The organism is Pseudomonas sp. TYF_14 (assembly GCF_043105275.1).
In the GTDB taxonomy this organism is placed as follows: domain Bacteria; phylum Pseudomonadota; class Gammaproteobacteria; order Pseudomonadales; family Pseudomonadaceae; genus Aquipseudomonas; species Aquipseudomonas alloputida.
In genome coordinates this window covers 1-113,174 of the sequence record NZ_JBICLK010000022.1, presented here as the reverse complement: position 1 = coordinate 113,174, position 113,174 = coordinate 1, and the positions used below count along the sequence as shown (strand labels likewise).

At 62.6% G+C, this 113,174-nt stretch carries 103 protein-coding genes and 1 tRNA gene (1 of these 104 running past the window's edge); 51 read left to right on the top strand and 53 right to left on the bottom strand.

Annotated elements, in window-relative coordinates:
- From ACF8O8_RS06370 to bglX, 6 genes are all read right to left on the bottom strand, one after another.
- Positions 1 to 16 carry the beginning of a flavin reductase family protein gene (locus tag ACF8O8_RS06370; protein ID WP_010952506.1) on the bottom strand. The gene continues 590 nt to the left of window position 1, outside the view, so only the first 16 of its 606 coding nucleotides appear in the window; it begins with the start codon at positions 14 to 16; the stop codon falls past the left edge of the window.
- 119 nt (positions 17 to 135) lie between these two features.
- Positions 136 to 540: a hypothetical protein gene (locus ACF8O8_RS06365; protein ID WP_049587354.1), complete on the bottom strand. Its 405-nt coding sequence runs from the start codon at positions 538 to 540 to the stop codon at positions 136 to 138.
- A 300-nt stretch (positions 541 to 840) separates the two neighbouring features.
- Entirely contained in the window at positions 841 to 2,160 is a 1,320-nt protein-coding gene (locus tag ACF8O8_RS06360) for an MFS transporter (protein WP_003251986.1), read from the bottom strand.
- Between the two features lie 253 nt (positions 2,161 to 2,413).
- On the bottom strand, positions 2,414 to 3,748 hold the full coding sequence (locus ACF8O8_RS06355; RefSeq protein WP_392509400.1) for a sigma-54-dependent transcriptional regulator: 1,335 nt from the start codon (positions 3,746 to 3,748) through the stop codon (positions 2,414 to 2,416).
- Positions 3,742 to 5,499: an ATP-binding protein gene (locus tag ACF8O8_RS06350; RefSeq protein ID WP_064491128.1), complete on the bottom strand. Its 1,758-nt coding sequence runs from the start codon at positions 5,497 to 5,499 to the stop codon at positions 3,742 to 3,744. Before ACF8O8_RS06350 ends, ACF8O8_RS06355 begins: the two co-directional genes overlap by 7 nt.
- A 130-nt stretch (positions 5,500 to 5,629) precedes the next feature.
- Complete coding sequence (bglX, locus tag ACF8O8_RS06345) at positions 5,630 to 7,921, bottom strand: beta-glucosidase BglX (protein ID WP_104962487.1); 2,292 nt, start codon at positions 7,919 to 7,921, stop codon at positions 5,630 to 5,632.
- A 186-nt stretch (positions 7,922 to 8,107) separates the two neighbouring features.
- Between bglX and ACF8O8_RS06340 the strand changes: the two genes are divergently transcribed.
- Both ACF8O8_RS06340 and ACF8O8_RS06335 read left to right on the top strand, forming a co-directional pair.
- Entirely contained in the window at positions 8,108 to 8,725 is a 618-nt protein-coding gene (locus ACF8O8_RS06340) for a TPM domain-containing protein (protein WP_010952512.1), read from the top strand.
- Between the two features lie 167 nt (positions 8,726 to 8,892).
- Entirely contained in the window at positions 8,893 to 10,107 is a 1,215-nt protein-coding gene (locus ACF8O8_RS06335) for an SAM-dependent methyltransferase (protein WP_014754346.1), read from the top strand.
- 32 nt (positions 10,108 to 10,139) lie between these two features.
- On the opposite strand, the gene ACF8O8_RS06330 is transcribed toward ACF8O8_RS06335, so the two are convergent.
- The 7 genes from ACF8O8_RS06330 to ACF8O8_RS06300 all read right to left on the bottom strand — a co-directional run bounded on the left by ACF8O8_RS06330 (position 10,140) and on the right by ACF8O8_RS06300 (position 17,075).
- Positions 10,140 to 11,150, bottom strand: coding sequence for a DUF4917 family protein (locus tag ACF8O8_RS06330; RefSeq protein WP_010952514.1), 1,011 nt, complete (start codon positions 11,148 to 11,150; stop codon positions 10,140 to 10,142).
- Between the two features lie 204 nt (positions 11,151 to 11,354).
- On the bottom strand, positions 11,355 to 13,061 hold the full coding sequence (locus tag ACF8O8_RS06325; RefSeq protein WP_010952515.1) for a SulP family inorganic anion transporter: 1,707 nt from the start codon (positions 13,059 to 13,061) through the stop codon (positions 11,355 to 11,357).
- Between the two features lie 210 nt (positions 13,062 to 13,271).
- Positions 13,272 to 13,345: transfer RNA gene (locus ACF8O8_RS06320), tRNA-Gly, on the bottom strand.
- Between the two features lie 111 nt (positions 13,346 to 13,456).
- Positions 13,457 to 14,344, bottom strand: coding sequence for a (R)-3-hydroxydecanoyl-ACP:CoA transacylase (phaG, locus tag ACF8O8_RS06315; protein WP_392509399.1), 888 nt, complete (start codon positions 14,342 to 14,344; stop codon positions 13,457 to 13,459).
- A 343-nt stretch (positions 14,345 to 14,687) separates the two neighbouring features.
- Complete coding sequence (locus tag ACF8O8_RS06310; protein WP_049587358.1) at positions 14,688 to 15,380, bottom strand: pseudouridine synthase; 693 nt, start codon at positions 15,378 to 15,380, stop codon at positions 14,688 to 14,690.
- 8 nt (positions 15,381 to 15,388) lie between these two features.
- Positions 15,389 to 15,601 carry a cysteine-rich CWC family protein gene (locus tag ACF8O8_RS06305; RefSeq protein WP_392509398.1) on the bottom strand — a complete coding sequence of 71 codons (213 nt, stop codon included), beginning with the start codon at positions 15,599 to 15,601 and terminating at the stop codon, positions 15,389 to 15,391.
- Positions 15,594 to 17,075 carry a diguanylate cyclase gene (locus ACF8O8_RS06300; protein ID WP_392509397.1) on the bottom strand — a complete coding sequence of 494 codons (1,482 nt, stop codon included), beginning with the start codon at positions 17,073 to 17,075 and terminating at the stop codon, positions 15,594 to 15,596. The genes ACF8O8_RS06305 and ACF8O8_RS06300 overlap by 8 nt, the downstream gene beginning before the upstream one ends.
- 212 nt (positions 17,076 to 17,287) lie before the next feature.
- On the opposite strand from ACF8O8_RS06300, the gene ACF8O8_RS06295 reads away from it, so the two are divergent.
- A complete protein-coding gene (locus ACF8O8_RS06295) occupies positions 17,288 to 17,737 on the top strand; it encodes a hypothetical protein (protein WP_392509396.1) in 450 nt (149 codons plus the stop codon).
- 44 nt (positions 17,738 to 17,781) lie between these two features.
- On the opposite strand, the gene ACF8O8_RS06290 is transcribed toward ACF8O8_RS06295, so the two are convergent.
- Positions 17,782 to 18,888: an enoyl-CoA hydratase/isomerase family protein gene (locus ACF8O8_RS06290; protein WP_274141189.1), complete on the bottom strand. Its 1,107-nt coding sequence runs from the start codon at positions 18,886 to 18,888 to the stop codon at positions 17,782 to 17,784.
- A gap of 126 nt (positions 18,889 to 19,014) precedes the next feature.
- Here ACF8O8_RS06290 and ung point away from each other — a divergent pair, with 126 nt between their 5' ends.
- Positions 19,015 to 19,707 (top strand): uracil-DNA glycosylase, encoded by a 693-nt coding sequence (ung, locus tag ACF8O8_RS06285; RefSeq protein ID WP_010952520.1) that lies wholly within the window; start codon positions 19,015 to 19,017, stop codon positions 19,705 to 19,707.
- Positions 19,708 to 19,733: 26 nt separating this feature from the next.
- Here the strand turns inward: ung and ACF8O8_RS06280 are convergent, their stop codons facing one another.
- The 6 genes from ACF8O8_RS06280 to ACF8O8_RS06255 all read right to left on the bottom strand — a co-directional run bounded on the left by ACF8O8_RS06280 (position 19,734) and on the right by ACF8O8_RS06255 (position 27,045).
- A complete protein-coding gene (locus ACF8O8_RS06280) occupies positions 19,734 to 21,416 on the bottom strand; it encodes a bifunctional metallophosphatase/5'-nucleotidase (protein WP_010952521.1) in 1,683 nt (560 codons plus the stop codon).
- Positions 21,417 to 21,506: 90 nt separating this feature from the next.
- Positions 21,507 to 22,562 (bottom strand): AbrB family transcriptional regulator, encoded by a 1,056-nt coding sequence (locus ACF8O8_RS06275; protein ID WP_392509395.1) that lies wholly within the window; start codon positions 22,560 to 22,562, stop codon positions 21,507 to 21,509.
- On the bottom strand, positions 22,555 to 24,069 hold the full coding sequence (locus tag ACF8O8_RS06270; RefSeq protein ID WP_003252019.1) for a tripartite tricarboxylate transporter permease: 1,515 nt from the start codon (positions 24,067 to 24,069) through the stop codon (positions 22,555 to 22,557). The genes ACF8O8_RS06275 and ACF8O8_RS06270 overlap by 8 nt, the downstream gene beginning before the upstream one ends.
- A 1-nt stretch (position 24,070) precedes the next feature.
- Positions 24,071 to 24,529, bottom strand: a complete 459-nt coding sequence (locus tag ACF8O8_RS06265) for a tripartite tricarboxylate transporter TctB family protein (protein WP_049587364.1) — start codon at positions 24,527 to 24,529, stop codon at positions 24,071 to 24,073.
- Between the two features lie 199 nt (positions 24,530 to 24,728).
- Positions 24,729 to 25,709, bottom strand: a complete 981-nt coding sequence (locus ACF8O8_RS06260; RefSeq protein ID WP_010952525.1) for a tripartite tricarboxylate transporter substrate binding protein — start codon at positions 25,707 to 25,709, stop codon at positions 24,729 to 24,731.
- A 46-nt stretch (positions 25,710 to 25,755) separates the two neighbouring features.
- Entirely contained in the window at positions 25,756 to 27,045 is a 1,290-nt protein-coding gene (locus ACF8O8_RS06255; protein ID WP_104962478.1) for an OprD family porin, read from the bottom strand.
- A gap of 200 nt (positions 27,046 to 27,245) precedes the next feature.
- Between ACF8O8_RS06255 and ACF8O8_RS06250 the strand changes: the two genes are divergently transcribed.
- Complete coding sequence (locus ACF8O8_RS06250) at positions 27,246 to 27,917, top strand: response regulator (protein ID WP_392509394.1); 672 nt, start codon at positions 27,246 to 27,248, stop codon at positions 27,915 to 27,917.
- Positions 27,910 to 29,289, top strand: coding sequence for a sensor histidine kinase (locus ACF8O8_RS06245; protein WP_392509393.1), 1,380 nt, complete (start codon positions 27,910 to 27,912; stop codon positions 29,287 to 29,289). Before ACF8O8_RS06250 ends, ACF8O8_RS06245 begins: the two co-directional genes overlap by 8 nt.
- 64 nt (positions 29,290 to 29,353) lie before the next feature.
- On the opposite strand, the gene ACF8O8_RS06240 is transcribed toward ACF8O8_RS06245, so the two are convergent.
- Together ACF8O8_RS06240 and ACF8O8_RS06235 are read right to left on the bottom strand one after the other, a co-directional pair.
- Positions 29,354 to 30,160, bottom strand: a complete 807-nt coding sequence (locus tag ACF8O8_RS06240; protein WP_028698136.1) for an HDOD domain-containing protein — start codon at positions 30,158 to 30,160, stop codon at positions 29,354 to 29,356.
- 55 nt (positions 30,161 to 30,215) lie between these two features.
- Complete coding sequence (locus ACF8O8_RS06235; protein WP_392509392.1) at positions 30,216 to 31,157, bottom strand: YgfZ/GcvT domain-containing protein; 942 nt, start codon at positions 31,155 to 31,157, stop codon at positions 30,216 to 30,218.
- 133 nt (positions 31,158 to 31,290) lie between these two features.
- Between ACF8O8_RS06235 and ACF8O8_RS06230 the strand changes: the two genes are divergently transcribed.
- Positions 31,291 to 31,545 (top strand): succinate dehydrogenase assembly factor 2, encoded by a 255-nt coding sequence (locus ACF8O8_RS06230; protein WP_003252043.1) that lies wholly within the window; start codon positions 31,291 to 31,293, stop codon positions 31,543 to 31,545.
- Entirely contained in the window at positions 31,529 to 31,987 is a 459-nt protein-coding gene (locus tag ACF8O8_RS06225) for a protein YgfX (protein ID WP_392509391.1), read from the top strand. The genes ACF8O8_RS06230 and ACF8O8_RS06225 overlap by 17 nt, the downstream gene beginning before the upstream one ends.
- A 56-nt stretch (positions 31,988 to 32,043) precedes the next feature.
- Here ACF8O8_RS06225 and nadB read toward each other — a convergent pair whose 3' ends face one another.
- Positions 32,044 to 33,648 carry an L-aspartate oxidase gene (gene nadB, locus ACF8O8_RS06220; protein WP_010952532.1) on the bottom strand — a complete coding sequence of 535 codons (1,605 nt, stop codon included), beginning with the start codon at positions 33,646 to 33,648 and terminating at the stop codon, positions 32,044 to 32,046.
- A gap of 434 nt (positions 33,649 to 34,082) precedes the next feature.
- Here nadB and rpoE point away from each other — a divergent pair, with 434 nt between their 5' ends.
- From rpoE to pdxJ, 10 genes are all read left to right on the top strand, one after another.
- A complete protein-coding gene (gene rpoE / locus ACF8O8_RS06215; RefSeq protein WP_003252049.1) occupies positions 34,083 to 34,664 on the top strand; it encodes an RNA polymerase sigma factor RpoE in 582 nt (193 codons plus the stop codon).
- Positions 34,665 to 34,697: 33 nt separating this feature from the next.
- Entirely contained in the window at positions 34,698 to 35,288 is a 591-nt protein-coding gene (locus ACF8O8_RS06210) for a sigma-E factor negative regulatory protein (RefSeq protein ID WP_003252050.1), read from the top strand.
- A gap of 12 nt (positions 35,289 to 35,300) precedes the next feature.
- The gene (locus tag ACF8O8_RS06205; protein WP_010952533.1) at positions 35,301 to 36,266 is read left to right on the top strand and encodes a MucB/RseB C-terminal domain-containing protein; all 966 of its coding nucleotides are present in this window, start codon (positions 35,301 to 35,303) and stop codon (positions 36,264 to 36,266) included.
- Positions 36,267 to 36,472: 206 nt separating this feature from the next.
- Positions 36,473 to 37,876 (top strand): DegQ family serine endoprotease, encoded by a 1,404-nt coding sequence (locus tag ACF8O8_RS06200; RefSeq protein ID WP_370688748.1) that lies wholly within the window; start codon positions 36,473 to 36,475, stop codon positions 37,874 to 37,876.
- Between the two features lie 180 nt (positions 37,877 to 38,056).
- Entirely contained in the window at positions 38,057 to 39,856 is a 1,800-nt protein-coding gene (lepA, locus tag ACF8O8_RS06195) for a translation elongation factor 4 (protein WP_010952535.1), read from the top strand.
- A 5-nt stretch (positions 39,857 to 39,861) separates the two neighbouring features.
- A complete protein-coding gene (gene lepB / locus ACF8O8_RS06190) occupies positions 39,862 to 40,716 on the top strand; it encodes a signal peptidase I (protein WP_003252057.1) in 855 nt (284 codons plus the stop codon).
- A 163-nt stretch (positions 40,717 to 40,879) separates the two neighbouring features.
- Complete coding sequence (gene rnc / locus ACF8O8_RS06185) at positions 40,880 to 41,569, top strand: ribonuclease III (RefSeq protein ID WP_003252059.1); 690 nt, start codon at positions 40,880 to 40,882, stop codon at positions 41,567 to 41,569.
- Complete coding sequence (gene era, locus ACF8O8_RS06180; RefSeq protein ID WP_003252061.1) at positions 41,562 to 42,464, top strand: GTPase Era; 903 nt, start codon at positions 41,562 to 41,564, stop codon at positions 42,462 to 42,464. The genes rnc and era overlap by 8 nt, the downstream gene beginning before the upstream one ends.
- Positions 42,465 to 42,585: 121 nt before the next feature.
- A complete protein-coding gene (gene recO / locus ACF8O8_RS06175) occupies positions 42,586 to 43,269 on the top strand; it encodes a DNA repair protein RecO (protein WP_392509390.1) in 684 nt (227 codons plus the stop codon).
- A 61-nt stretch (positions 43,270 to 43,330) separates the two neighbouring features.
- A complete protein-coding gene (gene pdxJ, locus ACF8O8_RS06170; protein ID WP_392509408.1) occupies positions 43,331 to 44,053 on the top strand; it encodes a pyridoxine 5'-phosphate synthase in 723 nt (240 codons plus the stop codon).
- A 125-nt stretch (positions 44,054 to 44,178) separates the two neighbouring features.
- Here the strand turns inward: pdxJ and ACF8O8_RS06165 are convergent, their stop codons facing one another.
- Positions 44,179 to 45,561 (bottom strand): heavy metal sensor histidine kinase, encoded by a 1,383-nt coding sequence (locus tag ACF8O8_RS06165; protein ID WP_012053600.1) that lies wholly within the window; start codon positions 45,559 to 45,561, stop codon positions 44,179 to 44,181.
- Positions 45,558 to 46,232 carry a heavy metal response regulator transcription factor gene (locus ACF8O8_RS06160; protein ID WP_392509389.1) on the bottom strand — a complete coding sequence of 225 codons (675 nt, stop codon included), beginning with the start codon at positions 46,230 to 46,232 and terminating at the stop codon, positions 45,558 to 45,560. Before ACF8O8_RS06160 ends, ACF8O8_RS06165 begins: the two co-directional genes overlap by 4 nt.
- Positions 46,233 to 46,542: 310 nt before the next feature.
- On the opposite strand from ACF8O8_RS06160, the gene ACF8O8_RS06155 reads away from it, so the two are divergent.
- Positions 46,543 to 46,746 carry a hypothetical protein gene (locus tag ACF8O8_RS06155; RefSeq protein ID WP_003252072.1) on the top strand — a complete coding sequence of 68 codons (204 nt, stop codon included), beginning with the start codon at positions 46,543 to 46,545 and terminating at the stop codon, positions 46,744 to 46,746.
- A 69-nt stretch (positions 46,747 to 46,815) separates the two neighbouring features.
- Here the strand turns inward: ACF8O8_RS06155 and cmoB are convergent, their stop codons facing one another.
- From cmoB to ACF8O8_RS06120, 7 genes are all read right to left on the bottom strand, one after another.
- Positions 46,816 to 47,772 (bottom strand): tRNA 5-methoxyuridine(34)/uridine 5-oxyacetic acid(34) synthase CmoB, encoded by a 957-nt coding sequence (gene cmoB / locus ACF8O8_RS06150; protein WP_392509388.1) that lies wholly within the window; start codon positions 47,770 to 47,772, stop codon positions 46,816 to 46,818.
- On the bottom strand, positions 47,769 to 48,512 hold the full coding sequence (gene cmoA / locus ACF8O8_RS06145) for a carboxy-S-adenosyl-L-methionine synthase CmoA (RefSeq protein WP_004575434.1): 744 nt from the start codon (positions 48,510 to 48,512) through the stop codon (positions 47,769 to 47,771). Before cmoA ends, cmoB begins: the two co-directional genes overlap by 4 nt.
- Before the next feature lie 89 nt (positions 48,513 to 48,601).
- Positions 48,602 to 48,994: a protease inhibitor I42 family protein gene (locus tag ACF8O8_RS06140; protein WP_049587373.1), complete on the bottom strand. Its 393-nt coding sequence runs from the start codon at positions 48,992 to 48,994 to the stop codon at positions 48,602 to 48,604.
- 151 nt (positions 48,995 to 49,145) lie between these two features.
- A complete protein-coding gene (gene lon / locus ACF8O8_RS06135) occupies positions 49,146 to 51,563 on the bottom strand; it encodes an endopeptidase La (protein WP_392509387.1) in 2,418 nt (805 codons plus the stop codon).
- Positions 51,564 to 51,766: 203 nt separating this feature from the next.
- Complete coding sequence (locus tag ACF8O8_RS06130; protein ID WP_010952544.1) at positions 51,767 to 54,178, bottom strand: glucose/quinate/shikimate family membrane-bound PQQ-dependent dehydrogenase; 2,412 nt, start codon at positions 54,176 to 54,178, stop codon at positions 51,767 to 51,769.
- Between the two features lie 30 nt (positions 54,179 to 54,208).
- Positions 54,209 to 55,543: a carbohydrate porin gene (locus tag ACF8O8_RS06125; protein ID WP_010952545.1), complete on the bottom strand. Its 1,335-nt coding sequence runs from the start codon at positions 55,541 to 55,543 to the stop codon at positions 54,209 to 54,211.
- Positions 55,544 to 55,839: 296 nt separating this feature from the next.
- The gene (locus ACF8O8_RS06120; RefSeq protein WP_392509386.1) at positions 55,840 to 57,882 is read right to left on the bottom strand and encodes a TonB-dependent receptor; all 2,043 of its coding nucleotides are present in this window, start codon (positions 57,880 to 57,882) and stop codon (positions 55,840 to 55,842) included.
- 163 nt (positions 57,883 to 58,045) lie between these two features.
- Between ACF8O8_RS06120 and ACF8O8_RS06115 the strand changes: the two genes are divergently transcribed.
- Complete coding sequence (locus ACF8O8_RS06115; protein WP_012053596.1) at positions 58,046 to 58,267, top strand: VF530 family DNA-binding protein; 222 nt, start codon at positions 58,046 to 58,048, stop codon at positions 58,265 to 58,267.
- A 1-nt stretch (position 58,268) separates the two neighbouring features.
- Entirely contained in the window at positions 58,269 to 58,904 is a 636-nt protein-coding gene (locus ACF8O8_RS06110) for a Pr6Pr family membrane protein (protein WP_392509385.1), read from the top strand.
- 160 nt (positions 58,905 to 59,064) lie between these two features.
- Here the strand turns inward: ACF8O8_RS06110 and ACF8O8_RS06105 are convergent, their stop codons facing one another.
- From ACF8O8_RS06105 to ACF8O8_RS06090, 4 genes are all read right to left on the bottom strand, one after another.
- Positions 59,065 to 63,591 carry a hemagglutinin repeat-containing protein gene (locus ACF8O8_RS06105; protein WP_392509384.1) on the bottom strand — a complete coding sequence of 1,509 codons (4,527 nt, stop codon included), beginning with the start codon at positions 63,589 to 63,591 and terminating at the stop codon, positions 59,065 to 59,067.
- 27 nt (positions 63,592 to 63,618) lie between these two features.
- The gene (locus tag ACF8O8_RS06100; RefSeq protein WP_392509383.1) at positions 63,619 to 65,301 is read right to left on the bottom strand and encodes a ShlB/FhaC/HecB family hemolysin secretion/activation protein; all 1,683 of its coding nucleotides are present in this window, start codon (positions 65,299 to 65,301) and stop codon (positions 63,619 to 63,621) included.
- Between the two features lie 160 nt (positions 65,302 to 65,461).
- Positions 65,462 to 66,016, bottom strand: coding sequence for a murein L,D-transpeptidase family protein (locus tag ACF8O8_RS06095; protein ID WP_010952551.1), 555 nt, complete (start codon positions 66,014 to 66,016; stop codon positions 65,462 to 65,464).
- 22 nt (positions 66,017 to 66,038) lie between these two features.
- A complete protein-coding gene (locus ACF8O8_RS06090) occupies positions 66,039 to 66,590 on the bottom strand; it encodes an NUDIX hydrolase (RefSeq protein WP_010952552.1) in 552 nt (183 codons plus the stop codon).
- Positions 66,591 to 66,713: 123 nt separating this feature from the next.
- Here ACF8O8_RS06090 and ACF8O8_RS06085 point away from each other — a divergent pair, with 123 nt between their 5' ends.
- From ACF8O8_RS06085 to purT, 5 genes are all read left to right on the top strand, one after another.
- The gene (locus tag ACF8O8_RS06085) at positions 66,714 to 67,313 is read left to right on the top strand and encodes a CoA pyrophosphatase (RefSeq protein WP_010952553.1); all 600 of its coding nucleotides are present in this window, start codon (positions 66,714 to 66,716) and stop codon (positions 67,311 to 67,313) included.
- Between the two features lie 43 nt (positions 67,314 to 67,356).
- Positions 67,357 to 67,881: a gamma carbonic anhydrase family protein gene (locus ACF8O8_RS06080; protein ID WP_010952554.1), complete on the top strand. Its 525-nt coding sequence runs from the start codon at positions 67,357 to 67,359 to the stop codon at positions 67,879 to 67,881.
- Position 67,882: 1 nt separating this feature from the next.
- On the top strand, positions 67,883 to 68,074 hold the full coding sequence (locus tag ACF8O8_RS06075) for a DUF1289 domain-containing protein (protein ID WP_162490565.1): 192 nt from the start codon (positions 67,883 to 67,885) through the stop codon (positions 68,072 to 68,074).
- A 196-nt stretch (positions 68,075 to 68,270) separates the two neighbouring features.
- Positions 68,271 to 68,738 (top strand): VUT family protein, encoded by a 468-nt coding sequence (locus tag ACF8O8_RS06070; RefSeq protein ID WP_010952556.1) that lies wholly within the window; start codon positions 68,271 to 68,273, stop codon positions 68,736 to 68,738.
- A 76-nt stretch (positions 68,739 to 68,814) separates the two neighbouring features.
- A complete protein-coding gene (gene purT / locus ACF8O8_RS06065) occupies positions 68,815 to 69,996 on the top strand; it encodes a formate-dependent phosphoribosylglycinamide formyltransferase (protein WP_010952557.1) in 1,182 nt (393 codons plus the stop codon).
- A 37-nt stretch (positions 69,997 to 70,033) separates the two neighbouring features.
- On the opposite strand, the gene ACF8O8_RS06060 is transcribed toward purT, so the two are convergent.
- The 3 genes from ACF8O8_RS06060 to ACF8O8_RS06050 form a co-directional block, all read right to left on the bottom strand.
- Complete coding sequence (locus tag ACF8O8_RS06060) at positions 70,034 to 71,332, bottom strand: MFS transporter (RefSeq protein WP_010952558.1); 1,299 nt, start codon at positions 71,330 to 71,332, stop codon at positions 70,034 to 70,036.
- A gap of 271 nt (positions 71,333 to 71,603) precedes the next feature.
- Entirely contained in the window at positions 71,604 to 72,809 is a 1,206-nt protein-coding gene (locus ACF8O8_RS06055) for a transporter associated domain-containing protein (RefSeq protein ID WP_010952559.1), read from the bottom strand.
- 9 nt (positions 72,810 to 72,818) lie between these two features.
- Positions 72,819 to 73,628: an inner membrane protein YpjD gene (locus ACF8O8_RS06050; RefSeq protein ID WP_014592195.1), complete on the bottom strand. Its 810-nt coding sequence runs from the start codon at positions 73,626 to 73,628 to the stop codon at positions 72,819 to 72,821.
- A gap of 312 nt (positions 73,629 to 73,940) precedes the next feature.
- Between ACF8O8_RS06050 and ffh the strand changes: the two genes are divergently transcribed.
- The 6 genes from ffh (at position 73,941) to ACF8O8_RS06020 (ending at position 78,021) form a co-directional block, all read left to right on the top strand.
- The gene (ffh, locus tag ACF8O8_RS06045; protein ID WP_003252139.1) at positions 73,941 to 75,317 is read left to right on the top strand and encodes a signal recognition particle protein; all 1,377 of its coding nucleotides are present in this window, start codon (positions 73,941 to 73,943) and stop codon (positions 75,315 to 75,317) included.
- A gap of 259 nt (positions 75,318 to 75,576) precedes the next feature.
- Positions 75,577 to 75,828: a 30S ribosomal protein S16 gene (gene rpsP / locus ACF8O8_RS06040; RefSeq protein WP_003252142.1), complete on the top strand. Its 252-nt coding sequence runs from the start codon at positions 75,577 to 75,579 to the stop codon at positions 75,826 to 75,828.
- A 5-nt stretch (positions 75,829 to 75,833) separates the two neighbouring features.
- The gene (gene rimM / locus ACF8O8_RS06035; protein WP_003252144.1) at positions 75,834 to 76,370 is read left to right on the top strand and encodes a ribosome maturation factor RimM; all 537 of its coding nucleotides are present in this window, start codon (positions 75,834 to 75,836) and stop codon (positions 76,368 to 76,370) included.
- A 3-nt stretch (positions 76,371 to 76,373) separates the two neighbouring features.
- Positions 76,374 to 77,126 (top strand): tRNA (guanosine(37)-N1)-methyltransferase TrmD, encoded by a 753-nt coding sequence (gene trmD, locus ACF8O8_RS06030; protein WP_003252146.1) that lies wholly within the window; start codon positions 76,374 to 76,376, stop codon positions 77,124 to 77,126.
- 42 nt (positions 77,127 to 77,168) lie between these two features.
- A complete protein-coding gene (gene rplS / locus ACF8O8_RS06025; RefSeq protein ID WP_003252148.1) occupies positions 77,169 to 77,519 on the top strand; it encodes a 50S ribosomal protein L19 in 351 nt (116 codons plus the stop codon).
- Positions 77,520 to 77,613: 94 nt separating this feature from the next.
- Positions 77,614 to 78,021: an acyl-CoA thioesterase gene (locus ACF8O8_RS06020; protein WP_010952562.1), complete on the top strand. Its 408-nt coding sequence runs from the start codon at positions 77,614 to 77,616 to the stop codon at positions 78,019 to 78,021.
- A gap of 3 nt (positions 78,022 to 78,024) precedes the next feature.
- Here ACF8O8_RS06020 and ACF8O8_RS06015 read toward each other — a convergent pair whose 3' ends face one another.
- On the bottom strand, positions 78,025 to 79,830 hold the full coding sequence (locus ACF8O8_RS06015; RefSeq protein WP_392509382.1) for a cation:proton antiporter: 1,806 nt from the start codon (positions 79,828 to 79,830) through the stop codon (positions 78,025 to 78,027).
- A gap of 68 nt (positions 79,831 to 79,898) precedes the next feature.
- Here ACF8O8_RS06015 and xerD point away from each other — a divergent pair, with 68 nt between their 5' ends.
- The 6 genes from xerD to ACF8O8_RS05985 all read left to right on the top strand — a co-directional run bounded on the left by xerD (position 79,899) and on the right by ACF8O8_RS05985 (position 85,460).
- Complete coding sequence (gene xerD / locus ACF8O8_RS06010; protein WP_003252154.1) at positions 79,899 to 80,795, top strand: site-specific tyrosine recombinase XerD; 897 nt, start codon at positions 79,899 to 79,901, stop codon at positions 80,793 to 80,795.
- Between the two features lie 153 nt (positions 80,796 to 80,948).
- On the top strand, positions 80,949 to 81,692 hold the full coding sequence (locus ACF8O8_RS06005; protein WP_049587384.1) for a thioredoxin fold domain-containing protein: 744 nt from the start codon (positions 80,949 to 80,951) through the stop codon (positions 81,690 to 81,692).
- A gap of 83 nt (positions 81,693 to 81,775) precedes the next feature.
- Positions 81,776 to 83,080 carry a homoserine dehydrogenase gene (locus ACF8O8_RS06000; protein ID WP_003252157.1) on the top strand — a complete coding sequence of 435 codons (1,305 nt, stop codon included), beginning with the start codon at positions 81,776 to 81,778 and terminating at the stop codon, positions 83,078 to 83,080.
- A 59-nt stretch (positions 83,081 to 83,139) separates the two neighbouring features.
- A complete protein-coding gene (thrC, locus tag ACF8O8_RS05995) occupies positions 83,140 to 84,549 on the top strand; it encodes a threonine synthase (protein ID WP_392509381.1) in 1,410 nt (469 codons plus the stop codon).
- Positions 84,550 to 84,679: 130 nt separating this feature from the next.
- The gene (locus ACF8O8_RS05990; RefSeq protein WP_049587386.1) at positions 84,680 to 85,099 is read left to right on the top strand and encodes a response regulator; all 420 of its coding nucleotides are present in this window, start codon (positions 84,680 to 84,682) and stop codon (positions 85,097 to 85,099) included.
- Between the two features lie 79 nt (positions 85,100 to 85,178).
- On the top strand, positions 85,179 to 85,460 hold the full coding sequence (locus ACF8O8_RS05985; protein ID WP_061405586.1) for a DUF3509 domain-containing protein: 282 nt from the start codon (positions 85,179 to 85,181) through the stop codon (positions 85,458 to 85,460).
- 186 nt (positions 85,461 to 85,646) lie between these two features.
- Here the strand turns inward: ACF8O8_RS05985 and ACF8O8_RS05980 are convergent, their stop codons facing one another.
- Together ACF8O8_RS05980 and ACF8O8_RS05975 are read right to left on the bottom strand one after the other, a co-directional pair.
- A complete protein-coding gene (locus ACF8O8_RS05980; RefSeq protein WP_010952568.1) occupies positions 85,647 to 86,522 on the bottom strand; it encodes a TIGR02285 family protein in 876 nt (291 codons plus the stop codon).
- A gap of 20 nt (positions 86,523 to 86,542) precedes the next feature.
- The gene (locus ACF8O8_RS05975) at positions 86,543 to 87,742 is read right to left on the bottom strand and encodes a CaiB/BaiF CoA transferase family protein (RefSeq protein WP_392509380.1); all 1,200 of its coding nucleotides are present in this window, start codon (positions 87,740 to 87,742) and stop codon (positions 86,543 to 86,545) included.
- A 130-nt stretch (positions 87,743 to 87,872) separates the two neighbouring features.
- Between ACF8O8_RS05975 and ACF8O8_RS05970 the strand changes: the two genes are divergently transcribed.
- Together ACF8O8_RS05970 and recJ are read left to right on the top strand one after the other, a co-directional pair.
- On the top strand, positions 87,873 to 88,415 hold the full coding sequence (locus ACF8O8_RS05970; RefSeq protein WP_003252169.1) for a YaeQ family protein: 543 nt from the start codon (positions 87,873 to 87,875) through the stop codon (positions 88,413 to 88,415).
- 8 nt (positions 88,416 to 88,423) lie between these two features.
- Positions 88,424 to 90,133, top strand: a complete 1,710-nt coding sequence (gene recJ, locus ACF8O8_RS05965; protein WP_392509379.1) for a single-stranded-DNA-specific exonuclease RecJ — start codon at positions 88,424 to 88,426, stop codon at positions 90,131 to 90,133.
- A 92-nt stretch (positions 90,134 to 90,225) separates the two neighbouring features.
- Here recJ and ACF8O8_RS05960 read toward each other — a convergent pair whose 3' ends face one another.
- From ACF8O8_RS05960 to ACF8O8_RS05945, 4 genes are all read right to left on the bottom strand, one after another.
- Positions 90,226 to 90,768 carry a hypothetical protein gene (locus tag ACF8O8_RS05960; protein ID WP_350298643.1) on the bottom strand — a complete coding sequence of 181 codons (543 nt, stop codon included), beginning with the start codon at positions 90,766 to 90,768 and terminating at the stop codon, positions 90,226 to 90,228.
- A gap of 37 nt (positions 90,769 to 90,805) precedes the next feature.
- Positions 90,806 to 91,729, bottom strand: coding sequence for a hypothetical protein (locus ACF8O8_RS05955; RefSeq protein ID WP_392509378.1), 924 nt, complete (start codon positions 91,727 to 91,729; stop codon positions 90,806 to 90,808).
- The gene (locus ACF8O8_RS05950; RefSeq protein WP_252459449.1) at positions 91,726 to 92,319 is read right to left on the bottom strand and encodes a 2OG-Fe(II) oxygenase; all 594 of its coding nucleotides are present in this window, start codon (positions 92,317 to 92,319) and stop codon (positions 91,726 to 91,728) included. The genes ACF8O8_RS05955 and ACF8O8_RS05950 overlap by 4 nt, the downstream gene beginning before the upstream one ends.
- A 296-nt stretch (positions 92,320 to 92,615) precedes the next feature.
- Positions 92,616 to 92,894: a DUF3077 domain-containing protein gene (locus tag ACF8O8_RS05945; protein WP_252459448.1), complete on the bottom strand. Its 279-nt coding sequence runs from the start codon at positions 92,892 to 92,894 to the stop codon at positions 92,616 to 92,618.
- A 349-nt stretch (positions 92,895 to 93,243) separates the two neighbouring features.
- Between ACF8O8_RS05945 and ACF8O8_RS05940 the strand changes: the two genes are divergently transcribed.
- A complete protein-coding gene (locus ACF8O8_RS05940) occupies positions 93,244 to 94,350 on the top strand; it encodes an NADH:flavin oxidoreductase/NADH oxidase (RefSeq protein ID WP_350298645.1) in 1,107 nt (368 codons plus the stop codon).
- A gap of 68 nt (positions 94,351 to 94,418) precedes the next feature.
- Here ACF8O8_RS05940 and ACF8O8_RS05935 read toward each other — a convergent pair whose 3' ends face one another.
- The 7 genes from ACF8O8_RS05935 to ydcS all read right to left on the bottom strand — a co-directional run bounded on the left by ACF8O8_RS05935 (position 94,419) and on the right by ydcS (position 100,613).
- Positions 94,419 to 94,751, bottom strand: coding sequence for a type II toxin-antitoxin system HicB family antitoxin (locus ACF8O8_RS05935; protein ID WP_350298646.1), 333 nt, complete (start codon positions 94,749 to 94,751; stop codon positions 94,419 to 94,421).
- On the bottom strand, positions 94,748 to 95,002 hold the full coding sequence (locus ACF8O8_RS05930; protein ID WP_350298647.1) for a type II toxin-antitoxin system HicA family toxin: 255 nt from the start codon (positions 95,000 to 95,002) through the stop codon (positions 94,748 to 94,750). The genes ACF8O8_RS05935 and ACF8O8_RS05930 overlap by 4 nt, the downstream gene beginning before the upstream one ends.
- Positions 95,003 to 95,130: 128 nt before the next feature.
- On the bottom strand, positions 95,131 to 96,555 hold the full coding sequence (locus tag ACF8O8_RS05925; RefSeq protein WP_010952574.1) for a gamma-aminobutyraldehyde dehydrogenase: 1,425 nt from the start codon (positions 96,553 to 96,555) through the stop codon (positions 95,131 to 95,133).
- 17 nt (positions 96,556 to 96,572) lie between these two features.
- Entirely contained in the window at positions 96,573 to 97,379 is an 807-nt protein-coding gene (locus tag ACF8O8_RS05920) for an ABC transporter permease (protein WP_010952575.1), read from the bottom strand.
- Positions 97,369 to 98,280 carry an ABC transporter permease gene (locus ACF8O8_RS05915; protein ID WP_010952576.1) on the bottom strand — a complete coding sequence of 304 codons (912 nt, stop codon included), beginning with the start codon at positions 98,278 to 98,280 and terminating at the stop codon, positions 97,369 to 97,371. Before ACF8O8_RS05915 ends, ACF8O8_RS05920 begins: the two co-directional genes overlap by 11 nt.
- Position 98,281: 1 nt before the next feature.
- Positions 98,282 to 99,313 (bottom strand): ABC transporter ATP-binding protein, encoded by a 1,032-nt coding sequence (locus ACF8O8_RS05910; RefSeq protein ID WP_010952577.1) that lies wholly within the window; start codon positions 99,311 to 99,313, stop codon positions 98,282 to 98,284.
- Positions 99,314 to 99,461: 148 nt separating this feature from the next.
- Positions 99,462 to 100,613: a putative ABC transporter substrate-binding protein YdcS gene (ydcS, locus tag ACF8O8_RS05905; RefSeq protein ID WP_392509377.1), complete on the bottom strand. Its 1,152-nt coding sequence runs from the start codon at positions 100,611 to 100,613 to the stop codon at positions 99,462 to 99,464.
- A 216-nt stretch (positions 100,614 to 100,829) separates the two neighbouring features.
- On the opposite strand from ydcS, the gene ACF8O8_RS05900 reads away from it, so the two are divergent.
- From ACF8O8_RS05900 to lysS, 10 genes are all read left to right on the top strand, one after another.
- Positions 100,830 to 101,510, top strand: coding sequence for a tellurite resistance TerB family protein (locus ACF8O8_RS05900; protein WP_392509376.1), 681 nt, complete (start codon positions 100,830 to 100,832; stop codon positions 101,508 to 101,510).
- 359 nt (positions 101,511 to 101,869) lie between these two features.
- Positions 101,870 to 103,492 (top strand): methyl-accepting chemotaxis protein, encoded by a 1,623-nt coding sequence (locus ACF8O8_RS05895; protein ID WP_392509375.1) that lies wholly within the window; start codon positions 101,870 to 101,872, stop codon positions 103,490 to 103,492.
- Between the two features lie 5 nt (positions 103,493 to 103,497).
- The gene (locus ACF8O8_RS05890) at positions 103,498 to 104,004 is read left to right on the top strand and encodes a chemotaxis protein CheW (protein ID WP_010952582.1); all 507 of its coding nucleotides are present in this window, start codon (positions 103,498 to 103,500) and stop codon (positions 104,002 to 104,004) included.
- Positions 104,001 to 105,275 (top strand): CheR family methyltransferase, encoded by a 1,275-nt coding sequence (locus tag ACF8O8_RS05885; protein WP_392509374.1) that lies wholly within the window; start codon positions 104,001 to 104,003, stop codon positions 105,273 to 105,275. Before ACF8O8_RS05890 ends, ACF8O8_RS05885 begins: the two co-directional genes overlap by 4 nt.
- Positions 105,272 to 105,937 carry a chemotaxis protein CheW gene (locus tag ACF8O8_RS05880; protein WP_392509373.1) on the top strand — a complete coding sequence of 222 codons (666 nt, stop codon included), beginning with the start codon at positions 105,272 to 105,274 and terminating at the stop codon, positions 105,935 to 105,937. The genes ACF8O8_RS05885 and ACF8O8_RS05880 overlap by 4 nt, the downstream gene beginning before the upstream one ends.
- A complete protein-coding gene (locus tag ACF8O8_RS05875; RefSeq protein ID WP_350298651.1) occupies positions 105,934 to 108,222 on the top strand; it encodes a hybrid sensor histidine kinase/response regulator in 2,289 nt (762 codons plus the stop codon). Before ACF8O8_RS05880 ends, ACF8O8_RS05875 begins: the two co-directional genes overlap by 4 nt.
- Positions 108,219 to 109,232, top strand: a complete 1,014-nt coding sequence (wspF, locus tag ACF8O8_RS05870) for a Wsp signal transduction system protein-glutamate methylesterase WspF (RefSeq protein WP_010952586.1) — start codon at positions 108,219 to 108,221, stop codon at positions 109,230 to 109,232. Before ACF8O8_RS05875 ends, wspF begins: the two co-directional genes overlap by 4 nt.
- 51 nt (positions 109,233 to 109,283) lie before the next feature.
- A complete protein-coding gene (gene wspR, locus ACF8O8_RS05865; RefSeq protein WP_029615556.1) occupies positions 109,284 to 110,288 on the top strand; it encodes a Wsp signal transduction system regulator diguanylate cyclase WspR in 1,005 nt (334 codons plus the stop codon).
- A gap of 137 nt (positions 110,289 to 110,425) precedes the next feature.
- Positions 110,426 to 111,521 (top strand): peptide chain release factor 2 gene (gene prfB, locus ACF8O8_RS05860; protein ID WP_061405587.1). Its coding sequence is split into 2 segments (ribosomal slippage): positions 110,426 to 110,497 and positions 110,499 to 111,521, totalling 1,095 coding nucleotides; the frame shifts between segments, so codons are not numbered across the junction.
- Positions 111,522 to 111,614: 93 nt separating this feature from the next.
- Positions 111,615 to 113,117: a lysine--tRNA ligase gene (gene lysS / locus ACF8O8_RS05855; RefSeq protein ID WP_010952588.1), complete on the top strand. Its 1,503-nt coding sequence runs from the start codon at positions 111,615 to 111,617 to the stop codon at positions 113,115 to 113,117.
- Positions 113,118 to 113,174 lie beyond the last annotated feature (57 nt).

Below are 113,174 nucleotides of genomic sequence, written 5' to 3'. Positions count from 1 at the left end.
GTTCGTAGTAATACATCTGTGCTGGGCTTGTTGGCCCTACCTCCTGGTGGACAAGGTGCCTAGTGTGCCAAGCCTGAGCTCGCCTGCAAATGATCAAGCCCGGCCGAAGCCGGGCTGGGTGCTCGCAATCAGGTATCAGCTGATGCGGTGCGCGTTGGTGCGGTCGAAGCCGTCTTCAGCGAAGCGTTGGCCACCGGTGCGGTCGAAGCCGTCTTCAGCGAAGCGTTGGCCACCGGTGCGGTCGAAGCCGTCTTCAGCGAAGCGTTGGCCACCGGTGCGGTCGAAGCCGTCTTCGGCGAAGCGCTGGCCGCCGGTGCGGTCGAAGCCGTCTTCAGCGAAGCGTTGGCCACCGGTGCGGTCGAAGCCGTCTTCGGCGAAGCGTTGGCCGCCGGTGCGGTCGAAGCCGTCTTCAGCGTAGCGGGGCGACTGGGTTTGAACTGCGGCAAAGGTGTGAGCGTCGGTCCGGTCGAAGCCATCTTCGGCGAAGGCGCCAGCTGCGAAAACCGAGAGGGCCAGGGTAAGGATCAGTTTGTTTTTCATGGTCGTTGCTCCAGGGGTTTGTGAGTTGTTTGTTTCTATGGGTTTAATCCTACGCCGAATAATTTGATTAAAAAGCGCAAAAAATAGTGCTAAATAATCCATTTATTCGATGTATTTGGGCGCGTATGTCGTGCTTCAGGCCGCAAGGCTGGCTTGGGAGCGTTCGCGCGGGCGCCAACGTTCTGCCAGCCATTGCAGCTTGATAAGGTGGAATTAATAGGGCGTTAAGAAGGAAAAGTCTGAATAGAAAAGGGGCGCTCCATGCAATGGAGCGCCCCTTTTAGTACTGCCAGGCCAGCGTTACTCAGTGGTAATCCGCGAGTGCTGCTTGGTGTCTTTCATGGTCGCGTAAACCAGCAGCGAGCAGGCGATACAGGCGGTGACGTACCAGTAGAAGCCGCTCTCCATCCCGGCGCTCTTGAACCACAGGGCCACGTATTCGGCGGTGCCCCCGAAGATCGACACCGTCAGGGCATACGGCAGGCCAACGCCCAGGGCGCGAATCTCGGTAGGGAACAGCTCGGCTTTGACCACGGCGTTGATCGAGGTATAGCCGCTTACGATGATCAGTGCGGCCATGATCAGGAAGAACGCACCCCACCAGGTCTGGATGGTGTGCAGGGTGCTGAGGATGGGGACGGTGAACAGGGTGCCGAGCACACCGAAAGCGATCAGGATCGGACGGCGGCCAATCTTGTCGGACAGACCACCGATCACCGGCTGCAGGCACATGAACAGGAACAGCGTGGCGGCCGAGATGGTGGTCGAGTCACTGATGCTCATGCCCACGGTGTTGACCAGGTATTTCTGCATGTAGGTGGTGTAGGTGTAGAAGGCCAGGGTGCCGCCCATGGTCAGACCGACGACGGTCATCAGCTCCTTGGGGTGACGCAGCAGGGTGCGCATCAGGCTTTCCTTGGCCTTTTCCTTCTTGGTGAACGAGGCGGTTTCTTCCATGCCGCGACGCAGGTACAGGGCCACCACGGCGCACAGCGCACCGATCACGAACGGCACGCGCCAGCCCCAGGCGTACAGCTGCTCGGTGGTCAGGGTCTGTTGCAGGACGATCAGTACCGCCAGGGCGATGAGCTGGCCGGAGATCAGGGTCACGTACTGGAAGCTGGAGAAGAAACCACGGCGCTCCTTGCTGGCCATTTCGCTGAGGTAGGTGGCCGAGGTGCCGTATTCACCACCCACCGACAGGCCCTGCAGCAGGCGCGCGATGACCAGCAGGACAGGTGCGGCGACGCCGATGGTTTCGTAACCCGGGGTCAGGGCGATGACCAGCGAGCCTGCGCACATGAGCAGGACCGACGCCATCAGCGCGGCCTTGCGGCCCTTGCGGTCGGCGTACAGGCCCATCAGCCAGCCACCGATCGGGCGCATCAGGAAGCCCACGGCGAAGATCGCGGCGGTATTGAGCAGTTGTGCGGTGGAGTCGCCGGCGGGGAAGAAGGCCTTGGCGAAGTACAGCGAGAATGCGGCGTAGACGTACCAGTCGTACCATTCGACCATGTTGCCGATGGACCCGCTGAAAATCGACTTCAGGCGGCTGGCGGTGGTTTTTTCTGCGGCAGGCGCGGTGGCCGCCCCGGCAGGCAGGGAGGTGGCGTTATCCATCAGGGATACCTTCTCGTTGTTTTTGTGGAGCGCGCCGTGGCGCAGCTTGCCAAGGCAATTGCAGAAGGTGTGCCAAATGGGTGCGGGCTGATTCATTTGAGGGCATCAAATAGCCCGAGCCGGCACAGCGGTGGGTGTTGCGCCGCCCTTTGCAGGAGCGGTCCTGACCGCGAAGGGCTGCAAAGCAGTCCAAAACCTTGAGGTTATGAGCGGTTTTTTGCCTATCAGGTGCAGATCATAAGCGGATTTCCGCTCATGGCTGCCCAATAAAATCCTCGCGCACCAGCCCATGCCGTTGCATCTTCTCGTTAAGCGTGCGCCGCGGCAGTTGCAAGGCCTCCATCACCGACTTGATCTCGCCCCCATGCTGACGCAAGGCCGCACGCAGGCATTGCGCCTCGAATGCTTCCATCTGCTCGCCCAGCGACTGCCCGGCAGGTGCCACCTCGATATTTGGCGAACCCAGCCCCAACGCATGCCGCTCCGCCGCATTGGCCAGTTCACGCACGTTGCCAGGCCAGTCATGTGACAGCAGCTGCGCCAGCTGTGCACCCGATAGCGGCGGGGCCGCGCGACCAAGCTTTTCACCGGCAGCACGGGCAAAGTGCTCAAACAGCAGCAGAATGTCCTCCCGCCGCTCGCGCAGCGGTGCCAGGCGCAATTCGGCGACGTTCAGGCGGTAGGCCAGGTCTTCGCGGAAGCGCCCGGCACGAGCCTCCTCGAGCAGGTCAGGCTTGGTCGCAGCAATGATGCGCAGGTCGACGCTGATGCTCTGGTTTGCCCCCAGGCGCTCCAACTTCTGCTCCTGTATCACCCGCAACAGCTTGGCCTGTTGGGCCAGGGGCATGCTCTCGATTTCGTCGAGGAACACGGTGCCACCGTTGGCATACTCCAGCTTGCCGATGCGTTTACCCTGGGCGCCCGTGAAGGCGCCACTCTCATGGCCGAACAGTTCGGCCTCGAACAGCGACTCGGGGATGGCCGCGCAGTTAAGGGCTACAAAGGGCTTGGCGGCACGGGGGCCGAAGTCGTGCAGGCAGCGGGCCACCCGCTCCTTGCCACTGCCGGTTTCACCGCGGATCAACACGTTCACCGGCAGGCCGGCCAGGTCCAGCACTTGCCGGCGCAGCTGTTGCAGGCCCTGGGACATGCCCAGCAGCGTGCCTTCCAGGCGTGACTTGAGGTCGGCCTGCTCGTGGAGCCGGCGGTTCTCAAGCACCAGCTGGCGTTTTTCAAGGGCGCGGCGCAGGCTGCCCAGCAAATCTTGCGGCGTGAAGGGTTTTTCCAGGAAGTCATAGGCCCCGCTGCGCATGGCTTCTACCGCCATCGGTACATCACCGTGACCGGTCAGCAGAATTACGGGCAGGTCGGGGTCGTTCGCCTGCAGGCGTTCGAGCAATTGCAGGCCATCCATGCCCGGCATGCGCACATCGCTGATGATCACCCCAGGGAAGTGCTGCGGCAGGTGTGCCAGGCACGCTTCGGCGCGAGCGAACAACTCCACGCTGAAGCCAGACAGGCTCAGCCATTGCTCGACAGCAGTGCGGATACTGGCTTCATCATCGACGACGATCACCGAATTCAACATACAGGCTCCAGGTCACGGGGCAGGGTAAGGCTCAGGCGCGCGCCGCCAGGCAGGTTTTCGGCCCGCAGCTGGCCGCCGGCCTCGTGGACGATGCCGTAGGAAATGGCCAGGCCCAGCCCTAGCCCTTCCCCCACCGGTTTGGTGGTGAAGAACGGGTCGAAGACCTTGGCCAGGTCGGCTTCGGCAATGCCGCCACCCGAGTCGAGCACACTCAGGCGCCATAGGTCCCCGTCGGGTTCGATGCGGATCTCCAGGCGTTTGTAACGCTTGTCGAGCATGGCGTCGAGTGCATTGTGCAGGAGGTTTATCAGCACCTGCTCCAGGCGGATGGCATCGCCGCGTACCCAGGCCGGGCGTGCCAGGTACAGAGCCACTTCCACTTCCTCGTTGCGAAGGCGCGCTTCCAGCAGATGCAAGGCCTGGTCGACCACGGTTGCCAGGTCAAGGCGTTCGCGCAGGCCCATCGGGCTGTTGCGGGCAAAGGTTTTCAGGTGGCTGGTAAGTGCTGCCATGCGCGTGAGCATCTGTTCCAGTGGCTCCAGCGCTTGCCGCGCTTCGTCATGGCGACCATGGTCAAGCAGCAGGCGCAGGGTTTCCAGCTGCATACGTTGGGTGGTCAGCGGTTGGTTGATTTCGTGGGCCATGGCCGCCGACATCTGCCCGAGTGCGGCCAGCTTGGCTGATTGCACCAGGCCTTCCTGGGCAGTGCGCAGCTCGCGGGTGCGCTCCTCGACCTGGCGTTCGAGTTCTTGCCGGCTGCGCTGGCGCAGGCGTGCCAGGCGCAGGCGTTGGCTGACGAAAAGGGCGGCGAACACCAGACTCAGCCAGACGGCGGCGGCGCCAAGCGCGGCATTACGGCCGTCGGCAGCGACCTGCGGTTTGCGCAGCAGGTGCAAGGTCCAGTTTTCGCCTTCCAACGGCAGGCTTTCCCACAGGTACTCGGTACTACCCTCGGGGCCTTGCACGCGGCTAAGGGTGCTGTAGGGGGCAAACCGCGTCAGCACCTGATGGTGTAGCGGCACCAGCGGTTGCTTGTCGTACTGGCGGGTTTCGGCCAGCTCGGCACGGTCGGCGCCACTGAGCGGCTGAAGTTCGCGGTAGCGCCAGCCATCCTGGTTTGCGATGAAAGTGATGCCGCGGGCGTCGCTGACCAACAGGATATCGTTGCCCTGTCGCCATTCGCGTTCCAGCTCGGGGAACTCCAGCTTCACCACCATGGCGCCAAGGAATCGGCCGTGCTCGTCGTTCACCGCGCTGGCGAGGAAGTAGCCCGGCACGCCACTGGTCACGCCCACGGCATAGAAGCGGCCACTGCCCTGGCTGCGGGTTTGCTTGAAGTAGGGGCGGAAACCGTAGTTGGAGCCGACGTAGCTGCTGGGCAGCCGCCAGTTGCTGGCGGCAATGGCCAGCCCGGTGCGGTCGAGCAGCTCGAGGGTGGAGGAATTGGCGGCGCCATTGATGCGTTCGAGCTTGAGGTTCAGGGCGTTCTGAACCTTTTCGTCGACCGGGCCGCGCAAGGCTGCGATCAGCTCCGGGTCCAGCGCCAGCACGGCGGGGAGGGCACGGTAGCGATCGATCAGGGTGTGCAGTGCGTTGGCGTACAGGCCCAGTTGCTGGCTGGCACGCTTGGCGTCGTCTTCCATGGCCTGGCGCTTGGCCTGGTGCATGGCCCAGCCGGCGCTGAGTGCGGTACCCAGCACGATCAGCAGGGTGATCAGCCCCAGACGCAGGGCGCGAAAGGAAAAGGGCATCGGGGGCGGATCCGGTGGTGGGATGTCGGGGCCTGCCTCTTCGCGGGTAAACCCGCGCCTACAGGTACTCTGCAGCACCTGTAGGCGCGGTTTTACCCGCGAAAAGGCCGGAACAGGCGGCCTTTTTCAGTCAAAGCAATTCAAAGCTCTGCTGCTGCACCGCCTGGGAATCCAGCCCTACCTGGACATTGAACTCCCCTGGTTCGGCAACCCGCTGCAACTGGCCATTGTAGAACTTCAGGTCGTCCTCGCTGATGCGGAAGGTCAACGTGCGGGTTTCACCCGGTTCAAGCATCAGCTTCTGGAAGTTTTTCAGCTCTTTCACTGGGCGGCTCATCGACGCCGACACATCCTGCAGGTACAGCTGCACCACCGTCTCGCCTGCAACCTTGCCGGTGTTCTTGACCGTGACCTTGGCATCCAGCGTATCGCCGCGCTTGAGATCCTTGCTCGACAGGTTCAGGCCCGACAGCTCGAAGCTGCTGTAGCTCAAGCCATAGCCGAACGGATAAAGCGGCCCGTTGGGTTCTTCGAAGTATTGCGAGGTGTAGTTGCCCGGCTTGCCCGGCGTGAACGGCCGGCCGATGCGGGTGTGGTTGTAGTACATCGGGATCTGCCCCACCGACCGTGGGAAGGTAATGGCCAGCTTGCCGGAGGGGTTGTAGTCGCCAAACAGCACGTCGGCGATGGCATTGCCGCCTTCGGTGCCGGCGAACCAGGTTTCCAGGATGGCGTCGGCCTGCTCGCGCTCCCAGCTGATCGACAGCGGCCGGCCGTTCATCAGCACCAGCACCAGCGGTTTGCCGGTGGCCTTGAGCGCCTTGATCAGCTCGCGCTGGCTGGCCGGGATCTCCAGGGTGGTGCGGCTCGACGACTCGTGGGACATGCCGCGGGACTCGCCGACCACTGCGACCACGACGTCGGATTGCTTCGCTGCCTTGACTGCTTCATCGATCAGCACCGCAGGCGGGCGTGGGTCGTCGACGATTTCCGGGGCATCGAAGTTGAGGAAGTTCAGGTAATCGAAGATCGCCTTGTCGCCCGTGACGTTGGAGCCTTTGGCGTAGACCAGCTTGGCCTTGCCTTCCACGGCGCGGCGCAAGCCTTCGCGCACGGTCACCGAGTGGACGGGTTTACCGTCGGCGGCCCAGCTGCCCATCATGTCGATCGGGGCATCGGCCAGCGGGCCGACCAAGGCAATGGTGCCGGCTTTTTTCAGCGGCAGGGTCTGGTTGCGGTTTTCCAGCAGCACCAGGCTGCGGCGTGCCACGTCACGCGCAGCTTCGCGGTGCAGGCGGTCGTTGCCGTAGTAGTCCTTCAGATCGGTTTCGGCCTTGCCGATGCGCACGTACGGGTCCTTGAACAGGCCCATGTCGTACTTGGCACCCAGCACTTCACGCACCGCCTGGTCCAGCTCGCGCTGGGTCACCTCGCCGGACTTCAGCAGGCCCGGCAGCTCTTCGCCGTACAGGGTATCGTTCATGCTCATGTCGATGCCGGCCTTGATCGCCAGCTTGGCGGCTTCACGGCCGTCACGGGCGACGCCGTGGCGAATCAGCTCCTGGATGGCACCGTGGTCGCTGATGGTCACGCCCTTGAAGCCCCACTCCTTGCGCAGCAGGTCGTTCATCAGCCAGGTGTTGGAGGTGGCCGGTACGCCGTTGATCGAGTTCAGCGCCACCATCACGCCACCGGCACCCGCATCGAGCGCGGCGCGATAGGGTGGCAGGTAGTCGTTGTACATTTTCGGCAGGCTCATATCGACCGTGTTGTAGTCGCGCCCGCCTTCCACGGCGCCATACAAGGCGAAATGCTTGACGATGGCCATGATGCTGTCGGGGTTGGCCGGGCTGCTGCCCTGGAACGAGCGCACCATTACCTGGCCGATTCTCGAGGTCAGGTAGGTGTCTTCGCCGAAACCTTCGCTTGTGCGGCCCCAGCGCGGGTCACGGGCGATATCCACCATTGGCGCGAACGTCATGTCCAGGGCGTCGGCCGAGGCTTCGATCGCGGCGGTGCGGCCGACCTTGGCGACGGCCTCCATGTCCCAGGTCGCGGCCATGCCCAGGCCGATCGGGAAGATGGTGCGCTCGCCGTGGACGGTGTCGTAGGCGAAGAACATCGGGATCTTCAGGCGGCTGCGCATGGCCGCGTCCTGCATCGGCCGGTTTTCGGGGGCTGTGCGTGAGTTGAAGGTGCCACCGATACGGCCGGCGGCGATTTCCTCGCGGATCTTGTCGCGGGGCATTTCCGGGCCGATGCTGATCAGGCGCAACTGGCCGATTTTTTCGGCTTCGGTCATCTGGCTGATCAGATGCTCGATAAAGGCCTGCTTGTCCTGCAGGGGCGGGGCGGTGGGGGCGGCGAGGGCCGCCTGACTGGCAAGGCCCATGGCCAGGCCCAGCAAAGACAGTTTCATCATCAATTCCGTTTTGGGGCCTCTGCCGTATCCACGGTGATACGTGCGCGACCGAAGTTTTCAGGCGGCTATTGTTGTACGATTTGCAGGCAATTCTTCCAGCGGCGGATTATGCCTGAATATGTCGCCTGCGGATGAAGCCCCGAATGCCGGGATAACAACTATAAGAACGCTCAAGAGACCGACGGCATGACCCCCTTCGACGAATACCATCAGCGGCAGATTGCCGAAGCCATTGCCCGTGCCGAACGGCATACCGATGCCGAACTGGTGACGGTGCTTGCCCGTCGTGCCGACGATTATGCGTATTGGCCGTTGTTGTGTGCCGCCGTGCTGGCACTGACCGTGCCCGGTCTGTTGCACTGGCTGGCGGCTTGGCCCAGCGTGCGTGGCGTGCTGATGGGCAACGTGCTGCTGTTCGTCGTTTTGTGCCTGCTGCTGCGCAACCCACGCCTGGCCGACTGGCTGATCCCCCGTGCCTTGCGCCGCTGGCGTGCCTCGCGCCTGGCTCAGCAGCAGTTTCGCGAGCAGAACCTGCAGCGCACAGCAGGCGCCACGGGCGTGCTGATTTTCGTCAGCGAGGCGGAGCGGCATGTGGAGATCCTGGTCGATCGGGGTATCGAGCACTGCCTGGATGCCGAAGCCCGCGCGGCCATCGGTGCCCGCTTGGCCGAGCAGGTGCGCCAGGGCCGTACCTTGCAGGGCTTTGTCGAGTGCATCGAAGCGTGTGGCGAGCTGCTTAGCCAGCACGTGCCGCCAACCCATGCACGCAACGAGTTGCCCAACCGCTTGGTGATTCTCGACTGAAGGAGCGTCCAGCCTTGCTGGATTTCCTGTGGGCACAGGCTTGCCTTGGAAACAGGCGACAGGGTGTCTGGCACCGGCTTTGCCGGTGTTCGCGGGCAAGCCCGCTCCCACAGGGTGCTTGGGGCACGTTAGAATAGGCGTTCCGCTTCCCAAGGCCCCCTTTTTTCATGTCCGCCAGTACTTCTGCCTCTTGCGCGCCGGATGCGCGCGCTCAGTTTCTCGACCTGCTGAACGCCGCCCTGCACGGCGAAACCCTGGTCAAGCTGGTGCTGGCGCGCCATGTCGGTGCCGACCAGACCTTGCAACGGATCATTGCCAAGCCGCTGCAGGTCAAGGGCCAGCCGTGCCTGTCGCTGGTCTACCGCCACCAGACCCGCGACATCACCCGCAACCTGCCGCTGGACCAGGCCCAGGTGCTGGTTGCCGAACTGCTGCCGGACAGCTTCCGCAATGCCCATCTGTTCGATGCTGACGGCGAAGTGCAGCTGACCTTCAGCAAGAAGGGCAAACCGATGCTCCAGCGCCACGGTGCCCAGGCACCGCGCGTGGCCGATGCGGGCAGCGGGCATGACCGCGAGAAGAAGCGTTATCTGGAGCTGTCGCGGCCGTTTCTGCGCGACCTCGGTGTGACCGACGCACAAGGCGCACTGATCCCGTCCATGTCGCGCAAGTGGAAGCAGATCAACAAGTTCATCGAGGTTTTCGACCACGCCCTGGCCAATGCACCGGTGTCGACGGAACAGGCGCTGCGGGTGGCCGACTTCGGTTCGGGCAAGGGCTACCTGACTTTTGCCATGCATGACTACCTGCGCAACAGTTTGGGCCGCGACGCACAGGTCACCGGCGTGGAGCTGCGCCAGGACATGGTCGACCTTTGCAACGCCGCGGCCGCACGCCTCGACCACCCAGGCCTGGAGTTCCAGTGTGGTGATGTGCGCAGCGTGGTGCCTGAGGCCATCGAGGTGATGATCGCCTTGCATGCCTGTGACATCGCCACCGACTACGCCATCCACACTGGCATCCGCTGCAACGCCGCGATCATCATGTGCTCGCCGTGCTGCCACAAGCAGATCCGCCCGCAACTGCACAGCCCGGGGTTGCTGCAACCCATGCTGCAGTACGGCCTGCACCTGGGCCAGCAGGCCGAAATGCTGACCGACAGCCTGCGTGCGCTGTACCTGGAAGCCTGTGGCTATGAAACCAAGGTGTTCGAGTTCATTTCGCTGGAGCACACCAACAAGAACAAGATGATTCTTGCGGTGAAGCGGCGGCAGGCGGGAGATAACGGGGCGTTGCTGGAGAAGATTGCCCAGCTCAAGGCGTTCTATGGGGTGCAGGAGCATTGCCTGGAAACGTTGTTGCGCGCGGATGGGTTGCTCTGACGCCACCCACCGGCACGCCTCCGGGGATGCTGTCAGCGCCGAGCAGAGGGCACTTCGATAGCCAATGCTGCCTGCCCCAACGGGTGGGTGCTGGCATCGAAGAAATGCACCGCCGTCCCCGGCAAATCCCCGAAACGATCTGCAAAATGCTGCTTCTGATTGATCACCGAAGCCTCGCCCAGCGGCCGAATGGCAATGGATAGCTGTTGCGGACGGGCTTGGCGCACAGCGTCGAGCAGGTGCCGGTCACTGCTGTCCAGATGCTGTCCGAACAGGCATATCCCGTGGTTTTCCTGCGCCAGCTGCCCCAGGCACCAGCTCAGGTAGTCCGAGTTGCGGATAGCGCGCAGTTTTTCATCGCTGCGGTCTTCGTTGACGAAAAGCGGTACTTCACCCGGGATGTTCACGGCAAACCCATCGAGCAGTTCGGCACTTTCAGCGCTGCGCTGGCGGGTGGTGCCGTCGGGCAGCTTGAGCAGGTGCAGGCCGCCATGCAGGTGCAGCACCCGGGTGCCTTCGCTGCCGGTGCGTCGCACGTCGAAATAGCCTTGTTCGTCGAACAGTTCGGCGAAGCCACTCGGGGCGTGCTGCACGGCCCATGGCAGCAGCAGGTCGTAGTTGCTGGTGTAGACGCTTCGATAGCCGCGCAGCGCCTGATTGAGGGTTGCCAGTGTGGCCTTCGGCATCAGCGGCCAGGGCAGATGCACCGTGCGCACGGCGTGAATCAACGCTTCCTTGATCGAGTAGTAGCGGTTCAGCGGTGCGGTGGAGTTGATGGCCAGGGCGGCATTGGTCCGCACGGTGGTGTTGAGGGCGCTGAGCACCGGCTCGAACAGTTCCGTGGCCAAGGACTTGAACAGTGCCTGGTCGCTGACCGCCAGGCCTTTCTTGCGGCCTGCGCGTTGCGCTTGCTCGAACAGCGAGAAGTAGCCGAACGGCTTCCATACTGCGCGGCTGGCGCCGTTGCCCAGCAGCAGGGCGTCGCAGGGATGGCGGGCGGCGAGTTCTGGCCAGGGGGTGAGGGTGGCATCGAGAGCGGGCATGCTGGGTCCGTTGGGTGGTGCGGGGAACGGGGCGACTTTAGCATGTCATGCGAGGTGTGCGAGGGTTGGTGTCAGGGCGATGGTTTTGTGTTGTCTGTGCTGGCCCTTTCGCGGGTAAATCCGCGCCTACAAGTCCATGTAGGAGCGGGTTTACCCGCGAAAGGGCCAGCACAGGCGCAGCACGTTGAACAGGATGAAAGCTGCTCAACCCTGTTCGGTCACTTGCACACTGCGGTTTCGGTTGCGCCACACGCGGTACGCACGAATCCCTGCGCGTACCGAGCCGAATAGCAGTTTTTCTTCCATGTCCCGCGCCATCCCCGAGCGCACCAGCATGCGCAGGAAAGTGCCACGGGCGCGGGCGATGGCGAAGAGGATGCCTTGAGCCGCCAGGGTGTCACGCACTTCGCGCAGGGCGGCGATGCCGCTGACATCGATGCTGGTTACCGCTTCGGCATCGAACAGCACGGCTTTAGGCTGGTCCTGGCTTTGCACGGCTTCAAGCAGGCGCATCTTGAAGTAGTCGGCATTGAAGAACAGGATGGCGTCGTCGAAGCGGTACACCACCAGGCCAGGCACGGTGCGGGCGTCCTTGAACTTGCGGATGTCCACCTGGCCTTCGGTGCCCGGCAGCCAGCCCAGTACGGCATCGGTGGGCTGGTAGATGCTGTAAAGCAGGCGCAGGATCGCCAGGGTCACGGCAAACACGATGCCGGGCAGCACGCCCAGGCTCAGTACGCCCGCCGTGGTCAGCAGGCACAGCCAGAACTCGAAGCGGCTTAGACGCCGGATATGCCCCAGCGATTTGATGTCGATCAGCCCCCAGCCCGCCATCAGCAGCACGGCGCCCAGCGCAGCCTGCGGGATCCAGGCCATGGGCGCGGTGAAGAACAGCAGGATCAGGGCAATCACCAGTGCCGCGATGATGCCTACCAGCTGGCTTTTGCCACCGACCATGTCGTTGACTGCAGTGCGCGAGTCGGCACCGCTGATGGCAAAGCCCTGGGAAACCCCGGCCGCCAGGTTGCTCACGCCCAGGGCGACGAATTCGTGGTTGGCGTTGATCGCATAGCCATGCCGGGCGGCAAAGCTGCGTGCGGTAAGCATGGCGCTGCAGAAGCTGACGGTGGCGATACCCAGGGCGTCGCGCAGCAGGCTCTTCATTTCCGCCAGGTTGCTGTGTGGCCAGGCCAGTTGCGGGATGCCTGCAGGTACCGGCCCAAGGACGGCAACGCCGAAGCGGTCGAGGCCGAACAGGCCAACCAGCAGCATGAACAGCGCCACTACCGTGAGGGCTGCGGGCAGGCGCGGGTAGCGCCGTGGCAGCCAGATGAGCAGGCCCAGGGCGGCCAGGCCGATGATCAATGTGACCCAGTGAATTTCCCCCAGGCGCTGGAAGAAGTTGATCAGGCTGAGGATGAAACCGTCGCCCTCGATCTTGAAGCCCACCACCTTGGACAGCTGCCCGGCGATCAGGCTCAGGCCGATACCGTTGAGGTAGCCGATCAGGATCGGCCGCGAGAAGAAGCTGGCGATGAACCCGGCCCGCGCCAGGCCCGCGGCAATCAGCATCACGCCGACCAGCACGGTGACGATCACCGACAGTTCGACGATGCGCTGCGGGTCACCCATGGCCAGCGGTGCCACGGCACCGGCGATCATCGCGCAGGTGGCGGCGTCGGGGCCGACCATCAGCTGGCGCGAGCTACCGATCAGCGCGTAGACCATCATCGGTAGCACACAGGCGTACAGGCCATATTGCGGCGGCAGCCCGACGATCTGCGCATAGGCAATGGCAATGGGAATCTGGATCGCGGCTACCGACAGGCCCGCTTGCAGATCGGCGTGGAACCATTCACGGCGGTAGTGCAGCAGGTTGGCAAGGCCCGGTAGCCAGCGGGAGAGAAACATGCGTTGTCCTTTCGAATAGTTTCACGAATCCAGTGAGCATATCCGCCACAAGCCGTTTCGCTTGCGCACGCAAAGGCCCGATGCGCATTGAAGCGGATCGGTGGGTAATTGGCCATGGGCCAGGTCAAGGCAGGATGAAAAACGAAAAAAGGAGCCAAGGCTCCTTTTGACTGCGATGACGTTGCTGGAACGCCATGCGGGACTGCGATGTGGAGCGGGTAGAGGGAATCGAACCCTCAACTAAAGCTTGGGAAGCTTTCGTTTTGCCACTAAACTATACCCGCATCTGAGCTCGACTTTTTACCAGAACCTTCAGCGAATTAGAAGCCCAAGTTATAAAAAAGCTTGTCGGCGCCCCGTGGCCTGCGGGTATTTGCTACAAGGCGCCGAGCCGCTCAGATGGCAAATGCATGCTGCCCCTGTTGCACGGGTTGGTAACGGTGACGGGGTTCGCGCACGGTTGGCTTGAGGAACCCCAGCATGACACTGCGGGTGTTCTCGCAGGCGGTCTTGTTCTCCATGTCCAGGAAGTGGCCCGCATCGCGAATCACGCTGAACTGGCTTCTACCCACATGCTTGCTGAACTGCCGCGCATCTTCGACCGTGGTGTACTCATCGCGTTCGCCGTTGATGAACAGCACCGGGATGTTGATATTGCGCGCGCCTTGCAGCGCACGTTCCAGGTCGTGCTCCAGCACCTGGTTGATGTGGAAGTGCATCTGTGCGTACTCGTGGCTGTCCAGGCTGCTCACATGGCGGTAGTTGAAGCGTTTGAACAGCGACGGCAAGTGCTTGCCGATGGTGTCATTGACCAGGTTGCCGACCTGATAACGGTCGCAGGCGGCCAGGTACTGGCAGCCACGGTCCAGATAGTCGCGCATCGGCTCGTTGATCACTGGCGAGAACGAACTCACCACTGCCTTCTTCACGTACCGCGGCTGGTGCGCCAGCGCCAGCAGCGTGCTTGCGCCACCCCACGAAAAAGACATCACGTGGTCTGCCTGGAAGTGCTCGATCAGCTCAAGGAGGATATGCGCCTCGGTCTCCTTGCTGATCAGCCGTTCCTGACGGTTGTGCGGCTTGGACTTGCCTGAATACGGCTGGTCGAACAGAACCACGTTGAACTGTGGGTGCAGGTTACGTACCGTCTGGGCGAACGAGGCCGTGGTGGCCAGCGAGCCGTTGATCAGGATGATCGTGTTTTCGGCCGCATCCGCGCGATAGAACTCCGTGTAAACCCGATACTGACCTTGGATATCAAGTACAGCGATTTCTGGCCTCATGTCATCGACTCCTGGCGCAAAAAGGGTATTCGCGTCACCTAGGGTGCACGTTCTTTATGACAGGTAGGCATTTGCCTGAAGATAATCCGGGGGCCCTGTGTCGATCCTTGGCACTTGCGTCGACGGTATTGTTTTTGGCGGGCAATTTGCCGTGCCCCAAGGCATCTAGGCTTTGGGTGGCCGGCAAAAAGTGTCATCGGCTGCAGGTGTGACTTGGTAGTCACATGCAGACTGACGATTTGGATTCAAGCAGTGGGTTGGGGATCGCGCAAGTGCCGTTCGGTAAGTAATGTGACTTTTGTCGCTGAGCGGTCGTATGACGACACGGGCTGTCTGTCACGGCCTAGACAGTGGCTATCTCATTGGCCGTCAGTTCACGATACTCCCCCGGCGCCAACCCCGGATCCAGCCGGATCGCCCCCATGCTCTCCCGATGCAGCCCGATCACCTTGTTGTTGAAATGCCCGAACATGCGCTTGACCTGGTGGTAACGCCCCTCGACGATCGCCAGCCGGGCTCGGTGGGGGCCGAGGATGTCCAGCTGGGCAGGTTGGGTGGTGAGGTCTTCGAAGGCAAAATAGAAACCCTCGCGAAACTTGGCCACATAGTGCTCGCCAATCTCGTCCTCGGTGTCCACCAGATAATGCTTGGGCAGCTTGGTGGCAGGCTGGGTCAGGCGCCGTGACCATTGGCCATCGTTGGTCAGGATCATCAGGCCGGTGGTGTTGAAGTCCAGGCGCCCGGCTATGTGCAGGTCATCTCGCAACGCCGCTGGCAGCAGGTCGAGAACGGTACGGTGTTGCGGATCGTGGGTGGCGCTTACGCAGCCAGTGGGCTTGTACAGCATCAGGTAGCGGGCCGGGCGGCCGGCCTGCAGCAGTTGCTCGTCCAGCTCTACGCGGCTGAATTCACGCACGTCGGTCAGCGGGTCGCTGACTACCTGGCCATCCACTCGCACGCGGCGTTGCGCCAGCATCAGGCGAACGTTCTGGCGGTTGTAGCTGGGCAGGTTGGCGAGGAAACGGTCAAGGCGCATGGCAACGATCAGTGGGCAGCGGATGGACGGAGCTGTTCTTCAACGGCGGCGCAGCGCGGGCACAGACAGGCCTTGTTGCGCAGCTCGTCGGGCAAGGCCTGGAGCTCGGCCGGGTCGATGGTCACGCTGTAGCACCAACACGCTTGGGTGGCACGGCGTGGGTCGGCCAGGCTGCAATTGTTGAGGGCACCGCAAGCGGGGCAGTGTTGCTTGTCATTCATGGCGGGTTTCACTGCAGACACGGTTGCGGCCAGCCTGCTTGGCACGATAAAGCGCGCGGTCGGCGCGGGTCAGCAGGGCGTGCAGGGTATCCCCCGGTTGCAGGCTGCTCAGGCCGATGCTGGTGGTCAGCCGCAGCGGCTGGTTGTCGTAACTGAAGGTCAGCTGCTCGGTGCGTCGGCGGATTTTTTCTGCCACCTCGATGGCCTGGCGGCCTTCAGCTTCGCGCAGCAGCACGATGAATTCCTCACCGCCCCACCGGCACAGTATATCTGACTGACGCAGGCTGCCTTGCAGCACATTGGCGAATTGGCGTAGCACTTCGTCACCTGCCAGGTGGCCGTGGTTGTCGTTCAGCGCCTTGAAGTGGTCCAGATCGATCAGCAAGGCCACCAGTGGGCTACTGTCGCGCCTGGCTTCTCGCAGCGCCTGGGCGGCGAGCAGGTCGAAGCTGCGCCGGTTGTACAAGCCGGTGAGGCTGTCGAGCGTGGCCAAGGCTTCGGTGCTGGCCTGGTGGCGGCGGACCATGGCATGCACCAGTGCCAGCACCACCAGGGTGATCATCGTACAGATCGCCAGGTTCAGGTACAGCGCGTGGCGAATGCGGTCGAGGACGCCGGTTTCGCGTTTGTCCACCAACAGGTACCAGTCCAGTTCGGGCAGGTGGCGAACGTTGAGAAAGTGGCTGTGGTTTTCGCTGTCATGGTACTCGTGGCTGCCTTCGCCCGGCACCCACTGCTCGGCCAGCATGGCCTTCAGCTCAGGGTTGTCCTTAAGTGACTGGCCGACTTGCAAGCCATGCGGGCCACCCTCGGAGCCGGTCAACAGCACCTTGCCCTTGGCATCCGTGAAGAGCACCGCGCGCTGGTAGCGGCGTTGGTACTGATCGATCAGCTTGACCACCGACGATACGCTCAGCCCTACGCCTGCCGCGCCGATGAAGCGCTGCTGGTAGTCGTGCACCTGGTAGTTGATGAACACGGTCAGGCTGTCCTGGTTGGCCATGTCCAGGTCGACGTTGATCTCATAAGGGGCCTTGAGTTCACGCAGACGGAAATACCAGGCATCACGCCAGGTGCCCGGTTGGACGTGCTTGAGCACGCCTTTGGCCTGGTAGTAGGTCAGCGTGCGATCGGACACGAAAAAGGACGTGAAGATGTCCTGCTTGCCCATGACCTCGCTCAGGTAGCGGGTCATGCGTTCGGTATCCTGCTCGCCGGACAGCACCCAGTCGCGCAGGAAGGTGTCCTGGGCCATCATCGAGGCGATCAGCACCGGGCGGATCAGGTCTTTCTGGATTTCCGAGTAGACAGTGTCGGAGGTCAGCGGCAATTCGGTATTGATGATGCCGTCGCGGATGGCGCTGCGCGAGGAGAAGTAGCTGAGCAGCGAGGTGGCCAGGAAGCCGCAGGCCAGTAACACGAGCAGGGTAACGATCAGCGAGCGTTGCGAGAACAGAGCGGAACGTAAGGGCATGATCTTCCCGTGATGTGTGCCGAGCCGCTTATTCTAGTGAGATGGCCAGCAAATGACTGCAAGTTTTTCAGGGTTATTTCAGCTGTATCAAGTTATTGCAGAAATGGCACTGCACCTGCGCGCCGCTGTCTTAGTTAATGTCGATTGACGCATCTCGTATCGACGCTCGCCAGCGCCGCTGTTCGGGCACTCCAGCGGTCCAGGAGGCCGCCATGTCCTATCGAATCCTGTTGATCGCCCTGCTGGGGCTGATGACTTCGGCCTGCGCCCCGTACTATGAACGCGGGGGCTACTACCGTTCGGACTACTACTCCACCGACCGCTATGTGGCGCCGGGGTATTACCGCTATGACCGGTACTATGTAGCGCCTGCGCCGCGCTACTACTATCAGCCTGCTCCCCGTTACTACAATCGGTCGGCCCCTTTGCCCCATTACCGGCCCTATCCGCAGCCGAGGATGAACCAGTGGCATGGCAACCCGCGCTATGACTACGGCAATCGCCAGCGGCAAGACTACCGGCAGGACCGGGATCGCCATGACTATCGCAATGACAGCCAGCGTTACCGGCAGGGCGACCGGCACTCCAATCGGCAGGTTGACCACCGCGGGCGCTGGGACGGGCGGCGCGGGCAGGAGCGAGGAGGGAACTGGCAGCGCTAGCTGAGCGGAGGCGGGGGCTGAAAAGCAGCCCCCGGACCAGCAGGTTAACCCACATCCGCCAATGGGTGCCGTCCTTCCCACGCCTTGGCAAAATGCGCCTCGACTACCGCCGCCGGCACTTGCGCCACATCCGGCCAGTGCCAGCGCGGCTGGTTGTCTTTGTCCAGCAGGCGAGCGCGCACGCCTTCACTGAATTCAGGGTGGCGGCAACAGTTCAGGCTCATGCTGTATTCCATCTGGAACACCTGCGCCAACGACAGGTACCGCGCCCGGCGGATCTGCTCCCAGACCAGATGCGCCGTCAGCGGGCAACCCTCATGCAGACGGTGGCCGGCATCTGCCAGCAATGGGTCGTCATGCTGCTTGAGCCTTTCCAGCGCGCGCCAGGCTGAAGCCGCATCCGCCACGTCGAGTAACTGATCGATCTCATGCCGTCGTGGCAGCCACTGGGCATCAGGCAGCTCGGCGCAGGCACGATGCTGCTCGGCCTTGAGCAGGCTGTTCAGTTGTATGGCGGTCTGCTCCTGCCAGTTCAGTTGCAGCAACTCCTCGATCAAGGCCTCTTGCTGGTGCTCGCCCAGAAAACGGTCAGCCAGGCCCAGGTCAAGGGCATCGCGGGCATTGATCGGCGCACCTGTCAGGCCGAAGAACAAACCGAGCTTGCCCGGCAGTCGGGCCAGGAACCAACTGGCGCCTACGTCAGGGTACAGGCCGATGCTGATTTCCGGCATGGCCAGCCGGCTGCTGGGGGTGACGATACGTACATTGGCGCCTTGCAGCAGCCCCATGCCACCACCCAGCACATGCCCATGGCCCCAGCACAACAACGGTTTGGGGTAGGTGTGCAGGGCAAAGTCCAGGCGGTATTCGGCGGCGAAGAAGGAGGCCGCCAGCGGTGGGACACTGCCGGGGTGGTCGCGGCAGGCTTGCGCCAGCGCACGGACATCGCCGCCTGCGCAAAAGGCTTTTGCCCCGTTGCCGCGCAGCAGCACGCAGACGATACCCGGGTCGCGGGCCCAGGCATGCAGTTGTTCGCCCAGCACCTCGATCATCGGCAGGTTCAGGGCATTGAGCGCCTTGGGCGCATCCAGGGTGGCGATGCCGATGCGGGCGCCATCGACGCCGGTGAGTACCTCGCAGTGAATGGTCATGGACTACCTCTCGCAAGTCATCGCTCAAGTATGGCTTGCCTGGCCGATCATGCCGGTCGTCGGTCGGATCGTTTGACAAGCGCGAAGGGCTTACCTAGTGTCGCGCCATTGTTTATGGAAGGCCCCATGACTGACGACGATCGCATCAAACTCGAACCCAGCTGGAAGGCCGCATTGCGCGGTGAATTCGACCAGCCTTACATGCACCAGCTGCGCGAGTTCCTGCGTGGCGAGTACGCTGCCGGCAAGGAGATCTACCCGCCAGGGCCGCTGATCTTCAATGCGCTCAATTCGACACCGCTGGACCAGGTGAAGGTGGTCATCCTCGGTCAGGACCCGTACCACGGGCCGGGCCAGGCACATGGCTTGTGCTTCTCGGTGCAACCGGGCGTGGCCACGCCACCGTCGCTGGTCAATATCTACAAGGAGCTGCAGCGCGACCTGAACATCCCGATCCCCAGCCACGGCTACCTCCAGAGCTGGGCGGAACAAGGCGTTCTGTTGCTCAACACGACCATGACCGTCGAGCGCGCCAATGCCGCGTCGCATGCCAAGAAAGGCTGGGAATTGTTTACCGACAGGATTATCCAGGTGGTCAGTGAGCAATGCCCGAACGTGGTGTTCCTGCTATGGGGGGCGCATGCACAGAGCAAGCAGAAGCTGATCGACGGTACCAAGCATCTGGTTTTGAAGTCGGTCCATCCTTCGCCGCTGTCGGCGTATCGCGGGTTCATCGGTTGCGGGCATTTCAGCCGTGCCAACAGCTTCCTCGAGCAGCGGGGGCTCGGGCCCATCGACTGGGCACTGCCCCCGCTGTGAGAAACCGCGGTGGGGTACGCAATCGCTCAGGGCGTCATGCTCATGCGCGGCTCGCTGCGCTGGCCAATGGCAATCCCCCGCTCATGGTTCTGGCGCACGTACTCCACCAAGGCTTCAAGGTCGGTGATGCCGGTGTCCTGGCGTCGCCTTCCTTCTTTGAAAGTGGCCAAGCCACCGCCACCATCGGCCAGGAAAAGGTTGCTGACGACGCGATAATGGGTCAACGGCTCAACGGGTTTGCCGTGAAGACGCACACTCCCCTCGACGACACGGCTGCCGACAGGCCGTGAACCATCCCACTCATAATGAAAACCCTTCGATACTTGCAGCGGATTGAAACTGCCCCTGTTCCATTGAAGGTTGAGCAGTTCGGTAATCTGCTTGCCTGTCAGTTCCTGAACCACCAGTGGGTTATTGAACGGTTGTACGGCGAATAATTGTTCGTAGGTCAGGTCGCTATCGGCAGGCTGGATAAGATCACTGCGCAGCCCTCCCAGGTTGAGAAAGGCAACCTGGGTATTGAACGCCTGGGTCATGGCCAATTGTGCATCCGTGACCAGATTCCCCAAGGTTGTTTCACCGGCGGCATTTTCTTTGCGGTCAAGTTCTGCCGTCGAGATGCGTCCTATGGGTTCGAGCAATTTTTCCCCGGACCGCTGACGCACTTCCTCTAGCAAACCCGCCAACTGGGCATTGGGCAGGTAGTTCTGTGGGTCAGCAGGAATATTGCGGGCGGTGATGTTCGTGACGTGATGGGTGCCTGGCGTTACCTGCAACTTCAACTGAGTCAGGAAGTGGCCGTACTTGCCAGCCTGAGTGATGCTCAAGTCACCCACCTTGCATTGATAGCTGGCATGCGAGTGGCCGCTGATGACGGCATCTACCGCAGGATCCAGCCGCTTCGCCACGTCGACGATCGTGCCACTTAGCTGGCTGCAATCCTGCGTGTCGAACGGCTCGGCGGTATCCCCTCCCTGGTGCATGACCGCAATGATTGCATTCACACCCTTGGCCTTGAGCTCCGGAATCACGTCATTGATGGCTTGCGCTTCATCCGTGGCCTTGAGCCCTGCGAATGCTCTGGCCGAGACCACTTTTTCCATGTTGCGCGGCACTGCACCGACGAACGCTATCTTCACCCCTTTTACCTGCTCAATGTGATAGGCCGGTAGCAAGCGCTTGCCCGTAGTGGTATCGATCAGGTTGGACGCTATGTAAGGGAAGCCACTTCCTGGATAGTTGCCGCGAAACTTGCAAGCCTTTTCAGGGCGCGTCGACTCGCATCCTCCGTGGATCTGACGAAGAAACTCGGCCTTGCCTGCATCCAGTTCGTGGTTCCCGGATGCGCTGACGACCATGCCCATCGCGTTCAAGGCCTCAAGCACAGGCTCGTCAGCCCACAGCGCAGAAATGGCGGGGCTGCCCCCTATCAAGTCGCCAGCCCCGATGAACAGCAGATCGGGGTCCTGCGTTCGCAGTTCATCGAGCATGGCACCGAGTGTGGCGATGCCGCCGTAGGTCAGGCGGGTAGCGCCTTGCGCGCCAGCGTAGTCCTGGGGGTTGGGTTCCAGGTAGCCGTGGAGATCATTGATAGCCACGACGTTGATCTGGACGGGGGCAGGTGACTCTGCGGCAAGGCTGCCTGCGCTGATGGCAAGGCATGCCCAGGCAATAGCCGAGCGATAGTTGCAAGAAAGACGAACTTTCATCATTACCTCTTGAATGCCGGGAAGTGTGGGTTTGCTGGCGATCAGGGCAGCAATCCGACTCTATTCACCCGGGCATTGGGCAAGTGGTAACTATCTATCTTCAGGGTACTTGCAGCTCGAATGCCTGTTGTCCCACAACCGGAAGAGCGGTTCTGCAAGAAACAACACCAGGATCAGGCGCATCACCTGCAGCGCCGTCACCAGCGGCACTGACAATTGCAGCGTTTCGGCCGTGAGGCTCATTTCGGCGATCCCGCCAGGCATCATCCCCAGTGTCAGCGAACGCAAGTCCAGTGCAGTCATCATGCTCAGCAGCCACGCGGCACTGGCGGCAATCGCCATGCACAACGCCGTGGCCATCAAGGTGCGCCCCAGGAACGACGGTGCGCGGCGGAAGAACGCGCGGTTGAAGTGACAGGCCAGGCCGCTGCCGATGAGCCACTGGCCGATCTGGCTGGCGCCATTGGGCAGGGCGATCTGCAGGTTGCCGGCCAGGCTGACCGTAGCCGCTACCAGCAATGGCCCGAACAGCCAGGGGTTGGGCTGGCGCAAGCGCTGCCAGAGCAAGGCAACGGCAACACCCAAGGGCGCAATCAATGCCAGCCAGCCCCAGCTCACGCTACCGGTGTGGTTCAGTGGTACCCCGTCACCCAGCAGAAACTTGAACAGCGCCGGCACGCACAGCACCACTGCCAGCACACGCAAGCTCTGCGCTGCCGCCACCTGGCTGAGCACCGCGCCATTGCGCGCCCCTAGGTTGACCATCTCGCCCGAACCGCCTGGCATGCTGGCAAAGAACGCGGTGGCGCGGTCTTCGCCGGTTCGCCGCAGCAGCCATACGCTGATCACGCTGGACAGGGTGGTGAACAACGCACCGAAGCAGATCAGCGCGAAATGGCTGGCCACTTGCTCGATCACCGCGGGGGTGAAGTGCAGGCCAATACCGATGCCGATGATCCACTGCCCGCACTTGCGGCCGTTGGGTATTTCCGACAGCTGCCAACGCGTCAGGCAGCGCACCAGGATGATCGCCAGCAATGAACCGACCATCCATGGCAAAGGCCAGCCGACCTTGCTGGCGGCAAAACCGCCAGCAAGGCCGACCAGCCCGGTCGCGACGAACAATGGCAACGACCGATCAGGCATCGGCCAGGGCCCGGCGCTGCAGGCTGCGTTTGCGCCAGATGCGCAGCAGCGGCAGGGCGAGCATCAGCACTACCAGCGCCCAGACGCCCATGCTGATCGGGCTGGACCAGAGGATGCCCAGTTCTCCGTTGGAGATCGACAGCGCCCGACGCAGGTTTTGCTCCATCAGCCCGCCGAGGATGAAGCCCAGCAGAATCGGCGACAGAGGGAAGTCCAGCTTGCGCAGGATGTAGCCCATGATGCCGATACCGACCATGAGGAACAGGTCGAAGGTGGTGGCATGCACGGCGTACACACCGATCGCGGTGATGATGGCGATCACCGGCACCAGCGCCCAGTTTGGCACGGCGAGGATGCGGGTGAAGATGCGGATCATCGGGATGTTGAGGATCACCAGCATGATGTTGGCGACGAACAGCGAGGCGATCAGGCCCCAGACGATATCTGGCTGCTGTTCGAACAGCAGTGGGCCAGGGGTGATGTTGTACAGGGTCAGGGCGCCGATCATCACGGCCGTGGTGCCAGAGCCCGGTACGCCCAGGGTCAGCATCGGGACCAGGGCGCCACAGCAGGATGCACCAATGGCCGTTTCCGGCGCTGCCAGGCCGCGGGCATCGCCTTTGCCGAACTTGCCGCTTTCCCCGGCCATGCGTTTCTCGGTCATGTAGGCCACGGCGCTGGCCAGCGTTGCGCCGGCGCCGGGTAGAACGCCCATGATGAAACCGAGCAGGCCGCAACGGATGTTGACCAGGAACACCGAGGCCGCTTCCTTGAAGTTGAACAGCATACGGCCGGTAGCCTTGACCGCCTGGTGGCCATGGTGGGTCTTTTCCAGCAGCAGGAGGATTTCGCTGATGGAGAACAGGCCCAGCACGAGGACCACGAACTGAATGCCGTCGGCCAGGTGCACGCTGTCACCGGTGAAGCGGTACACGCCGCTGTTGGCGTCGATGCCGACCGCCGAGAGGAACAGGCCGATGAGAGCGGCAATGAAGGTTTTCAGTGGTTTGTCACCGGCCATGCCACCCAACGCGACGATGGCGAACACCATCAGCACAAAGTACTCCGCCGGGCCGAAGGCGATGGCCCATTTCGCCAGCAGCGGGGCGAACAGCACCATGCCGCAGGTGGCGATGAAGGCGCCGATGAACGAACTCCAGGCCGACAGCGACAGGGCAACACCGGCCAGGCCCTGGCGGGCCATCGGGTAACCATCGAGGGTGGTCATGACGGTCGAGGCTTCGCCCGGGATGTTCAGCAGGATCGAGCTGATACGCCCGCCATATTCGCAGCCCAGGTACACTGCGGCCAGCAGGATCAGCGCCGATTCCGGCGGCAGGCCGAGGGCAAAGGCGATGGGGATCAGCAGGGCCACGCCGTTGATCGGGCCCAGGCCCGGCAGCAGGCCGACCACGGTGCCGATCAAGGTGCCGGAGAGGGCGGTGACCAGGTTGTAAGGGGACAGGGCAATGCCGAAGCCCTGGCCCAGGTAGCTCAAGGTATCCATGTCAGTTCTCCAGTACGCTCAGCAGGCCAAGGGGCAGGGGCACGTCCATCACGCGGTCGAACAGCCAGTAGAGGAAAATGCTCATGCCGGCCACCACAATGGCGCTTTGCAGCCAGCGGCCACCGTACAGCCGAGCCATGGGCAGGCCGACCAGGATGGCGCTGAGGATGAAGCCGAGCGCTTCGAAAGTGGCGGCGAAGACGATCAGCAGGCCGACACAGGCGGTGATCTTGATCAGGGTCTCGCGGTCCAGTTCCGGTTCGTCATCCTTGCGCACGATGGGCGTTGGGCGGAACACCAGGTACAGCAGGCCCAGCCCCATCAGGCCGAGCACCAGCAGCGGGTAAGCGCGCGGGCCCACCGGTTCATAGGAGAATGCAGCCTGATAGGGCCAGGCCATCACGGCCAGGGCGGCACACATCGCCAGCAGGGCCAAGGCGAAAATGCGTTGAAGGATCATTGGGGAATCCTCGTTGGGATTGCTCAAGTGAAATGCAAATCCTGTGGGAGCGGCCTTGCGTCGCGATCGGGCGCGAAGCGGCCGCTAAACCTGCCGATGCGATCTGTACGAAGCATCGTATCGGCTGTGCCAGGGGCCGCTTCGCGCCCGATCCCGACACAAGGCCGCTCCCACAGGAGTGGTGGTGAGTCCGACAGGCTTACTGGATCAGGCCGAATTCCTTGGCCAGCGCCTTGTAGTCAGCCACTTGCTTCTTCACATAGCCGTCCAGCTCTTCGCCGGTCATGGCGAACGGGAACAGCTCGCGCTGGTCTCGCAGCTTGGCGAAGTCCTCGGAGGCCAGCATCTTGTCGAACGAGGCCTTCCACCAGGCGTAGTCCTCGTCGCTCACTTTTGGCCCCAGGTAGAAGCCGCGCACCACCGGCCAGACGATGTCGTAGCCCTGCTCCTTGGCAGTAGGGATGTCTTTCATTTCCGGCTCGTTCAGCCGGTTTTCAGAGAACACCGCGAGGATGCGCATGTTGCCGCTCTGGATGTGCGGCATGGAGTCGGAAATGTCGGTAGAGCCGACCTGGATGTGGCCGCCCAGCAATGCCGTGGCGATTTCGCCGCCGCCCTCCAGGGCCACGTAGCGCAGGTCGCGCGGGTTGATGCCAGCGGCCTTGGCGATCAACGCGGTCTGCATCCAGTCCTGGCTGCCGACGGTGCCGCCGGAACCGATCACTACCTTGCTCGGGTCTTTCTTCAGCGCTGCGACCAGGTCATCAAGTGTCTTGTAGGGCGAGTCGCTCTTCACTGCGATGGCACCGTAGCTGGTGCCGACGGCAGCCAGCCATTTCACCGCGTTTTCGTCGAAACGCCCGAACTTGCCCTGGGCCAGGTTAAGCAGCGAGCCGCTGGACCAGGCCACCAGCGTGCCGGCGTCTGCCGGGCGCTGGGCGACCACGGCGTTGTAGGCGACCGCGCCGACCCCGCCGGGCATGTAGGTGACGCGCATCGGCTTGCTGAGGATCTTTTCTTGTACCAGTGCGCTTTGCACCAGCTTGCAGGTCAGGTCGAAGCCACCGCCGGGTGAGGCGGGAGCGATGCATTCGGGGCGTTTCGGTTCTGCAGCGAGGGCGTTGCCGGCCAACAGCAGGCAGCCGGTAGCGAGGACGAGGCGGCGCAGTGAAAAGGTCATCGTCGATCTCCGTGAGTGTTGTTGTTATCGGATTACCGCTATGGGGTTACCACAGCGCCACGCTGTAGCTGACCAACAGCCTCACTTCATCCGCGTCACGGGCGAAGTTGGAGCGGAAGGTGGCGTTGCGCAGACGCACGGCGACGTTCTTCAACGGGCCGCTTTGTACCACGTACTTCAGTTCGGTGTTGCGTTCCCACTCTTTGCCTTCGCCACCGGCAGCACGGCTGACGTTGTCACCGCTGATGTAACGGGTCATGAAGGTCAGGCCCGGCACGCCGAGCGCGGCGAAGTTGTAGTCGTAGCGCGCCTGCCAGGAGCGTTCGTCGGCCCCGGCGAAGTCATTGATCTGGACGAAGTTGACCAGGTACGGGTCGGCGCCATCCACATACGGGAAGGCACTTTCGCCAGACAACTGCTGCCAGGCGGCGCTGACCTTGTGCCCGCCCAGGGCATAGCTGAGCATGCCGTTGACGGTGGTGTTGTCGATGTTGCCGGCCTTGGCTGCACCGGCGTCGTCGCTCATGGCAAGGCGCAGGTCGGCACCCAGGGTGCCCGGGCCCCAGGGTTGGGTGGCGACCATGCCGATGAAGTGCTGGCGGTAGATATCGTCGAGCTGGGCGAAGTGGTAGCTGCCGGTGATGCGGTCGGTGAACTGGTAGTCGAGCCCCGCCAGGGCCAGGTTGTCAGCGCTGAAGGTGCCACCGAAGCGGCCGTTCTTGTTGTTCAGCGCCAGGTCTTCCCAGTTGGTGTCGTTGCGGTCCTTGGCTTTGTCTATGCGGCCACCAGTGAAGGTCAGGCCCTTGATCTCCTTGGAGGTGAGCAGGCCACCTTCGAAGGTTTGCGGCAGGATACGCCCATCGTTGGGCTGCAGGGTCGGCAGTTCGGGGATCAGGGTGCCGATCTTGAGTTCAGTCTGGGAGATCTTCACCTTGCCGGTCAGGCCCAGCTTGGAGTACTCGTCGGCAGCCTTGCCGTCATCGTGGGTCGGCAGCAGGCCGCTGTTGGCACGGTCCGGGCTGGAGTCGAGCTTGATGCCGAGCATGCCCAACGCGTCCAGGCCAAAGCCCACGGTGCCATCGGTGTAGCCAGACTCGAAATTGAGGATGAAGCCCTGGGCCCATTCATCGCGCTTGGATTGCTGCGCGCTGGTGCCGTCGCGGAAGTCGCGGTTGAAGTACATGTTGCGGGTTTCGAAGGTGGCCGTGCTGTCTTCGAAGAAGGCGGCCTGGCTCATCGGGGCGACACCGGCAAGCGCGAGGGCGCTGGCGATGGCCGAGGGGCGAGCGATAAAGGAACGGGTAGGCGCGAACGCCTGCGGCTGCGATGACAGCATCGTCGATGACTCCGTTTATTGTTCTTATTCGTTGCACCTTGCTGGTGCTTTTTTCGGCGCGAAGGGCGACCGTGGTGCGATGCTAGGCAACGAACCTTTCGCTAACCTTTCAGCGTGAAAGGTTTGTCACGAGGGGCTTCACAGGCGTGGTGACAGCGGTACACTCCGCGCCACCGTCCCACCCGAGCAGGGAGAATCCGATGCGTGTGCTACTGGTCGAAGACCACCTGCAACTGGCCGAAAGCGTGGCCCTGGCCTTGAAAAGCCATGGCCTGACCGTGGATGTGCTGCATGACGGCGTGGCGGCCGACCTGGCGCTGGCCAGTGAGGAATACGCCGTGGCCGTGCTGGATGTCGGCCTGCCGCGCATGGACGGCTTTGAGGTATTGGCGCGCTTGCGAGGTCGTGGCAAGACCTTGCCGGTGCTGATGCTGACTGCGCGCAGTGACGTCAAGGACCGGGTCCATGGCCTGAACCTGGGCGCCGACGATTATCTGGCCAAGCCGTTTGAGCTGACCGAGCTGGAGGCGCGGGTCAAGGCCTTGCTGCGCCGCAGTGTGCTCGGTGGCGAGCGCCAGCAACGCTGTGGGCCGCTGGTGTATGACCTGGACACCCGTCGCTTCACCCTCGGTGACGACAACCTGACGCTGACCTCGCGCGAGCAGAGCGTGCTGGAAGCGCTGATCGCTCGCCCGGGCCGGGTGATGAGCAAGGAGCAGCTGGCTGCCCAGGTGTTTGGCCTGGACGAAGAGGCCAGCCCTGACGCCATCGAAATCTACATTCACCGGCTGCGCAAGAAGCTCGACGGGCACGCTGTGGCCATCGTCACTTTCCGCGGTCTGGGCTATTTGCTTGAGCACCGCGATGCGTGACAACGGCAGCCTGCGCGGGCGCTTGCTGGGTAATTTGGCGCTGTTGCTGGTGGTGCTGATGCTGGCCAGCGGCCTTAGCGCCTACTGGAATGGCCGCGAGGCCGCCGACACTGCCTACGACCGCACCCTGCTGGCTTCGGCGAGAACCATCGCCGCGGGCCTGTCGCAGCGCGATGGTTCGTTGAGCGCGGATGTGCCTTACGTGGCGCTGGACACGTTCGCCTATGACAGTGCGGGGCGCATTTACTATCAGGTGCTGGATATCAAGCAAAGGCTGATTTCTGGCTACGAGAACCTGCCGCCACCGCCGCCGGGTACGCCGCGCACCGATGACTATCCGGCATTGGCACGGTTCTACAACGCCACTTACCTGGGCCAGGACGTTCGTGTGGTCAGCCTGCTGAAGCCGGTCAGCGAGCCGAACATGAACGGCATGGCAGAGATTCGCGTAGCCGAAACCGAGGAAGCGCGGGTGCGCATGGCCCGAGGGTTGATGGCCGATACCCTGCTGCGCCTGGGCATGCTGGCACTGGGGGCGTTGGTGATGGTGTGGTTTGCCGTGAGTGCCGCGTTGCGGCCGTTGGAGCGCCTGCGCACAGCGGTGGAAGAACGCCAGCCGGACGACTTGCGAGCGTTGCCGGTGGTGCAGGTACAGCGCGAGCTGGGCCCGCTGGTGCGCGCCTTGAACCACTTTACCGAGCGCTTGCGTGGCCAGTTCGAGCGCCAGGCGCAGTTCATTGCCGACGCGGCCCACGAACTGCGAACGCCGCTGGCGGCGTTGAAGGCACGGGTCGAGCTGGGCTTGCGCTCGGCCGAGCCGCAGGAGTGGCGGCAGACCTTGGAGTCGGCAGCCCAGGGCACCGACAGGCTGACCCACCTGGCCAACCAGCTGTTGTCCCTGGCGCGGGTCGAGAATGGCGCACGGGCGATTGCCGAAGGCGGTGCGCAGCGTCTGGACTTGAGTCAGTTGGCCCGCGAGCTGGGCATGGCCATGGCGCCTTTGGCGCACAAGCGCGGGGTGGCGCTGGCGCTGGAGGCCGAGGCGCCGGTGTGGCTGAAGGGGGAGCCGACATTGCTCAACGAGTTGTTGAGCAACCTGGTGGACAATGCCTTGGCGCATACGCCAGCGGGTGGCAATGTGATTTTGCGGGTAATGGCGCCGGCAGTGCTGGAAGTGGAAGACGACGGGCCAGGTATTCCCGTGGCCGAGCGCGAACGGGTGTTCGAGCGGTTCTACCGGCGAAGTGCGCAGGGCAGTGGGTTAGGGCTGGCGATCGTTGGCGAGATCTGTCGGGCGCACCTGGCGCAAGTGAGCCTGCATGATGGCGAGAAGGGCGGGTTGCGGGTGCAGGTGAGCTTTATCGCGGATTGATGGTTTGCCTGTGTCGCCCTTTCACGGGCTCACCCGCGAAAGGGGCGACACAGGCTGCTACAGCTCAGCGCAACATGCTCCGCGCCTCCAGCAGTTCATCGACCTCAAGCTCGGTGCCAAACGGCAACCCCAGATGGCGGTATGCCGGCAGCGCAGCCAATGGCCGGTGACGCCCGCGCTGACTGATGCAGCGGGCGATCTGCACGATGTCGATGTAATCGATCTTGTCAGTCTGGCGGTCCAGGTCATGAACCTGGCTCGGCAGGTGGACCAATTGCTCCGGAAACTCCCAGGCCTTGAGGATCTTGTCCCCCAGCACCGGCTGGAGTTGCTCGATCACGTAATGCAGGCAAACCGGGTCGGACAACAGTTCGTTGTGCTCTTCGGCATAGATGAGTACCGGCAGCGCGCCAATCTGGTTGACCAGCCCACCCAAAGTGGCCTGGTCGGGCTTGAGAGGTGTGAAGCGGCGGCAGATTTCGTAGCTGATGCCCGCCACTTCCAGGCTACTGGCCCAGATATCGCGCAGTTTCTGCTCCACTGCCGGCGAGCGGGCATGGAAAATCTGCTCGATCACCAAGCCGATGGCCAGGTTGCAGCTGTAGTTGATGCCTAGCCGCGTGATGGCGGTATGCAGGTCGGTCACCTCGACCGCAGCACGCAGCAATGGGCTGTTGACGACCTTGATCAGGCGCGCTGACAGGGCCGCGTCGCGGCCGATCACCTTGCTCAGGGCCGCTACGCTGATCTCGCTGTCTTCCGCTGCCTCGCGGATGCTCAAGGCAACCTCGGGCAGGGTTGGCAGGACCAGGTCATCCTTTTCGATGGCGTCGAGCAATTGTGCTTGAACCAACTCGGCCAGCTTGTTCATGGGCATGTCTACCGCAGTGGTGGTGCGGCCCCGCCACAGGGGTGGGGCAGGCTGGTCAGCGCTGGATTTCCCGGTCGCGGTCCAGTTCGTAAGGCAGGGTCAGCACCTGCAGGCGCGGGCCTTCGAGGCTGCCCAGGTGCAGGTTGCCGTCTTCCACCGCCTCGGCGCTGAGCACCGCGAGCAGTTCGCAGCCCGTGCCGTTGCCGGCAGCAATGACCACTTCACCGACCGACGACCCATGGGTGGGCGAGAAAATCTCGGCGCCCGGGGCCGGAATGGCCTGCTGGTCCAGGGCCAGGCGGTACTGGCGGCGCTTGAGTTTGCCCAGGTACTGCATGCGGGCGACGATTTCCTGGCCGGTGTAGCAGCCTTTCTTGAAGCTGACGCCGTCGACGGCCTGCAGGTTGATCATCTGCGGGATGAACAGCTCACGGGTTGGGCCCATGACCTGGCCGATACCTGCGCGAATCTGGCCCAGCAGCCAGTCGTTTAGCGTGCCTTCGGGCAGCGCTGCGGCAAGGGCTTGGCGTACAGGCTCGGCGTCAGCCGCCGGCACCCACAACTCGACCCGGCCGGCGGACACGGCGATCGCGATCAGCCCGTCATGGCGCACGGTGCTACCGGCGGCGGCGGGCACGACAAGCCCCAGCCCCTGCAGTGCAGCGTCGCCACCTTGCAGGCCGAAGCGTGCCCATGCGCTGCTTTCGTCGGTCAGCGTGGCCTTGGAGAACACAGCGTACTTTTTCAGGTCGGCCAGTTGCGCGTCGAGCAGTTCACTGGCCATGGCCAGCAAGTAGCCGTTGCCTTCGGGCACTATGCGGAAGCTCGACTGCATGCGCCCCTTGACCATGCAGCGGGCGCCGAGGCTTGCGTATTCCTGGCTGAGGTAGTTGATGTTGCAGGTCAGCTGGCCTTGCAGGAACTTGCCTGCATCGGAGCCGCGGACGGCGAGGATGCCCTCGTGGGACAGGGGGCAGAAGAAAGCGGAATCGGCCATGGGTCATCGCGGTGGCTAAAGACTGGCGGCCATCATAGAACGCCGGTAACAAAATAGGTAGGTGACTAGACCAACGCCCGGTGTCGCTTCGCGCGCCTGGCTGTATACTGGCGGCCCATTCGAGGAGGGCCCCATGGTCGAACAAACTGAACTCAACCGGCTTTTCTGGCACAGCCGCCGCGGCATGCTGGAACTGGACGTACTGCTGGTGCCTTTCACCCAGGAAGTCTACCCCACCCTCAATGAGACCGACCGTGAACTGTACGTGCGTCTCTTGAGCTGCGAGGATCAGGACATGTTCGGCTGGTTCATGGAGCGCACCGAGTCCGAAGACCCGGAACTGCAGCGCATGGTCCGCATCATTCTGGACCGTGTCCAGCCCAAGTGAGTGCTTCGAGTGCCGTTGGCAAGGCTCGCGCCTGCTGCTGACGGCCTACCTCGCTTGTCAGGTTCTGGCGTGGCTTGCCGTGTGGGCGAGCTCGCTGCCCGGGTGGTTGGCCTTTTCGGTTGTCGCCGCCTGCACGGCCCACGCTGGCTGGGCCATTCCCCGACGTATCCTGTTGACCCATGAGCATGCTGTTGTCGGCCTGCGCCGTGATGTGCGGGGCTGGCAGGTGTTCAGTCGTGCCTGTGGGTGGCAGCGGGTTCGGTTGTGCCGGGACAGTGTGGCGTTGCCACGGCTGGTGGTTTTGCGCTTTGAGCGGGTGGGGCGTTGGCTGGGGGAAAGCCAGTGTATACCTCAGGATGCGCTAGGGGCTGACGAGCATCGGCGCTTGCGGGTGCGGTTGAAGTTCAGCCGGCGGCGCTGGGCTGCGGTGAGCCGGGCATAGATCGAGACCGGGTTAGCTTCTTCGCGGGCGAGCCCGCGAAGGCCACGACGCCGATATCAGAGCGGGTTAAGGATGGTGTCCTTGGCCTCGTCCAGCATCCCTGGATAATCCAGTGTGTAATGCAACCCTCGGCTTTCCTTGCGCTGCATGGCTGACAGGATCATCAGCTCGGCCACTTGCGCCAGGTTGCGCAGCTCGATCAGGTCACGGCTGACCTTGTAGTTGCTGTAGAACTCGTCGATTTCATCCAGCAGCAGGCGAATGCGGTGCTGGGCCCGCTGCAGGCGCTTGCTGGTGCGCACGATGCCGACGTAGTCCCACATGAAGCGCCGCAGTTCGTCCCAGTTGTGCGCAATGATCACGTCCTCGTCCGAGTCGGTCACCTGGCTGGCGTCCCAGCCGGGCAAGGCCTTGGGCATGGCCACTTGCTCCAGGTGCGCCTGGATGTCGGCAGCGGCGGCGCGACCGTACACAAAACATTCCAGCAGCGAGTTGCTGGCCATGCGGTTGGCGCCGTGCAGGCCGGTGAAACTGGTTTCGCCGATGGCATACAGGCCAGGCACATCGGTGTGGCCGCAGTCGTCGACCATCACCCCGCCGCAGGTGTAATGCGCCGCCGGCACCACCGGGATCGGCTGGCGGGTGATATCGATGCCAAAGGCCAGGCAGCGCTCGTACACGGTGGGGAAGTGGCTCTTGATGAAATCTGCAGGCTTGTGAGTGATGTCCAGGTATACGCAGTCCACGCCCAGGCGCTTCATCTCGTGGTCGATGGCGCGGGCCACGATGTCCCGTGGGGCCAGCTCTTCGCGTGGGTCGAAGCGTGGCATGAAACGTTCGCCGTTGGGCAGGCGCAGCAGGGCGCCCTCGCCGCGCAGGGCTTCGGTGATCAGGAAGCTCTTGGCCTGTGGGTGATACAGGCAGGTCGGGTGGAACTGGTTGAATTCCAGGTTCGCCACTCGGCAGCCGGCCCGCCAGGCCATGGCGATACCGTCGCCGCAGGCACCATCGGGGTTGCTGGTGTAGAGATAGACCTTGGCCGCACCGCCCGTGGCCAGCACGGTGAAGCGCGCGCCGAAGGTGTCCACCTCGCCGGTGTTGCGGTCGAGCACGTAGGCGCCCAGGCAGCGTTCGCCGGGCAGGCCCAGGCGGCGTTCAGTGATCAGGTCGACCGCCACCCGCTGCTCCAGCAGCTGGATGTTCGGGCGCTGGCGAGCCTGTTCCAGCAGCGTGGTGAAGATTGCCGCGCCGGTAGCGTCGGCGGCGTGGATGATGCGCCGGTGGCTATGGCCCCCTTCACGGGTGAGGTGGAACTCGAAGCCGCCATCGTCGACGCTGTAGTGCTCATCGCGGGTGAAGGGCACGCCTTGCTCGATCAGCCATTGGATCGCTTCGCGGCTGTGCTCGACGGTAAAGCGCACTGCGTCTTCATGGCACAGCCCGCCGCCGGCATTGAGGGTGTCCTCGACATGCGACTGCACAGTATCGGTGTTGTCCAGCACTGCAGCGACGCCGCCCTGGGCCCAGAAGGTCGAGCCGTTGGACAGGTCGCCCTTGCTCAATACGGCAACGCGAAGGTGGCTGGGGAGGTTAAGTGCCAGGCTGAGACCGGCGGCACCGCTGCCGATCACCAGGACATCATGTTGGAATTGTTGGCTCATGTCGGGACACTAGTAATCTTTGGGAGGGGCACGGCACAATGGTCACGCGCGGATGGCATTGTGAAACTATCGTTAAACGTGTCGGGATGCCTTTATAGCAGCCCCGGGTGGCCAATTTCCATGCTACCTGCCAGGTTGCGACAACCTTTGTGGGAACTTTCCGACATGGCCGGAAATCCTATGAAGGCTGCCCGTACGCCACAATTTGCCGCGGCGACGCAGGGCGGCAGGCCTTTCCAGGCTTACCCCTGTGTATTTGAAACCTGATTATCGACGTAGCCGGCCGTGACCGCGCCGCGTCTTCCGTGCAAGCCGACCAAGGGCTGCAGGAAACTTGCTTGGAGGGGAGAACTTTTGCGCAAAGCCCGAGTCTATGGTTGCAAGCCTGAACGATGGCTGATGCAACGCTCCTTCGAGTTCACTGAGGAGTGTTCATGCTAACCCAGGAAGAGGATCAGCAGCTTGTCGAGCGCGTTCAGCGCGGCGACAGGCGAGCTTTCGATCTGTTGGTGCTGAAGTATCAGCACAAGATTCTCGGGTTGATCGTGCGGTTTGTCCACGATACCCACGAGGCCCAGGATGTAGCACAGGAAGCCTTCATCAAGGCCTACCGTGCGCTTGGCAACTTCCGCGGCGACAGTGCGTTCTATACGTGGCTGTACCGCATCGCCATCAACACGGCGAAGAACTACCTGGTGTCCCGTGGAAGACGGCCGCCAGACAGTGATGTGAGCTCCGAGGATGCGGAGTTTTACGACGGCGATCATGGTCTCAAGGATCTCGAGTCCCCAGAGCGCTCGTTGTTGCGGGATGAAATCGAAGGCACTGTCCATCGCACCATCCAGCAACTGCCCGAAGACCTGCGTACGGCATTGACGCTACGCGAGTTCGACGGGCTGAGTTACGAAGACATTGCCAGTGTCATGCAATGTCCGGTGGGTACCGTGCGCTCTCGAATCTTCCGCGCTCGGGAGGCCATAGATAAAGCCCTGCAGCCGTTGTTGCAGGAAACCTGAGACAGCGGCGACAGCGCCAAGAGAGGAACCGCCATGAGTCGTGAAGCTTTGCAGGAATCGCTGTCCGCGGTGATGGATAACGAAGCGGATGAACTGGAACTGCGTCGGGTGTTGAACGCCGTCGACGACGCCGAAACCCGTGCCACCTGGTCGCGTTACCAGGTTGCCCGTGCAGCCATGCACAAGGAACTGCTGCTGCCTAACCTGGATATCGCCTCGGCGGTGTCCGCGGCGCTGGCCGACGAAGCCGTGCCAGCCAAGGTCAAGAAAGGCCCTTGGCGCAGCATTGGCCGTCTGGCGGTAGCCGCCTCGGTTACCGTCGCGGTACTGGCCGGTGTGCGTATGTACAACCAGGACGAAATCACGGGTGCAGAGCTTGCTGCCCAGCAGCCTGTCCAACAGGGCCTGAGTGTGCCACAAGCGCAAGGCCCGGCCGTTTTGGCAGGCTATAGTGAAAGCAGTGAGCAACCGACCGGGCCAATGGCCAATGGCGTGCTGCAGAACCAGGCCGGCTGGGATCAGCGTCTGCCAGGCTACCTGCGCCAGCATGCCCAGGAATCTGCGCTCAAGGGCACTGAAACCGCATTGCCGTATGCCCGCGCCGCCAGCCTGGAAAACCGTTAAGTAAGGAGGATCATGCGCGCGCTACCTCTCTTGTCGCTGCTGATTGGCAGCTGCATGACGGTGCCAGCATTGGCGGCCAATTCTTCGCCTGAGGCGAGTGAGTGGCTGAACAAGCTGGCACAGGCCGAGCAAAAACAGAGCTATCAAGGGTCGTTCGTCTACGAACGCAACGGCAGTTTCTCCTCCCACGACATCTGGCACAGGGTCGACGACGGCAAGGTCAGCGAGCGGCTGTTGCAGCTTGATGGCGCCGCCCAGGAAATCGTGCGCGTGGATGGCAAGGTGGAATGTGTCAGCGGGGCCTTGGCCAGCGGTGTCACGGCGCCGCCGGATACCGCACCGCGTGTGCTTGATCCGCTGAAACTGATGGGTTGGTACGATTTGAGTGTGGCAGGCAAGTCACGGGTCGCCGGGCGCGATGCCGTGATCATTACGCTCACGCCACGCGACCAGCATCGCTATGCGTTCGAATTGCACCTGGACCGTCACTCGGGTTTGCCGCTGCGTTCGTTGATGCTCAACGACAAGGGGCAGTTGCTGGAACGCTTCCAGATGACCCGTCTCGATACCGATGAAATACCCAGCGACGCAGACTTGCGCCCAGGTGCTGCCTGCAAGCCAGTGCAGCATGTGGCAGCCGGCAGCAATGATGCCGTCGCGGGTTGGCGTTCGGACTGGCTGCCACCCGGTTTCGAGCTGGTCAACAGCTCGGTACGCCGTGATCCCAAGCACAACAGTTCGGTCAGCAGCCTGATGTATGACGACGGCCTGGCGCGTTTTTCGGTGTTCATCGAGCAAGTGAGCGATGATGGCGGCACCGACATGCGCACCCAGCTAGGCCCGACCTCGGCAGTCTCGCGTCGCCTGAATACACCCAAGGGCAAAGTGATGGTGACCGTGGTTGGCGAAATTCCGCTGGGTACGGCAGAACGCGTCGCCCTGTCGATGCGCCCCCAGGATGCCCAGGCGCGCCAGTAATGGCGCGCTTTTGCGTGCCGAGCCAAGGCAGGTGGGCATACGCCTGAAATGAAATTAAAGCATTGTCATTTGCAATCCATCGGCAAATTTTCTATAGGTCAGGCTTTGAAGAGCCTGGCCTTTTCTGCGTTGTGCAGGGGTCTTTCCAAACTACCGCTCGTTGTGACGGGAGTCGTATGTCAATACCACGCTTGAAATCCTACCTAATGATGTTCGCTGCTGTGCTGATGCTCGGCCAAGTAGTCGCCGCCCAGGCCGAGGAAGCCCTGCCGGACTTCACCACCCTGGTGGAGCAGGCTTCGCCGGCGGTGGTCAACATCAGTACCAAGCAGAAGCTGCCTGACCGCCGGATCGCCGCAAACCAGATGCCGGATCTGGAAGGCCTGCCGCCGATGTTCCGCGAGTTCTTCGAGCGCAACATGCCCCAGCAGCCCCGTTCGCCGCGCGGCGACCGCCAGCGCGAGGCGCAGTCGCTGGGCTCGGGCTTCATCATTTCCAGTGATGGCTACGTGCTCACCAATAACCATGTGGTGGCCGATGCCGACGAGATCATCGTCCGCCTGTCGGACCGTAGCGAGCTCCAGGCCAAGCTGGTCGGCACCGACCCGCGCACTGACGTGGCGCTGCTGAAGGTCGATGGCAAGAATTTGCCAACGGTGAAACTGGGTGACTCCGAGAAGCTCAAGGTGGGCGAGTGGGTACTGGCCATCGGTTCGCCGTTCGGCTTCGACCATTCGGTGACCAAAGGTATCGTCAGCGCCAAGGGCCGGACCCTGCCCAATGACACCTACGTACCGTTCATCCAGACCGACGTGGCCATCAACCCGGGTAACTCCGGCGGCCCGCTGTTCAACATGAAAGGCGAAGTGGTGGGGATCAACTCGCAGATCTTCACCCGTTCTGGCGGTTTCATGGGCCTGTCGTTCGCCATCCCGATTGATGTGGCGATCGATGTCTCCAACCAGCTGAAGAAAGACGGCAAGGTCAGCCGCGGCTGGCTGGGCGTGGTGATTCAGGAGGTCAACAAGGACCTGGCTGAATCGTTCGGCCTGGACAAGCCGGCGGGCGCCCTGGTGGCCCAGGTGCTGGAAAACGGCCCGGCAGCCAAAGGCGGCCTGCAGGTGGGCGACGTGATCCTCAGCATGAACGGCCAGCCAATCGTCATGTCGGCCGATCTGCCGCACCTGGTAGGCGGCCTCAAGGATGGCGAGAAGGCCAAGCTGGAAATCATCCGCAATGGCAAGCGCCAGAACCTGGACATCAGCGTCGGCGCGCTGCCGGATGACGACGTTGACATTGGCGCTGGCACCGAAGGCAGCGCCGAGCGCAGCAGCAACCGCCTGGGTGTATCGGTCGCCGACCTGACCGCCGAGCAGAAAAAATCCCTGGAGCTCAAAGGTGGCGTGGTCATCAAGGAAGTGCAGGATGGCCCGGCAGCCATGATCGGCTTGCGCCCTGGTGATGTCATCAGCCATCTGAACAACCAGGCCATCGGTTCGGCCAAGGAATTCACCGAAATCGCCAAGGAACTGCCGAAGAATCGTTCCGTGTCGATGCGCGTACTGCGTCAGGGCCGTGCCAGCTTCATCACTTTCAAGCTTGCTGAATAAGCAGTTTCGCAAGGCGAAAGGGCAGCTTCGGCTGCCCTTTTTCATGAATCTTCACAATTGCCGGAATGATTGCTGTGTACAGTCGGACAGAGGAATCTCCCATAACCCAGCAGCTTAAGGTACAATTCCCGGCTATTTTTCGGCGGGCGTCCGGCTCGCAGCCTTTTCGAGTGTTGACCCGTGAGTGATTTGAGTCATATCCGCAATTTCTCCATCATCGCCCACATCGACCATGGCAAGTCGACGCTGGCTGACCGTTTCATCCAGATGTGCGGTGGCCTGTCGGCGCGCGAGATGGAAGCCCAGGTGCTCGATTCCATGGACCTGGAGCGTGAGCGCGGTATCACCATCAAGGCCCACAGCGTCACGCTTCACTACAAGGCGCAGGACGGCAAGACCTACCAGCTGAACTTCATCGATACCCCCGGCCACGTCGACTTCACCTACGAAGTTTCGCGTTCGCTGGCGGCCTGTGAAGGGGCACTGCTGGTGGTTGACGCCGGTCAGGGCGTGGAGGCCCAGTCCGTAGCCAACTGCTACACCGCCATCGAGCAGGGCCTGGAGGTCATGCCGGTCCTGAACAAGATGGACCTGCCCCAGGCCGACCCGGACCGCGTCAAGGACGAGATCGAGAAGATCATCGGTATCGATGCCACCGACGCCGTGGCCTGCAGCGCCAAGAGCGGTATGGGCGTTGACGAGGTGCTCGAGCGCCTGGTGCACACCATCCCCGCGCCAGAAGGTGAGATTGATGCACCGCTGCAAGCGCTGATCATCGACTCTTGGTTCGACAATTACCTGGGTGTGGTCTCGCTGGTGCGTGTGCGCCAGGGCCGCGTCAAGAAAGGCGACAAGATCCTGGTCAAGTCCACCGGCAAGGTGCACTTGGTCGACAGCGTCGGTGTCTTCACCCCGAAGCACACCCAGACCGCTGATCTGAAAGCCGGCGAAGTAGGCTTCATCATCGCCAGCATCAAGGACATCCACGGTGCCCCGGTTGGTGACACCCTGACCCTGTCCTCGACCCCTGAGGTCGAGGTGTTGCCAGGCTTCAAGAAGATTCAGCCGCAGGTCTACGCCGGCCTGTTCCCGGTCAGCTCCGACGACTTCGAGGATTTCCGCGACGCTCTGCAGAAGCTGACCCTGAACGACTCCTCGCTGCAGTACATGCCGGAAAGCTCCGACGCGCTGGGCTTTGGCTTCCGTTGCGGTTTCCTGGGCATGTTGCACATGGAGATCATCCAGGAGCGCCTGGAGCGCGAATATGACCTGGACCTGATCACCACCGCACCCAGCGTGATCTACGAACTGGAGTTGAAAACCGGCGAAACCATCGTCGTCGACAACCCGTCCAAGCTGCCGGACGTCTCGGCTGTGGCCGACTTCCGCGAGCCGATCGTCACCGCGACCATCCTGGTTCCGCAGGAGCACCTGGGCAACGTCATCACTCTGTGCATCGAGAAGCGTGGCGTACAGCGCGACATGCAGTTCCTCGGCAGCCAGGTGCAGGTGCGTTACGACATGCCGATGAACGAAGTGGTGCTCGATTTCTTCGACCGCCTCAAATCCACCAGCCGCGGCTATGCTTCGCTGGATTATCATTTCGATCGCTACCAGTCGGCCAACCTGGTCAAGCTGGACGTGCTGATCAACGGCGACAAGGTCGATGCCCTGGCATTGATCGTGCACCGCGACAACGCGGCCTACAAAGGCCGTGCGTTGACCGAGAAGATGAAGGAACTGATCCCTCGGCAGATGTTCGACGTAGCGATCCAGGCAGCCATTGGCGGCCAGATCATTGCGCGGACAACCGTCAAGGCGCTCAGAAAGAACGTACTGGCCAAGTGCTACGGCGGTGACGTCAGCCGTAAGAAGAAGCTGCTGGAGAAGCAGAAGGCCGGTAAGAAACGCATGAAACAGGTGGGCAATGTGGAAATTCCACAAGAAGCCTTCCTCGCCGTGCTCAGGTTGGATAGCTAGGTCCTATGTCGCTAAATTTCCCGCTGTTGCTGGTCATCGCCGTCTTCATCTGCGGTCTGCTGGGCTTGATCGACCTGCTGTTCCTGGCCCCGCGCCGGCGTGCGGCAATCGCCAACTATCAGGGCAGCGTCAGCCAGCCTGAGATGGCGGTGGTCGAACGGCTGAACAAGGAGCCGTTGCTGGTCGAGTACGGTAAGTCGTTCTTCCCGGTGCTGTTCATTGTGCTGGTGCTGCGTTCATTCCTGGTCGAGCCGTTCCAGATCCCTTCGGGATCGATGAAACCGACCCTGGAAGTGGGCGACTTCATCCTGGTGAACAAATTCTCGTACGGCATTCGCCTGCCGGTGATCGACAAGAAGGTCATCGAGGTCGGTGACCCGCAACGCGGGGATGTAATGGTGTTCCGCTACCCGAGTGACCCGAATGTCAACTACATCAAGCGTGTGGTTGGCCTGCCGGGCGACGTGGTCCGCTACACCAACGACAAGCGGCTGTTTGTCAACGGCCAGCCCGTTGCCGAACAACTGGTGGGCAGCGAGCCGGGTACCCTCGGCAGTGCTCAGCTGTACAAGGAAAAACTCGGCGCGGCCGAACACCTGATCCGCAAGGAAATGAGCCGTTATCGCATGCCGCCGGACCAGCAGTGGACCGTACCTGCGGGCCATTACTTCATGATGGGCGACAACCGCGACAACTCCAACGATAGCCGTTTCTGGGATGACCCGAACATTCCCAAGGAACTGCACGGCATGGTTCCGGACCGGAACATTGTCGGCAAGGCCTTCGCGGTGTGGATGAGCTGGCCAGAGCCCAAACTCAGCCACTTGCCCAACCTGTCGCGGGTTGGCCTGATCCATTGATACCCATCGGCGCTGTCCAGCAGACAGCGCCGAATGCATTTCTGACATAGGCTGTGTTCTCAGGGATCGGGAGATTCGCCGCAAATCGATCGGCGGACCACAGCCAAACAGTCTTTCAGGATGTTGATTTGAACAACGCGTTGAACAACGATCGGGTGGCCGCATGAGTGCTTCCCTTGCCGGTCTGGAGCGAAAGCTCGGTTACACCTTCAAGAACCAGGACCAGATGCTCCTGGCACTGACCCATCGCAGTTACGCCGGGCGCAACAATGAGCGCCTGGAGTTCCTCGGTGACGCCATTCTCAACTTCGTTGCCGGCGAAGCGCTGTTCGAGCGTTTTCCGCAGGCTCGCGAAGGCCAGTTGTCGCGGCTGCGTGCGCGGTTGGTCAAGGGTGAGACCCTGGCCCGTCTGGCCCGTGGTTTTGACCTTGGCGATTACCTGCGCCTGGGTTCCGGAGAACTCAAGAGCGGCGGCTTTCGCCGCGAGTCGATCCTGGCCGACGCCCTGGAGGCACTGATTGGTGCCATCTATCTGGACGCCGACATGGACACCGCCCGGGAGCGCATCCTGGCCTGGCTGGCCGATGAGTTCGAAGGCCTGACACTGGTCGACACCAATAAAGATCCGAAAACCCGCCTGCAAGAGTTCCTGCAGTCGCGCAGCTGTGAGCTGCCGCGTTACGAAGTCGTGGATATCCAGGGTGAACCACACTGCCGGACCTTCTTCGTCGAATGCGAAGTGGTACTGCTGAACAACAAGAGCCGTGGTCAAGGCGTTAGCCGGCGTATTGCCGAGCAAGTCGCCGCCGCGTCTGCACTGATCGCCCTGGGCGTGGAGAATGGCAATGACTGATAGCAACCCGACCCGCTGCGGCTACGTAGCCATTGTCGGCCGTCCCAACGTCGGCAAGTCGACCCTGCTCAACCACATCCTGGGCCAGAAGCTGGCGATTACCTCGCGCAAGCCGCAGACCACCCGCCACAACATGCTCGGCATCAAGACCGAAGGTGATGTGCAGGCCATCTACGTCGATACCCCCGGTATGCACAAGGCCAACGACAAGGCCCTGAACCGTTACATGAACCGCAATGCCTCGGCGGCCCTCAAGGACGTCGACGTGGTTATCTTCGTGGTTGACCGTACCAAGTGGACCGACGAGGACCAACTGGTTCTGGAGCGCGTGCAGTATGTCACCGGCCCGCTGATCATCGCGGTCAACAAGACCGACCGCATGGAAGAGAAAGCCGAGCTGATCCCGCACCTGCAGTGGCTGCAAGAGCAGCTGCCGAACGCCGAGGTGATGCCGATTTCCGCACAGCAGGGGCACAATCTCGAGGCGCTGGAAGCACAGATCGCCAAGCACCTGCCCGAGAACGATCATTTCTTCCCCGAAGACCAGATCACCGACCGTAGCAGCCGCTTCCTGGCCGCCGAACTGGTGCGCGAGAAGATCATGCGCCAGCTGGGTGCGGAGTTGCCGTACCAGATCACCGTGGAGATCGAGGAATTCAAGCAACAGGGCCATGTGCTGCACATTCACGCGTTGATCCTGGTTGAACGCGATGGCCAGAAGAAAATCATCATTGGTGATAAGGGCGAGCGCATCAAGCGCATCGGTTCCGAGGCGCGCAAGGACATGGAAGTGCTGTTCGATTCCAAGGTCATGCTCAACCTGTGGGTCAAGGTAAAGGGCGGCTGGTCCGACGACGAGCGCGCCCTGCGTTCGCTGGGCTACGGCGACCTGTAATTACCTGACCGGTCGGTTATTCCTGTGGGAGCGGGCGTGCCCGCGAATGCGATAGTGGGTTCACTGACGCTTTCGCGGGCACGCCCGCTCCCACACGTACATCAGGCCCCAGAGATAGTGCATGGACCAACCCACCCCCCAGCCAGCCTATGTACTGCACAGCCGTGCCTATAAGGAAACCAGCGCGCTGGTAGACTTCTTCACCCCGCAGGGCTGCATGCGAGCCGTGTTGCGCCGCGCGCGGGGTAAGGGCGGCAGCCTGGTGCGACCATTCGTGTCGCTGGAGGTGGAGCTGCGTGGGCGCGGCGAGCTGAAGAATGTCGGCCGCATGGACAGCACCGGCATCGCCGCCTGGCTACACGGCGATGCCCTGTTCAGCGGGTTGTACCTCAATGAACTGCTGATGCGCCTGCTGCCTGCCGAAGCGCCGTTCCCGGCGCTGTTCGAGCACTACACCTTGACCTTGCAGGCACTGAGTGCCGGGCGCCCGCTGGAGCCCCTGCTGCGCTCGTTCGAATGGCGGCTGCTGGACGAACTCGGTTATGCGTTTTCCTTGCACCATGACGTCAATGAGCAGCCCATTGCCACCGATGGCCTGTACCGCTTGCGCGTTGACGCCGGCCTGGAGCGGGTAGAGCTGGCGCAGCCCGGCCTGTTCCGTGGCACCGAACTGCTGGCTATGGCCCATACCGATTGGGACGCCCCCGGCGCCTTGCTTGCCGCGAAGCGGCTGATGCGCCAGGCACTGGCAGTTCACCTGGGGGCAAAACCGCTGGTCAGCCGGGAACTGTTTCGCAAGCGCTGATCAGGACGTATGCTGTTGGGCTCAATCTTCAGGAGAGCCTTTCGTGACTCACAGCAACCGCATGCTTCTTGGCGTCAACATCGACCACGTGGCGACCCTGCGCCAGGCCCGTGGCACGCGCTACCCTGACCCGGTCAAGGCTGCCCTGGACGCCGAGGAAGCAGGCGCCGATGGTATCACCGTGCACCTGCGTGAAGACCGCCGGCACATCCAGGAGCGTGACGTTGTGCTGCTCAAGGATGTGCTGCAGACCCGCATGAACTTCGAGATGGGCGTCACCGAAGAGATGATGGCCTTTGCCGAAAAGATTCGGCCGGCGCACATCTGCCTGGTACCCGAAACCCGTCAGGAGCTGACCACCGAAGGTGGCCTGGACGTGGCAGGGCAGGAAGCGCGGATCAAGGCTGCAGTGGAACGGCTGGCGCGTACCGGTGCCGAGGTGTCGCTGTTCATCGACGCCGACGAACGGCAGATCGAGGCCTCGCGTCGGGTTGGCGCACCGGCCATCGAGCTTCACACCGGCCGTTATGCCGATGCCGAAACCCCCACCGAAGTGGCTGAAGAGCTCAAGCGGATCGTCGAGGGTGTGGCGTTTGGCGTGGGGCAGGGGCTGATCGTCAATGCGGGTCACGGGCTGCACTACCACAACGTCGAGGCGGTGGCGGCGATCAAGGGTATCAATGAGCTGAACATTGGCCATGCGCTGGTGGCGCATGCCCTGTTTGTCGGCTTCAAGGCTGCTGTGGCCGAGATGAAGGCGCTGATCGTGGCGGCTTCGCGCTGATTGTTGGCCGCCTGTACCGGTCTCTTCGCGGGCTTGCCCGCTCCCACAGGTACCCACAAGCCTTGAGGCTGTGCAGCCCCTGTGGGAGCGGGCAAGCCCGCGAAGAGGCCAGCACAGGCGGCCGATCACTCGGCAGGAAACACCAGGGTAAACCGGGTAGGCCCCAGGGGGCAGCTGCTGACCTCGACCCGCCCGCCATGCAACTGCATGATCGACTTCACGATCGCCAACCCCAACCCGGTCCCGCCCTCCAGCCGCGAACGCCCCGAACCTACCCGGTAAAACCGCTCGAACAAGCGCGACTGGTGCTCTGCAGGCACACCCGGCCCCTGGTTCTCCACGGATAGCCTGACTTCGCTGCCCGAGCGTTCGATGCGCAGCGCCACGGGTTTACCCTCGGGACTGTGCCGTATGGCGTTGCTCAACAGGTTCGACAGTGCCCGCTGAAACATCAGCCGGTCTCCCAGCGCTGTCCCCCAGCCCTGAACACGTAGCTCAATTTCTTTCAGCTCGGCACTGTAGGCAAACAGCTCGACAACCCGCGCTGCCTCGTCGGACAGCGCCAAGGGTTTCAACGCAACCTGCGTATGCGGCTGGCTGACCTGGGCAAGAAACAGCATGTCGTTGATGATGCGGTTGAGCCGGGTCAGCTCTTCGATGCTGTCTTCAAGCACTTCCCGATAGTTGGCGTTGTCCCGCTCACGGGCCAGTGTCACCTGCGCCTTGCCCATCAGGTTGCTCAACGGTGTGCGCAGTTCATGGGCCAGGTCGTCAGAGAACTGCGACAGCTGCCTGACACCTTGGTCGAGTCGATCGAGCATCACGTTGATACTGCCGGCCAGGTCTGCCAGTTCCTGCGGCAGGGAGGTAGCGGGCAGGCGATGCTGCAGGTCCTGGGCCGACACCTGCCCGGCAATGCGCCGGAAGTGCCGCAATGGTTTCAGGCCGCGCTGCATCAGCCACCATGCCCCCGCACCAATCAAAACCAGTAGCAGTGGCAAGGCGAGCAACGTCGAGTGCAGGTAGGCTTGCAGCAGGGCGTTGTCGTCGGCGCGGTTGAGCGACATCATCACCTTGACAGGGGTGTTGTCGCGCAGGCGCATCAGCCGGGTAACGGTGAGGATCTGGTTACCGCCGCTGTCACGCCAGGCGTGAAAGGCCAGGCGCGCATCGGTGTGCAGTTCACCGACCCGCGATTCCAGGGCCGGGCCGAGGCTGAGCAGGTGGGGGTGGCGGCCGTCGAGAGCCAGCACACTGAGGCTTAGGTTGTCATGCCCCATCACCAGGTCCAGCAGTGGATGGGCGCGGCTGCCCAGGTCCTCGCTGCGCAGGTCGACACGCAGGTTGTGCTCGACCTGAAGCATCTTGCGCGCCAAATCCTTGCGCGCGCGGCTGTCCAGTTCGTGATCCAGGGCAAACACGGCCAGGCAGGCCAGCAGCAGCACCAGTGCGGCGCCCATCAATGTCACGCTCAGGCCCAGGCGTAACGACAGGCTGGCGTTTTTCAAAGGCGAGCCTCAAGTACGTAGCCCACACCACGCAGGGTATGGATCAGCTTGTTGTCGAACGGGTCGTCGATCTTCGCCCGCAGGCGCCGGATCGAGACCTCGACCACGTTGGTGTCGCAGTCGAAGTTCATGTCCCACACCAGCGAGATGATCTGCGTGCGCGACAACACTTCGCCAGTCTGGCGCATTAGCAGGTGCAGCAGGGCGAACTCCTTGGCGGTCAGGTCGATGCGCTGCCCGGCGCGGTAGGCGCGGTGGCGGCCGGGGTCCAGTTCCAGGTCAGCGACGCGCAGGGTGCTGGGCTGCAGTTGCTGGTCGTTGCGGCGTAGCAGGCTGCGGATGCGCGCCAGTAGCTCAGGGAACTCAAAGGGCTTGAGCAGGTAGTCATCCGCGCCCAGGTCCAGGCCTTTTACCCGGTCGGCCAAGCGACCGTGGGCGGTCAGCATCATGATGCGTGTGGCCGATTCGGTACGTAGCCGCTGCAGCACGGTCCAGCCATCGATTTCGGGCAGGTTGACGTCGAGGATGACCAGGTCATACGCCTGTTGGCGTGCCAGGTGCAGGCCGTCGGTGCCTGTGTGGGCGCAGTCGACCACGTAACCGTTCTCGCGAAGGCCCTGTTGCAGGTAGTCGGCGGTACGCAGCTCGTCCTCGATGATCAGTAGGCGCATGGGGGGCTCGGTATGTTGAAAGGGGACGATTCTTGACCCTGTAGTGACATCAGGGTCAAGCGCCCCAATGTTACGGCATGAAAAAAGGCCTGCGGTGCAGATAACGGATTTGTAATTCTGCTGTTATCTGGCTGTCTGTTCGGGCCTCTTCGCGAGTAAACCCGCGCCTGTAGGAACGGGTTTACCCGCGAAGAGGCCCGAACAGTCCACACAAGGCCACATTGCAGGACTGTAATCCCCGCCTCACCTTGCCGTTAGCCAGCCCTCGCTAGGATGGCCGTGTCTGATCGGTTATTACGAGGCAAACACGATGAACCTGACCAAATACCTGCTGTTGGCCACCCTTGCCCTGGGCAGCGCCAGTGTTTATGCCGAGGGCGGTGCGGAGCGCTCGAAGCAGTTCTGGCAAGCCTTCCGCGAAGACCAGCAGCGTCTGCATGGCGACAAGCAACAGGCTGTTGCCGAGCGCGAGCGCAAGGCGCAAGAGAAGGCGCGTGAAGTGGCCAAGGATTGAGGTAACGACACCTGCGCCGCGACGGCTCCTCGCCGCAGGTGTATTCAGGCGCCCCTGCGGGCGCCTTTTTTATTTGCGCGCCAGCAGGGTGGCGCGGCGTGGGGCAGGCAGGCCTTCGACGGTCTTGCTGTGGTCGTTCGGGTCGAGGAAGTCGCTCAGCGACTGGTAGCGCATCCACTCGGTGCTGCGCTGCTCCTCGACGCTGGTCACGCTCACGTCGACGCAGCGCACATCGCTGAAGCCGGCACGGCGCAACCAGCGGGCCAACGCCGGTACCGACGGCAGGTACCAGACGTTGCGCATCTGTGCGTAGCGGTCCTCAGGCACCAGCACCTGGTTTTCGTCGCCCTCGATAACCAGCGTTTCCAGCACCAGCTCGCCACCTTTGACCAGGCAGTCCTTGAGCGCCAACAGGTGCTCGATGGGCGAGCGGCGGTGATAGAACACGCCCATGGAAAACACGGTATCGAAACCTTCAAGGTTGGCGGGCAGGTCTTCCAGGGCGAACGGCAGGTGCCAGGCCGGTAACGCCGGCAGGTATTGCTGCACGGCCTGGAACTGGCAGAAGAACAGCCAGTTGGGGTCGACCCCAACCACCATGTCTGCGCCGGCGCCGAGCATGCGCCATTGGTAGTAGCCATTGCCACAGCCCACGTCGAGTACGCGTTTGCCTTTGAGGTCCAGGTGCGGGCCGACCCGCGACCACTTCCAGTCCGAACGCCATTCGGTGTCAACGTGCACGCCAAACAGGTCGAATGGCCCCTTGCGCCAGGGCGACAGGCCCATCAGTGCCTGGCGCATCTGCGCGCGGGTGGCGTCGTCGCAGTCGCAATCCAGACGCAACCCGTTGACCAGGTCGACTTCACTGGGTTGCAGGGCGGGCAGGGCTTCCAGCGCCCCGCGCCAGCGGTCGAGGTCACCGTGACCCTTTTCCAGCTTGGCGTCCAGTTGCGCTTGCAGGCCTTGCGACCAGGAAGCCAGGGGCGTGCCCGCCAGGCGGCGGACGAGGGGAGACAGATCGATCATGGCAGGGCTATCAACGAGGCGAAGTTAAGGCATTGGAACCAAGGCACCACTTTCGAGAAGCCGGCTGCGCGCAGGCGTTCCTGGTGGGTTTCGAGTGTATCGGGCTTCATCACGTTTTCGATGGCACTGCGCTTCTGGGCGATCTCCAGTTCGCTGTAGCCATTGGCCCGTTTGAAATCCAGGTGCAGTTCATTGAGCAGGTCCTGCGCTTGTTCATCGGCGAAGCGCAGCTTCTCCGACAGAATCAGCGCGCCGCCGGGCAGCAGCGCCTGGCGGATTCGCCCGAGCAGTTCAAGGCGCTGGTCAGGGGCAATGAACTGCAGGGTGAAATTCATCGCCACTACCGAGGCCGGCTCGAAGGGCAGGGCCAGGATATCGGCCTCCAGCACGTGCACCGGCAGCAACTCCTGGAACATCGAATCTTGTGCAGTGAGGTACTGCCGGCAGCGCTCGACCATGGCAGCGGAGTTATCCACCGCAATTACCCTGCAGCCGTCGCTGCGCACATGGCGACGCAGCGACTGGGTAACGGCGCCCAGCGATGCGCCCAGATCGTACAGTGCGGTGCCTGGCTGGGCGAACCGGGCGGCCAGAACCCCGAGGTTCTCGACAATGGTTGGGTAACCGGGCACCGAGCGCTTGATCATGTCCGGGAACACACGTACGACGTCTTCGTTGAAGACGAAGTCGGGCACCTGCTCCAGGGGTTGGGAGAAAAGGCGGTCGGGTTGTTTGCTCACGGCGAATCCAGGCGGCTGGTGATAGGCAGGGGGCGCATTCTAGCCAAACCGCAGCCGGGATGCATGGTTGGCTGACCAGCGCTTTGCGTTCAATTGACCCGAATGGCGCAATCGAAGGTCTGCACCGGGCGCACTTCCGGGGCCCAGGGTTGCTGGTAGACCAACACCAGGTTCCCTTCGCCCGTAGCGCGGGCCTGGAAGCGCCAGGTCGATAGGCCCGAGCTGCCGACGATACCGGTGTCTTCAGGCGCGCTGTAAACCTCGGGGCCAAGGCTTTGCAATACGTTGGGTGCCGGGTTCTGTACCAGCCAGCGGTAGCCGGTGGTGGGGTTGCTGGGCAGGGTAAGCGTGAGGATCTGGCCGACCTGCAGGCGCTTGGGGCATTCGCTTTCGGCGTCCAGGTCAACGGGCTGCGAGGATTGTTGCGCGCAAGCAGAAAGCAGGGCGAAGCTCAGGGGAACGAGCAGACGAGGAGAGGTCATGGTGGCTCCGAAGGCTGGCGATGGCCTGAGGATACCCGATGATCGAGGAAATTTGTGCTGCCTGTGCCGGCCCTTTCGCGAGTAAGCCCGCGCCTGCAGGGGTAGCGTACCCTTGTAGGCGCGGGCTTGCCCGCGAAGAGGCCGGTGCAGGCTAGAACAGCACTTTCGCCACGTCGGCAAAGCGCTTGGCGAAATGCACTGTCAGGCCTTCGCGCAGGTAGTCCGGCAGTTCTTCGAAGTCGCCGCGGTTGGGCTCCGGCAGGATCAGTTCGAAAATCTTCTGCCGCCGCGCCGCAATCACCTTCTCGCGCACGCCGCCAATCGGCAGTACCTGGCCGGTGAGGGTCAGCTCGCCCGTCATGGCGACACCTTTTTTGGCAGACTGGTCGCGGGCCAGTGAGAGCAAAGCGCTGGCCATTGTGATGCCGGCACTGGGGCCGTCTTTGGGCGTGGCGCCTTCGGGTACGTGCAGGTGGATGAACGCTTCGTTGAAGAAACCTGGATCCCCGCCAAATTGCTTGAGGTTGGAGCTGATGTAGCTGTAGGCAATTTCGGCAGACTCCTTCATCACGTCACCCAGCTTGCCGGTCAGCTTGAAGCCGCGGTTGTGGGTGTGGATGCGGGTCGCCTCGATCGGCAGCGTGGCGCCGCCCATGCTGGTCCAGGCCAGGCCGGTGATGACGCCTTTGCCAGCCAGTACCTGCTCGCTGCGGAACACCGGTATGCCGAGTGCGGTCTCCAGGTCCTTGGTGCCGATCTTAAGCTTGGCGTCGGGGTTTTCCAGCAGCTTGACCACGGCCTTGCGCACCAGTTTGCCCAGTTGCTTCTCCAGCTGGCGCACGCCGGCCTCGCGGGCATAACCGTCGATCACCAGGCGCAGTGCATTGTCGCTGATGCTGAGGCTGGTCTTGGATACGCCGGCCTTCTCCAGCTGCTTGGGCCACAGGTGGCGCTTGGCGATGGTCATTTTTTCTTCGGTGATATAGCCGGACAGGCGGATCACTTCCATGCGGTCGAGCAACGGCCCGGGTATTGAATCGAGGGTGTTGGCAGTGCACACGAACAGCACCTTGGACAAGTCCAGGCGCAGGTCGAGGTAGTGGTCGAGGAAGTCGACGTTCTGCTCGGGGTCGAGGGTTTCCAGCAACGCTGAGGCCGGGTCGCCCTGGTAGCTCTGGCCCATCTTGTCGATTTCGTCGAGCATGATCACCGGGTTCATCACTTCGACGTCTTTCAGGGCCTGCACCAGCTTGCCGGGCTGGGCGCCGATATAGGTGCGGCGGTGGCCCTTGATTTCGGCTTCATCACGCATGCCGCCGACGCTGAAGCGATAGAACGGCCGGCCGAGCGATTCGGCGATGGACTTGCCGATGCTGGTCTTGCCCACCCCGGGCGGGCCCACCAACAGCACGATCGAGCCGCTGATCTCGCCTTTCCAGGCGCCCACGGCGAGGAACTCGAGGATGCGCTCCTTGATGTCGTCGAGGCCGGAGTGGTACTGGTCGAGGACTTTGCGCGCGTGCTTGAGGTCGAGCTTGTCTTTGCCGTACACGCCCCACGGCAGGGCGGTGGCCCATTCCAGATAGTTGCGGGTGACGGCGTATTCGGGTGAGCCGGTTTCCAGGATGGCCAGTTTGCCCATCTCTTCATCGATGCGCTTGCGTGCCTGGGGCGGCAGGGTCTTGCCTTCCAGGCGCTGTTCGAACTGTTCGAGGTCGGCGCTGCGGTCGTCCTTGGTCAGCCCCAGCTCCTGCTGGATGACCTTGAGTTGTTCCTTGAGGAAGAACTCGCGCTGGTGCTCGCCGATCTGCCGGTTGACCTCGGCCGAAATTTCGTTCTGCAAGCGTGCGACTTCCACCTCTTTGCGCAGCATTGGCAGTACCTTTTCCATGCGTTTGAGCATGGGCACGCAGTCGAGCACTTCCTGCAACTGGTTGCCGGTGGCCGAGGTGAGCGCGGCGGCGAAATCGGTGAGCGGCGAGGGGTCGTTGGGGCTGAAGCGGTTGAGGTAGTTCTTCAGCTCTTCGCTGTACAGCGGGTTGAGCGGCAGCAGCTCCTTGATCGCGTTGATCAGTGCCATACCGTAGGCTTTGACCTCGTCGGTCGGCTCGGCGGGCTGGCGCGGGTATTCGACTTCGACCAGGTAGGGCGGGCGGTGGTGCTTGAGCCAGTTGCGGATGCGCACCCGGGACAGGCCCTGGGCGACGAACTGCAATTTGCCGTTTTCGCGGCTGGCATGGTGCACCTTGACCAGCGTGCCGTACTGCGGCAGTGCCGAGGTGTCGAAGTGGCGGTGGTCTTCTGGCGGGGTGTCCATGAAGAACAGCGCCAGGCAGTGGTCCGGTGACTTGGCTACCAGGTCGAGCGTTTCGGCCCAGGGCTCTTCATTGACGATCACCGGCAGTACCTGGGCCGGGAAGAACGGGCGGTTGTGGATCGGGATGACGTAGACCTTGTCCGGCAGCTGTTGACCGGGCAGGGCGAGGGCGTGGCTGACTTCGGCCTGGAGGGTGTGTTCGACTTCGCTGTGTTCGTCAGGGTGTTCGGGGAAATCCTGCTGGTCGCTCATGGGGCACCTGCGTGAATGACTATGGTGCTTAGATGGGGCGGGGAGGGATGGGTTTCAATGGTTCGGGAGCAGCCTTGTGTCGCGATTGGGCTGCGCAGCAGCCCCAGAATCCATCCAGCATTCTAGATCGTTGGGGCCGCTGCGCGACCGAAACGCGACACAAGGCCGCTCCCTCAGGGTTGAGCCTGCGGGAGCGGTGTCGCTTACTCGGCTAATTTGTAAGCGATGATGTAATCGCCCATCTTGGTGCCCAGCGAGCCATGGCCGCCGGCAGTCACCAGCACGTACTGCTTGCCGTCCTTGCCGGTGTAGCTCATCGGCGTAGCCTGGCCACCCGCTGGCAGGCGTGCTTTCCACAACTCCTTGCCGTTGTTCACGTCATAGGCGCGCAGGTACTGGTCGAGCGTGCCGCTGAGGAAGCCGACGCCACCGGCGGTGACGATCGAGCCACCCATGCTCGGCACGCCAACCGGCAGGCCGATCGGTAGCGGGGTGCTGTCGCGGGTGGTGCCGTTCTTGTGTTTCCACACCACCTTGTTGGTGAACAGGTCGATGGCGGCGACGTAGCCCCAGGCGGGTGCCTGGCACGGTACGCCGAGCGGCGACATGAACGGGTGCATGATCACTGCATACGGTGCGCCGGTGTTCGGCTGCACGCCGCTGGTCTCGCTTTCGCGCTTGCTGCCTTCGGCAACCTGCTCACGCGGAACCATCTTCGACACGAACGCCATGTAGTTGGGCGAAGTGAACAGCAGCTGGCGTACCGGGTCGACCGACACGCTGCCCCAGTTGAATACACCGACGTTGCCGGGGTAGACCAACGAACCTTGCTCGGATGGCGGGGTGTACTGGCCTTCATAGCGCAGCTCGCGGAACTGGATGCGGCACAGCATCTGGTCGAAAGGCGTGGCGCCCCACATGGCCTGTTCGGTCAGCTCTGGGCCGAGCAGGTTGAGGTCGGAGCGGGCCTGGGTGGGCGAGGTGTGGTCGCCTTCCACTGCGCCTTGTGGGGTGGGGATCTCGCGGATCGGCACGATTGGCGTACCGTCGCGGCGGTCGAGCACGTACAGGCTGCCTTGCTTGGTCGGTACGATGATCGCCGGTTTCACACCATCGTCGGTTTTCAGGTGTACCAGGGTCGGCTGGCTGCCGACGTCCATGTCCCACAGGTCGTGGTGGGTGAACTGATAGTTCCAGCGTGCCTTGCCGGTGGCCAGGTCAAGGGCGACCACGCCGGCGCTGTACTTCTCGGCGCCCGGGGTGCGGTCGGCGCCCCACTGGTCCGGGGTCTGGTTGCCCAGCGGCAGGTAGATCATGCCAAGGTCTTCGTCGACGCTGGCGATCGACCACATGTTGGCCGAGTTGCGGCTGTACATTTTGCCGGCAGCCAATGGCTTGGTGTCGTCCGGGTTGTTACTGTCCCAGTTCCACACCAGGTGGCCGTCGTGCACGTCGTAGGCGCGGATCACCCCGGACGGCTCATTGGTCGACTCGTTGTCGGTGACGTGGCCACCGATGATCACCAGGTCACGGGTAATCGCAGCAGGCGAGGTGGAGTAATAGCCGCCGGCGGTGAATGGGCCAATGCCGGTGGTGAGGTCGATCACGCCCTGGTTGGCGAAGCCTTCGCAGACCTTGCCGTTGTCGGCGTTGATGGCGATCAGGCGGGCATCCGCGGTAGGCAGATAGAGGCGACGCGGGCAGGCTTGGGCCACGGCCTGGCCTGCATCGGTAATTTTCGGCGCCGGGCTGCCGTCGCGGCTGACGTAGCGGTTTTCGTCATAGTACGAGACGCCACGGCAGGTCATGTGGGCAAAGCCCTTGAAGGTGCCGGTCGGGCTCTTGACCTGCGGGTCGTAGCGCCAGATTTCTGCGCCAGTGTCCGGGTCCAGCGCCAGCAGGCGACTGTGCGCGGTGCAGGCGTAAAGCATGCCGTTGACCTTCAGCGGGGTGTTCTGGTTGGTCAGCTCCACCGGGTCGTTTTCGGTTGGCAGATCACCGGTGCGAATGCGCCAGGCTTCTTCCAGACGGTAGGCGTTCTGCGGGGTGATCTGGCGCAGCGGCGAGTAGCGGTCGCCATGCTCGGTACGGCCGTAGGCCTGCCATTCGCCGTCGGGCATGGCCGGGGCGGCGCTGGCCATTTCGCTGCTGTCGCGGCCCAGTTCGCCGAACACTTCACCGGGATGGGTGAACTGGCTGGCCAGCGCGCAAGCGCCCGAAGCGACCACTGCCACGCCGAGCAGTGCAGTGTTGGCTTTGCTGGCTGGGCCGATCAGCGGGCGACGTGCCCACGGCAGCAGCAACACCACGCCGATGGCGAACCAGATAGCCAGCCGTGGCACCAGTTGCCACCAGTCCAGGCCTACTTCGAACAGGGCCCACACGGTGCTGCCCAGCAGCACCAGGCCATACAGGCCCAGGGCGATCTGGCGTTGGGCCAGCAGCAGGACGCCCGAAAGGGCAAAGCCAATACCGGCGATCAGGTAGTACAGCGATCCGCCCAGCTGGCTCAGCTTGATACCGCCGGCCAGCAGGGCCAGGCCCATCAGCAACAGCAGCGCGCCAATCAGGCGCGGTAGCCAGCGGCTTCCTTGGTTCGCACCTTCAGTGCTCATCGTAGGTTCTCCGTCAGGTCAAAAAAGGGGTTAGAAACTGCTCTGGATCTTCAGGCCGCCGATCAGGGCGCCATCGACCTGCGACACCCCGCCCGGGTGGCGGATGTACTGCAGGTTGGGGCGTACCGTGAGCCAGTCGGCCAAATGAATGCCGTAATACAGCTCGGCGCTGTACTCGGTGTCCTGCACTGGCAGGAAGCCCGGGTTGTCGTAGTCATAGAGGCCGGCGGCCTGGTTGACCAGGCGGGCGTTCTTGCGATAGGCAGGGTTGACGTGCACGCGGGCCAGGGCGAAACCGATGTCGTCCTTGGCGCGGGCATCGAAAGGCCCTTTGAATACCAGTCCTGCCTGCACATAGTTGTCGATGGCATTGGTCTTTTTGTCATGCACCGTGGCGTTGGCGAACACGCTCAAGCCGCGCGACTGGTCGGACGCCAGCGAGGTGACCTGCTGCTGGGCGCCAATCCACAAGCCGTGCTTGCTCGAACTGCTGCGGTAGGCGGCGCCGCTGAGGGCGGCCGGCTGACCGTTGCTGTCCTTGAGAACATCTTGTGCCTTGGCATTACTGTAGTAGTAGCCGGCACGATATTCCCCTTTCAAGCCTTGGATACGTGGGGTCCATACCAGTTCGAACGGCATTACCGCACCTTGGGTGCCGCTGCCGCTGAGCTTGAAACCATTGCCGGATTCGAGGTTGGAAGGGTTCTGCTCGAAGACGCCGACCTGGGCGTACAGCTCGGGGGTAAGGTTGTAGCGCACGCGCAGGGCCCACTGGCTGACTGGCCAGTTGTACCAGATGCCACCCACCCAGTTGCCCACCTGCGAGCCGCAGAAAGCCAGGTTCTGGAAGTCGCAAGGGAAGCTGTTGAAGTCCTCGCCTTCACCGAAGCGGCCGAATTTCACATCCAGCGCACCGTCGAAGTACTTCTGCTTGATCCACATCTGCGTCAGTCGCCAGGTTTCGCCGCGGCCCCAGACTTCCTGGGCGGAGGTGAAGCCGCCGACACGCGGGTCGTTGATGCGGTCGTTGCTGATGTTGTCGCCGTGGCGCTCGGTGACGGTCAGCTGGAATTCGGTGTCGTGCCAGCCGAGGATCTTCTCCAGGTCCAGGTGGCTGCCGAAGGTGAACTGGTCGCTGTAGCGCGCGGTGCGGTCGTGGTCGTAGCCGCCGTGCAGGTTGCTGCCCATCTCGCCGGTGTAGCCAAGGGTGAAGTCGTAGCCCTTTTCCAGCAGTTCGCTGCGGGTTCCACCCCAGTCGCCGAGCATCCAAGGGGAGTCGCTGGCGAACATTTCGCTGGCGCCGGCGGGGGTTGCCAAGGCACTGAGGGCCAGGCCGATGTAGCAGGTTTTAGGCAGTTGGAACATGAGATAGCGCTATCTTTTGATTATTGAAAAAAACGGCAAGCGCATCGAAGGGCGGGCCCCTCAATGGATATGGCGACAAGATTGTTCGATGAAGCGTTTCAGCTTGCGGCGGGGAGGATATAGGGGAAGTTATAAGAAAAAAAGACAAATTGTCGCAGAGGATTGTTGTTGAACGGGCAACAGTCGTCATTAATCGAGGCAGGTGTAGGAGCGGGTTCACCCGCGAATGCGCCGGTTGCCCTACCGTCGTATTCGCGGGTGAACCCGTTCCTACACCGATCTTCGTCGCTTGTGGTTCAGAAGGTGGTACGCAACCCGACTTCCACGCTACGCCCCGGCGCCGGTGCGATATCGCGCAGGATCGAACTGGCATAGCGCACGGTCTGGTCGGTCAGGTTTTCGCCGCGCACAAACGCCAGCCACTGGCTCTGGCCAATGTCGAAGCGGTAGCCAACGCTCGCGCCCAAGGTGGTGTAGCCATCGGTGCTGGTTTCGTTGGCGGGTTTGCGGTGCTGCGACGCAGCGTGCTGCACGTCTACCCGCGCCTGCCAGCGGTCCAGCTCCCAGACCAGGCCGCTGTTCAGGCGCAGCGGGGCGATGCGGGGCAGTGGCTCGCCACTGTCGAGGTTCTTGGCTCGGGTATAGTCACCGGACAACTCCAGCGCGAAGCTGCCGTAACGGTTCTCGGCCAACTGCCAGCTGTCCTGGGCCTCGATGCCGTAGAAGCGCGCCCGCACGCCTTGGTACTGGTATTCCGGGAAGCCCTCATGATCATGATCATGATCGTGATCCTCCTCCTCATGGTCATGCTCGCCTTCGCGGGTGTTGCCGGTGCCAATCAGGCCGATGTAGTTGCGAAAGTGGCTGTAGAACAACCCAACACTGCCCTTGTGGGTGCCGTTGTCGAAGCGCAACGCCAGGTCGGCGGAAATGGCCTTTTCCTTGTTCAGGCTGGCGTCACCGACTTCAAACGCGCCGGTGGCTACGTGCGCGCCATTGGCGTACAGCTCGTAAAAGGTAGGGGCGCGCTCGGTGTAGCCGAGGTTAGCGGCCAGCGACCAGATTGGGTCGAGCTGGTACACAGCCCCCGACGACAGGCTGAAGGCGTTGAAGCTGCTGGCGCTGTCGGCGTCAACGAAGTTCTCGTTGCCTTTGGCGTCCGGGTCTACGCGGGTGTGCTCCATGCGCGCGCCCAGGCTCAGGTTCAGGCGTTCGGTGGCTTGCCACTGCTCCAGCATGAACAGCGCCAGGCTGTCGGTATCGGTGTGCGGGACGAAGGCTTCCTCGCCCAGGGCGGAGAATTCGTTGCGGCTGACCTGGGCACCGATCACCCCTTCAATCGGCCCGAGCGGCTGGTGACGGGCTTCGATGCGGGCTTCGTAGCCCTTGTTCTTGAAGGTGGTATGGACCTCGCCTTCCTCGATTTCGCTGTGTTCGTAGTCGGTGTAACCAGCATCTACCTTGACCGAGCTGAACGGGCCGTCGAGATCGCGCAGTTCGGAGGCGAAGGCGTAGTGATCCTGTTTCATGTCCAGGCGCACGCCGGACTCGGCCACCGAGCCGTAGTTGCTGTCGTAGCGGCTGTACGACAGGCCGGCGTAGCCGTGGTCCCAGTGGTAGGCACCACCGATTGCGCCGCCGTCCTGGCGACCGTCGCTGTTTTCCAGGCGGTGTTTGCTGCCGGGCTCGTCGGCATCGCGCACCTTGGCGCTGCGTGCATAGCCCGGGATGCGCAGGTCGTTGAACTGGCGGCTGTTGGCATCCAGGTGCAGGGCGAAGGCGCCGTCGCCGGCCTCCAGCTTGCCGGCGCTGCTGCGAGTGGTGTCGGCGCCGCCGTAACGCAGTTCACCGGCACCGTGGATGCCCTCGATCGGCGAGTCCGGGATGCGGTTGTCGAAGGTGTTGACCACCCCGCCAATGGCGTTGCCGCCGTAAAGCAGGGCGGCCGGGCCACGGACGATTTCGACGCGCTCGACGGTTACCGGGTCCAGCGGCACGGCATGATCGTAGGACAGCGACGAGGCATCCAGGGCACCGACGCCATTGCGCAGGATACGAATGCGGTCGCCATCCAGGCCGCGGATCACCGGGCGGCTGGCGCCAGGGCCGAACCAGGTAGAGGCGACACCGGGCTGCTTGTTAAGGGTTTCACCCAGGCTGCCGTGCTGCTGTTGCAGCAGGTTGTCGCCTTCGAGCACGGTGCTGGGGGCGGCCAGTTGGCGGTTACCCAGCGGGTTGGCGGTGATGACCTGCGGCTCAAGTTCTACGGCCTGGCTGGGGGATGCAGCCAGCCAGAGTGCGACGGCAAGGGGGGAAAGGCGAAGCGGTGTGTACAGCATGGGGATGGGGCGTTCCTTGGCAGATGCTTTTTAGTGTTACAACATAACATAACTATTCCATCACAGAGGTTTTGCCTCTGACCAGCGATTTTTCTGTCGACTCGACGGATCCCTCCCACCACTACACTCGTGTAAGGTGCGCATCTTTCCTACGGAGCACAGCATGAGCACGGCCCAACACAACGCGCTGCACGGCAAGACCCTTGAACAGATCCTCACCGAGCTGGTGGCGCATTACCAATGGCATGGCCTGGCCGAGCGCATCGATGTGCGCTGCTTCAAGAGCAACCCGACCATCAAGTCGAGCCTGACGTTCCTGCGCAAAACACCGTGGGCGCGGGAGAAGGTCGAGCAGCTGTACGTGAAGCTGCAGCGTCAGGCCTGACATGTCGCGTCGCCCTTGGCTGACCGGCATGGCGGTGCTGGGCTGGTTCGGCCTGGCCGTGCAGGTGAACCTGGTACTGCTGGCGCGTTGGCAGGAACAGGCCAGCCTGATTGGTGGCCTGATCAATGTGTTCGGCTACTTCACCGTGCTGACCAATACCCTGGTGGCGACGGTGCTCAGCTATGCCGCATTCGGTAGGGAAGGCCGTGGCAAACGCTTTTTCCTGTCGCCCTCGGTAAGCTCTGCAGTGGCCGCCAGTATCGTGCTGGTGGCGCTGGCCTACAGCGTGCTGCTGCGTCATTTGTGGCAACCACAGGGTTGGCAATGGCTGGCGGACGAGTTGCTGCACGACGTGATGCCGGTGCTGTATGCCTTGTACTGGTGGAGCGAGGTGCCCAAGGGCAGTTTGCGGCTATGGCATTTGCTGGTGTGGCCGGTGTACCCGGCGGTCTACTTTGGTTATGCGTTGTGGCGGGGGAGTGAGATTGGCGTCTATGCCTACCCGTTCATCGATGTGGCCAGCCTGGGGTATGGGCAGGTGATGCTCAACGCCCTTGGGGTGCTGGCGGGTTTCTGGGGGATAGGGCTGGTGTTGCTTGGGCTGGATCGGTGGCGGGGGCTGCACAGGCTGGCTTGACCTGTAGCGGCCTCTTCGCGGGCAAGCCCGCCCCCGCAGAGAAATCACAAGCCCAAGGGCTGTGGTATTCGCTGTGGAAGCGGGAGGCACGCGGCCCGGGTGTCAGCAGCAGGGCACAAGATTGCTGATATCCCCAAATGGCCAGGGCCGCGATGGCGTCTTAGTGCTTCTTCCCTTGCATGCTCGAAACCCATTGCTCGCTGCGACTATGCCCACTGGTTCTCAACACGCCCAGGTCCAGCGCATTTTCCCCATCCGCCGCCATTTTGCTTTTGGCTATCTCGGCGATTGCCGTGCCCAGATCCACCGGTGAGTTGGACGCATCCAACGACAGGTCTCGGCGATAGTCATTGCCGCTCAGCGTTTCCTGGGTGACCGAGTTGGCGTCGAGCCTCACGTCGCCTTTGGCCGACTGTAAGCGTGCCCCCACCAGATGAGCGTTGCCACCGACCTGCAGGTCGATGCCGTCGCTGCTTTTAAGCGTGGTCTGACGCGCCACATTGTCACGCTGTGCATGCGACACGTCGAGGCTGACGGTCGGCGAGAACCCTGGGTCTGCCTTGCTCAGGGCCGAACCGGCCTTTTTCTCGACCTTGCCTCCCAGCGGCCCTGCCACCGATTTGGCCGCATTGACATAGCCCTGCGGGTTTTTCTCCTGGCTCAGCCTGACATCGCCTTTCACGCTCAGGGTGTTGACGTTGTCCTTGAGGCTGGCGATGCGCAGGTCACCGTCGATTGTGCCGCCAATATGCCCTGCATCCAGGGTGGCACTCTCGATGCGGGTATCGCCGCGGCTTTGCAGGTCGATGCGCTCGGCGCGCAGGTCACTGGTATTCCAGGTGAGGTTGTCGCGCTTGTCGAGCTCTACCTTGAGCCGGCCATGCAGGCCGCGGGTGTCCAAGGCGCCCTTGGCCATGTTGAAACCGGCGCCGGCCGAGATGTCGAGGTTGTCGCGTCGCTCCTGGCTGGAAGAGGCTTCAACCAGCATGCCGCCATTCGAGGCGTCGAGGGTGATCTGTTCGGCCGAGGCCTGCAGGCCTTGCAGGTGCAGGGCGATGTCCTCGCGGGCGCTGCTGGTCAGGGTCAGTGTGCCGTTGCTGGCAAACTGGGCATCGACCGCCTGACGTGCATGTTCGTCCTGCTTGCCGTGGCTGAAGTGGCCGCCTATGGCTCCCCCCTGGGTCTGGCCAGCCTTGGCCGCCAGCTCCATGCCGCCACCCAGGTTGCTGCCTGCGGCTTGCTGGGTGTTGCTGGCCGCCTTGACCTGCAACTGGCCGCCACTTTGCACCTGTATGTCGCCGGCCTTGGCCTCGCGGCTACCAATGCGCGTGCCTTCGAGCAACAGGTCGCCTGTGCTGGTCAGCTTTACCTCGCCCTTGGCGTCGATTTGTGCCACTTGTGCCTTGCCCTGCGTGCTCAGCTTTTGGCCATGGTCCAGATACCCCCGGCCATCGACACCGGTGCTGCCCGGGCGGTTGCCGACTTTGGCCCAGGCATTGCCATCGAGCTGGCGTGACTGTTGTTCGGCCTGGTCGGTCGCCTGGGGTAAGGCCAGCGACCCGGCACTGTGCATGACCACGCTGCCTTCACCGCCATCGATGCGGGCCCCTTCGTAGCGGCCATCGCTGCCCAGCTGTACCTGGATACCCTGTTGCCCGTAAAGGCTGCCGGGCACGGCGGTGCTGGCGGTATCCTTTTTATCCAGCGACCCCCCTTTGCCGGCGGCGCGTACATTCAAGTCCTCGCCGGTGCTGGTGTCCAGGCGCGCATCGCCACCATAGGCCAGGCGTTGAACGGTGGTTTCCTGGGTATTTTCGGCGGCGTTCACCTGATGCTGCTGCGCCTCGATTTTCAGCGAGCCGGCATTGGCCCGCCAGGCTGTGCCCTGGTCGGCCAGTGTGTCAGCCTTGACCTCGACCTTTGCTGCGGACAACTCGCTGACCTGAGCAATGCCACGGCGCTGGTTTTCCAGGCGCTTGAGGTGTTCGACCGTCATGTCGGCCCCCACGCTGGGAGGTGCCATGGCGTCTTCAGGCGAAGCTTGCTGGAAGCGCGGGGCTTCCTCACCCAGCACCAGGCGTTCGATAGGGCGGGTCAGGTCGCGGTATTCGATACTGGCGCCCAGGCTACCCGACCAGTCGTCACGGCTTTGTTCATGTTCATGGGTATCCTGCACTGCACGGTTGTCGATGTGTTTGGCGGTCACCTGCAGGGTGTTGCCGGCCTCGACGTGCGCGGCCTCGGTGAGCAGTGCATCACTGCGCAATTTCAGATCGCCGCTGGCCTGCAACTCGCTGCGCTGCACCTTGCTTTCGCGTTCGGCTTGCACCTCGCGGTTGTGATGGCCTTCGAACAAACTGCCCAGGCGGTCGATGCCACCGGTTACTGTCAACCCGCCACCACTTTCGGTGGTGCTGGTGGCTACGTCACGGTCGTTGCGGGTCGCCCCCAGTGTCACTTCCCGCGCCTGCACATCGAGATCGCCGGCAGTGGCCTGGACCTTGCTGCCGTTGACCTGCAGGTGCGCGCTGCTGTTCATGCCCACCGAGGCGCCCTTGAGCTCACTGGCAACCTGGTTGGTCGTGCGCTGCTTGCTGGTGCTGGTCACGACCTCATACGCCACGCCAGCCGCGTACTGGCGAGACTCGGGCTTGCCATCCTCGGCTTCCTGGGTCTGTCTGGCGTTGGCCGTGAAACCCCGTTGATGGTCGCGGGTTTCGCGTTCATCGACCGATTGCGCACTGCCAATCAACAGGTCGCCTTTGGCCTCGACTTGCAGATGCTTGCCAGCTTCGACCTTGGCGCCCTGAATACGCATCTCTTCGGCGCTGGCCAGGCGCAGGTTGCTGGTCGAGCTGACGTCGCTGACCAGTACCTGCTGTTTGCGGTCCGTGCTTTCGTGCTTGCTGCCGATCAGGCCGAACAGTTTACTGTCGCTGGTGCGCTGGGTGGAGGTCGTGCTGCCATGGTCTGCCTCGATGGCCAGCGAGCCGTTCTCGCTGTAGAGCACCGCGTCCTGTTTACCGAACACGGTGCTGCCTTTGATGGTGACCTGGTCGGCACTCACAGTGAGCTCGCCATCGCTGGTTATCGTGCTGCCCGCGACGACCTGGCCCTCGGTGTCGTTACCTTTGCGGTCACCAAAGAATGTGCCGGACACCAGGTCGCCTCGGTAGTCGCGTTGGGTACCGTGTTCCTGCAAGGTGGTGGTGCCGATGTCGGCCTGTTTCGCCTGGATAGCCAGATCGCTGCGGCTGTGCAGGCTGCTGCCCTGTACGTTGAGGTTGTCGCTTGCCTTTATCGACATGTGCCCGGCGCTCAGGGTACTGCCCTTTGCGGTTTCCTTGAGCTGGTCGCTATCGCTGTCACCGCGCCATAAATCCTTGCGATGACGCACCTGCTGTTCGGTGCGTTTGCTGTCGATGCCGGCGAGGATGTCCAGGCCGGCACCGCTGTCGACCGTCAGCTCGTTACCGGCGTCCACCTTCGCGGCGGTCATGCGCATGTCGTCGCCGGACTGCAACAGCACGCTCTCAGTGCCCAGCAATTGACTGCCCTGTTGTTGCTTGTGGGTGGTGGTGGTCTTGCGGTTGTAGGTTTCACGGGTGACGAACCAGAACTTCTTGTTCCAGCTGTCACTGTCGTGCTTGATGTGCTCGATTGTCTTGGCGTCCAGGGTGAGCTTCTTGCCAGCCCTTGCTTCGATCCGCGGGGCCTGGCCGTCAACCGTTTCAAGCATAAGGTCATCGGCAGCGGTGAGTTTCAGTACGCCACGCTCGCTGCGCAGCTCGGTCGGGCGGTCGCCACTGCCGCTGACATGCAGGCCCCCGGCCGAGCTGATGTCGACCCCCTCGGCGCCCAGAATTTGCGAGGCCCCCACACGCACACCCGCGCCTTCGGCAGTACTTACCACACGGATACGCCCGGCGCGCATGGCGCCGAACAGGCTGGCATCAATGCTCGACGAGGGGCTGGGCAGGTGTTCGACCACCTCGCCGCTGCGGCTGTCGATACGGTTGCGGCCGACAGTGATGTCGAGCGTTTCGCTGGCCATGAGCAAGCCTTTGCTGTCCACGCGCGGTGCGATCAGTTCGAGTGCGCCACCGGCATTGCCCTGGCCATACTCCAGTACCTGCAGGGTGCCACTGGCCGTGAGCGTATCGAGGTACCTGAGCTGTTGCTCCTCGAATTGCGGGGTGCCCACCACGAAGCCTGCGCGGGTGGTGTTGATGAAACTGCCGCCATTGAGGGTGATGCCATTGGGGTTGGCCAGTATGTAGTCGGCCGGGCGCCCGAAGATTTCCTGCGGCCCCTCGATCAGCGAGGCGTTGCGGCTGATCACTTCGTTAAGAATGGTCGAGGCGGCCTGGCCCTGGAACTGCGGGTTGGCCGCCAGGGCGCCGGCCAGTTGCGACTGCCCGGCTGCGGTGGCGTTGTTCAGCACCAGGCCCGGGGTGGCAACGTTGTAGTCGATGAACTGGTTGTGTGACAGCCCCGTGGCGTTGGGCGGCACGATGTCGATGACCGGCACCCCGTGGCCGTTATGGATGACCGGGGTCCCCCCGGGGCCGCTGGCTGCTTCCAGTCCTGTCTGAGCCAGTGCGGCGCTGGGCCCGAGCACGGCGAGGAAGATTGCCCAGCGCAAGGTATCCGGGCGAACAGGCGGTAACTGCGAGAGTGTTTGCATTTTCTCGTTCTCTTTGTTGTGGGTGAATCAGATGCTCAGGGTCCAGTCCAGCACCCAGAAGCCGGGCTCCAGCCGCGGGCGGGGCAGGTCGCTGGTGTACAAGGCGCGTTGGTAGTCCAGGCGCAGGCGGCTGCCGGGCAGGCTCAGTTCCAACCCTGCGGCGGCCCCGGCCAGGCGCTGTGACGGTTTGCCTTCGGCGGTGCGAACCCAGCCCAGGTCCAGGCCGATGTAGGGGCGTATCTCGAAAGGTGGAGCCCAGGTCCGTGGCAGCGCCTGGCTGAACGTATTGCGCCAGACGGCGCTGCTGGCACCGGAGTAAGTGTGCAGACGAAAGCCGCGGACAGCCGAATCGTCGCTGACCAGCAGCTGTTCGACGGCAGGCAGCGGGTCACGGCTGTACTGCATGGCCAGCTCGCTCTGCCAGCGCCAAGGGCTGGGTGCCGGGCCTTGACGCAGGTGCAGCAGGTTGGCGCGGTACTTGCGAAAGTCCGGGCGCAGGCGTTGAGCACCCAGGGGCGAGCGGTCGGCACCCAATGCGTCAATGCCTTGGGCAACGCCGAAGTAACCGTTCCACAGGCCACTTTCGAGCCACAGCAGGTTGATGCCGGCCTCTACCGTGGCCAGCGTCGGGCTCTGCTGGACGATAACCGCGCCAGCGCTGCGGTTGATCAGCTGCTTGCGGTCCAGACGGGCGCTGGCGCTGAGCATGCCTTGCTGGTTGCGCCACAATACCCGCTCGACACTCAGGCCCTGATAGCTGCTGCTGCCGTCGGCAGCCTTGTCGCTGTAGGGGAGGGGGGCTTGATAGCTTAGCTGGCTGGCGCTGAGGGCAAAGGTCCAGGCGCCGTAGGGGATGCTGTAGTACAACGATATCCCTTGGCTTTGGCCGGGCGTATCGAGCACCGTGCGGGTCAACGACAGGCGCAGCTCATCATTGAGGCCAAGCGGGCTGTCCAGGCCAATGCCGAGGTTGACGCGGTGGCGGCCGGTCAGCTCGCTGCCTCGGTTGTCGAAGCGGCTGTCCAGGTGCCAGCGTGAAGCAACCTTGCCCGGCTGCACGACCACGCGGGTGCCGCCCTGCAGTTCGCCGGGCAGCAAGGTGGCGCCCAGTTCATAGGCGCGAAGGCGGTTGAGTTGGTCCAGGCCTTGCTCAAGGTCGGGCAGGTACAGTGGCTGCCCAAGCAGGCCTGGGAAGGCACTGGAGAGAGACAGGGGCAGGTCGGGGCCAGCCAGTTCGATGGTTTCGACAAAGCCTTCGACAATGACGATGTCCAACGGCATGCCCTCTGCTGGGGGCTGGCGCAGGTAGGGGCGGCTGGTTGGGTAGCCGGCTTGTACATAACGTTGGGTGATGGCTTTGAGCAGCCGGTTGATGTCGGCGATGCCCATGCAGGCAGGCGTGAGGGCACGGATGGTGGGCGCCAGTGCCGAGTTCGAAAGCCGGTGCATGCCCGCCACGCGCACGCCATCGACTGCCCAGCAGCGATCATCGTGCGGGCGGTGGGAAGTGCTGTTGGTCGGTTCAGCCGGGACGGGTACACGCTGCCAGCGTTCCAGCCGCTGCTGTTGCTCCAGTTGCCGCAGCCCATGCTGTTGATCGCGCAACTGCTGGCTGGCAGGGTCGTCGGCCAGCACCTGGGGAATGGACAGCAAGCCAGAAAGGCAACCGGCCGACAGCCAATGGGCGATGCGGTGAATCAGGCACGGCATTGAAGCACCCCGCAAATGATGTACGGTTTTCGTACTCGTCTGCGTGGATGCTAGAAATTAAGCCACTCGTATGGATGCAGTACCCTGCCTAAGCACCTGTCAGGCAAGTTCGCGCTAAATGGTGAGAAGGTTCCTACAACTTTTGCCGGAAGGCTCTATATCAAGGGCGGATCTCGATCAGCGTTCCATCCCGAACCAGGTCCCACACTTCCTGCATGTCGCGGTTGCGCATGGCAATGCAACCATCCGTCCAGTCCAGGGTATGGAAGTACCATTCCGGGTATTCATCGTTGATCGGCGTGCCGTGAATCATGATCATGCTGCCGGCATTCACCCCTGCCCGGGTCGCGCGGGCGGCATCGCTGATGTTCGGGTAATTGATGTGCATGGCCAGGTTGAAGCGGTCGCTCTGCTTGCGCCAGTCCAGCCAGTACAAGCCCTCGGGGGTTTTCTTGTCGCCTTCGCGTTCCTTGGCGCCCTTGGGCTGCTTGCCCAGCGAGATGCGGTAGGTTTTCAGCGGCTCGCCGCGGCTGATCAACTGCAGGCGGCGCTCCGACTTGATCACCAGCACCTTGTCGATCAACGGTTGCATGGCTTGCTGCGAAGGCGAGGGAGTTTGCGCTGCCGGCGCGGGCTTGCGGATGATGGTTTCGGTGAAGGCCGCCTGGGACACCGAGGTAACGCAAAGGCAGAAAAGGGCAAGCAACCAGCGCATGTAACAGTATCCCTGAAGGCGTTTAGGTGTGTGGCGAAACGTTCATCGGCGGCAGGTATTCATGGCCTATGGGGTAGTGCTGGCCGATGCGGTCGCGATAGTAGCATTCTAGTGTGCGAGTGACGGTGCGGAAAGCCAGCTCGTCCCACGGTATCTCATGTTCTTCGAACAGCCGCACCTCCAGGCTTTCGACACCGACGGCAAAGTCCAGGTCCGCCAACTCGGCGCGGAAGAACACATGCACCTGGCTGATGTGCGGCAGATCGAACAGCTGGTACAGGGACGTCGGCCCGACCCGGGCGCAGGCTTCCTCGACGGTTTCGCGACGCGCGGCCTGGTCGAGGGTTTCGCCGTTTTCCATGAAACCGGCGGGCAGGGTCCAGAAACCCCGGCGCGGCTCAATGGCGCGGCGACACAGCAACACCTGGCTGCCCCAGGTCGGCAATACGCCGGCCACGATGTTGGGGTTCTGGTAGTGGATGGTCTGGCAAGAGCCACAGACGTACCGCAGGCGGCTGTCGCCCTCGGGGATCCGCTGACTGACCGGTTGGCCGCATGCGCTGCAGAATTTCATGTGTGGTTCCTTATGCTCAAGGCTATCTTGGCTCGGCCACCGTGCCGCCGCAAGCGCTGGGGCTTGGGTGCTTCGCGGCTTTGGTGCATCATGCAACACAGGACCTGGATACGAGCGTGCGCAATGCTGGACGAGCTACTTCGCCGAATGAGCAACCACCAACCCGCGTCATTGGAAACCGACAGGCGGTTCCCCGAAGCGGCGGTCCTCTTGCCCATTACCCGCAGCGAAGCGCCCGAACTGGTCTTGACCCTGCGCGCCAAGGGCCTGTCTACCCACGGTGGCGAAGTAGCCTTTCCCGGTGGCCGCCGCGACCCGGAAGACCCGGACCTGGTCTTTACTGCCCTGCGCGAGGCTGAAGAAGAAATCGGCCTGCCCCCTGGCCTGGTGGAGGTGATTGGTCCGCTCAGCCCGCTGATTTCGCTACATGGCCTGAAAGTGACGCCATTCGTCGGGCTTATCCCGGACTTCGTCGAATATCGCGCCAATGATGCCGAGATCGCGGCAGTATTCACCGTGCCGCTGGAATTCTTCCGGCAGGACCCGCGCGATCATACCCACCGTATCGATTACCAGGGGCGTAGCTGGTATGTGCCCAGTTACCGCTATGGTGAATACAAGATCTGGGGGTTGTCGGCGATCATGATCGTCGAGTTGGTCAACCTGCTGTTCGATGCCGGTATCAGCCTGCATCACCCCCCTGAGCGTCACATCGAAAATTGAGCGGGCCTACCCCGCCGTCTGCGTCGCAGCCTGAGGAACAAGCATGAAATATCGCCTGGGCGACCTGCGGGTCGAGAGCCACCCCACCAGTTGGGCCGCCCCCAACGCCACGCTCATTGGCAACGTGCGCCTGCAAGCCCATTCCAGTGTGTGGTTTGGCGCGGTGTTGCGCGGTGATAACGAGCTGATCGACATCGGTGAAGGCAGCAACGTGCAGGATGGCACGGTGATGCACACCGACATGGGCTCGCCACTGACGTTGGGCAAGGGCGTGACCGTTGGCCACAATGCCATGTTGCATGGCTGCACGGTGGGCGACTTCAGCCTGGTCGGTATCAACGCAGTGATCCTCAATGGCGCGCGCATTGGCAAGCACTGCATTATCGGCGCCAATGCACTGATCGCCGAGGGCAAGGAAATTCCGGACGGTTCGCTGGTGATGGGCTCGCCGGGCAAGGTGGTACGCGAACTGACCGAGCAGCAGAAGCGCATGCTTGAAGCGAGTGCCGCACATTACGTGCACAATGCCCAGCGTTATGCGCGGGATCTGGTGGTTGATGATGAGTGAAGTGGTCGAGCGGCCGGTGGCTTCGCCGTGCGTGAGTATTTGTGCGCTGGACGAGCAGGATATCTGCACCGGCTGCCAGCGTACCGTGGCCGAGATTGGTCGCTGGGGGCGGATGGACAACGACGAGCGTCGGGCGGTGCTCAAGCGTTGCCATGAACGGGCATTAGAAGCCGGCCTCATCATGCAGGCCTGACGCGAACCCTGTAGGAGCGGGTTTACCCGCGAATACCGGCGAAGCCGGTGCCATGCACCGCAGTGGCAGCTTCGCGGGCACGCCCGCTCCCACAGGTACAGCGTCAGCCTTGAGGGCTGCACAACATCTGTGGCGGCGGGTTTACCCGCGAACGGCCCAGCGGTAATCTGTACGGCTTGCCCACAGACAGCCCGCCATGTTCTATCTGATTGCCTACATCAGCAGCGTAGTGCTGATCAACTACGCCTTCTCCAGTGCCCCGCATCTGGACATCATCTGGTCTGCCTGGGGCGGCCTGGTGTTCATCCTGCGCGACATGGTGCAGACCCGTTTTGGTCATGGCGCCCTGGTCGCCATGCTGGTGGCACTGGTGCTGTCCTATGTCACCTCGGAGCCGGCCATCGCCCTGGCCAGCGCCACTGCGTTCTTCATTTCCGAGCTGATCGACTGGCTGGTGTTCAGCATCACCCGTCGGCCGCTGCGCGACCGCCTGTGGCTCAGTTCGGCGCTGAGCATCCCGGTGGATACCTTCATTTTCTTCGGCATGATCGGCGCGCTGACCCCGGCAGTGATCGGCACCGCGATGGCCTCGAAATTCGCCGGTGTAACCGCGGTGTGGCTGGCCATGGCATTTCGCGCCCGGCGGGCCGCCGTGGCCGGTTGATGGTGTAGAATAGCGGTCCTTTTTCAGCGGGTGGCGCCTAGCCTGGCGCGGCCCCGGATGCCTTCGAGGACCTGAAATGACCCGTATCGGAACCCCATTGTCGCCCACCGCGACCCGTGTACTGCTCTGCGGCTGTGGCGAGCTGGGCAAGGAAGTGGTAATCGAGCTGCAGCGCCTGGGCGTCGAAGTAATCGCCGTCGACCGCTACGCCAATGCTCCGGCAATGCAGGTGGCGCACCGCAGCCATGTGGTCAACATGCTCGATGGCGTTGCCCTGCGCGCGGTGATCGAAGCCGAGAAGCCGCACTACATCGTGCCGGAAATCGAAGCCATCGCCACCGCCACCCTGGTCGAGCTGGAAAACGAAGGCTTCACCGTGGTGCCCACCGCCCGCGCCACCCAGTTGACCATGAACCGCGAAGGCATCCGCCGCCTGGCTGCCGAAGAGCTGGACCTGCCAACCTCGCCGTACCACTTCGCCGACACCTATGAAGACTACGCCAAGGCCGTAGCCGACCTGGGTTACCCGTGCGTGGTCAAGCCGGTGATGAGCTCGTCGGGCAAGGGCCAGAGCCTGCTGCGCAGTGATGCTGACCTGCAGAAGTCGTGGGATTATGCCCAGGAGGGCGGCCGCGCTGGCAAGGGCCGGGTGATCGTCGAAGGTTTCATTGACTTCGAATATGAGATCACCCTGCTGACCGTGCGCCACGTGGGCGGTACCACCTTCCTTGAACCTGTCGGCCACCGTCAGGAGAAGGGCGATTACCAGGAGTCCTGGCAGCCACAGGCCATGAGCCCGAAAGCGCTGGCTGAATCGCAGCGCGTGGCCAAGGCGGTCACCGATGCCCTCGGCGGTCGTGGCCTGTTTGGTGTGGAGCTGTTCGTGAAGGGCGACCAGGTGTGGTTCAGCGAAGTGTCGCCGCGCCCGCATGACACCGGTCTGGTCACCCTGATTTCCCAGGACCTGTCGCAATTCGCCCTGCATGCTCGCGCCATTCTCGGCCTGCCGATTCCGGTGGTGCGTCAGTTCGGCCCGTCGGCTTCGGCAGTGATCTTGCCCGAAGGCCAGTCCCAACAGACCAGCTTCGCCAACCTGGGCGCAGCGCTGAGCGAGCCGGATACCGCCATTCGCCTGTTCGGCAAGCCGGAAATCAATGGCACCCGCCGCATGGGTGTGTGCCTGGCGCGTGACGAATCGGTCGAACTGGCGCGGGCCAAGGCGACCCGCGCTTCGCAGGCGGTCAAGGTCGAGTTCTGATCCGAGAGTGCTGGGGCCGCAAAGCGGCCCCAGTGGCTTACAGCGTGGTATTGCGCGTCTCTTTCAGGCACAGCACGGCAATCAGGCTGATCACCGCCGCCACCGACACATAACCCCCCACCCAGCTCAAACCCCCCATGCTCACCAGCTTCTGGGCAAAGAACGGTGCTGCCGAGGCGCCGACGATACCGCCCAGGTTATACGCCGCCGAGGCACCGGTATAACGCACGTGGGTCGGGAACAGCTCTGGCAGCAGTGCACCCATCGGCGCGAAGGTCACGCCCATCAGGAACAGCTCGATGGCCAGGAACAGCGCCACGCCTGCAGTCGATCCCGAGGTCAGCAGTGGCTCCATGGTAAAGCCCGAAGCTATCGCCAGCAGGCCGCCGACGATCAGTACCGGCTTGCGCCCGTAACGGTCACTGAGCCAGGCCGACAACGGTGTGGCCAGTGCCATGAACACCACCGCGAAACACAGCAGGCCAAGGAACGTTTCGCGGCTGTAGCCCAGTGTGGTTACGCCGTAGCTCAGCGAGAACACCGTGGAAATGTAGAACAGCGCATAGCACACCACCATGGCCGCAGCGCCCAGCAGGGTTGGCAGCCAGTATTTGGAGAACAGGTCGACCACCGGCATTTTCACCCGCTCGTGGCGGGCAACGGCCTTGGCGAACACCGGGCTCTCTTCAAGCTTCAGGCGTACGTACAGGCCTACCAGTACCAGTGCGGCGCTGAGCAGGAACGGAATGCGCCAGCCCCACTCGCGGAACTGCTCGTCGCTGAGCACCAGGGCCAGGGTCAGAAACAGGCCGTTGGCCGCCAGGAAGCCGATTGACGGGCCCAACTGCGGGAACATGCCGAACCAGGCCCGCTTGCCTTCCGGGGCGTTTTCGGTAGCCAGCAGGGCCGCGCCACCCCATTCGCCGCCCAGGCCCAGGCCTTGGCCAAAACGCAGCAGGCAGAGAATGATCGGCGCCCACACGCCAATGCTGTCATAGCCTGGCAGCACGCCAATGGCGGTGGTGGATACGCCCATCAGCAGCAGCGAGGCGACCAGCGTGGATTTGCGACCGATACGGTCGCCAAAATGGCCGAACAATGCCGAGCCCAGTGGCCGGGCGAGGAAGGCGATACCGAAGGTGAGGAAGGCGGCCAGCATTTGCGCGGTGCCCGACCCGGACGGGAAGAACACCGGGCCGATCACCAAGGCTGCGGCGGTGGCGTAGACGTAGAAATCATAGAACTCGATGGCGGTGCCGATGAAGCTGGCAGTGGCTACCCGCGCAGGCGAGTTGACTGGCGCGGCAGGCGCTTGGGCATAAGTGCTGCTTGTCATTGAGGAGGTCCCTGACAGTCTGGTCCGGCTCCATGGGCTTGGCCCGCGACGGCATGCCCTGCAAAAGGGCGGGTACGGTTAAGCGGGCGCCGGAGCGTTTTATTGTGTGCGCCCGACTGACAATAGCCCAAGGGGGTAGGGGCGGGGCGGGTACTGTTCGGGGTGTTGACGCAGGACCGCAGGGCGTATCAGTGGAGCGGACTGGCCGTGGAGCGCCGGGTGCGGGTAGCGGGCGTGACGGCGGGGCTGGGTAAGCGTGACCCGAGTATAGCTATCGGGTCACGGTCCACACCAGTACCTTGCTGGCGCAATTGTCCTCTGTTTCAAGGATTTCCAGGCGATAGCGGCCTATTTTCAGGCAAACAGCGCTTTCCGGGATGCTTTCCAGCGCTTCGGTAACCAGCCCGTTGAGGGTTTTCGGCCCGCCGTCGCAGGGCAGGTGCCAGCTCAGGGTGCGGTTGATTTCGCGTAACGAAGCGGTGCCATCGATGACGAAGGTACCGTCGGGTTGCGGGTGCACATGCGGGTTTTCCAGGCTTTGCTCGTCCTCGAACTCGCCGACGATCTCTTCGAGAATGTCTTCCAGGGTGACGATACCCAGTACTTCGCCGTACTCGTCCACCACCACGCCCAAGCGGCGTTGCTGCTTGTGGAAGTTCAACAACTGCATTTGCAGGGGCGTGCTTTCTGGTACGAAATAAGGTTCGTAGCAGGCGCTGTGCAGCGCTTCCAGGGTCAGCTCGGCCTTGGGCAGCAGGTGGCTGATCAGCTTGGTGTTGAGGATCGCTTCGACCTGGTTGATGTCGTTGTGGTAGACCGGCAGGCGGGTGTGGCGGCTGACGATCAGCTGCTCGACGATGCGTTCGATCGGCTCGTCGAGGTTGATGCCATCCACTTCGTTGCGCGGCACCAGGATGTCGTTGACGGTGATCTTGTCCAGCGACTGCAGGCCGTCGAGCAGACCCTGGCGAGGCGCTTCGTGCTGTTCATCCTCATCGAAGTCGTCGGCCTCCTGCGTGTGCAGGGCCACCGCTGTGGGCTGTGCCCGGAACGGGCGCAGAATCAGCTTGGCGGCGCCGTCCAGCAGGCAAGCCAGTGGCTGCAGCAGTGCGAGAGGCACTTTCAGCAGGCTGGCACCAAGGCTCACGAACGCCTGCGGGTTACGCCGGGCCAGGCGCCGCGGCAGATACTCGGCAAACACCAGCAAGGTGAGGGTCGCGGCCAGGCCTGCCAGCCAGAAGCCGTGCTCGCCACTCTGGCGCTGGCCCACCAGGCAGGCCAGCCCCAGCACCAGCAGCTTGCCCAGGCTGGCGCACAGCACCAAGGCCTGGGCTGGCAGCACGGGATGGCCGTCTTCGCCGGCGCGCAGTGTGCCATTGAGCTGCAGGCGGGCAGCCTCCACGGCAGTGAACAGTGCTGACCACAAAAGGGCCAGTGCCAGAGTGCCGAATAGCGGTGCGTACGGCAGGGTGTCCATGGTCGGCCGTCAGATATGCAAGATGAATTCGCGAACCAGCTTGCTGCCGAAATAGGCCAGCATCAGCAGGCAGAAACCGCTCAGCGTCCAGCGGATGGCCATGTGGCCCCGCCAACCCAGGCGGGTGCGGCCCCACAGCAGCACGCTGAACACCACCCAGGCGACACAGGCCAGCAAGGTCTTGTGCGCCAGGTGCTGGGCGAACAGGTTGTCGAGGAACAGCCAGCCGGAGATCAGCGACAGCGACAGCAGGCACCAGCCGGCCCAGAGGAAGCCGAACAGCAGGCTTTCCATGGTTTGCAGTGGCGGGAAGTTGCGGATCAGCCCGGACGGGTGCTTGTTCTTCAGCTGGCGGTCCTGCAGCAGCAACAGCAGCGACTGGAACACCGCGATGGTGAACAGCCCGTAGGCCAGGATCGACAACAGGATGTGCGCAAGGATGCCGGGTTCTTCGTTGATCAGCGGTACCGTGCCGGGGGGGGCGAACTGGGCCAGCAGCGCGGTCACCGCACCCAGCGGGAACAGCAGCACCAGCAGGTTTTCCACGGGTATGCGCAGGCAGGCCAGCAGGGTCAGGGAGATGACCGCCACGGCGATCAGGCTGGCGGCGCTGAAGAAGTCCAGGCTCAGGCCCAGCGGGGTGATCAGCTGGAAGAACAGTGCACCGGCCTGGGCCAGGACCGCGATGGCACCCAGCAGGCCAAGCAGGCGCTTTTCGGCCTTGCGGCCCTGGGACAGGTATGAGCCCTGGTAGATGGCCGCCGCTATATATAGGCCGGCTGCGATCAGGTTGGGGATGAGGCTGGGTGAGGAGAACATAAGTCCTGGTTGGCGAGCCTTTAAAGAGACGGAGTTTGGCATAGATTCCGCTGATCAAGGAAGACTGAAGGCTTGTGTCGGGGCATTCGTGGGCACGCCCGCTCCCACAGGTATGGCGCAGGCCTGCAGGTAGTGAGGATCCTGTGGGAGCGGGCGCGCCCGCGAAGAGGCCAGCACAGCCACCGAATATCTACCAAGGTGTGCGTCGTCGCTGCACTTCGCTATAATCGCCGCCTTGCTGTGCCCGGCGGGTGTGTGTTTCCCCCCTGGCACCTGACAAACCTCGGCTTTACTGGGCCTGAAAGGATCACCATGTTCGAAAACCTGACCGACCGCCTGTCACAGACGCTGCGCCATGTCACCGGCAAGGCCAAGCTGACCGAAGACAACATCAAGGACACGCTGCGCGAAGTGCGCATGGCGCTGCTCGAGGCCGACGTTGCCCTGCCGGTAGTCAAGGATTTCGTCAACAGCGTCAAGGATCGTGCGGTCGGGACCGAGGTGTCGCGCAGCCTGACTCCGGGCCAGGCCTTCGTGAAGATCGTCCAGGCCGAGCTGGAAAGCCTGATGGGCGCGGCCAACGAAGACCTCGCACTGAACGCCGCCCCGCCTGCCGTCGTGCTGATGGCGGGCCTGCAAGGCGCCGGTAAGACCACCACCGCCGGCAAGCTGGCGCGCTTTCTTAAAGAGCGCAAGAAAAAGAGCGTGATGGTGGTGTCTGCCGACGTTTATCGTCCGGCGGCGATCAAGCAGTTGGAAACACTGGCCAACGATATCGGCGTCACCTTCTTCCCGTCCGATATCAGCCAGAAGCCGGTGGCCATCGCCGAAGCCGCCATCCGTGAAGCCAAGCTGAAGTTCATTGACGTGGTCATCGTCGACACCGCCGGCCGTCTGCACATCGACGCCGACATGATGGACGAGATCAAGGCGCTGCACGCTGCCGTCAAACCGATCGAGACGCTGTTCGTGGTCGACGCCATGACCGGCCAGGACGCTGCCAACACCGCCAAGGCCTTTGGCGAGGCGCTGCCGCTGACCGGTGTGGTGCTGACCAAGGTTGACGGTGATGCCCGAGGCGGTGCTGCGCTGTCGGTACGTGCAATCACCGGCAAACCGATCAAGTTCATCGGTATGGGTGAGAAGACCGAGGCCCTCGAGCCGTTCCACCCCGACCGCGTCGCTTCGCGCATCCTCGGCATGGGCGACGTGCTGAGCCTGATCGAGCAGGCCGAGCAGACCATCGACAAGGCCAAGGCCGACAAGCTGGCCAAGAAACTGAAGAAGGGCAAGGGCTTCGACCTCGAAGACTTCCGCGACCAGCTGCAGCAAATGAAGAACATGGGCGGCCTCGGCGGCCTGATGGACAAGCTGCCGAGCATCGGCGGGGTCAACCTGTCGCAAATGGGCAACGCCCAGGGCGCGGCCGAAAAGCAGTTCAAGCAGATGGAAGCGATCATCAACTCCATGACCCCGGCCGAGCGCCGCGACCCTGACCTGATCAGCGGTTCGCGCAAGCGTCGTATTGCGTTGGGTTCCGGTACCCAGGTGCAGGACATCGGCCGGCTGATCAAGCAGCACAAGCAGATGCAGAAGATGATGAAGAAGTTTTCTGCCAAAGGCGGCATGGCCAAGATGATGCGCGGCCTCGGCGGGATGCTGCCAGGTGGCGGCATGCCAAAGCTGTAACCCCTGATCCGGGTGCCTGCCTTTTGTCGGGCAGGCGCCCAGAACCCCCGCTGTAGCGGGGCAACAGCCGCGAATTTCGCGGCGCAACCGGCAAATCTGGACGGCAGGGCGAGGCCTTGCCGAAAAAGTCATTTGCAAATGTCCGTGTATTCCCCGAGAATATGCGGCCTTTTGGGCACCCGTGTGCCTATTTGGCATTCAGATTTGCAGTACCAGCTGCTGTATCAACTGCAGCACCGACTATAGGAACGATGTTCACATGGTAACCATTCGTCTGGCCCGTGGCGGCTCGAAAAAGCGCCCATTCTACCACCTGACCGTGACCAACTCGCGTAACGCCCGTGACGGCCGTTTCGTTGAGCGCGTAGGTTTCTTCAACCCAATCGCTGCTGGCGCCGAAGTTAAGCTGTCGGTCAACCAAGAGCGCGTCACCTACTGGCTGAGCCAGGGTGCACAGCCGTCTGAGCGTGTTGCTCAGCTGCTGAAGGAAGCTGCCAAGGCCGCTGCCTGAATAGTATGAACGCGACGCCAGAAAAGGCTGACGACCTCATCGTCGTTGGCAAGATTTTTTCGGTTCACGGCGTTCGCGGCGAGGTGAAGGTGTATTCCTTTACCGATCCGATTGAAAACCTGTTGGATTATCCACGCTGGACGCTTCGGCACGAAGGCAAGGTAAAGCAGGTCGAGCTGGTCAGCGGTCGTGGCTCCCAAAAGGGCCTGGTCGTGAAGCTGAAAGGTCTCGACGATCGCGATGAAGCCCGTCTTCTGAGCGGTTACGAAATCTGCATCCCGCGGAGCCTTTTGCCCAACCTGGCTGCCGACGAGTACTACTGGTACCAGTTGGTAGGTCTGAAGGTCATCAACCAGGACGAACAACTGTTCGGCAAGGTCGATCACCTGTTGGAGACCGGTGCGAACGATGTAATGGTGGTCAAGCCCTGCGCAGGCAGCCTGGATGATCGCGAGCGTCTGTTGCCCTATACGGAGCAATGTGTGCTGGCAATCGACCTCGAAGCAGGCGTGATGCGGGTCGAATGGGACGCGGACTTCTAAACGATGGGTAACCTTCGCGTAGACGTCATCACGTTGTTCCCCGAGATGTTCTCGGCCATCACGGAGTACGGCATTACCAGCCGCGCGGTGAAACAAGGGTTGCTTCAGGTGACTTGCTGGAACCCGCGGGACTACACCACAGATCGTCACCACACGGTAGATGATCGGCCGTTTGGCGGTGGTCCGGGCATGGTGATGAAAATCAAGCCTCTGGAAGACGCCTTGGTTAGCGCCAGGCAGGCGACCGGAGCAGCGGCGAAGGTGATCTACCTTTCGCCACAAGGCCGCAAGCTGACTCAGCAGGCGGTCAAAGGCCTGGCCGAACAGGAATCGTTGATCCTGATCGCCGGTCGTTATGAAGGCATCGACGAGCGCTTTATCGAGGCTCATGTCGATGAGGAGTGGTCGATTGGCGACTATGTGCTTTCCGGTGGCGAGCTGCCGGCCATGGTACTGATCGATGCGGTTACGCGACTGCTGCCCGGAGCTTTAGGGCATGTGGACTCGGCGGAAGAAGATTCCTTCACCGACGGTCTGCTCGATTGCCCGCACTACACCCGGCCTGAGGTGTATGCGGATCAGCGTGTTCCCGACGTGTTGCTAAGTGGCAACCATGCACATATCCGGCGTTGGAGGATGAAGCAGTCCCTTGGTAGGACCTTCGAACGACGCGCCGATCTTCTGGAAAGTCGCTCGCTTTCTGGAGAAGAGAAGAAGCTGCTCGAGGAATATCTCCGCGAGCGGGACGATAGTTAAACGTATCGATGGTGGATCGCGTATCCATCTTAGGAGCACAGCATGACCAACAAGATCATCCAGCAGCTCGAAGCCGAGCAGATGAGCAAGGAAATCCCGACCTTCGCACCAGGCGACACCGTTGTCGTTCAGGTTAAAGTGAAGGAAGGTGAGCGTTCCCGTCTGCAGGCGTTCGAAGGCGTCGTTATCGCCAAGCGTAACCGCGGTCTGAACAGCGCCTTCACCGTGCGCAAGATCTCCAGCGGCGTTGGCGTAGAGCGTACCTTCCAGACCTACAGCCCGCAAATCGACAGCCTGGCCGTGAAACGTCGTGGTGACGTGCGTAAAGCCAAGCTGTACTACCTGCGCGACCTGTCCGGCAAAGCCGCTCGCATCAAGGAAAAACTGTCCTGAGTGCAGTTTGCCCGGTGGCCGAGGCCGCCTAGCGAGAAAAAAGCAGCCTTCGGGCTGCTTTTTTGCGTTTTGAAACCCCGAAAATGTGATTGCCATGACGACCCGAGACCAGGAAATCCAGCGCCGCACCGAACTGTCGGTGACCCGCGTTACCAAGGCGGTGTTCCCCAATACCACCAACCACCACAACACCCTGTTCGGCGGCACCGCCCTGGCCTGGATGGACGAAGTGTCGTTCATCGCTGCCACGCGTTTCTGCCGCCTGCCGTTGGTGACCGTGTCTACCGACCGCATCGATTTCAAGCACCCGATTCCGGCGGGCTCGATCGTCGAGCTGGTGGGGACGGTGATCAAGGTTGGCAATACCAGCCTGCAGGTGCAGGTGGATGTGTTTGTCGAGAACATGTACCTGGATGGCCGTGAACGGGCGATCCATGGGGTGTTCAGCTTCGTCGCCATCGACGAGGACAAGCGCCCGGTGCCCGTGCTGCCAGGCGCCTGAGTATCACGGCTCCGGTGCAGGCTCGATCAAGGCCACCAGGGTCCAGCCCGGCTGCGGCTGCAACGGGTTATCAGGGCTGGCTACATGGACCCAGCCCTGGCCATCGCGGGCGAACAGCAAGTGTGCCCGCTCGCCATGCAGTGCCTGGTAGGCATCCCAGCCAAAGCCTTCGGTCAGGTTGGTGCTATACAGCTCGGCGCCCTGATGCATGCGGTTGGCCAGCTGCAGATAGGTCATCGGTTTGGCCCCCAATAGATGCCCGCGGTGCTCTTCGGCCGCCCGGTGCTTGTCGCTACGTTGTTTCTCCAGACCACTGGCTAGCACGAACAGCCGGCTGTGGCCGAAATCATGACGGAACCTGGCGCAGGCCAGGGCATTGATTTCGCCGGCGGGAGAGAGGCCCAGCAAGTGCCCGAGGCCGACCAGGTCAAGATGGGCGTCGGCATGCTGCGAGGCCGGGTTGCCAAAGTAGGTCGTGAGCCCGTCCATGCGTGCGGCGCGGATGTTTTCCCAGCTGGAGTCCGTCAGCAAAACCCGGCAGCCCAGGTGTTGAAGGGCTTTGGCAATGGCCCGGGCCGGTTCGTTGGCACCGACGACGAGAAACCCGCTGGGTGCCGGTTCGGCGACCTTGAGCAAGCGTGCCAGCGGCCTGGCCGTGGCGCTTTGCAGTACCACCGTGCCGATGATGACCGCGAAGGTCAGCGGTACCAGCAGCAAGGCATCCTGGTGGCCGGCCTGGTGCAGGCGGATGGCAAAAATGGCTGAAACGGCCGCCGCGACGATGCCGCGTGGCGCAATCCAGGCCAGCAGCGCGCGCTCCCGCCAGTTGAGTGTCGAGCCCAGTGTGGCCAGCCAGACGTTGAGCGGGCGTGCCAGCAGCTGGATCACCAGCAGCAATGCCAGCACAGCAGGGCCAAGGCCTAGCAGGGCATGCAGGTCAAGGCGTGCAGCCAGCAGGATGAACAGGCCGGAAATCAGCAGGACACTGAGGTTTTCCTTGAAGTGCAGGATCTGCCGCACATCAACCCCGCGCATGTTGGCCAGCCACATGCCCATCACGGTCACGGCAAGTAGCCCGGACTCGTGCATGATCTGGTTGGCGGCGATGAATATCCCCAGTACCGCCGCCAGTGACGCGAGGTTGTGCAGATACTCTGGTAGCCACTGTTCGCGCATGATTTGCCCCAGCAGCCAGCCCCCCGCCGCGCCCAGGGTGGTGCCGCAGAAGAGCACACCGGCGAAGGTGATGAGGCTCTGGCTCAGGCCGTTACCCTCGGCGCTGGCGATGATGAAGCTGTAGACCACCACGGCGAGCAGCGCGCCGATCGGGTCGATCATGATCCCTTCCCAACGCAGGATGTTCGCGATCGCTGCCTTTGGCCGCACCACGCGCAGCATGGGCACGATCACCGTGGGGCCGGTCACCAGGGTCAAGGTGCCGAAAAGAATCGCCAGCGGCCAGTCGAACCCGAGCAGCCAGTGGGTTGCCAGTGCAATCACCAGCCAGGTGAACAGTGCGCCCACCGTGACCAGGCGATGCACCACGCTGCCGATCTCGCGCCACTGCGACAGGTGCAGGGTCAGGCTGCCTTCGAACAGAATCAGCGCCACCGACAGCGACACCAGCGGCATCAGCAATGGGCCGAACAGCGCCTCGGGGTCGAGCCATCCCAGCGCTGGGCCGGCAAGGATCCCGGCCAACAACAGAAACAGAATTGCCGGCAACTTCAGGCGCCAGGCCAGCCACTGGCAGGCGAGCGCCGCGGCGCCGATGCCGCCCACACTCAGAAGGATCTGCTGTTCGCTCATGCGGGCTCCCTATGCCGGCGTTGTTATGAAAGACTAAGCGCCATTTCGTCGTTTGCCACCGAGATTTCATGCCCGCCCTCGACCACCCCCTGATCGACCAGTTCCTTGACGCCCTATGGCTGGAAAAAGGCCTGTCCGACAACACCCGCGTGTCCTATCGCAGCGACCTGGCCCTGTTCAATGGCTGGTTGCAGGAGCATTCGGTATCGCTGCCGGACGCCGGTCGCGACCTGATCCTCGATCACTTGGCCTGGCGCCTGGATCAGGGCTACAAGCCACGTTCCACGGCGCGTTTCCTCTCCGGCCTGCGCGGCTTCTTCCGTTACCTGCTGCGGGAAAAGCTGGTGGCCATCGACCCGACCCTGCAGGTCGACATGCCGCAATTGGGCAAGCCGCTACCCAAGTCGCTGTCCGAAGCCGACGTCGAAGCCCTGTTGCAGGCTCCGGACCTGGGCGAAGCCATTGGCCAGCGCGACCGTGCCATGCTCGAAGTGCTCTACGCGTGCGGCCTTCGGGTTACCGAACTGGTCAGCCTGACCCTCGACCAGGTCAACCTGCGCCAGGGTGTGCTGCGGGTGATGGGCAAGGGCAGCAAGGAGCGTCTGGTGCCCATGGGTGAAGAGGCGGTGGTGTGGTTGGAGCGCTACCAGCGCGATGGCCGCGCCGAACTGCTCAATGGCCGGCCCAGCGACGTGCTGTTCCCCAGTCAGCGCGGCGAGCAGATGACGCGCCAGACCTTCTGGCACCGTATCAAACACCACGCACGGGTTGCCGGCATCGACAAGCCGCTGTCGCCGCACACCCTGCGGCATGCCTTCGCCACCCACCTGCTCAACCACGGTGCCGACTTGCGGGTGGTACAGATGCTGCTGGGCCACAGTGACCTGTCGACCACGCAGATCTATACCCACGTCGCCAAGGCGCGCCTGCAGCAGTTGCACGCCCAGCACCACCCGCGTGGATGAATGTTTTTCATGTTCCGCCGACCGGTCCTTGCGACCCCCTTCACTGGCGGCGTGATGTGGTAGGCTTGGGCGGTTTGCACCAAGGGCCGCACGGTCACCGCGTATTTTCCGCAGGTGGCGCCCTCCGGCCCCTGTCCGCCTTCAGGAGTTCCCATGCGCGTGACCCAGTTTTTCGCCGCCGCCGCGTTGGCGCTGGCCAGTACCTTTGCCGTTGCCGCGGCAACCGATAGCAACGCCGGTGCCGAGCAGGCCATCCGTAAATCGTTGCAGAACCTCGAACTGGAAGTGCCTGTGGAAAGCGTGGCCAGCAGCCCGCTCAACGGCCTCTATGAAGTCAAGCTGCAGGGCGGCCGCGTGCTGTACGCCAGCGCTGACGGACAGTTCGTGATGCAGGGCTATCTGTTCCAGATCCAGGACGGCAAGCCGGTCAACCTCACCGAAAAAACCGAACGCCAAGGTATCGCCAAGCTCATCAACGGCATTCCAGCCGGCGAGATGGTGGTTTATCCTGCCAAAGGCGAGACCAAGTCGCACATCACCGTGTTCACCGACACTACCTGCCCGTACTGCCACAAGCTGCACGCCGAAGTGCCCGAGTTGAACCGTCGCGGTATCGAAGTGCGCTATGTCGCCTTCCCGCGCCAGGGCCTCGGTTCGTCGGGTGACCAGCAGTTGCAGGCGGTGTGGTGCTCCAGCGACCGCCGCGGGGCGATGGACAAAATGGTCGAAGGTGAAGAAATCAAGGCCGCCAAGTGCAGCAACCCGGTCAGCAAGCAGTTCCAGCTGGGGCAGTCGATCGGGGTCAACGGCACGCCGGCCATTGTTCTTGAAAGCGGCCAGGTCATTCCGGGCTACCAGCCGGCACCGCAGGTCGCCAAGCTGGCACTTGCCAAGTAATCCAGTTCAGTACGCCGTCGTCATGGGGTGACGGCAAGTTTCACGGTCGGCAAACGTGTCGGCCGTTCAATGGGGAGTTCACAGTGAAACCGGTCAAAGTAGGCATCTGTGGGTTGGGGACCGTCGGTGGCGGAACCTTCAATGTACTTCAGCGCAACGCCGAGGAGATTGCCCGCCGTGCCGGGCGCGGTATTGAAGTGGCACAGATCGCCATGCGCTCGCAGAACCCGAACTGCCAGATTACCGGTACCCCCATTACCGCTGACGTGTTCGAAGTTGCAAGCAACCCGGAGATCGACATTGTCATCGAGCTGATCGGTGGCTATACCATCGCCCGCGACCTGGTGCTGAAGGCCATCGAAAACGGCAAGCACGTGGTCACCGCCAACAAGGCGCTGATTGCCGTGCATGGCAACGAAATCTTCGCCAAAGCCCGCGAGAAAGGCGTGATTGTTGCGTTCGAGGCGGCCGTAGCCGGTGGCATCCCGGTGATCAAGGCCATCCGCGAAGGCCTGTCGGCCAACCGCATCAACTGGCTGGCCGGCATCATCAACGGCACCGGCAACTTCATCCTCACCGAAATGCGTGAGAAGGGCCGTGCCTTCCCGGACGTGCTGGCTGAAGCCCAGGCGCTGGGCTACGCCGAAGCCGACCCGACCTTCGACGTGGAAGGCATCGACGCTGCGCACAAGCTGACGATTCTGGCGTCCATCGCGTTCGGTATCCCGCTGCAGTTCGACAAGGCCTACACCGAAGGTATCACCCAGCTGACAACGGCAGACGTGAACTACGCCGAAGCCTTGGGCTACCGCATCAAGCACCTGGGCGTGGCGCGTCGCACCGCCGAAGGTATCGAGTTGCGCGTGCACCCGACGCTGATCCCGGCCGACCGTCTGATCGCCAACGTCAACGGCGTGATGAACGCTGTCATGGTCAACGGTGATGCTGCCGGCTCCACCCTGTACTACGGTGCTGGCGCGGGTATGGAGCCTACCGCTTCGTCAGTGGTCGGCGACCTGGTCGACGTGGTCCGTGCCATGACCTCCGACCCGGAAAACCGTGTGCCGCACCTGGCCTTCCAGCCAGACTCGCTGTCGGCCCACCCGATCCTGCCGATCGAAGCCTGCGAAAGCGCCTACTACCTGCGCATCCAGGCCAAGGATCACCCGGGCGTACTGGCCCAGGTCGCCAGCATCCTCTCGGAGCGCGGTATCAACATTGAGTCGATCATGCAGAAGGAAGCCGAGGAACAGGACGGCCTGGTGCCAATGATCCTGGTGACCCATGGCGTGGTCGAGCAGCGTATCAATGACGCCATCGTCGCCCTGGAAGCCCTGCAGGACGTGGTCGGCAAGGTTGTGCGCATTCGCGTCGAGCAGCTCAACTAACAAATATTGCCGACGGGCCGCCCGCGCGGCCCCGGCCCCAGCATCGAAGGTTTGCACCCATGCGCTATATCAGTACCCGCGGCCAGGCACCGGCCCTGAATTTCGAAGACGTGCTGCTGGCTGGCCTGGCCAGCGACGGCGGCCTCTACGTGCCGGAAAACCTGCCACGCTTCACCCAGGAAGAAATCGCCTCTTGGGCCGGCTTGCCCTACCACGAGCTGGCCTTCCGCGTGATGCGTCCGTTCGTCGAGGGCAGCATCGCCGACGCCGATTTCAAGAAGATCCTCGAAGAAACCTACGGCGAGTTCGCCCACGCTGCGGTCGCCCCGTTGCGTCAGCTGAACAGCAACGAGTGGGTGCTGGAGCTGTTCCACGGCCCGACCCTGGCGTTCAAGGACTTTGCCCTGCAGTTGCTCGGTCGCTTGCTTGACCATGTGCTGGCCAAGCGCAACGAGCGCGTGGTCATCATCGGTGCCACCAGCGGTGATACCGGTTCCGCCGCGATCGAAGGCTGCCGCCGTTGCGACAACGTCGACATCTTCATCCTGCACCCGCACCAGCGTGTATCGGAAGTGCAGCGCCGTCAGATGACTACCATCTTTGGCGACAACATCCACAACATCGCCATCGAAGGCAACTTCGACGACTGCCAGGAAATGGTCAAGGCCAGTTTCGCCGACCAGTCGTTCCTCAAGGGCACCCGCCTGGTCGCCGTCAACTCGATCAACTGGGCGCGGATCATGGCCCAGATCGTCTACTACTTCCATGCAGCCCTGCAGCTGGGTGGCCCGGCGCGCTCGGTGGCGTTCTCGGTACCAACCGGCAACTTCGGCGACATCTTCGCCGGCTACCTGGCGCGCAACATGGGCCTGCCGGTCAGCCAATTGATCGTCGCCACCAACCGCAACGACATCCTGCACCGCTTCATGAGCGGCAACCAGTACGTCAAGGAAACCCTGCACGCGACCCTGTCGCCGTCGATGGACATCATGGTCTCGTCCAACTTCGAGCGCCTGTTGTTCGACCTGCATGGCCGCAACGGTGGTGCGATTGCCGAGCTGATGGCCAACTTCAAGCAAGGTGGCGGCTTCAGCGTCGAGCAAGACCGCTGGACCGAAGCCCGCAAACTGTTCGACTCGCTGGCCGTCAGCGACGAGCAAACCTGCGAGACCATCGCAGAAGTGTTCGCCGCCACCGGTGAAGTGCTCGACCCGCATACCGCAATCGGCGTCAAGGCTGCCCGCGAGTGCCGCCGCAGTCTGGACACGCCAATGGTGGTGCTGAGTACCGCGCACCCGGTCAAGTTCCCGGAAGCGGTGGAGAAGGCCGGTGTGGGCAAGGCGCTGGAGCTACCCGCGCACCTCAGCGACCTGTTCAGCCGTGAAGAGCGTTGCACGGTCCTGGCCAACGACCTGAAGGCTGTACAGGGCTTTGTCAGCCAGCACGGCAACCGCGGCAAGCCGCTGTAATTGCATGGCGTTTGGGGCTGCAGCGCAGCCCCAACGTCTCAGCCTTTTCCCTCCTGTCTATCAGAAACATCCTATTCAGCCTGCCGGGCGCCAAGCATAAATTAGCCGGTCCTCCCATCAGGAGCGGCTCATGCACCAGCCCTATGTGTTGATTCACCAGGCTCGCCCATCCCACCAGATCCTCTTGCACCAGGCCCTCAACGGCCAGGGCGTCTTCAACGTGCGCATCAGCGAGAGCATGGCTGACCTCGACGCCTGCCTCTGCGCTGAGCGTCGCCCCGACCTGCTGATCCTCGACCACGCCATGCCAGCCCGGGCCGGCCTTGCCCTGTTCGCCCAGCAGCAGCGAGCGCGCGCATTGCTGTTCGTCGGCCAGCCTGCCCCAACGCGTCAAAACCTTGCCCAAGAGGCCAGGAAGCGCGGCATGTGGGTGCTCGACGAGTTGCCCTGGCCGCTGTCGATGCCACGCCTGCAGCATGCCTTGCAAACACTGCAGGTGCGCCCAGGGAGGCGTATTCAAACTGTCATGCCAGCCCCGCATGCTCACTGAAGCGGGCGCGGTTTGACGAACTTTCTGCGGCGCCTGCTGGTCAGTTACTTTAGGTCCCACCACGCAGCGAGTGATCCGGATGGAAAGAATCTGCAGCCTGCTCAACGAAGCCCTGACGCCCTATCAGACCCACCTCGGCACCGCCGATCCCAGTGGTAATCGCCAACTGACCGTTCACGACCCTCTCTCAGGTATTACCTTGCGGCGCACGGTCAGCGAGCGCCAATTGCAGGAGCAACGCCTGCTGATCGACCTCGTGGACGGCCTGCACCGAGATCTGCAGATAGCTGAGGGGCGGTTGCAGCCGTGTGTCATCGCAGCATTGCAGCATCGCCAGCAACCGCAGGGAACCTTTGCCTGAGTGGTTCATCAGACAGTGTAAGGGCAGCCAGCCAGTGCTTTGCTCCGGCGCTGGCAAGGCTGTCACGGGAAGTCCTCAAGGGCTTTCGCTTGGCCCCGGGCGTCTTCCCCAGCGCCCGGGGTTTCTTTTTTCGGCAGGCACGTATCCCCCGTCTGCTTCTGCAACGACCGTGCATACGGGTTGGGCTTATTTGTCCTCAAAGAAACGCCGGCTTTCCTGTAGATAGTCTTCTCGCAATGCCAGGTCCAGCCAGCGGGCATACAACCCTGGCAACACATCCCGGCGCAGTGTAGGCAGCAACTGGTCGATGTGGGCAACTGCCGCACGCCCCAGTTCGCTGTTTGAGCACCCCACATGCAGAAACTGGTAGCGATTCACGCCCTGCACAGTATGAAACTGGTAGTCAGCCAGTGCCCCGCCTTGTTGTTGGATCAGGTAGCGCACTTCAGGCCAGTAGCCGAGCACCAGGCGCAGGCGCCCCAGTTGCTGCATCTGCAACAGGTTGGCGGTGGCCTCGTTGCCGTAGTGGCGGCTGAGCGCGCTGTCGGGCAACTGGCGCAGGATGCTGTCAATCTGCGTGCCGTAGCTGCGCTCGGCGACAATCCCCAGCTTTAGCGGGGCCTTGCTCAGCAGGCCATGCAGGTCCACCTGATGGCCGTCGAGGTAGGGTGCCACCAGCGCCTGGTTTTCCTTGCGCAACACCAGGCCGCCGCTGAGCACGCCCAGCGCTGGAACGGAAAAATGCACATATTTGGCCCGTTCCGGTGTCCACAGCAGGGTTGGGTCGCAGGTGAAGGTGTCACGGTCTTGCAGCATTTGGAGGCTGCGGGCGCGGTTGACCCGCACGATGCTGTGTTCGTACTCGGGCATCTGCCTTATCAGCAGCGGTAACAACTGGTCGATGACCCCCCGGCCTTCTTCCGGGCCATCAAAAATGGTGAACGGTGGCAGGTCGCGTACCAGCCAGAAGAGGTGCTCCTTGGCATTTGCGGGCTGCAACAGCAACGCAGGCAACAGCCCGCAGAGCAGGAGCAGATGGCGTAGGCAGCGGGGCGCGCACATGGAGCCGGTCAGCGCCAGGATCAGACCGTGCCCGCTGCGCGCAGGCTGGCGATGGCCGCTGCGTCGTAGCCCAGGCTGCCGAGCAGCGCCTCGGTATGCTCGCCCAAGGCCGGGCCGACCCATTTGCTAGAGCCGGGAGTCTCCGACAGCTTGGGCACGATGCCGGGCATGTGGAATGGCTTGCCATCCGGCAGCTTGGCCTGCAGGAACATCTCGCGTGCCAGGTACTGGGGGTCGTTGAACATGTCCTCGGCCGAATAGATACGGCTGGCCGGCACTTCGGCAGTGGTCAGCACCTGCATCAGTTGCTCCAGTGGCAGGCTGTTGGCCCAGCGGTCGATCACCCCATACAGCTCGTCACGACGCAGGTCGCGGCCGTCGTTGCTGGCCAGGGTCGGGTCGTTGGCGAGGTCATCGCGACCGATGGCCTGCATGAAGCGCTTGAAGATGGCATCACCGTTGGCGCCGATCTGCACATGCTTGCCGTCGGCGCTTGTGTGGATGGAGGAGGGCGTGATGCCCGGCATGATGTTGCCGGTGCGTTCGCGGATGAAACCGAACACATCGAATTCCGGCACCATGCTCTCCATCATGGCAAAGATCGCCTCGTACAGGGCCACGTCCACCACCTGGCCCTGGCCGCCATTGACTTCCCGGTGGCGCAGCGCCATCAGCGCGCCGATCACCCCCCACAGGGCGGCAATCGAGTCACCGATGGAAATCCCCGTGCGCACTGGCGGGCGGTCATCGAAACCGGTGATGTAGCGCAGGCCGCCCATCGACTCGCCTACGGCACCGAAGCCTGGCTGGTCTTTCATCGGCCCGGTCTGGCCAAAGCCCGACAGGCGCACCATCACCAGGCGCGGGTTCAGCGCATGCAGCACATCCCACCCCAAACCAAGTTTTTCCAGCACGCCCGGGCGAAAGTTTTCGATCAGGATGTCGGCCTCGGCCAGCAGGCGCTTGAGGATATCGCGGCCCTCGGGGTGCTTGAGGTTGAGGGTGAGCGACTGCTTGTTGCGGGCCTGCACGAACCACCACAGCGAGGTGCCCTCGTACAGCTTGCGCCACTTGCGCAGCGGGTCGCCGCCATCGGGCGATTCGACCTTGACCACTTCGGCGCCGAATTCGGCACAGATACGCGAGGCGAACGGCCCGGCGATCAGGGTACCGAGTTCGACAACTTTAAGGCCGGCGAGGGGTTTGCTGGGCGTCGACATGGGGTGTCCGTGGCAGTTGGGCAGAGCCGTGGTTTTATCACACGTCGGTTTCGCCGGGTACTGCTGCGGGGCATGGAAGGTGCGGATGGGGTAGACTGTGCCACTTTCTTTTGCACGAAGCCCGTCGACCATGGCCCAGCCGTCCACCACCTACAAGTTCGAATTGAATCTCACCGACCTTGATCGCAACGTCTACGAAAGCGTCAAACAGACGATCGCTCGGCACCCTTCGGAAACCGAAGAGCGCATGGCCGTTCGTTTGTTGGCGTACGCGCTCTGGTACAACGAGAACTTGTCGTTTGGCCGCGGCCTGTCGGATGTCGATGAGCCGGCGCTGTGGGAAAAGAGCCTGGACGATCGCGTGCTGCACTGGATTGAAGTTGGCCAGCCCGATGCCGATCGCCTGACCTGGTGCTCGCGCCGTACCGAACGCACCAGCTTGCTGGCTTACGGCAGCTTGCGAGTGTGGGAGGGTAAAGTGGTGAGCGCGGTCAAGAACCTGAAAAACCTGAGCATTGCCGCTGTGCCGCAAGAAGTGCTGGAAACCCTGGCGACCGACATGCCGCGTAGCATCAAGTGGGACGTGATGATCAGTGAAGGTACGGTATTCGTGACTGACGACCGTGGCCAGCATGAAGTACAACTGCAGTGGCTGCTCGGTGAGCGTGGTTGAAGCAACCCATGCGTATCGAACCTCGCCCGCTGCCGCCGACCCTGCCATTTCTGGGTAACCTGCCACCCTTGCTGACCCGCCTTTACGCCGCGCGCGGCGTGCAGAGCGAGGCCGAGCTGGACAAGAGCCTGGCACGTCTGCTGCCCTACCAGCAGCTCAAGGGCATCGAGGCCGGTGTGGACCTGCTGGTCGAAGCCATCGACCAGCGCCAGCGCATCCTCATCGTCGGCGACTTCGATGCCGACGGTGCCACCGCCAGCACCGTCGGGGTGCTGGGCCTGCGCCTGCTGGGTGCGGCCCATGTCGATTACCTGGTGCCCAACCGCTTCGAGTATGGCTACGGCCTGACCCCGGAAATCGTCGAGGTGGCGCTGCAGCGCCAGCCGCAGTTGCTGATTACCGTGGACAACGGCATTTCCAGTGTCGACGGGGTGGCGGCCGCCAAGGCCGCCGGGCTCAAGGTGCTGGTCACCGACCACCACCTGCCGGGCGAGCAGTTGCCCGATGCCGATGCCATCATCAACCCCAACCAGCCGGGCTGCAGCTTTCCGAGCAAGTCACTGGCCGGGGTGGGGGTGATCTTCTATGTGTTGATGGCCCTGCGCGCTCGCTTGCGCAGCCTTGGGCGCTACGAGGCGCAGCCACAGCCGAACATTGGCGAACTGCTCGATCTGGTGGCGCTGGGCAGTGTTGCTGACGTGGTGCCGCTGGATGCCAACAACCGCATCCTGGTGCACCAAGGCCTTGAGCGCATCCGCGCCGGCCGCGCCCGGCCCGGCCTCAAGGCCATCCTTGAGGTGGCGCGGCGCGATCACCGGCGCATCACTTCGACTGACCTTGGTTTCATCCTCGGCCCACGGTTGAATGCCGCCGGGCGCCTGGACGACATGAGCCTGGGCATCGAATGCCTGCTGTGCGAGGACGCGGCGCTGGCCCAGGACATGGCCCAGCAGTTGGATGACCTGAACCAGGACCGCAAGTCCATCGAGCAGGGCATGCAGCGCGAAGCCCTGGCCCAACTCAAGGACCTGCCGGTCGAGTCGATGCCGTATGGGTTGTGCCTGTTCGATGCCGACTGGCACCAGGGCGTGATCGGTATTCTGGCTTCGCGCTTGAAGGAGCGTTACCACCGGCCGGCCATCGCCTTCGCCGATGCTGGTGATGGCATGCTCAAAGGCTCGGCGCGTTCGGTGCCGGGCTTTCATATTCGCGATGCGCTGGATGCCGTGGCCGCGCGCCACCCGCAGCTGATCAGCAAGTTCGGCGGCCACGCCATGGCTGCCGGGTTGTCGTTGCCAGAGGCTAATTTCTCGGCGTTTGCCGAGGCGTTCGACGAAGAGGTGCGGCGTCAGCTGCGCGAAGAAGACCTGACTGGCCGCCTGTTGTCCGACGGCAGCCTGGCGGTAGAGGAGTTCCACCTCGACCTGGCCAAGGCCCTGCGCCATGCCGGCCCATGGGGCCAGCACTTCCCTGAGCCGCTGTTCCATGGCGTGTTCCAGTTGGTGGAGCAGCGTGTGGTTGGCGAACGGCACCTGAAAGTGGTGCTCAAGAGCGAATGTGGCTCGGTGCGGCTGGATGGCATTGCCTTCGGCATTGACCGCGAAGTGTGGCCAAACCCGACGGTGCGCTGGGTGGAGTTGGCGTACAAGCTGGATGTGAACGAGTTTCGCGGTAATGAGAGTGTGCAGTTGATGATTGCGCATATGGAGCCGCGCTGAGTTTAGCGTCAGGTGCCTGCCTTGGATCTTGCGCTGGGGCACAAATCGAGCGCCGCCCGCGCGGCGCTCGATCTCCCAGGTGCTGCTCAGGTTCAGTTGCACTCCTTTCTGGGGCGGTAGTAGATCGCCGCTGCCGCAATCAAGGTGCTGATGCCGCTAAATGAGAAAATGATAACTGCTAGTGTGGTCTCCCGGTTTCTTACATTGGTGACATGTGCCGCCATTGCAGGATCATAAAGAAACATTCCATTAGGAGCGATTAAGCGCTGAGCCGTTGCAGCGCTTTTAGAGGTTGCTATGTCAACAAAAAGTGGCGTATTTAGGTCCAGGCTCGCTGCATCATAGTATATTTTGTCTGCATAAAGATGAGCGTTGTGCTGCTTTCCATTTGAAGTTTTAAACTTGATGCTGAACGTATAAAGAGATTTGTCGCTATCCCAGGTTTCAGGCTTGGAGGTGAGAAAGGCTGGAACTCGCGACCATAACTCTTCATTGGTGTTTTTGTGTTCGCGCCACATGAATGTGAAGCTGGTGCCTAGGGTGAGATTTATAAGTCCGCCTATTAATAGCGCTTTGGCTTGTTTGTGAGGCGGGAGTTCACGTATGAGCTTTAGCGATTGCTGCCAGATATTCATATCGGCTCGTTACGGCGTGGAGGGTTTTGCAGGTTGGCTAGAAGTACTGATCCTGCTGCGCGCTGCTACAGCATATGTAGTTATCTTGATTGTCCTGGTTGTCGTCAATAGGTACGGTAATTGATGGTGCTTGGTCGGGTGACTTTATACCATCTATACTTTCTATGCTTATAGTCAGTGTTGCGTCAGGGGCAGGTATGTCAGGGGTAGATGTCACCGCTACTGAGTTGCTGCTGGAGTTTCCGCTAAGGGGAGGCGGTTGCGTTGAGTTGAAAGTCTCGCTCCCTGTTGGGGCGGTGTGAGCCTGGCTGCTATCTGGAAAACTTAGTGGTTCGGTGCCTAGGGATATTTCTGAAGAGTCAGGGTTCCAGTTAATGGTTGTGATCATTCCCTGGTGGGTGGAAAGTATCTGGTCAGGTGAAGCGAGTGTGAAGTCAGGCGCAATCCGTGGCGCGGTAAAACCAGTAAGGTCACCTTGACTCAGCAGGCTGGTAAAGAGTGGAGCCATCTTGTCGTAAGCTGCTTTAGCCAGGTCAGAATTGAAGATGCTATAGAGTGTGGCGGTTACGCCCACGACTGTGGCCCCTCCAGCAATTAAAGGTGCTCCGGCCAGAATGGCGAACGAGGCCACGATGCCTGCGACGTTGCTTGCCAAACTTATGACATCTCCGCTCTTAATTTCCGCGCCCTCTTTGAGGTCTGCCGCGACTTTCAGGAAGGTCACGGTCCCAGAAAGGGTATTGGTAACAATGTTAATGAAGGGTACAGCACCTATCGGGAGGTGAGTGACGGAGACTACTGAGGCTATCGCCGTAGTTGTCTGTGCTGTTTGGATGACTAGTGAAAATCCAGTTTTATCTGTGTTGAATTGGTCGTGGATTGCTGCTGCTCCCCCAGTTTGATTGATGGGTTTTGCCGTTTTATCTATTACTGCTACTATCAGTTCGGCGCGTGTGCTCATTGTTTAATATCCTTATTCATGGTCTTGAAAGCGATAGTGATTCGCAATTTGTCGCAGTCAACGGTGGGCGCTCTGGCTCTGTGCGGTATGTGTCCGTCGAAAATCGCTATGCGTCCCGGCTTTGGTTGTATGGCAGCGATGGTGTCATTCTTCTGCTGGTCGAATAGAATCAGTTCGCCGCCCCATGTGGTTTCCCACTGGGCATTGCAGAAGAGGACTGCGGTTTTTCCTGGTTCAATTGATTTGTTATCTCTATGAATAGGACTGTCTTGGCCGAAAGTCTGGCCGTTTGCGTAAACACCCAGCAGCAAACAGTCACGCATGTGAGCAAGCTGCGTGCGCCTCCAAATATCAAGTAGAAAGCCCCAATGGCTGTCGCTGGCCAGTTCATGCTCGCAGCACTCCAGTGAGGTACGTTTGCTACCGGCTATGAAGATGTGCCAGCAAGGACGTGCGAGGGGAATTGTATTAATGGGCCAACCATATCTCCATATTGCACCCGAAAATGAATTTGTGAGTAAATTTTGCTCGTGTTCAGTAATGAACTTATCTAATATTTTCGGTTTTTCTGTAAAGGGGATATCCGTCATTGACTCAACTCGCGAGCGTGGAGGTCGGGTTTGTGCGAACTGCGTGATTGGCTTCATTGGTCGCCGTGACGTGATGGACAATAGTATTTGAGAGGCAGAACAGCGATAGGAGGAGGGAGATGTTGCTTGAGAAGAATTTCCCAAGAGAACGTAGAACTTTAAGTAATAGGCTGTAGGATTTTTCTAAGATGCCCGGTAGGCCGGGTGGAAAGGGTTGTCGTGGGTGGTACTACCCTAGCGCTTAAAGGGCGGTCGACTTTTGCTGATTACAGTCAGACCGCGGAATGAAGGAGGTCTCAGTCACCCAACGGTTTATGCGTCATGCCCAGCTCGGCATCATCCATCAGTGCCTTGGCCATGGCACTCAGGTAATGGGATGCCCAGATCATCATCGGTTTTTCATCCATCAGACCGATGATGGTCAGCTCTCTTACATAGCCCATCAACTCCGATGCCTGCTCGTGGGCATCCCGGCAGGGAATGCCTGGCTCGATGCGGAACAGGGGATGGGTCTGGTGTTCGCCTTGGAAGAAGGTGGTTTTGCCGACAGTGAATTGGGTGTCGTCTGTGGTCATCGATTCCTCTCCTGAGGCCACCGCTGTTCGCCTTGTTTGTTCCCTTCGATATCGAGGTGGGCACCACTGCTTTTCATCGGTCTTCAGCCATGCATCAAGGCGGTCCCTGTTGGCGGCACAGGAGTGATTGGCCCGAAACAGATGTAGGAGCGGATTTATCCGCGATGCGCCGCCCGCGCGGCGCTCGATCTCACAGGCGCTGCAAACCTTTCGGCGAACCCCTCGCCATCCCACAGAACCTTCCCCCCCACCAATCTGGTCTAGTCTCATTAATGACCGGCACCGGGCCAGGGATGTGCACTTGAGTGTCCGGGCCGGATCACCATTGGAGTCCTTGGGAGGTGCCCTCATGAGCCTGCTGCTCGAGCCTTACACCCTGCGTCAGCTGACCTTGCCCAACCGCATCGCCGTGTCACCAATGTGCCAGTATTCCGCCGTCGATGGCTTGGCCAACGACTGGCATCTCGTCCATTTAGGCAGCCGCGCCGTCGGTGGCGCCGGCCTGGTAATCACTGAAGCCGTGGCGGTGACCGCCGATGGCCGTATCACCGCCGAAGACCTGGGCCTGTGGGACGACGCTCAGATCGCGCCGTTGCAGCGCATCACCCGCTTCATCAGTGCCCAGGGGGCCGTGCCTGGCATCCAGCTGGCTCACGCCGGGCGCAAAGCCAGTACCTACCGCCCGTGGCTTGGCAAACAAGGCAGCGTCAAACTGGAGGAGGGCGGCTGGCAGCCGGTGGGGCCGTCGAAGATCGCTTTCGATCCGCAGCACACACCGCCACGCGAGTTGAGCCAGGACGAGATCCAGGAGGTGATCGCCGCCTTCGTCGCCTCGACCGAGCGCGCCTTGAAGGCTGGATTCAAGGTGGTGGAAATCCATGCTGCCCATGGCTACCTGCTGCACCAGTTCCTGTCACCGCTAAGCAATCAGCGCCGTGACCACTATGGCAGTTGCTTCGAAAACCGTATCCGCCTGACCCTGGAGGTGGTCGAGGCCGTGCGCAAGGCCTGGCCTGCCGAATTGCCGCTGTTCGTGCGGGTATCGGCTACCGATTGGGTGGAGGATGGCTGGAATCCGGATGAAACCGTCGAACTGGCACGCCGCCTGCGGGGTTTGGGCGTGGATTTGATCGATGTCTCTTCTGGCGGCACCTCGGTCAACGCCGAGATCCCCACCGGCCCCGGCTACCAGACCCGCTTTGCCGAGCGCGTGCGCAAGGAATCGGAAATCGCCACCGGCACCGTGGGCATGATCACCGAACCGGCCCAGGCCGAGCACATCCTGCGCACCGGCCAGGCCGATATCATCTTCCTCGCCCGCGAACTGTTGCGCGACCCGTACTGGCCACTGCATGCCGACGACGACCTGGGCGGCAACAAGGCCACCTGGCCTGCGCAATACCAGCGAGCGACCAGCCGCGCCAACCCGATTCACGAGTCGGATTTGCGCGACTGACCCATGCCCTGCGCGGCCCCTGCAGGAGCGGCCGTGTCTCGGGAAAGGGCCGCAAAGCGGCCCTGGGTTCAGCTATAGGCAGCCTTGCTGAGAATATCGCTTACCCATTGGTTGATGCTCTTTTCGGCCAGCTCCGCCTTGGCCGCCACACTGGCGTGAAGGGTAGGCTCAAGGCGTAGGCTGAGCTTGCCGGAATAAGTTTTGTGCGGTTCCCGCCCAAGGCGTTCGCAAGTCTCAAGATAATCGTCAACGGCTTCTTCAAATGCCTGGCGCAACTCACTGATCGATTCGCCATGAAAACCTATCACGTCGCGAATACCGGCGACATGGCCGATCAGCAACTGGTCTTCGTCGCTGTATTCGATACGAGCGGCGTATCCGCGGTAAGTCATTACATTCATGGTAATACTCCTGCCTGCTCAATGAACTGGCGGGCGTCTCTTAGTTGATAGGGCTTGGCGTGCCTTTCCGGATGAGGGCGGTGGAAGGTTGCCACTGCTCCATTGAGTTCAAAGCGAACCCGTGATCCTCTTCCTTCTACGACCCTGGCACCCAGGGATACCAGCAGAGACTCCACCCGCGCCCACTCCAGTGTTCTGGGAACCGGCCTTTTAAGTAATGCTTCAAGTGTGGCTTGCTGATGATTATTCATGGTATCAGATTATGATACCAGTCAAGAGAGCTCAATGAACGTGCGGTAGGAGGGAGTAGATCACGGTTGAAGGAAAATTCTGAGACGTTGACCGAGGGGCATTCAAGCCCCTCGGTCAACGCGAGCACTTAGTGCTTGATCATCACATGCCGCACACAGGTGTAGTCCTCCAGCCCATACATCGACATGTCCTTGCCATACCCCGAATGCTTCTGCCCGCCATGGGGCATTTCGCTGACCAGCATGAAGTGGGTGTTCACCCAGGTGCAGCCGTACTGCAAGCGCGCCGCCAGGCGGTGGGCGCGGCCGGTGTCGCGGGTCCATACCGATGAGGCCAGGCCGTAGTTGGAGTCGTTGGCCCATTCCAGCGCCTGCGCTTCGTCTGTGAAGCGGGTGACCGATACCACCGGGCCGAACACTTCGTTGCGTACGATCTCGTCGTCCTGCAGGGCGTCGGCCAGCACGGTAGGCTCGAAGAAAAAGCCATCGCCCGCTATTGGCTTGCCACCGGTTACCAGACGAATGTGCGGCTGGGCGATGGCCCGCTGCACCAACCCGGCGACCTTGTCGCGGTGCTGGGCGCTGATCAGTGGCCCCAGTTCGGTTTCTTCAGACTCCTGCAGGCCCGGCTTGAGGCTGGCTACGGCTTTACCCAGGCGTTCGACAAAGCGCTCGTAGATCCCGTCCTGCACATACAGGCGGCAGGCTGCGGTGCAGTCCTGGCCGGCGTTGTAGAAGCCGAAGGTGCGGATGCCGTCGATGGCGGCATCGATGTCAGCGTCATCGAACACCAGCACCGGCGCCTTGCCGCCCAGCTCCATGTGCATGCGTTTCACGCTGTCGGCGGTGGCGCTGATGATGTGCGCGCCGGTGGGGATCGAGCCGGTCAGCGACACCATGCGCACCTTGGGGTGGGTTATCAACGGGTTGCCGACCGTCTGGCCGCGGCCGAAGAGAATGTTCAGCACCCCCGGCGGCAGCAAGTCCTGGGCCAGCTCGCCCAGGCGCAGGGCCGTCAGCGGCGTCAGCTCGGACGGCTTTATCACCACGGTGTTGCCGGCAGCCAGGGCTGGGGCGATCTTCCAGGCCAGCATCATCAGCGGGTAGTTCCACGGCGCGATGGACGCCACCACACCCAACGGGTCGCGGCGGATCATCGAGGTGTGGCCCGGCAGGTACTCGCCTGCCGCCGAGCCGCCCAGGCAGCGCGCCGCACCGGCAAAGAAACGGAACACGTCGGCAATCGCCGGGATCTCGTCGTTGAGTGCAGCGCTCAGGGGCTTGCCGCAGTTCTGTGATTCCAGCCGGGCCAGTTCATCGCCATGGGCTTCGATGGCATCGGCCAGCGCCAGCAAGGCCTGCGAACGTTCTTTAGGGCTGGTTTGCGACCAGCTGTCGAAGGCCTGGTCGGCAGCGCGCACGGCACTGTCCACCTGCGCCTCGGTGGCTTCGTTGATCTGCGCCAGGGCAGTGCCCAGCGCCGGGTTGAGCACGGTCCAGGCCGGGCCTTGGCCAGCGACCAGCTGGCCATTGATCAGCATCTGCGTTTGCATCGGGGGCTCCTCCAGGGTCATTTTCCACCGCCCGCGACGCTGTCGCCGCCACGGGTCAGGTAATAGGCGCCAAGAATCGGCAGCATGGTCACCAGCATCACCAGCATGGCGACAACGTTGGTCACGGGCACGTCGCGCGGGCGGCTGAGCTGGTTGAGCAGCCAGATCGGCAGGGTGCGCTCGTGGCCGGCGGTGAACGTGGTGACGATGATTTCATCGAACGACAAGGCAAAGGCCAGCATGCCGCCCGCCAGCAGCGCCGAGCCGAGGTTGGGCAGGACGATGTAGCGGAAGGTCTGCCAACCGTCGGCACCAAGGTCCATCGAGGCTTCGATCAGGCTTTGCGAGGTACGCCGCAGGCGGGCGATCACATTGTTGTAGACGATCACCACGCAGAACGTGGCGTGGCCGACTACGATGGTGAACACCCCGGGCTCTATCCCCAGCGTCTTGAACGCCGAGAGCAGGGCGATGCCGGTGATGATGCCTGGCAGGGCGATGGGCAGAATCAGCACCAGCGAAATGCTCTCCTTGCCGAAGAAGCTGCGCCGATAGAGCGCCGCCGAGGCCAGCGTACCGAGCACCAGTGCGATCAAGGTGGCCAGGCAAGCCACCTGCAGCGACAGCTTGATTGCCTCGAGCACATCGGGCCGGGTGAAGGCCACGTCGATCCACTTCAGGGTAAAGCCCTTGGGCGGAAAGCTGAACGCCGCGTCTTCGGTGTTGAAGGCGTACAGGAAGATGATCAGGATCGGGAAGTGCAGGAACAGCAACCCGCCCCAGGCCGCCAGGCGCAGCCCTGCAGACGCTTTTTCAGAGTGCATCGAAAGCCCCCAGGCGCTTGACGATGGCCAGGTATACCGCGATCAGCACGATTGGCACCAAGGTGAACGCGGCGGCCATCGGCATGTTGCCGATCGCCCCTTGCTGGGCATAGACCATGCTGCCGATGAAGTAGCCGGGCGGGCCGACCAGCTGCGGCACGATGAAGTCGCCCAGGGTGAGCGAGAAGGTGAAGATCGAGCCGGCGGCGATGCCGGGGATCGACAGCGGCAGGATCACCTGCACGAAGGTTTGCCCTGGCCGGGCGCCCAGGTCGGCCGAAGCCTGCAGCAGCGACGGTGGCAAGCGCTCCAGCGAGGCCTGGATCGGCAGGATCATGAATGGCAGCCAGATGTACACGAACACCAGGAAGCGCCCCAGGTGTGAAGTCGACAGCGTGCTGCCGCCCACGCCCGGCACGGCCAGCACCGCCTGCAGCAGGCCATCCAGGTGCAACTGCTGGACGAACCACTGGGCCACGCCGCCCTTGGCCAGCAGCAGGGTCCAGGCATAGGTCTTGACGATGTAGCTGGCCCACATCGGCATCATCACCGCGATGTAGAAAAACGCCTTGGTCTTGCCGCTGGTGTAGCGCGCCATGTAATAGGCGATGGGGAAGGCCAGTACCGCGCTGGCCAGCGACACTGCCACCGCCATGCCCAGGGTGCGCAGGATGATGTCGAAGTTCGACGGGTTGAACAGCGCGGCGAAGTTGCCCAGGGTCAGGTCCGGGGTCACCGCCATGGTGAAGTCGTCGAAGGTATAGAAGCCCTGCCACAGCAGGTTCAGCAGCGAGCCCAGGTAAATCGCGCCGAACCAGGTCAGCGGCGGGATCAACAGCAGTGCCAGGTACAGGTTGGGGCGCCGGTACAGCAGGTTGGACAGGGTGCGCAGTGTGCTCATGTCAGCGGCCCTCGGTTTCCTGCAGCACCGTCATGGCCTCGCGGGGCCAGTGCGCCTGCAGGCGTTGCCCGAGCTGCCAGGCCTGCATCTGCTTCTGCCAGCGGTCATTGGCCTGGCTTACTGCCAGCAGTTGACCGTTGTCCAGCTGCAGTTCGTAGCGGGTGGCGCTGCCTTGGTACTGGACATCGTGCAGCACGCCGCTGACCTGTACCTCATGGCTGGTCACTACCGGGTCGCCCAGGCGAATGAGCTCGGGACGGATGGAAAAGGGCGCCGGGCTGCCGTTGATCTGCATGGCCAGCTCGCCCCGCACCACGTTGGACGTGCCGACAAATTCAGCGACGAAGGTTGTGCTGGGCTTCATGTACAGGTTGCGCGGGGTGTCGACCTGTTCGATACGGCCGCGGTTGAACACCGCGACCCGGTCGGACATCGACAGCGCCTCGGTCTGGTCGTGGGTGACGAAGATGAAGGTGATGCCCAGTTGGCGTTGCAGCTTTTTCAGCTCGCCTTGCATCTGTTCGCGCAATTTCAGGTCCAGCGCGCCCAGTGGCTCATCCAGCAGCAGCACCCGCGGCCGGTTGACCAACGCCCGGGCCAGGGCCACGCGCTGACGCTGGCCGCCAGACAGCTGTGCCGGCTTGCGCGCGCCATAGCCGGCCAGGGCCACCATGGCCAGGGCTTCTTCGGCGCGGCTGTGGCGTTCGGCCTTGCCCACGCCTTTTACCTTCAGGCCATAGGCGATGTTCTCCAGCACGTTCATGTGCGGGAACAGCGCATAGTCCTGGAACACAGTGTTGACGTCACGTTGGTAGGGCGGCAGGCCAGCGGCCTCGACCCCTTGGATGCGGATCGAACCGCTGGAGGGTTGCTCGAAGCCTGCGATCAGGCGCAGGCAGGTGGTCTTGCCCGAGCCGGAAGGGCCGAGCATGGAAAAGAACTCGCCATCGATGATGTCGATGCTGACCTGGTCGACGGCCTTGACCTCGCCGAAGGTGCGGGAAACCTGGGTGAACTGGACGGCTAGGGGCATGCGTGGACTCCGGACAACAAGGGTTCTCCTGTGCCGGCCTCTTCGCGGGTGAACCCGCTCCTACAGGGCGCGCCACCCTTGCAGGCGGTGAAGAACCTGGGGGAGCGGGCTTGCCCGGGAAAAGGCCGGTACAGGCATTTAGGCAACCTCAGCGACCACCCATGATCGCAATGTAGTCCTGGGTCCAGCGGCTGTAAGGCACGAACTTGCCCCCTTGGGCCTGCGGTGTTTTCCAGAAGGCAATCTTGTCGAAGTTGTCGAAGCCGTTGGTCTTGCAGCCCTCGGCCCCCAGCAGCTCGCTGCCGGTGCACGCCGCCGGCACAGCCGGCAACGAGCCGAACCAGGCCGCCACATCGCCTTGCACCTTAGGTTGCAACGACCAGTCCATCCACTTGTAGGCGCAATTGGGGTGCTTGGCCTCGGCGTGCAGCATGGTGGTGTCGGCCCAGCCGGTCGCGCCCTCCTTGGGAATGGTCGAGGCCACTGGCTGGTTCTCGGCCTTGAGGCCATTGACCATGTAGCCCCAGGAGCTGGAGGCAACCACGCCTTCGTTTTTCACATCGCTCATCTGGACCGTGGCGTCATGCCAATAGCGGTGGATCAGCGGTTGCTGCTGGCGCAGCAGTTCCAGCACGGCCTTGTATTGTGCCTCGTTCAGTTCGTACGGGTCCTTGATGCCCAGTTCAGGCCTGGCCGACTTCAGGTACAGCGCTGCATCGGCGATGTAGATCGGCCCGTCATAGGCTTGCACGCGGCCCTTGTTCGGCTTGCCGTCGGGCAGGTTCTGCGGCTCGAACACCACGCTCCAGCTGGTGGGCGCCTGCTTGAAGGTGTCGGTGTTGTACAGCAGCACGTTTGGCCCCCACTGGTACGGCGTGCCGTACACCTGCTTGTCGACCACATACCAGCTACCGTTCTGCAGGCGCGGGTCGATGCTCTTCCAGTTGGGGATCAGGGCAGTGTTGATCGGCTGTACGCGCTTGCCTGCAATCAGCCGCAGCGATGCATCGCCCGAGGCGGTGACCAGGTCATAGCCGCCCTTGGTCATCAGGCTGACCATCTCGTCCGAGGTGGCGGCCGTTTTCACGCTGACCTTGCAGCCGGTTTCCTTTTCGAAACCGGTCACCCAATCGTAGGCCTTGTCGCTTTCACCGCGTTCGATGTAACCGGGCCAGGCGACGATGTCCAGGCGCCCCTCGCCGTCCCCCAGGGCCTTGAGCGTTTCGGCGGCCTGCAGGCTGGCGCTGGCCAGCATGGCGCAGGTGGTGGCGCCGAGCAATGCGGTCTTGTGCACTGACATGGTGTTCCCTCTTCTTGGCGATCTTGTTCGGGCAGTCATGAGGCAAGCAGTGAAACAATCGTTATAAGCGTAGTGCGTGAGTGCGAGGTATTGGCGATATCGAGTCTAGTTGGCTTTTTGCCAGCTAACGCAACATCCTGAAGCAAATCCCTGCATGGCGTGTGCTCGGCCAAGCCTTACTCTGGCGTTTGAATCTTCTTACGTGGAGACACGCGAATGAATACCCGGGGCTTGCTTGATCAACTCCTTAAATCCGGCCAGCAGATGCTCGAAAAACAGGGGGGCACCAACAAGTCCGGCAGCGCTGGCGGTGGGCTTGGCGGGCTGTTGTCCGGTGCCGGTGGCGGCCTTTTGGGTGGGGGCGCCCTGGGCCTGCTGCTCGGTAGCAAGAAAGCCCGCAAGTACGGCGGCAAGGCCCTGACCTACGGCGGCCTGGCTGCGCTGGGTGTGCTGGCCTACAAAGCCTACGGCAACTGGCAGGCCAATCAGCAGGGGGCTGCAGCCGAACCGCAAACCGTCGACCGCCTGCCGCCGGCCCAGGCCGAGCAGCACAGCCAGGCGGTGCTGCGGGCGCTGGTAGCGGCGGCCAAGTCCGATGGCCATATCGACGAGCGCGAAAGGGCGCTGATCGAGGGTGAATTTACCCGCCTGGACAGCGACCGTGAACTGCAGCACTGGCTGCATGCCGAGCTGAACAAACCGCTGGACCCGGCCGAAGTGGCCCGCGCTGCGCAAACGCCGGAGATGGCTGCCGAGATGTACCTGGCCAGCGTGATGATGGTCGATCAGGAAAACTTCATGGAGCGTGCCTACCTGGACGAGCTGGCACGTCAGCTGCAACTGGACCCGGGCTTGCGCCAGGAGCTGGAAAGCCAGGTGCGGTTGGCTGCTGCGTAGTGGCAGTGCTTGCCACGCCGTATTCAGCGCCTGTGAGACCGAGCGCCGCCCGCGCGGCGCATCGCGAGCAAGCTCGCTCCTACATCTGTTTCGGGCCAGTTATTCCTGAGGCAGAGGTGCGCGGCCCCTTGGTGCCCACCTCGATATTGTGTGGAACAAACAAGGCGGTCTCGCGCGTGGGTGCAGGCAATACTGGCCTGAAACAGATGTAGGAGCGAGCTTGCTCGCGATGCGCCGCGCGGGCGGCGCTCGGTCTCACAGGCGCAAAATTCCTAACGCCAAGCACATCAAAACCCTAAGCCCTCTGGGCTATACTTCGGCGATTTTTCCCGCTCGTTGTGAATTCCTGAGGGCTGAATGTGAAGAACTGGACCTTGCGCCAACGGATCCTGGCAAGTTTCGCCGTGATCATCGCCATCATGCTGCTGATGATCGTGGCCGCCTACTCGCGGTTGGTGACTATCGAAACCGCCGAAGAGGCGGTGGGGACCGACAGCATTCCCGGCGTCTACTACAGCTCGATGATTCGCAGCGCCTGGGTTGACAGCTACGTCACCAGCCAGCAACTGGTGGGCCTGTCCAACCATCGTGAAATCACTCCGGCCGACCTGGAACTGTTCAGAAGCTTCGATAACCGGCTGAAGCAATACATGGCCAGCTACCAGGCCACCATCCAGGACAAAGACGACCAGGCCCGATTTGACAGCTTCGTGCAACTGGAAGAAAGCTACCTCAAAATCGTCAACCAGGTGCTGGATGCGTACGGTCAGCGCAACTACGACGAGGCCCAGCGGCTGATCACCGAGGTCCTCACTCCGGCCTGGAAGGATGGGCGCGAGCACCTGAATGAAGTGATCGAGAATAATCGGGCCTCTGCCGATGCCGCCACCAACGATATCGTCAACGCAGTCAACACGGCAAAGGGCAGCATGGTGGTCTCACTGCTGCTGGCAATCGTCGCTGCCGGCATCTGCGGCCTGTTGCTGCTGCGCGCTATCACAGCGCCCATGCAGCGTATCGTGCATGCCCTCGACAAGCTGCGTTCCGGTGACCTGAGCATGCGCCTGAGCCTGGATCGCAAGGACGAATTCGGTGCCATCGAAAGCGGCTTCAACGAAATGGCCGAGGCACTGGCCAACCTGGTGGCCCAGGCCCAACGCTCGTCGGTGCAGGTGACCACTTCGGTCACCGAAATTGCCGCCACCTCCAAGCAGCAGCAGGCCACCGCCACCGAGACGGCCGCCACCACCACCGAAATCGGCGCCACCTCGCGGGAAATCGCCGCGACTTCGCGGGACCTGGTGCGCACCATGACCGAAGTGACGACGGCTGCTGATCAGGCATCCAGTCTGGCAGGCTCCGGGCAGCAGGGCCTGGCACGCATGGAAGAGACCATGCACCAGGTGATGGGCGCTGCCGACCTGGTCAATGCCAAGCTCGGTATCCTCAACGAGAAGGCCAGCAACATCACCCAGATGGTGGTAACCATCGTCAAGGTTGCCGACCAGACCAATTTGCTGTCGCTCAACGCCGCCATCGAAGCGGAAAAGGCCGGTGAATATGGCCGCGGCTTTGCCGTGGTCGCGACCGAAGTGCGCCGCCTGGCCGACCAGACCGCCGTGGCCACCTACGACATCGAGCAAATGGTGCGCGAGATCCAGTCGGCAGTGTCGGCCGGTGTCATGGGGATGGACAAGTTCTCCGAAGAAGTGCGCCGCGGCATGTTCGAGGTGCAACAGGTGGGCGAGCAACTGAGCCAGATCATTCACCAGGTGCAGGCCTTGGCGCCGCGCGTATTGATGGTCAACGAAGGCATGCAGGCCCAGGCCACCGGTGCCGAGCAGATCAACCAGGCGCTGGCCCAGCTCAGCGATGCCAGCACCCAGACTGTCGAGTCGCTGCGCCAGGCCAGCTATGCCATCGACGAGCTGAGCCAGGTGGCCGCGGGCCTGCGTGGCGGCGTGTCGCGCTTCAAAGTCTGACCGCGATGAACGACTTGCAACTGCGCACCGCGCGGGCGGCGAACACCGAGGGGGCGTTGTACCTGCAGTTTCGCATCAGAGCGCAGCGTTTTGCCCTGAGCGTGCACGAGGTGATCGAAGTGTTGCCGCGTCAGCCGCTCAAGCCGATCGCCCAGGCACCTGCCTGGGTCGCGGGCATTCTCGCCCATCGTGGTCAGCTGGTTCCGGTCATCGACCTTGCCGCCTTGAGCTTTGGCCAGCCGGCGGTGCAACGCACCAGCACCCGCCTGGTGCTGGTGCACTACCGAGGCGGCCTGCAGCTTGGCCTGATCCTGGAGCAGGCCACCGAAACCCTGCGTTGCCAACCGGACGAGTTCCAGCCCTATGGGGTGGACACAGGCGATGCGCCTTATCTGGGCCCGGTGCGCCAGGATGCCCAAGGCCTGCTGCAGCGCATCGAAGTCAATGACCTGCTGCCCGACACCGTGCACGCATTGCTGTACACGCAAGACCCGACAGGGATGCCTACATGAACGAACAGCGTTTCTTCCGCTTCTTGCGCGAGCGTATTGGCCTGGACGTGGAGTCGGTGGGCGCGCCCATGGTCGAACGCGCGCTGCGCCAACGTTGCGTGGCTGCGGGCGCAATGGACCTGGACGATTACTGGCTGCGCCTGCAGCAATCGGCAGATGAGCAACAGGCGCTGATCGAAGCGGTGATCGTCCCGGAAACCTGGTTTTTCCGTTACCCCGAATCCTTCACTGCGCTGGCCAGCCTGGCCCATAAACGGCTGGCTCAACTGGCTGGCGCGCGCCCGCTGCGATTGCTCAGCCTGCCGTGCTCTACCGGCGAGGAGCCCTATTCGCTGGCCATGGCCTTGTTTGACGCCGGCATGGCGCCTGGGGCATTCCTTGTCGATGGAATGGACATCAGCCCAAGTTCGGTAGCCAAGGCCGGGCAGGCGGTATATGGGCGCAATGCGTTCCGGGGTAGCGAACTGGGCTTTCGCGAGCGCTACTTCGATGCTCTGGACGAAGGCCACCGCCTGCATGAGCGGGTACGCCAGCAAGTCAGCCTGCGGGTGGGCAATGTGCTTGACCCGGCGCTGGCCAGCCGCGACGGCCTGTATGACTTCGTGTTCTGTCGCAACCTGTTGATCTATTTCGACGTACCGACCCAACAGCGTGTGTTCGAAGTGCTCAAGCGCTTGCTGCATCCGCAGGGTGTGCTGTTCATCGGCCCGGCCGAAGGCAGCTTGCTGGCACGCATGGGCATGCGTCCATTGGGGATCGCCCAGTCGTTTGCCTATGTGCGTCACGAAGGCGACAGCGCTCCCTTGGCGGCGGCACCCGCCCAAACTGCCAAGCGTGCGTTCACGACGTTGCCCGCACCGGTTTATCCGCAGCCCAGTGTGCCGTTGCCTCGTTCGCTGCGTGTGCTGCCGGTGGCGGCCAGGCCAGCGCGAGCCCGCGAGCACAGCCACGAGGGGGCCAGCGAGTTGCTGGCCGGCATTGCCCGGCTGGCCAATGCCGGTGCCAGCGAGCAGGCCCGTAGCGAATGCCAACGCTACCTGAGCCAGTACCCGCCGTCGGCACAGGTGTACTACTGGCTGGGTTTGCTCAGTGATACCGAAGGCGATGCGCAGCAGGCGCTGAGCCACTATCGCAAGGCCCTGTACCTGGAACCACAGCACCCCGAGGCGCTGGTGCACCTGGCCGCCTTGCTGGCGGCCCAGGGTGACCTGGCCGGCGCTCGGCGCCTTCAGGAGCGCGCGGCGCGGGCTGGCCGGGAGTCTGAACGATGAACAGTGAATCCGCGATGCAATTGCTCGCCGAGGATGACGCGCACATCGACGACTGCTGGAACCGCATTGGCGTGCGCGGCGACAAGCATTGCCCACTGCTGGAGCGGCATGTTCATTGCCGCAATTGCGAGGTGTATGCCGCTGCGGCCACGCGTTTGCTCGACCGCTATGCGCTGGTGCAGGAGCACCAGGCTGCAGCGGTGCAGCCGGACGCGGAAAACACCGGTCGCTCGATGCTGCTGTTCCGTCTGGGCGAAGAGTGGCTGGCACTGGCTACCGCCTGCCTGGCCGAAATCGCCCCGTTACAGGCGGTGCATTCATTGCCGCACCAGCGCTCGCGGCTGCTGCACGGGGTTGCCAATGTACGCGGTGCGTTGGTGCCGTGCCTGTCCCTGGCTGACTTGCTCGGGGTGCAGGCCGGCTCCACCGAGCAACGCAGCGCACGGGCGATGCCACGTATGCTGATTCTGGCCGCCGAAGGCGGGCCGGTGGTGATGGCTGTCGAGGAAATCGACGGTATTCACCGGCTCGACCCGCAGTTGCTGGGCAGTGGCCGGGACGCCACACGCTTCACCGCCGCAGTCCTGCAGTGGCGCGGCCGCAGCGTGCGGGTTCTGGACGATCAACACTTACTGTCTGCCGTGCAGCGGAGCCTGTCATGACCCCAGAGCAAATGCGCGACGCATCGTTGCTCGAACTGTTCAGCCTGGAGGCCGAGGCGCAGACCCAAGTGCTCAATGCCGGCCTGATGGCACTGGAGCGCAACCCTACCCAGGCCGACCAGCTCGAGGCCTGCATGCGCGCTGCCCACTCGCTCAAGGGGGCTGCGCGCATTGTCGGGGTGGATGCTGGCGTCAGTGTCGCCCACGTGATGGAAGACTGCCTTGTGGCGGCCCAGGAAGGCCGACTGCGGCTGACCGCCGAGCATATTGACGCGCTGTTGCAAGGTACCGACCTGCTGATGCGTATTGCCACACCCGGTGATGCCGGGGCGCAGGCGACCTTGCCGGTGTTTCTTGCGCAAATGGCCAGCCTGCTCGACCCGGGCGCCTCTGCCATGCCTGTCGTGCCACCGGCGGCATCCGTGCCGCCGCTGGCAACCCTGCCGCCTGCCCCCATGGTAATGCCAGCCGAACCACCGGAACCAGAGCCCGAACCCGCCCTGCGGCGCAAGGCTGGCAAGCGCGCTGGCGAAGGTGCCGAGCGGGTACTGCGTGTCACCGCCGACCGCCTCAATAGCCTGCTTGACCTGTCCAGCAAGTCGCTGGTGGAAACCCAGCGGCTCAAGCCATATCTGGCTACCCTGCAGCGCCTAAAGCGCATGCACGGCCAGGGTATGCAGGCGCTTGACGGCTTGCGCATGCAGCTGGAAGACACGGGGCAGGGCAACGAGGTGCTCGAGGCCTTGGCACAGACCCAGCGCCTGCTGGCAGAGACCCAGCAGATTCTGCAGCAGCAGGCGGCCGACCTGGATGAGTTCGGCTGGCAGGCCAGCCAGCGTGCGCAGTTGTTGTATGACACTGCCCTGGCCTGCCGGATGCGGCCGTTTGCCGACGTGCTGACCGGGCAAAGCCGCATGGTCCGCGACCTGGGCCGTTCGCTGGGCAAGCCGGTGCGGCTGGTGGTGGAAGGGGAGAAGACCCAGGTCGACCGCGATGTGCTGGAAAAGCTCGAAGCACCGCTGACCCACCTGTTGCGCAATGCCGTCGACCACGGCATCGAATTGCCCGAGCGGCGCCTGCTGGCGGGCAAGCCGGACGAGGGGGTGATCCGCCTGCGGGCTTCGCACCAGGCGGGCATGCTCAGCCTGGAGCTGATCGACGATGGCGCCGGTATCGACCTGGAACGCCTGCGCAGCAGCATCGTCGAGCGTGCCCTGTCGCCCGCTGACACGGTGGCGCGGATGAGTGAAGCGGAGCTGCTGACGTTCCTGTTCCTGCCCGGTTTCAGCCTGCGTGACAAGGTTACCGAAGTGTCCGGGCGCGGTGTGGGGCTGGATGCGGTGCAGCACTTGATCCGCGAGCTGCGCGGCTCGATCGAGTTGACCCAGGTGGCAGGGCAGGGCTGTCGCTTCCATCTTCAGGTGCCGCTGACCCTGTCGGTCGTTCGCAGCCTGGTGGTCGAGGTGGGCGGTGAGGCTTACGCCTTCCCGCTGGCGCATATCGAACGCACGCTGGAAGTGACCGCCGAACAGATCGTGCAGATCGAAGGGCGCCAGCATTTCTGGCACGAAGGCCGGCATATTGGCCTGGTGGCGGCCAGCCAGTTGCTCAATCGCCCGGCTGGGCAAAGCGATGAAGCCAGCCTGCGGGTGGTGGTGATTCGTGAGCGCGAGCAGTTGTATGGCGTGGCCGTGGAGCGGCTGGTGGGGGAGCGGGTGCTGGTCGTGATGCCACTCGACCCACGCCTGGGGAAGGTGCAGGACATTTCCTCCGGCGCCTTGCTCGATGATGGCTCGGTGGTCCTGATCGTCGATGTCGAAGACTTGCTACGCTCGCTGGAAAAACTGCTCAGCACGGGCAGCCTGGAGCGCATCGAGCGCGGCAGCAGCGGAGCCCGTGGCGTAGTCCGCAAACGCATCCTGGTGGTCGACGACTCGCTGACCGTACGCGAACTGCAGCGCAAGCTGCTGGGCAACCGTGGCTACGACGTGGCGGTGGCGGTGGATGGCATGGACGGCTGGAACGCCCTGCGCAGTGAGGACTTCGACCTGTTGATCACCGACATCGACATGCCGCGCATGGACGGTATCGAGCTGGTTACCCTGGTGCGTCGCGACCAGCGCCTGCAGTCATTGCCGGTGATGGTGGTGTCCTATAAAGACCGTGAGGAAGACCGACGGCGTGGCCTGGACGCCGGCGCCGACTACTATTTGGCAAAGGCCAGTTTCCACGACGATGCGTTGCTGGATGCTGTTGTGGAACTGATCGGAGTTGCTCAGGGATGAAGATCGCCATCGTCAATGACATGCCCCTGGCCGTCGAAGCGTTGCGCCGGGCGGTCGCCCTGGAGCCCGCACACCAGGTCGTGTGGGTGGCCAGCAACGGTGCCGAGGCGGTGCAGCGTTGCACCGAGCAGTTACCGGACCTGATCCTCATGGACCTGATCATGCCGGTGATGGACGGTGTCGAGGCAACCCGGCGGATCATGGCCGAAACCCCGTGCGCCATTGTCATCGTCACGGTCGACCGTAAACAGAACGTCCACCGGGTATTCGAGGCCATGGGCCATGGCGCCCTCGATGTGGTCGACACCCCTGCGTTGGGCGCTGGCGATGCCCGCGAAGCGGCGGCGCCCTTGCTGCGCAAGATCCTCAATATCGGCTGGCTGGTCGGCCAGCAGCGTGCACCTGCCGCAAGGTCGGTGGCTGCACCGCTGCGCGAGGCTTCCCAGCGCCGCGGGTTGGTGGCAATCGGGTCTTCGGCGGGTGGCCCGGCAGCACTCGAAGTGCTGCTCAAGGGTTTGCCGGCAGCGTTTCCGGCGGCCATCGTGCTGGTCCAGCATGTGGACCAGGTGTTTGCCGCAGGCATGGCCGAATGGCTCAGCAGCGCAGCAGGCCTGCCGGTGCGCCTGGCCCGTGAAGGCGAACCGCCGCAGCCAGGGCAGGTACTCCTGGCCGGTACCAACCACCACATTCGCCTGCTACAGAATGGCCAACTGGCCTACACTGCCGAACCTGTGAATGAAATCTACCGGCCCTCGATCGATGTGTTCTTCGAGAGCGTGGCACGTTACTGGAATGGTGATGCAGTGGGCGTGCTGCTCACCGGCATGGGCCGCGACGGTGCCCAGGGCCTGAAGCTGATGCGTCAGCAGGGCTTTCTGACCATTGCCCAGGACCAGGCCAGCAGCGCGGTGTACGGCATGCCCAAGGCTGCTGCGGCTATTGATGCCGCCGTGGAAATCCGCCCGCTGGAACGCATTGCCGGGCGCTTGACTGAATTTTTCGCAAAATGACGAAATGTATTGAATCACGCCGCCAGGCCGGTAGTGATCGGGTGAACAATGATGAATGATTTACCGATCGAAGGTTTCGCGACCACCAACGAAAACTCGGCGATGGTGCTGCTGGTCGACGATCAGGCCATGATCGGCGAAGCGGTGCGGCGTGGCTTGGCCAATGAAGACAACATCGACTTCCACTTCTGTGCCGACCCGCACCAGGCGGTGGCCCAGGCCATGCGCATCAAGCCCACGGTCATTCTTCAAGACCTGATCATGCCTGGGCTGGACGGCTTGACCCTGGTGCGCGAGTACCGCAACAACCCGGTGACCCAGGACATCCCGATCATCGTCCTGTCGACCAAGGAAGACCCGCTGGTGAAGAGTGCGGCATTTGCCGCCGGGGCCAACGATTACCTGGTCAAGCTGCCTGACACCATCGAACTGGTGGCACGCATCCGTTATCACTCGCGCTCCTACCTGACCCTGCTGCAGCGCGACGAGGCCTACCGTGCCCTGCGCGTCAGCCAGCAGCAGCTGCTTGATTCCAACCTGATGCTGCAGCGGCTGATGAACTCCGATGGCCTGACCGGGCTGTCCAACCGTCGCCACTTTGACGAGTACCTGGAGCTGGAGTGGCGCCGGGCCATGCGTGAACAGCAGCAGTTGTCGTTGCTGATGATCGACGTGGATTACTTCAAAGTCTACAACGATAGCTTTGGCCATCTGGCCGGTGACGAGGCCTTGCGCCAGGTGGCCGAAGCCATCCGTAGCTCGTGCTCGCGGCCGACCGACCTGCCGGCGCGCTATGGCGGCGAAGAGTTTGCCCTGGTGCTGCCCAACACCTCGCCAGGCGGGGCGCGGCTGGTGGCCGAAAAACTGCGCCAGACCGTGCTGGGCCTTGGCATCCCGCATACTGCGCCGACGGCTGATACGTTCTTGACCGTGAGCATTGGCCTGGCCACCCAGACTCCGGCTATCGGCAGCCATTGCCGGCAGCTGATTTCGGCGGCCGATAAAGGTCTGTACCTGGCCAAGAACGGTGGGCGTAACCAAGTCGGCATCGCCTGAGCTCCTGGAGACGGCGCGGCCTGGGTGGGAGCGCAGGTTGCCCTATCGACATACGACCGCCCGGCGGGTCTGCCGCCATGCTGCGGACTCGGTTATACTCGCGGGCTTTTCACCGAATTCGCACGAGTAGCCCGCCCATGGAAATCCAACCGATCCTGAACACCATCAAGGACCTCACCGAGCGTTCCCAGTCAATTCGGGGGTATCTTTGACTACGATCACAAGCATGACCGCCTGATCGAAGTCAACCGCGAGCTGGAAGACCCCAACGTCTGGAACAAACCTGAGTACGCCCAGGCACTGGGCCGCGAGCGTGCCATGCTGGCCCAGGTCGTCGAGACCCTGGACAAGCTGTCCAACGGCCTGGGTGACTGCCAGGACCTGCTCGACATGGCCGTCGAAGAGAATGACGAAGGCGCTGTCGGCGACGTCGTGACCGAGCTGGAAAGCCTGGAAGAAAACCTGGCCCAGCTTGAGTTCCGTCGCATGTTCAGCGGCGAGATGGACATGAACAACGCCTACCTGGACATCCAGGCCGGTTCCGGTGGTACCGAAGCGCAGGACTGGGCCAACATCCTGCTGCGCATGTACCTGCGCTGGGCCGACAAGCGTGGTTTCGATGCCACCATCATCGAGCTTTCCGAAGGTGAAGTGGCCGGTATCAAAGGTGCAACCGTGCACATCAAGGGTGAATACGCCTTCGGCTGGCTGCGCACCGAAATCGGCGTGCACCGCCTGGTGCGCAAGAGCCCGTTCGACTCCGGTGCCCGTCGCCACACGTCGTTCTCGGCGGTGTTCGTATCGCCCGAGATCGACGACAAGGTCGAAATCGAGATCAACCCGTCCGACCTGCGCATCGACACCTACCGCTCCTCCGGTGCCGGTGGTCAGCACGTGAACACCACCGACTCGGCGGTCCGTATCACCCACGTACCGACCAATACCGTGGTGGCTTGCCAGAACGAACGTTCCCAGCACGCCAACAAGGACACCGCCATGAAAATGCTGCGGGCCAAGTTGTACGAACTGGAAATGCAGAAGCGCAATGCCGCCTCGCAGGCGCTGGAAGACAGCAAGTCGGACATCGGCTGGGGCCACCAGATCCGCTCTTACGTACTGGATGACTCGCGTATCAAGGACTTGCGTACCGGCGTCGAGCGTAGCGACTGCCAGAAAGTCCTGGACGGCGACCTTGACCAGTACCTGGAAGCGAGCCTCAAGCAGGGCCTGTAATTCGCACCCCCATGCCGCGCTACCTGGCCAGCCGCCGGTAGCGCGTGCCCTGCCCGGAACGGGCAACGAATACCTGATGGAAAGAATGACGACATGAGCGACCTCAAGACCGAATCGCAAGACCTGCAACAGGAAGAAAACGCCCTGATCGCCCTGCGCAAGGAAAAACTTGCCGCCGAGCGTGCCAAGGGCAATGCCTTCCCCAACGACTTCCGTCGCGACAGCTACTGCAACGACCTGCAGAAGCAATACGCGGACAAGACCAAGGAAGAGCTGGAAGCAGCCGCGATCCCGGTCAAGGTCGCCGGCCGCATCATGCTCAACCGTGGTTCGTTCATGGTTATCCAGGACATGACTGGCCGTATTCAGGTCTACGTCAACCGCAAGACCCTGCCGGAAGAAACCCTGGCCGCGGTCAAGACCTGGGACCTGGGCGACATCATCAGCGCCGAAGGCACCCTGGCCCGTTCCGGCAAGGGCGACCTGTACGTCGAAATGACCAACGTGCGCCTGCTGACCAAGTCGCTGCGCCCGCTGCCCGACAAGCACCACGGCCTGACCGACACCGAGCAGCGCTACCGCCAGCGCTACGTCGACCTGATGGTCAACGAAGAAACCCGCCACACCTTCCGTGTGCGTTCGCAGGTGATCTCGCACATCCGCAAGTTCCTCATCGAGCGTGACTTCCTCGAAGTCGAGACGCCGATGCTGCAGACCATCCCGGGCGGCGCCGCTGCCAAGCCGTTCGAAACCCACCACAATGCCCTGGACATGGCCATGTTCCTGCGTATCGCGCCGGAGCTGTACCTCAAGCGTCTGGTGGTTGGTGGTTTTGAGAAAGTGTTCGAGATCAACCGTAACTTCCGTAACGAAGGCGTTTCGACTCGTCACAACCCTGAATTCACCATGCTCGAGTTCTACCAGGCCTACGCCGACTACCGCGACAACATGGACCTCACCGAGGAACTGTTCCGCGAGCTGGCGCAACTGGTACTGGGCTCCACTGACGTACCGTACGGCGACAAGGTCTTCCACTTCGGCGAGCCGTTCGTGCGCCTGTCGGTGTTCGACTCGATCCTCAAGTACAACCCAGAGCTGACCGCCGCCGACCTGCAGGACGTCGACCGCGCCCGCGAGATTGCCAGGAAGGCCGGCGCCAAGGTGCTGGGCCATGAAGGCCTGGGCAAGCTGCAGGTGATGATTTTCGAAGAGCTGGTCGAGCACAAGCTGGAACAGCCGCACTTCATTACCGAGTACCCGTTCGAAGTGTCGCCGTTGGCCCGTCGCAACGACGACAACCCGGCCGTTACCGACCGTTTCGAGCTGTTCATCGGTGGCCGCGAAATCGCCAACGCCTACTCCGAGCTCAACGATGCCGAAGATCAGGCCGAGCGCTTCCTGGCCCAGGTGGCCGAGAAGGACGCGGGTGACGATGAAGCCATGCACTATGACGCCGACTTCGTTCGTGCGCTGGAGTACGGCATGCCGCCGACCGCCGGTGAAGGCATCGGCATCGACCGCCTGGTGATGCTGCTGACCAACTCGCCGTCGATCCGCGACGTCATCCTGTTCCCGCACATGCGTCCGCAGGCCTGAGTGAGCTGAACGAGCCGCCTTTCGAGGCGGCTTTTTCTTGCCTGAAGCTTTATGTTG

Coding starts and splice junctions, on each gene's coding strand:
- ACF8O8_RS06365 (WP_049587354.1), bottom strand. CDS start 540: ATGAAAAACAAACTGATCCTTACCCTGGCCCTCTCGGTTTTCGCAGCT.
- ACF8O8_RS06360 (WP_003251986.1), bottom strand. CDS start 2,160: ATGGATAACGCCACCTCCCTGCCTGCCGGGGCGGCCACCGCGCCTGCC.
- ACF8O8_RS06355 (WP_392509400.1), bottom strand. CDS start 3,748: ATGTTGAATTCGGTGATCGTCGTCGATGATGAAGCCAGTATCCGCACT.
- ACF8O8_RS06350 (WP_064491128.1), bottom strand. CDS start 5,499: ATGCCCTTTTCCTTTCGCGCCCTGCGTCTGGGGCTGATCACCCTGCTG.
- bglX (WP_104962487.1), bottom strand. CDS start 7,921: ATGATGAAACTGTCTTTGCTGGGCCTGGCCATGGGCCTTGCCAGTCAG.
- ACF8O8_RS06340 (WP_010952512.1), top strand. CDS start 8,108: ATGACCCCCTTCGACGAATACCATCAGCGGCAGATTGCCGAAGCCATT.
- ACF8O8_RS06335 (WP_014754346.1), top strand. CDS start 8,893: ATGTCCGCCAGTACTTCTGCCTCTTGCGCGCCGGATGCGCGCGCTCAG.
- ACF8O8_RS06330 (WP_010952514.1), bottom strand. CDS start 11,150: ATGCCCGCTCTCGATGCCACCCTCACCCCCTGGCCAGAACTCGCCGCC.
- ACF8O8_RS06325 (WP_010952515.1), bottom strand. CDS start 13,061: ATGTTTCTCTCCCGCTGGCTACCGGGCCTTGCCAACCTGCTGCACTAC.
- phaG (WP_392509399.1), bottom strand. CDS start 14,344: ATGAGGCCAGAAATCGCTGTACTTGATATCCAAGGTCAGTATCGGGTT.
- ACF8O8_RS06310 (WP_049587358.1), bottom strand. CDS start 15,380: ATGCGCCTTGACCGTTTCCTCGCCAACCTGCCCAGCTACAACCGCCAG.
- ACF8O8_RS06305 (WP_392509398.1), bottom strand. CDS start 15,601: ATGAATGACAAGCAACACTGCCCCGCTTGCGGTGCCCTCAACAATTGC.
- ACF8O8_RS06300 (WP_392509397.1), bottom strand. CDS start 17,075: ATGCCCTTACGTTCCGCTCTGTTCTCGCAACGCTCGCTGATCGTTACC.
- ACF8O8_RS06295 (WP_392509396.1), top strand. CDS start 17,288: ATGTCCTATCGAATCCTGTTGATCGCCCTGCTGGGGCTGATGACTTCG.
- ACF8O8_RS06290 (WP_274141189.1), bottom strand. CDS start 18,888: ATGACCATTCACTGCGAGGTACTCACCGGCGTCGATGGCGCCCGCATC.
- ung (WP_010952520.1), top strand. CDS start 19,015: ATGACTGACGACGATCGCATCAAACTCGAACCCAGCTGGAAGGCCGCA.
- ACF8O8_RS06280 (WP_010952521.1), bottom strand. CDS start 21,416: ATGAAAGTTCGTCTTTCTTGCAACTATCGCTCGGCTATTGCCTGGGCA.
- ACF8O8_RS06275 (WP_392509395.1), bottom strand. CDS start 22,562: ATGCCTGATCGGTCGTTGCCATTGTTCGTCGCGACCGGGCTGGTCGGC.
- ACF8O8_RS06270 (WP_003252019.1), bottom strand. CDS start 24,069: ATGGATACCTTGAGCTACCTGGGCCAGGGCTTCGGCATTGCCCTGTCC.
- ACF8O8_RS06265 (WP_049587364.1), bottom strand. CDS start 24,529: ATGATCCTTCAACGCATTTTCGCCTTGGCCCTGCTGGCGATGTGTGCC.
- ACF8O8_RS06260 (WP_010952525.1), bottom strand. CDS start 25,709: ATGACCTTTTCACTGCGCCGCCTCGTCCTCGCTACCGGCTGCCTGCTG.
- ACF8O8_RS06255 (WP_104962478.1), bottom strand. CDS start 27,045: ATGCTGTCATCGCAGCCGCAGGCGTTCGCGCCTACCCGTTCCTTTATC.
- ACF8O8_RS06250 (WP_392509394.1), top strand. CDS start 27,246: ATGCGTGTGCTACTGGTCGAAGACCACCTGCAACTGGCCGAAAGCGTG.
- ACF8O8_RS06245 (WP_392509393.1), top strand. CDS start 27,910: ATGCGTGACAACGGCAGCCTGCGCGGGCGCTTGCTGGGTAATTTGGCG.
- ACF8O8_RS06240 (WP_028698136.1), bottom strand. CDS start 30,160: ATGAACAAGCTGGCCGAGTTGGTTCAAGCACAATTGCTCGACGCCATC.
- ACF8O8_RS06235 (WP_392509392.1), bottom strand. CDS start 31,157: ATGGCCGATTCCGCTTTCTTCTGCCCCCTGTCCCACGAGGGCATCCTC.
- ACF8O8_RS06230 (WP_003252043.1), top strand. CDS start 31,291: ATGGTCGAACAAACTGAACTCAACCGGCTTTTCTGGCACAGCCGCCGC.
- nadB (WP_010952532.1), bottom strand. CDS start 33,648: ATGAGCCAACAATTCCAACATGATGTCCTGGTGATCGGCAGCGGTGCC.
- rpoE (WP_003252049.1), top strand. CDS start 34,083: ATGCTAACCCAGGAAGAGGATCAGCAGCTTGTCGAGCGCGTTCAGCGC.
- ACF8O8_RS06210 (WP_003252050.1), top strand. CDS start 34,698: ATGAGTCGTGAAGCTTTGCAGGAATCGCTGTCCGCGGTGATGGATAAC.
- ACF8O8_RS06205 (WP_010952533.1), top strand. CDS start 35,301: ATGCGCGCGCTACCTCTCTTGTCGCTGCTGATTGGCAGCTGCATGACG.
- ACF8O8_RS06200 (WP_370688748.1), top strand. CDS start 36,473: ATGATGTTCGCTGCTGTGCTGATGCTCGGCCAAGTAGTCGCCGCCCAG.
- lepB (WP_003252057.1), top strand. CDS start 39,862: ATGTCGCTAAATTTCCCGCTGTTGCTGGTCATCGCCGTCTTCATCTGC.
- rnc (WP_003252059.1), top strand. CDS start 40,880: ATGAGTGCTTCCCTTGCCGGTCTGGAGCGAAAGCTCGGTTACACCTTC.
- era (WP_003252061.1), top strand. CDS start 41,562: ATGACTGATAGCAACCCGACCCGCTGCGGCTACGTAGCCATTGTCGGC.
- recO (WP_392509390.1), top strand. CDS start 42,586: ATGGACCAACCCACCCCCCAGCCAGCCTATGTACTGCACAGCCGTGCC.
- pdxJ (WP_392509408.1), top strand. CDS start 43,331: ATGCTTCTTGGCGTCAACATCGACCACGTGGCGACCCTGCGCCAGGCC.
- ACF8O8_RS06160 (WP_392509389.1), bottom strand. CDS start 46,232: ATGCGCCTACTGATCATCGAGGACGAGCTGCGTACCGCCGACTACCTG.
- ACF8O8_RS06155 (WP_003252072.1), top strand. CDS start 46,543: ATGAACCTGACCAAATACCTGCTGTTGGCCACCCTTGCCCTGGGCAGC.
- cmoB (WP_392509388.1), bottom strand. CDS start 47,772: ATGATCGATCTGTCTCCCCTCGTCCGCCGCCTGGCGGGCACGCCCCTG.
- ACF8O8_RS06140 (WP_049587373.1), bottom strand. CDS start 48,994: ATGACCTCTCCTCGTCTGCTCGTTCCCCTGAGCTTCGCCCTGCTTTCT.
- lon (WP_392509387.1), bottom strand. CDS start 51,563: ATGAGCGACCAGCAGGATTTCCCCGAACACCCTGACGAACACAGCGAA.
- ACF8O8_RS06130 (WP_010952544.1), bottom strand. CDS start 54,178: ATGAGCACTGAAGGTGCGAACCAAGGAAGCCGCTGGCTACCGCGCCTG.
- ACF8O8_RS06125 (WP_010952545.1), bottom strand. CDS start 55,543: ATGTTCCAACTGCCTAAAACCTGCTACATCGGCCTGGCCCTCAGTGCC.
- ACF8O8_RS06120 (WP_392509386.1), bottom strand. CDS start 57,882: ATGCTGTACACACCGCTTCGCCTTTCCCCCCTTGCCGTCGCACTCTGG.
- ACF8O8_RS06115 (WP_012053596.1), top strand. CDS start 58,046: ATGAGCACGGCCCAACACAACGCGCTGCACGGCAAGACCCTTGAACAG.
- ACF8O8_RS06110 (WP_392509385.1), top strand. CDS start 58,269: ATGTCGCGTCGCCCTTGGCTGACCGGCATGGCGGTGCTGGGCTGGTTC.
- ACF8O8_RS06105 (WP_392509384.1), bottom strand. CDS start 63,591: ATGCAAACACTCTCGCAGTTACCGCCTGTTCGCCCGGATACCTTGCGC.
- ACF8O8_RS06100 (WP_392509383.1), bottom strand. CDS start 65,301: ATGCCGTGCCTGATTCACCGCATCGCCCATTGGCTGTCGGCCGGTTGC.
- ACF8O8_RS06095 (WP_010952551.1), bottom strand. CDS start 66,016: ATGCGCTGGTTGCTTGCCCTTTTCTGCCTTTGCGTTACCTCGGTGTCC.
- ACF8O8_RS06090 (WP_010952552.1), bottom strand. CDS start 66,590: ATGAAATTCTGCAGCGCATGCGGCCAACCGGTCAGTCAGCGGATCCCC.
- ACF8O8_RS06085 (WP_010952553.1), top strand. CDS start 66,714: ATGCTGGACGAGCTACTTCGCCGAATGAGCAACCACCAACCCGCGTCA.
- ACF8O8_RS06080 (WP_010952554.1), top strand. CDS start 67,357: ATGAAATATCGCCTGGGCGACCTGCGGGTCGAGAGCCACCCCACCAGT.
- ACF8O8_RS06070 (WP_010952556.1), top strand. CDS start 68,271: ATGTTCTATCTGATTGCCTACATCAGCAGCGTAGTGCTGATCAACTAC.
- purT (WP_010952557.1), top strand. CDS start 68,815: ATGACCCGTATCGGAACCCCATTGTCGCCCACCGCGACCCGTGTACTG.
- ACF8O8_RS06060 (WP_010952558.1), bottom strand. CDS start 71,332: ATGACAAGCAGCACTTATGCCCAAGCGCCTGCCGCGCCAGTCAACTCG.
- ACF8O8_RS06055 (WP_010952559.1), bottom strand. CDS start 72,809: ATGGACACCCTGCCGTACGCACCGCTATTCGGCACTCTGGCACTGGCC.
- ACF8O8_RS06050 (WP_014592195.1), bottom strand. CDS start 73,628: ATGTTCTCCTCACCCAGCCTCATCCCCAACCTGATCGCAGCCGGCCTA.
- ffh (WP_003252139.1), top strand. CDS start 73,941: ATGTTCGAAAACCTGACCGACCGCCTGTCACAGACGCTGCGCCATGTC.
- rpsP (WP_003252142.1), top strand. CDS start 75,577: ATGGTAACCATTCGTCTGGCCCGTGGCGGCTCGAAAAAGCGCCCATTC.
- rimM (WP_003252144.1), top strand. CDS start 75,834: ATGAACGCGACGCCAGAAAAGGCTGACGACCTCATCGTCGTTGGCAAG.
- trmD (WP_003252146.1), top strand. CDS start 76,374: ATGGGTAACCTTCGCGTAGACGTCATCACGTTGTTCCCCGAGATGTTC.
- rplS (WP_003252148.1), top strand. CDS start 77,169: ATGACCAACAAGATCATCCAGCAGCTCGAAGCCGAGCAGATGAGCAAG.
- ACF8O8_RS06020 (WP_010952562.1), top strand. CDS start 77,614: ATGACGACCCGAGACCAGGAAATCCAGCGCCGCACCGAACTGTCGGTG.
- ACF8O8_RS06015 (WP_392509382.1), bottom strand. CDS start 79,830: ATGAGCGAACAGCAGATCCTTCTGAGTGTGGGCGGCATCGGCGCCGCG.
- xerD (WP_003252154.1), top strand. CDS start 79,899: ATGCCCGCCCTCGACCACCCCCTGATCGACCAGTTCCTTGACGCCCTA.
- ACF8O8_RS06005 (WP_049587384.1), top strand. CDS start 80,949: ATGCGCGTGACCCAGTTTTTCGCCGCCGCCGCGTTGGCGCTGGCCAGT.
- thrC (WP_392509381.1), top strand. CDS start 83,140: ATGCGCTATATCAGTACCCGCGGCCAGGCACCGGCCCTGAATTTCGAA.
- ACF8O8_RS05990 (WP_049587386.1), top strand. CDS start 84,680: ATGCACCAGCCCTATGTGTTGATTCACCAGGCTCGCCCATCCCACCAG.
- ACF8O8_RS05985 (WP_061405586.1), top strand. CDS start 85,179: ATGGAAAGAATCTGCAGCCTGCTCAACGAAGCCCTGACGCCCTATCAG.
- ACF8O8_RS05980 (WP_010952568.1), bottom strand. CDS start 86,522: ATGTGCGCGCCCCGCTGCCTACGCCATCTGCTCCTGCTCTGCGGGCTG.
- ACF8O8_RS05975 (WP_392509380.1), bottom strand. CDS start 87,742: ATGTCGACGCCCAGCAAACCCCTCGCCGGCCTTAAAGTTGTCGAACTC.
- ACF8O8_RS05970 (WP_003252169.1), top strand. CDS start 87,873: ATGGCCCAGCCGTCCACCACCTACAAGTTCGAATTGAATCTCACCGAC.
- recJ (WP_392509379.1), top strand. CDS start 88,424: ATGCGTATCGAACCTCGCCCGCTGCCGCCGACCCTGCCATTTCTGGGT.
- ACF8O8_RS05960 (WP_350298643.1), bottom strand. CDS start 90,768: ATGAATATCTGGCAGCAATCGCTAAAGCTCATACGTGAACTCCCGCCT.
- ACF8O8_RS05955 (WP_392509378.1), bottom strand. CDS start 91,729: ATGAGCACACGCGCCGAACTGATAGTAGCAGTAATAGATAAAACGGCA.
- ACF8O8_RS05950 (WP_252459449.1), bottom strand. CDS start 92,319: ATGACGGATATCCCCTTTACAGAAAAACCGAAAATATTAGATAAGTTC.
- ACF8O8_RS05945 (WP_252459448.1), bottom strand. CDS start 92,894: ATGACCACAGACGACACCCAATTCACTGTCGGCAAAACCACCTTCTTC.
- ACF8O8_RS05940 (WP_350298645.1), top strand. CDS start 93,244: ATGAGCCTGCTGCTCGAGCCTTACACCCTGCGTCAGCTGACCTTGCCC.
- ACF8O8_RS05935 (WP_350298646.1), bottom strand. CDS start 94,751: ATGAATGTAATGACTTACCGCGGATACGCCGCTCGTATCGAATACAGC.
- ACF8O8_RS05930 (WP_350298647.1), bottom strand. CDS start 95,002: ATGAATAATCATCAGCAAGCCACACTTGAAGCATTACTTAAAAGGCCG.
- ACF8O8_RS05925 (WP_010952574.1), bottom strand. CDS start 96,555: ATGCAAACGCAGATGCTGATCAATGGCCAGCTGGTCGCTGGCCAAGGC.
- ACF8O8_RS05920 (WP_010952575.1), bottom strand. CDS start 97,379: ATGCACTCTGAAAAAGCGTCTGCAGGGCTGCGCCTGGCGGCCTGGGGC.
- ACF8O8_RS05915 (WP_010952576.1), bottom strand. CDS start 98,280: ATGAGCACACTGCGCACCCTGTCCAACCTGCTGTACCGGCGCCCCAAC.
- ACF8O8_RS05910 (WP_010952577.1), bottom strand. CDS start 99,313: ATGCCCCTAGCCGTCCAGTTCACCCAGGTTTCCCGCACCTTCGGCGAG.
- ydcS (WP_392509377.1), bottom strand. CDS start 100,613: ATGTCAGTGCACAAGACCGCATTGCTCGGCGCCACCACCTGCGCCATG.
- ACF8O8_RS05900 (WP_392509376.1), top strand. CDS start 100,830: ATGAATACCCGGGGCTTGCTTGATCAACTCCTTAAATCCGGCCAGCAG.
- ACF8O8_RS05890 (WP_010952582.1), top strand. CDS start 103,498: ATGAACGACTTGCAACTGCGCACCGCGCGGGCGGCGAACACCGAGGGG.
- ACF8O8_RS05885 (WP_392509374.1), top strand. CDS start 104,001: ATGAACGAACAGCGTTTCTTCCGCTTCTTGCGCGAGCGTATTGGCCTG.
- ACF8O8_RS05880 (WP_392509373.1), top strand. CDS start 105,272: ATGAACAGTGAATCCGCGATGCAATTGCTCGCCGAGGATGACGCGCAC.
- ACF8O8_RS05875 (WP_350298651.1), top strand. CDS start 105,934: ATGACCCCAGAGCAAATGCGCGACGCATCGTTGCTCGAACTGTTCAGC.
- wspF (WP_010952586.1), top strand. CDS start 108,219: ATGAAGATCGCCATCGTCAATGACATGCCCCTGGCCGTCGAAGCGTTG.
- wspR (WP_029615556.1), top strand. CDS start 109,284: ATGAATGATTTACCGATCGAAGGTTTCGCGACCACCAACGAAAACTCG.
- lysS (WP_010952588.1), top strand. CDS start 111,615: ATGAGCGACCTCAAGACCGAATCGCAAGACCTGCAACAGGAAGAAAAC.